Raw genomic sequence first — 113,025 nt, 5'->3', positions numbered from 1 at the left:
TGCCGACCCACGAGATCGCGCAGCTCTCGATCGCCCAGTCCCCGGAGGGACGGCGCATCTTCCCGCGCATGACCGTGTACGAGAACCTGCAGATGGGCGCCTCGATCAACGGCTTCGCCCATTTCGACCAAGATCTGGAGCGGGTCTGCACCCTGTTCCCGCGCCTGAAGGAGCGCCTGCAGCAGCGCGGCGGCACCCTGTCGGGCGGCGAGCAGCAGATGCTGGCCATCGCCAGGGCGCTCATGAGCCGCCCGAAGCTCCTCCTCCTGGACGAGCCGTCCTTGGGCCTCGCGCCCCTGATCGTGAAGCAGATCTTCACGATCATCAAGGAGCTCAACGAGCAGGACGGCATGACCGTGTTCCTGGTGGAGCAGAACGCCTATCACGCCCTCAAGCTTGCCCATCGCGGATATGTGATGGTGACGGGCAACATCACCATGAGCGGGACCGGCAAGGAGCTGCTGGAGGATCCGCAGGTCCGGGCGGCCTATCTCGAGGGAGGGCATCACTGATGCAGGGCATTCTCTACGAAGAGCCGTCCTTCTGGCTCTTCCTTCTCATCACCGTGATCATGGGCGGCTGGGCCGCCTGGATGACCGGCCGGGCCATCGCCATCACCTGGCGGCCCTACTGGAACCTCATCCTCTATCTGCTGATCCTGGGGGCGGCGGTCCGGTTCATCCACTTCGCCCTGTTCGGCGGCACACTCCTGTCGGTGCATTACTACGCGGTCGACACCATCGTGCTCCTGATCATCGGCAGCCTCGGCTTCCAGTACTACCGGGCCAGGCAGATGACATCACAATATCGTTGGCTCTACGAGCGGACCGGCCCGTTCAGCTGGCGGGAAAAGGCCTCTCATACGAAGGGCTAAGCCCGAGAATTTCCGGCGTGACTTCCGCTCAAAAAGAAGCATGATGTCACCCGGAAGGCGGGCCCAGGCCCGTCGAAGCCGGCCCCTTGAGGAAGAGGGGCCTAATAAAACCACCCAGAGGAGTGACCTCATGAAGAATTTGCTGTTGACCGGCGTTGCGCTCGGCCTCGGCCTTGCCTTTTCCGGTGCGGCCAACGCGCAGATCAAGGTCGGCGTGGCCGGTCCCATCACGGGCCCGAACGCCGCTTTCGGCGCGCAGCTCAAGAACGGCGCCGAGCAGGCGGTCGCTGACATCAATGCTGCCGGCGGCATCAACGGACAGAAGGTCGAGCTCGTCGTCGGCGACGACGTCTGCGATCCGAAGCAGGGCGTTTCGGTGGCCAACAAGTTCGCGGCCGAAGGCGTGAAGATGGTCATCGGCCACTTCTGCTCGGGCGTCTCGATCCCGGCTTCGCAGGTCTACGAAGAGGCCGGCATCGTCCAGATCTCGCCCGCTTCGACGAACCCGACCTACACCGAGCGCGGCATGTGGAACACCTTCCGCACCTGCGGTCGCGACGACCAGCAGGGCCTCGTGGCCGGCACCTATCTCGCCGACAACTTCAAGGGCAAGAAGGTCGCGATCATTCACGACAAGACCCCCTACGGCAAGGGCCTCGCCGACGAGACCCAGAAGACCATGAACAGCAAGGGTCTGAAGGAAGTCGTGTACGAAGGCATCAACACGGGCGAGAAGGACTATTCCGCTCTCGTGTCGAAGCTGAAGCAGGCCGGCGTGGACGTGGTCTATTTCGGCGGCCTCCACACGGAAGCCGGCCTCATCATCCGTCAGATGCGCGACCAGGGCCTCAACTCCCCGCTCATGTCGGGTGACGGCATCGTGTCGGCCGAGTTCACCTCGATCGCCGGCCCGGGCGCCGAAGGCACCCTGATGACCTTCGCTCCGGATCCGCGCAAGAACCCGAACGCCAAGGAAGTGGTCGAGAAGTTCCGCGCCAAGAACTACGAGCCTGAGGCCTACACCCTCTACAGCTACGCTGCGGCCCAGGTTCTGGCCGAGGCTGCGAAGCAGGCGGGCAGCACGGACGGCCAGAAGGTCGCCAACGTGATCAAGGCCGGCAAACCCTTCAAGACCGTGATCGGCGATCTCTCCTTCGACAAGAAGGGCGACATCACCCGTCCGGACTACGTCGTGTACGTCTGGAAGAAGGGCGCCGACGGCAAGATCGACTACGCCGGCAACGAAGTCGGCATGTAATCGGCCGGCTGACCCAATCCCAAGACCCGCCCTGGCGACAGGGCGGGTTTTTTCATGGAAACACCGAGGCCGACGATGCCCGCCCTCACCCTGTCGCTGCTCGAGCACCCCTATGCCGTCTGCCGTCTCCCGCCCGATGCGGCGGTGGAGCCGCTGCCTCCGGGGCCGTTTCACCTTCTGGTGAGAGCCCCGGAAGAAACGACCCTCGTCTGTCCTCTCGAGCGGGCGCCGCCGGGGGCCGAGATCGACCGCGCCTGGCGCTGTTTCCGGATCGAGCAGAGCTTCGATTTCAGCGTGGCCGGCATCCTAGCCTCGGTCCTCGGTCCCCTCGCGGCTGCCAATGTGGGCATCTTCGCCACCTCGACCTTCAGCACCGATTACGTGCTGGTGAAGGAAGCGGATCTGGACCGGGCCGTGGACGCCTTGCGGGCCGCCGGGCACGCGCTGACCCTCTGAGGGCGGCCCAAGGCCGCCGTCAAAGCCGCTCGATCCGCCCCGCGAAGCAGCCGCGCCGGGCGAAATGGGCATCCACATGGGCCACGTCCGGGCGGGCCAGGAACCGTTGGATCACGGCCGAAACCTCATTCCCCTCCGCCACCTCGGCATCGACGATCAGGGCGTCGGCATCGTAGGCCCGCAGGGACAGCAGCCGGTCGCGCAGGGCCGGAGGAAGCTCGCCCCGGTAATGCGCCGGCTCCTCGGCACCCCGGCTGACGAAGATCGGGCCGCCTGCCCTGTACGGCGAGGCCGGGTTCGGCTGGTGCATGTAATGGACGAGGAGCAGTTCCTCCCCCTCCCTCACCCGCGCCAGGGCGACCCGGCACGGATAGGCGTCGGGTTCGTCGGCCTTCACCCTGATGATGCCCTGGGCGGCAAGAGCCTCGTCGGACAGGCGGAAGAGCGGCTGGAACGGCTGCGGGTCGATGCCACGGACTTGGAACGGCATGAATGGTCTCCTTGATCGAGACCGCGACGGTCGCAGCACCGGAAGCCGGAGGCGACCCGATTCCTGCCGTGCTCAGCCCAAGGTCGCCAGCGCCGGAAACGTCTCAAGCAGCCAGAAGGACGCGGTGGTGATCCAGCCGGTCAGGAAGGCGATGCCGGTCAGCACGAGCAGGACCCCCATGGTCTTCTCCACCACGGAGAAGCGCGAACGCATGCGCTTCAGGAGCGCCGCGAAGGGCTTCATGGCGAAGGCCGCGAGCAGGAACGGGATACCCAGCCCGGCCGAATAGGCCGCCAGCAGAATCGCTCCCTGCGAGACGCTGTCCTCGGAGCCCGCCACGGTCAGGATGGCCGCCAGGACCGGGCCGATGCAAGGCGTCCAGCCGAACGCGAAGGCAAGCCCCATCACGTAGGCGCCCCACAGCCCCACGGGCTTGTCCACGTTGAACCGCGCCTCGCGGTAGAGCAGCCCGATCCGGAAGATGCCGAGGAAATGCAGGCCCATCACGATGATGGCGACGCCTGCGACGGTGCTCAGGACGTCGAGGTACTGCCGGATCACCTGTCCCAGGGCCGAGGCGGTGGCGCCCAGGAGCACGAAGACGGTGGAAAAGCCGGCGACGAAAAGGAGGGCCGCCAGGACCGCGCGGCGGCGCACGGCGCCGTCCCCCGCGTTCAGCCGGTCGAAGGTGGTGCCCGCCAGGAAGGACAGGTAGGGCGGCACCAACGGCAGGACGCAAGGGCTCAGGAAGCTGATGAGGCCGCCGGCAACCGCGGCAGGAAGGGAGACGCTGAGCATTGAGGTCTTCTATCCTGTCGGCTCGGGACAAGAAAGCCGGTGGATGTCGCAGTCGCCAGCTTGTGAACGTGGCCGTTTTCAGCTTGCCTTGCCGTCATGCCCCAGCTCCGCAACCTCATCACCGACGTGCCCGGCCTTCGCGTCGGCAACGCTCACGATCCCGCCCTCGCCTCCGGCGTGACGGTCGCCCTCTTCGACGAGCCGACGGTCGTCTCCTGCGCGGTCCTCGGCGGCGCCCCCGGCACCCGGGAGACGGACCTGCTCGAACCGGACAAGATGGTGCCGGGCATCCACGCCGTCGTCCTGTCCGGAGGCTCGGCCTTCGGCCTCGATGCCGCGAGCGGGGTGCAGGCCTGCCTGCGGGAGCAGGGCATCGGCTTCCCCGTCGGACCGGCGCGGATTCCCCTGGTCTCCCAGGCGGTCATCTTCGACATGCTCAATGGCGGGGACAAGGATTGGGGGCGCTACCCGCCCTACCGCGACCTCGGCTACGAGGCGGCGAAGGCGGCGGGCCACGACTTCGCACTCGGCACGGCGGGCGGCGGCTACGGGGCCACGACCGCGAACCTGAAGGGCGGCCTCGGCTCGGTCAGCACGGTGACGGCCTCCGGGCACCGGGTCGGCGCCATGGTGATCGTCAACAGCATCGCCTCGGCGGTCATCGGGGAAGGCCCCCATTTCTGGGCCGGCGCCTTCGAGGAGGGCGACGAGTTCGGCGGCCACGGGCACCCCGAGAAGGTCCATCCCGAAAAGCGGGAACTCATCTGGAAAGGCGGCCCGCAGCCGGCCACGACCATCGCGCTGGTGGCGACCGACGCGGTTCTCACCAAGGGACAGGCCAAGCGCCTCGCCATCTCGTCCCATGCGGGCATCGCCCGGGGCCTGCGCTTCTCCCATGCGCTCTACGACGGCGACACGGTCTTCGCGGCGGCCACCGGGCAGCGGCCCCTCGACGATGTCGAGGATTTCACCCACATCACCGCGGCCGCCGCCGACTGCGTCACCCGCGCCATCGCCCGGGGCGTCTACGAGGCCACGGCCCTGCCCTTCCCGACCGCGCAGCCCGCCTGGCGCGACCGGTTCGCGGCGGGCGCGACCGAGTTCTAGAACCGGTCGGGACGATAGGGCTTGGGATCGATCACCGTCGGCTCGCCGGTGATCATCTCGGCCATGACGCGCCCGGTGACGGGCCCGAGGGTCATGCCGTGGTGGGCGTGGCCGAAGCTGAACCAGAGGTTCTTGTGGCGCGGCGCCCGGCCGATGATCGGCATCATGTCCGGCGTGCAGGGACGCATGCCCATCCAGGGCTCCGGATCGACCCGCTCGCCGAGGGGGAAGAAGGACTTGGCGATGGGCTCGGCCCGCTGAAGCTGCACGGGCGTCTTGGGCGCGTCCCGGTCGGCGAATTCGGCGCCCGTGGTGAGGCGGATGCCCCTCGCCATCGGGGCCAGGAAGTAGCCGCGCTCGAAATCCAGGGTCGGGCGATTGAGCACCGCGTTGCCTTCCGGCTTGTAGTGCATGTGGTAGCCGCGCTTGACCGCGAGCGGAAAGTTGTAGCCGAACTTCCTCGTCACCACGTCGGCCCAGGGGCCGAGCGCCACGACCACGTCGCCGGCATCGACGGCGCCCTTCTCGGTCTGGAGGCGCCAGCCGTCGGCGGTCTGCTCCAGGGTCTTGGCGTCGCCCGCCGCGACCTCGCCGCCGAGCTTTTCGAACAGCTCCACATAGGACAGGACGAGGTGGTACGGGTCGAAGATGGCGGCCGGGTCGGTCCAGTGGATGCCGCCCTTCATCTCCGCCTTGATGTGCGGCTCGCGCTCGGCCACGTCCTTCGTGTTCAGGGCGACGAAATTGACCCCGAAGTCGCTCCGCACCTGCTCGGCGTCGCGAAGCTGTGTCTCCATCGCCTTGTCGGAGCGGAAGACCTTCATCCAGCCGGTCGGGCGGATGAGCTGCGTCGAGCCCGCCTCCTCCGCAAGCGCCATGTGCTCGGTCACGCTGTGCTCGATCAGCGGCGCGTAGAGGCGCGCGATCGCCTTGTGCTGCGCGGGGCGCGAATGCATCCAGTACTGGAACAGGAACGGCGCCAGCTTCGGCAGCGCCGCCATGTGGTAATGGGCGTCGATGGTGTTGTTGAGCGCGTAGCGGAGCAGCGCGCCGAAATCGTGCGGGAAGCCGTAAGGATAGACGCCCTCGCGCTGGATCAGGCCGGCATTGCCGAAGGAGGTTTCCTCGCCGGGACGGCGCTTGTCCACCAGCAGCACGGAGCGTCCGCGCTTCTGCAGGTGAATGGCAATCGACACGCCGACGATGCCGGCGCCAAGAACAACGACGTCCTTACGCATGGGAAATCGAATCCTATCCTGTGATCCCCCGGAAGCCGGGAGCCGAGGAGCCTTGCACCCCTCTCGCGTGCCGCATGTTTACTCCCGATCCTTCGGGGCCGTCCACGCCTTTCCTGTGGCAAAAGGCCCTCTCCCCAGGGAGTTGGCGGGATCGGGCGCCGATGTCCCGTTGCCGCAGGGATAAGCTCGTGCTACCGGCGCGGCCATGACACGTCCTCTTCTCATCGCCCCCTCCATTCTGTCCGCCGACTTCGCCAAGCTGGGCGAAGAGGTGCGCGCCATCGACCAGGCCGGCGCGGACTGGATCCATATCGACGTGATGGACGGGCACTTCGTGCCGAACATCACCATCGGGCCGGACGTGGTGAAGGCCCTGCGTCCGCACTCGGCGAAGGTGTTCGACGTGCACCTGATGATCGCCCCGGTGGATCCGTATCTCGAAGCCTTCGCCAAGGCGGGAGCGGACATCATCAGCATCCATGCGGAAGCAGGACCGCACCTGCACCGGTCGCTCCAGACCATCCGGGCGCTGGGCAAGAAGGCCGGCATCGTGCTCAATCCCGGCACGCACGAATCCGCCATCGAGCCGGTGCTCGACATGGTCGACCTCGTCCTGCTCATGACGGTCAATCCCGGCTTCGGCGGCCAGGCCTTCATCGGGTCGGTCTGCGACAAGATCCGGCGCGTCAAGGCGATGGTCGGCGACCGGGACATCGACATCGAAATCGACGGAGGCGCGACGCCGGAAACGGCTCCTCTCGTGGCAGCCGCCGGCGCCAACGTGCTCGTGGCCGGCTCCGCCACCTTCAAGGGCGGCCCCTCGGCTTACGCGCCCAACATGGCGGCCATCCGTTCGGCGGCCGAGCAGGCCCGCTAGAGCGGGCGGGCTGCACTGGAGGCATGGCCTCATGCAGCGCTGTCGCATGACGGAACAAGCCAAGAGCCCGCTCGTTGCCCATCTCTCTGAACCGGAGGCTGGGTATGTTGAGCGGATGCCGCGTTCTCGTTCTGGAAGATGAAGCCGTCACCGCCGAGGACATCAGGCAGCTCCTGGTGGAGGCCGAAGGCGTGCCTGTCGGCCCGGTCGGAAGCCTGAGCGAGGCGAAGAAACTCCTGAAGGACGGAACGCCGCTCGACGCGGCCCTGCTGGACGTCAATCTGTCCGACGGCCCCGTTACGCCCGTTCTCGAGGCGCTGAGCGCCCGCGGCATCCCGACCCTGGTCTATACCGGCGGGGCGGTGCCGGACGACGTGCGCCAGCGTCATCCCGACCTGATCGCCCTGTCCAAGCCGGTGCCGCCGGCGAAGCTCATCGGCGAACTGCGCCGCCTGCTCGGCGGCGCGACCCTGCCTCGACCGGCGGGAAGCACGCACTGACCCCGCACGGCCTGGTCCGCCTGCGCGACCAGGTCACGCCCGGCGTTGCGTCGTGCCGGAGGCTTCGGGCTCCTCAATCCCGCTCGACCTCCTGGTCTATGTGCAGGTAATCCGGGTCGTACTGGCCGACCTCCTTGAGGCGCTCCCAGTCGTCGATGATCAAGATCTTGCCGCGCGAGGTGATCAGACCGTCGCTCCGGAGCCCCTGCAGGACCCTGTTCACATGGACGGTGGTGATGCCGAACGCGTCACCCAGCTCCTCCTGCGTGATCGGCAGTTCGTAGGAATTGTCCTTCGTCATTTGCACGGGTTCGAGACGGTCGCGCAGCTCGCACAGGAAGTGCGCGAGGCGCTCCCGGGCGTCCATTCGCCCAAGGCTGGTCATCCAGGCGCGATGCACGGCACCGTCGACGAGAGTGGTGAGCCAAAGCACGCGGGTGAGATGAGGATAGTGCTTGGTGATTTCCTTCAGGTCGCTGTGAGCGACATGGGACACGGTGCAGGTCGTGAGCGCGGCGACGCCGTCGTCGATCTTCTTGAGCAGGAAACTGTGAAGATCCGCGAAATCGCCCGGGACGTGAAAGGCCGTGATCTGCCGTTGCCCGTCCACTGCGTGCTTCTGGCGGGTGGCAAAGCCGGAAAGGATGAGGCTGCTGTGACTCGGACAGCTGCCCTCGGGCACGATGTCCTCGCGCGCCTGGTAAACGGAGGTCCGCAACGTGATCTGCCGAAGCACCTGCTTCTCGTCCTCGGAGAGGGGGCCATGCCGCTCAAGCTTTGCGATGAGTGGATGTGACATGCGCCCGCTCCTCCCGCTTACGGATTGGTGTCGGATCCCGCTTTGGAGCCGGATGCCAGGATTGCCTCGTACAGACGCTGCGGCAGAGCCTCGATGAACGGGACCGTCATCAGCTCACGGCCGGTTTCGTCCGCAATCACGACGGCATCGTCCAGGGAATCGTCGGCACCGCGTTTGATTGCTTCGGCCAGAATATCCCGGATGCCCGCGAGAGCCTCGGCCCGGGCGCGGGCGAGGTCGGGCAACTCGATCCCGTCAGGGTCTTCGATAAGCTGATCGCCCTGCCGGATGTGGCGGTAATATCGAGGCATCCGGCTTAACTTCCTTGCTCGGTGGTATGTTCCTCGCTCCACGGGCAAACCTGCTCCCGCATCCGAAACGTGCCGAAGCGCCGGGGGTGTCGGTTCGCGGCATGATCGTCTAAGCTGTCCGAACGCGCTCCTCAGCCGCAAGAGACCTCCCATGCTCGACATCGCCCCCGTCTTCCTCGGCATTTTCCTGGCCCAGGTCTCGCCGGGGCCGAACATGATGGCCGTGTCGTCGGCCTCCCTCGGGAGCGGTCGCGCCCCCGGCATCGCCACGGCCGCGGGAATCGCGACGGGTGTCTTCCTCTGGGCCACCCTCTTCGCCTCGGGCGTGGGAGCCCTTCTCGACGCCTTTCCGCAGGCGATCACGGCCATGCGCTTCATCGGCGGCGGCTACCTGATCTATCTCGGCCTGAAGGCCGTGCGCGCCGCCCTCACCCGCTCCCCGGGCGGCCGTGTCGCCGCGAGCGTGAGGACGGGCGGACGAGCGGCCTATCTGCGGGGCCTGCTGGTCGTCCTGACCAATCCGAAGGCCGCGCTCATGTGGGTGGCGATCTCCATGTATCTCGCCTCCTCCGGCCTGTCCGTCCTCGGGTTCCTGGCCATCGGGCTCGGTGCCTCGGCATCGGCCATGGTCATCTACGGCACCTATGCGCTGCTTTTCTCGACCGGAATCGTCATGCGCGCCTATGCCCGCTTCTTCCGGGCGATCGAGGGCAGCTTCGGCCTGGTCTTCGGAGCCATCGGCGCGAAGCTCGTGGTCGACGGGGTGAAGGAACTGCGCGCCTAGCGTCGCCTGCGCGGAGCGCGGGGCCATTCGGCGCGCACGAGGCTTGTCTTCGCCCCTGTCATCCAATAGCGATCACCTCATCGTCGAAGCCGGTCCGCGCTGCGCCCCGCCCGTAGGAGAAGACACGTGATCCCCCGCTACAGCCGCCCCGAGATGGTCGCCATCTGGTCCCCGGAAACCAAGTTCCGCATCTGGTTCGAGATCGAGGCCCATGCCACCACGGCGCTCGCCAATCTCGGCGTCGTGCCCAAGGAGGCGGCCGAGATTGTGTGGGAGAAGGGCTCCAAGGCCACCTTCGACGTGGAGCGCATCGACTCCATCGAGCGCGAGGTGAAGCACGACGTCATCGCCTTCCTGACCCACCTCGCCGAGATCGTCGGCCCCGAGGCCCGCTTCGTCCACCAGGGCATGACCTCGTCGGACGTGCTCGACACCACCTTCAACGTGCAGCTCGTGCGCGCGACCGACCTGCTCCTGCGCGACATGGACGAGCTTCTCGCCGCCATCAAGCGCCGCGCCCTCGAGCACAAGATGACGCCGACCATCGGCCGCTCGCACGGCATCCACGCGGAGCCCACCACCTTCGGCCTCAAGCTCGCCCAGGCCTATGCGGAGTTCGAGCGCTGCAAGGTGCGCCTCATCGAAGCCCAGCGCGAGGTCGCCACCTGCGCCATCTCCGGCGCGGTCGGCACCTTCGCCAATATCGATCCGAGCGTAGAGGAATACGTGGCCGAGCAGATGGGCCTTTCGGTCGAGCCGGTCTCGACCCAGGTCATTCCCCGCGACCGGCACGCCATGTACTTCGCGACTTTGGGCGTGGTCGCCTCCTCCATCGAGCGTCTCGCCGTCGAGATCCGTCACCTGCAGCGCAGCGAGGTCCTGGAAGCCGAGGAGTATTTCTCCGCCGGCCAGAAGGGCTCCTCGGCCATGCCGCACAAGCGCAACCCGGTGCTGACCGAGAACCTCACGGGCCTCGCCCGCATGGTCCGCGCCTATGCGATGCCGGCCATGGAGAACGTGGCTCTCTGGCACGAGCGGGACATCTCGCATTCCTCCGTCGAGCGCATGATCGGCCCCGATGCCACCGTGACCCTGGACTTCGCCCTCGCCCGGCTGACCAGCGTGATCGACAAGCTCGTGGTCTATCCGGAGAACATGCAGAAGAACCTGGACCGCCTCGGCGGCCTCGTCCATTCGCAGCGCGTCCTGCTGGCCCTCACCCAGAAGGGAGCCTCGCGCGAGGACGCCTACCGCCTCGTCCAGCGCAACGCCATGCCGGTCTGGCGCGGCGAAGGCGACTTCCTGACCCTGCTGAAGGCGGACAAGGACGTGACCGGCTATCTCGCGCCGGACGAGATCGAGGCCTGCTTCGACCTGGGCTACCACTACAAGCACGTGGACACGATCTTCACCCGGGTCTTCGGCGCAAGCTGACGACAGGCCGCTTCGCGGCCGAAAGCACCATCCCACCATGGCCGGCCCAAGCCGGCCATTTTCTTTTTGGCGGCGGCTCAACCCGCCAAGCGCGGCTTTTCAAGGAGAGAACGGCCCTGCCCCGCATTCACCGCAAAGCTTGAACGGCATCGGGGCTGGAAATATCTTTCCAATGGGTAACAATACCCATCAGGAGATCAACGGCACGGGGATTTGACCATGTTGTCGGAGAAACTTCTCGCTACCGCCTTCACCCGTGCGGTGAAGCGCGGCACGCTCGAAATGACGACCGCCGGAGGGTCGCACATGACCTTCGGCGACGGCGGCGAGCCGCGGGTCGCGATCCGCTTCACGGACCCTGCCGCCCAGATGGCCCTGTGCCTGCATCCGGAATTGAAGCTGGGCGAGCTCTTCATGGAAGGGCGGCTCGTGATCGAGAAGGGCACGATCTACGACCTGCTCCAGCTTCTCCTCCAGGACACCCATGGCGAGCTCGACGAGCTTCCCTTCCACCGCCTCAGGAAGATCAGGGCCTGGATGAAGCGTCGCAGCGAGAACGATGCGGTGAAATCCAAGCGCAACGTCGCCCACCACTACGATCTCGACGGCCGGCTCTACGCCCTCTTCCTCGACAGCGACCGGCAGTATTCCTGCGCCTATTTCGACCACCCGGATGCGAGCCTCGAAGAGGCGCAGCTGGCCAAGAAACGGCACATCGCCGCGAAGCTCCTGGTGGAGCAGGGCCAGAGCGTTCTCGACATCGGCTCGGGCTGGGGCGGCATGGGCCTCTATCTGGCGCAGATCGCGGGAGCCGGCGCCGTCAGGGGCGTGACCCTGTCGGAGGAACAGCTCGACGTCTCCCGCAAGCGGGCGGCGGCGGCCGGGCTCCTGGGCCGGGTCCATTTCGAGCTCGAGGACTATCGGGAAACGAAAGGCACCTTCGACCGCATCGTCTCGGTGGGCATGTTCGAGCATGTGGGCCCGCCGTCCTACGACGATTATTTCCGGACCTGCCGGCAGCTCCTGAAGGAGGACGGCGTCATGCTCCTCCACACCATCGGCCGCTCGGGACCGCCCTATCCCACGAATCCCTGGATCACCAAGTACATCTTTCCCGGCGGGCATCTGCCGATCCTGTCGGAAATCATGCCGTCGGTGGAGCGGGCCGGGCTCGTGGTGACGGATGTCGAGGTGCTGCGCCTGCACTACGCCCTCACCCTGAAGGCCTGGCGGGAGCGATTCACGGCTCATCGCGAGGAGGTCCTGCGCCTCTACGACGAACGCTTCTGCCGCATGTGGGAGTGCTATCTCGCCATGTCGGAATCCGCCTTCCGCTTCCAGGACGCGGTGGTGTTCCAGATCCAGCTCGCGCGGCGCAACGACGTGGTGCCCCTGACCCGCGACTACATCGCCGAGCGGGAGGCGGCGCTGAGGATGGCCGAGGAGACGGAAATGAAGCAGACCGCTTGAACCGAGCGGAGCGGACGTTTAACTCGGATCCCATGAAAACCTCCGATTGCGACATCCTCATCGTTCCCGGATACGAGAATTCCGGCGTGGACCACTGGCAGAGCCGCTGGGAGCGGCAGCTCTCGACCGCGCGCCGGATCGAGCAGGAAAGCTGGGACGCCCCCGACAAGGAGGCCTGGATCGGGCGGATCGTCCGCGACGTGGAGAAGGCCAGGAAACCCGTGGTCCTGGTCGGCCACAGCCTCGGCGTCATCGCGATCGCGCATGCGGCCCCGCTGCTCAAGACCGGCAAGGTGCAGGGCGCCTTCCTGGTGGGCCTGCCCGATGTGGAGCGGCCGGATTTCATCCCCGCCATCGACCGGAGCTTCGCGCCGATCCCGCGCGATCCCCTGCCCTTCCCGTCCGTGCTGGTGATGAGCCGGACCGACCCTTTCGGCGAGTACGAGAAGGCGGAGGACATCGCCTATTCCTGGGGCTCCGCCATCGTGGATGCGGGCGACGCGGGACATATCAACACCGACAGCGGCCACGGTCCCTGGCCCGAGGGCCTGATGCGCTTCGCGGGGTTCCTCAAGCGGCTGTGAGGGACATGCCGTCTGCGGATTGCCTCTGACAGCGCAGCGCCGTTTCCCCCGTGCGGGGAGGAGATCGGACCGGCGCTTCCGGCGCCCTCATCCACCCTGAGATCCACGCGAGAAGGGCCCGGCCGCGCCCCAACATGACGAAAAGTTCATGTTGCGGTCACTTGGGCGTGAGCGGCCAAGCCCCAATCTCCTCCGTATCGACTTCACGAAGGAGATTGAAATGAAGAAGAAGATTGCCATCCTCGCCGCCGCGGCCCTCATGGCCGGCACGGGCACCTTCGCCCTGGCCCAGGGAACCGCCCCTGCCAACCCGGCAGGTCCGGGAACGGCTCAGGAGAACACGACGCGCCCCGAGCGCCGCGGCATGTCGCAGGACGATTTCAACCGCTTTGTCGACGCTCGCATCGCCGGCATCAAGGCAGGCTTGAGACTCACCCCCGAGCAGGAGCGCCTCTGGCAGCCGGTGGAGGATGCAATCCGCTCCAACGCCAACGAGCGCTTCACCCGCATGGAGCAGCGCCGCAGCATGCGCGGCCAGGACCGGCAGGAAATGGACTTCATGCAGCGGCTCGAACGGCGCGGCACGATGATGACCGAGCGGGCCCAGCGCACGAGCGCCCTGGCGACCGCCATGCGGCCCCTCTGGAACTCGTTCAACGACGACCAGAAGCGGGTTGCTCCGCGCCTCCTGCGCACGGCCGTCGGCGGCATGGGCTGGCGCGGCCATCATGGTGGACGCCACCACGGCAGGGACCATGCCCGGATGGGTATGCACCAGGGCCATGGCATGATGCATCGCGGCCCGGGCATGATGCAGCGGCAGGGCGGCGGCGATCAGCAGCAGGCTCCGGCCCAGCCCCAGAATCAGCAGTAAGCCGGATGCAGAAAGAAAAAGGCCGCCCCGAAGGGCGGCCTTTTTGCTGTCTCGAAATCGCGGCGATTAGCGCGAATAGAACTCGATCACGAGGTTCGGCTCCATCTGAACCGCATAAGGCACCTCGGAGAGGGTCGGAATGCGGGTGATGCGGGCCGTCATCTTGGAGTGATCGACCTCGATGTAGTCCGGAACGTCACGCTCGGCGAGCTGGGACGCCACGACGACGACCTCGAGCTGCTTCGACTTTTCCTTGACCTCGATCACATCGCCGGGCTTCACGAGGTAGCTCGGGATGTTGACGCGGCGGCCGTTGACCTTCACGTGACCGTGGTTGACGAACTGGCGCGCGGCGAACGGGGTCGCGACGAACTTCGCCCGGTACACGACGGCGTCGAGACGGCGCTCGAGCAGACCGACGAGGTTCTCGCCCGAGTCGCCCTTGAGGCGGATCGCCTCGGCGTAGTAGCGGCGGAACTGCTTCTCGGTGATGTTGGCGTAGTAGCCCTTGAGCTTCTGCTTGGCGCGCAGCTGCGTGCCGAAGTCGGAGAGCTTGCCCTTGCGGCGCTGGCCGTGCTGGCCGGGGCCGTATTCGCGGCGGTTCACGGGGCTCTTCGGGCGGCCCCAGATATTCTGGCCCATGCGGCGGTCAAGCTTGTGCTTGGCCTGAATGCGCTTCGACATCTCGCGATTCCTCTTGGTAAAGCGAACGGTTTTCGAGGAACGCGCCCTCCTCTTCCCCTCATCCCGAGGAGGCCCAAGGGGCCGTCTCGAGGGACGGGACGACAGGCCGACCGGAGCCGGGCCACGGGTGCGTAAAAAGTTACGCGGCCCCTGAGGACCGCGCGAACGGGTGGCTTCTAGGGGAAAGGAGCGGGAAAGTCAATCGGGAAGCGCCTCAGCCCTGCAGCAGCGGCATGTCCTCGACCGCCACCAGCGGCAGTCCCTTCCGATGCAGGGCGTCGCGCAGGGGCGCCGTGATCCCCGCCCCGCCCGTGAAGACCGCCAGCGCCTCGCCCTCGTCGGCCTCGTGGCCGGGCACCGGGCCTCCGATGAGCTGCACCACGCGCCGGGCGATGGCGGGGGCCGGATCGATCCATGTCACGGGCCAGCGGGCCAGCTTCTCGAAGCGGGACAGAAGCAGCGGATAATGGGTGCATCCGAGCGCGATCACGTCGGTCCGCCCCGCCTCGTCCTCCACGAAGCAGGGCGCGAGCTCCTCCAGCAGCTCCTCGTCGGAGACGGGAGCGCCGGCAAGCTCGGCTTCGGCGAAGCCGGCCAGCCTGCGGGAGCCGACGAGCTTCACCCGGCAGCCGGCGGCATAGGTCTCGATCAGGTCGCGGGTGTAGTCCCGGGCCACGGTTCCGGGCGTCGCGAGGACGGTGACATGGCCGGACCGGGTCGCAAGCGCCGCCGGCTTGATGGCCGGAACCGTGCCGACGAAAGGCGTGGCGAAGCGCGCCCGCAGATGCGGCAGCACGAGGGTCGAGGCCGTGTTGCAGGCGATCACCACCAGCTCGGGATCGTAGAGCCCGATCAGCCGGTCCATCACGGCGAGAACGCGGGCCACCAGGGCCTGCTCGCTCAGGCGTCCATAGGGGAAGGCGGCATCGTCCGCCGCATAGACGAAGCGGGCATCGGGCCGCGCCTTCAGCACCTCGGCAAAGACCGTCAGGCCCCCGAGGCCGGAATCGAAGAGGAGGATGGTTGGCACCGGAGACGGCATGACGGCAGGGCTGTGGGTCGTTCCCGCAAGAAGATTGAAAAGCATCAGGGCAAGCCCCCGTCCCGCTTCTTTGATTTATGAGCGCCGGTTCATGAACTCGGAAAAGCTCTGCTTGGTTTCCGTCGGCACCAGATTGAGGCGCCGGCGCGGGCCCCGTTCCGGCTTCTCCTCCTGCCCCTCCACCTTCGGCATCTCGGCCGAGAGGCGGCGCACGGGCCATCCGTCGCTCCAGGAGCCCATGTCGACGAATTTCGGATCGCGCCGCAGGGCGGCGGCATCCTTGCCCGAGAAGGCCGCCTCGGCGGCCATGTCGAAGGTCTTCCAGAAGGCGAGGAAATCCAGCGTGTCGGTGCCGTTGTTGCCGAGCTGCTGGGTCAGGATCGTCTGCGGGCCGGTCAGCGCCATGTCGGCGCTCCAGCGCCAGGTGCTCTTCTGCTTGGGGTCGCGCGGCGGATCGGGGGGCAGCTTGATGGAAGCGGCGTCGTAGTCGGACTTGGGCGAGCCCGGCGAGGCCAGGGTCGCGGTAAGGGCCGGGTAGCCGTGGTCGTCGGAGCTCGCGCGCATGAACAGCTTGCGCGTCGCCGGAACGGCCGAGGCCGCCTGCAGGATCCGGCGGGAAGCCCGGTCGCTGGGCAGATAGTCCCGGTCGCCGCTCATGGTGACGATCAAGGTCGAGGCGTCGATGGCGGACAGGTCCTGGAGCATGATGCCCCTGTCCTTCTCGGTGGAGGCGATGCCGCCCGGCATCACGCCGAAGATGAGCTTCGGCTCGGGCAGCGCACCCGCCTTCGCCCCCGCCGCCACGTTGAGCGCGATGGGCACGCCGGCCGAATGCCCGATGAAGGCCACGCGGTTCGGATCCGGCTTCGCCTCCGGGTCGGAAGCGAGAGCCTCCAGGGCGCTCCCGATCAGGCTCGCCGCCAGCGCCGAGGCATCGGCGGGACGGGAGCGGTTCACCTCCTGGAAGCGCGGGAAGAGGACGAGGTGACCCTTGCGGGCGAGGTGATCGATCCAGCCGCCGTAGAGGGCCGGGTTCGCCGCTCCCCAGGAATGGAAGAAGACCACGACCGGCCGGGGCTCGGCGGGCGCACCCGCCCCATGGAACACGAAGGTGCCCGCGCTCGCTGTGCCCACCGCCCGCTTCGTTACCTGGGAAACGGCGTAATCCGCTCCGCCGGGCCCCTTCTCCGGCTGCTTCGGCGGGGTCGCCGCCTGCGCCCACGGAGCAGCGAGGCACGAACCCAGGAGGACGAGGGTGGTCAGCGGACGGCGCATGAACGATCTCGGGTCTAAAGGCCAAGCGCAGGATGCACTCGGCAACATTAAATCAGAAGATCTTTAAGGCTTTCTCAATCTGCGTCCTTCGGCAAGGGCACGAATCGCCCCACGGAGCGTGCGCACGTCCTGCTCGCTCATCTCGAGCCGGTGGAACATGTCCCGCATGTTCCGGGCCATGATCGGCTTCTTGTCCGCCGGGTAAAAGTTCACCGCCTCGAGCTCGGCTTCGAGATAGTCGAAGAAGGAGACCACCATCTCCCGCTTTGCAGGGGGAGAGAGTCTCTCGCCCGTGAAGGGCAGCGCGCCGCCGGTCCTGGCCCTCTGCCATTCGTAGGACATGAGAAGCACGGCCTGCGCCAGGTTGAGGGACGAGAATTTCGGATCGACCGGGAAGGTGACGATGGCATCCGCCAGAGAGATCTCGTCGTTCTCGAGCCCCGTCCGCTCGCGCCCGAACAGGATGCCGACCCCCTGCCCCGCCCCGATCCTCGCCCTGGTCTCGGCCATGGCGGCTTCCGGTGCGAAGACCCGCTTCATCTGCCCCCGCTCCCGGGCAGTGGTCGCGAAGACGTAGTTCAGGTCGGCGATGGCCTCACGGGCGGTGTCGTAGAGCTTGGCGCCTTCCAGCACGTGGACCGCGCCCGACGCCGCCGAATGGGCGCCCTTCTTCGGCCAGCCGTTGCGGGGCGACACGAGGCGCAACTCCGACAGGCCGAAATTCGCCATGGCGCGGGCGACCATGCCGATGTTTTCGGCCAGCTGGGGCTCGACGAGGATGATGATGGGGTTCATCATGGGCGGGTTTCGAGCATGACGCCGGTGGCGTCGCAAACCACTCCCTTAGCGCCAAGACGCTGCAGCCGCCAGCCTCCGCAGGCCGGGGACACCTCCCTGAATGCAAAAGGGCCTCCCGGGAGGCTTTCTCGCCAGGAGGCCCGCTCGTTCTCTTCTGGAACGCCGTTACCAGCAGCCCCAGCCGCAATGGTAGTAGTAGGGACGCGCCGTGGCCGCGCCGAGCACCGCGCCGCCGATCGCAGCCGCAGCCGCGCCGGCAGCCGCCTGGTTGGCGGCCGCGTTCGACTGGGCCACGTTGTTGCGGTAGCCGGCATTGACGCAGCGCTGATAGGTTTTCGTGCCGGGCTTCAGGCCCGTCTCCAGGCAGACGGATTCCGCGCTGGCCATGGATTGTTCGGCTGTCTGGCAGCCTGCGAGGGTGAGAGCGAGCGCGGCGGCTCCGATGGCGATTGCAAGACGCATGTGTGTCCCTGTCAGTTCGTTGTTGCCTCGCACCGGCGATCCCGCGCGACGTGCGCGCTTCCGGTGCCGGCCAAGCTTCAGGACAATTTTCAGCTCGTGACGGTGCGGAAGCACACAAGATGTGAGAAGACCTCCTTGAGAGATCCCCGGATAGATTAATATGTTATTATATTATATAAACGTCAGCGCCTAGAGGGGCCGGCGCATGCCGTCGCGATTCCCGGAAGTCCTGCACTCCTTCGCAGACCGGCTTCCCCATAGCCGGCATGGGAACAGGCCTGAATTCAAGTACGGCTCTCGGATTGAACTTATTTCCCGGCCCGACACCGCTTCCCCCGGAAGCCCAGCCGCGCTATAGGCCGCGTCAGACAGCCTGCCGTCCGGCAGGTCCGGTTCCCGCTCAACGTTCAAGGTGAGATCATGGCGAAGATCAAGGTTGCCAATCCGGTCGTCGAACTCGACGGCGACGAGATGACCCGCATTATTTGGCACTTCATCAAAGAGAAGCTGATCCACCCCTATCTCGACATCGACCTGAAGTACTACGACCTCTCCATCGAGAACCGCGACGCCACCAACGACCAGGTCACGGTCGATGCGGCCAACGCCATCAAGCAGTACGGCGTCGGCGTGAAGTGCGCCACCATCACGGCGGACGAGGCCCGCGTGAAGGAGTTCGGCCTCAAGGAGATGTGGAAGTCGCCCAACGGCACGATCCGCAACATCCTCGGCGGCGTGATCTTCCGCGAGCCGATCATCTGCAAGAACGTGCCGCGCCTCGTTCCGGGCTGGACCCAGCCGATCATCGTCGGCCGCCACGCCTTCGGCGACCAGTACCGCGCCACCGATTTCCAGGTGCCCGGCAAGGGCCGCCTGACCATCAAGTTCGAGGGCGAGGACGGCACGGTCATCGAGAAGGAAGTGTTCAAGTTCCCCGATGCCGGCGTCGCCATGGCGATGTACAACCTCGACGAGTCGATCCGCGACTTCGCCCGCGCGTCGCTCAACTACGGCCTTAACCGCAAGTACCCGGTCTACCTCTCCACGAAGAACACCATCCTCAAGACCTATGACGGTCGCTTCAAGAACATCTTCGAGGAAATCTACCAGAACGAGTTCAAGCAGAAGTTCGATGCCGCCGGCATCCACTACGAGCACCGCCTCATCGACGACATGGTGGCCTCGGCGCTCAAGTGGTCGGGCGGCTATGTCTGGGCCTGCAAGAACTACGACGGCGACGTGCAGTCCGACACGGTCGCGCAGGGCTTCGGCTCGCTCGGCCTCATGACCTCCGTGCTGATGACGCCGGACGGCCAGACCGTCGAGGCGGAAGCCGCCCACGGCACCGTGACCCGCCACTACCGCGAGCACCAGAAGGGCAAGGAGACCTCGACCAACTCCATCGCGTCGATCTTCGCCTGGACCCGCGGCCTCGCCCATCGCGCCAAGCTCGACGACAACGCCGAACTCGCCCGCTTCGCCACGACCCTCGAAAAGGTGTGCGTGGACACGGTCGAGTCCGGCTACATGACCAAGGACCTCGCGCTTCTGGTCGGCGCCGAGCAGAAGTGGCTCTCCACCACCGGCTTCCTCGACAAGATCGACGAGAACCTCAAGAAGGCGATGGCGGCCTAAGCCGTTTCCTCCCGTAGAAATCGAGAATGGCCGGGTTCGTCCCGGCCATTTTTTTGCTTTCGCCGCCGAAGCGCCGCCAGCCTTGCCGCAGGATCGGAGCGTGCCAGATATTGGCCTGTGAGCCCTCGCAAGGAAGGATTTTCCGGAATGACCGACGACAGAGCCTCAGGCGGCAGCACCCTCGATTATGCTGTCAGGGAATATCGGCGCCTGTTCGACGAGGCGCGGACCGGCGGGCAGCCCTGGGACGAGGACGCCACGCTCCGGGCGATTGCCTTCAAGACCGGCGTGACCGTAGAAGAACTCAGAGCGGCCGTCTCGCCTTCGACCTGAGAGGGAACGACTCGGACGGCGCACCCTAGGGAGGAGCGGATGTCGGAACAGGAAACGCGCCCGGTCATGACCGGCGGCTGCCAATGCGGCGCGGTGCGCTATGCGCTGATGTCCGAGCCGACCCATGCCAGCATCTGCCATTGCCGGATGTGCCAGAAGGCCTTCGGTAACTACTTCGCCCCCCTGACCGGCGTGCCGAACCGGGACATCGTCTGGACGAAGGGGACGCTCGGCACCTTCCGGAGTTCGGAAGCGGTCGAGCGGGGTTTCTGCCGCGACTGCGGAACGCCGCTGACCTTCCGTTACGTGGAGCAGGACCGCATCTGCGTATCGATCGGAAGCCTGGACGAGCCGGGTCGAGTGCAACCCGAGATCCAATACGGCATCGAGAGCCGCCTCCCCGCCTTCGACACCCTGCATCTGCTCGAAGGCGAGAGAACGGAGGATTCCGCAACGCCAGCCGACCTGGCGAAGATGAAATCCCGCCAGCATCCGGACCACGACTAGACTTCAGGCTCTCTACATCGAACGAACCTACGGGGTGGAGCGCCAGCGCAGTGACACACCGTCAGTACAACTCGCAATGCCGGGGCACCTGAATACACTATCCAAGTGCCCCAAGAGAAGGGTCGACGCTACGCCGCCTTAGACAATGAAGAAGTCCTTTTCCGTGACGTGCTTGGCCTTATTGGTCAGTGTCGCAAACTGAACAGCATCTATCTTGCCGGTTCCGTCCGCATCGTAATAGAGCGCACCCTTCTTGTCGTCGTAGATGATGCGATCGCTTCGGTCATGGGCTTTGACGCCCTTGTAGAATGCCGACTTGGACAGTGCGCCCGACTTGGCGATTTTATCGAAGATGTCCTGATCGAGCTGAATCGTATCCGATTTGGCGCTGTAGTCCATGATCTTATCGACGTTGCGCTTCTTGCTGAGATTATTATCGAAGATGAACACGTCCCGCCCGCTCTTGCCGGACAGGAGGTCGTTGCCGCCACCGCCATTGAGAACGTTATCTCCGGATCCACCTCTAAGAACATCCCGCTTTGCCGTACCAAACGTATCGACAAAAGCCTGGGCCTCCGGAGAGATGATGCTCTTGAAGTTGTGACCGTACATCTCAGCGCGTTGAGCGGACGTGAAGCTGCCCTTCGTCAGCACGAGAGTGGAATGATCACCTAGGGACCAAACGGTTTGGGCGACTTTGACGTCATCAACCTTTACAACGCACGCTCCAGCGATATCGACAGCCCGAACGGTGATGTGCTCGACGCCGTGAAGAGCCACCTCCTGCAGGTCAATGTCGCTGCCACTCACGTGAAAACCGTCCTGTATGCCATCCGAATTGTCAGTGCTTCCCTTGAGGTCGACGACCTTAAGGCTGGCAAGTTCTTCCACGTCGATCATGAACCTATTACGTCCCTCGGTCCCTATGATCTGCTCGATATTCCGGACTTGTCCCAGATCGACTTCGCCGTTTGCCTGGATGTACAGGGTGTCGTGTCCACCACGTCCATCAATGGAGTCCAAGTTGGAGCTTCCAGGCGCTTCTCGGCCTTGGTAGTAGAACGTGTCATTGCCATCGGTGCCGACGATGGTTTCGTCACCACTGCTGTAATAGGTGACAGGCGCGCCCGATGATACTGATAGACCCGCCTTGCCGCCAACCTCGACTCCATCCTTAGTGCGCAGGGAGACAAGGATGTCGCGCTGAGCGCTGTAAGTCTGATCGGTGGCAGTGTTGGTGTAATTCAGCGCACCGATAATGTGGCCAACATAGCCGAGCGGCAGGGTTTCGATGACTTTAACGACCAGATTGTCCGAACTCGAACCTTCAGCGACAGTACCGACTACGAAATCATACCCCCTCCCGACATAACGAACCTCGCTGCCGGCATTCAGGCCATTGGAGAAGCGGATCGTCGACGAAGTTCCGACGGACAGGGTATCGAACTCGCTTGCACCATCGATTTTAATGCTTAGTTCGTCGAGGCGGAGCGCCGGGCCGTTCATTCCCATCTGGGTAATATGCCCATTAACGTACTCGGTGACCGTATACTGGTTTGAGAAATAAGCCTTATAGCCGGCATCGAGCTTGACGGATTGGCCGACGCCGGCATGGAGCCGGTCACCGTCAAAATTTCCGATGTGAAGATGAGTGGCTGGATCGTAGTTCTGCATAACTGCCCCATAAGAATATAGTGCTTTTCACACGGAATTTCCTATAGGTTGTAACGTTACACATGTGCAGGTGACGCAGTGTCGCAACTTCCCCCGATCCAATCTCTGGTGTTTTGCACAAGAGAGAAGATCGTCATAAATACTATTAAAGCTTCACATTTCAGCACATCATCGTGACGAGAGCCTAGATTTTCCAGGCTCATCCGCACTCCAGTTTCAGCTCCGCTTGGTAAGCCCTTCCCGAACAAGTCCCGCTCCTACTCCACCTTCAGCGGCTTGCGGGCGATCACGAGGCTTCCGGCCTCTCCCGGCGCTGTCATGACGTAGCGCACCTCGTAGGAGCCGGGCTCCTCGGGCACCGGCAGCGTGACGGAGGATTCGTCCGGGGACACGGTGCGGAAGTCCGTATAGGCATCGGGCGCGGCGCCCGTGGGCACGATGGTGATGTAGTCGCCGTCGCCCTTCGGGCCGGTGAAGGCGACTGCCACCTCGCTGCCCGCCGCCACGCTCTCCGGCGCGGAAACGGACCCGACGGCAGGCTCCACCTCGACGGGCGTCGAGGCGAGAACCTTGTAGGTGCCGTTGGCCTCCATCACGAAGCGCATCTCGTAGGCGCCGGGCTCGCTCGGCAGACGCACCATTACCTGTTCTCCCTCCGGACGCTCGTAGGCTCCGGCGATCCATGTGCCCTCTTCGGCGCCCTTCTTCACCACGCCGATGAAGGTGTCGCCGCCTCCCGCCCCTGTGAAGCGGACCGGAATTCTCGTGCCCGCCATGCCGCGGGCAGGCGCCGTCACCGTGGCGCTGGCGGGCGTCACCTCCACCGGCTTCGTGGCCAGGATTCGCGGGTCGAGGCCGGAGATGTAGCGGGCCTCGTACAGGCCGGGCTCGGCAGGAAGGCGTAGACGCGCCGGGGAGCCGTTGCTGGCATAGACCCAGGCTCCGGTCTCGTAGGTGTCCACGGCGGCGCCCGCCTTCACCAGGCCGACCCAATCCTCGTTCGCGTTCGGGCCCTCGAAATTGATCGCGATTTCGGAACCCGCCACACCATTGGCAGGAGCGTCGATGGTGGCCGTAACCGGCGTGGCGGTCACCTTCGCCCGGGCGAGGACCGCGCCGCTGGCATCGGAGACGTAGCGCAGCTCGTATTCGCCCGGCTCCCCGGGCACCCGCACCTTCAGGGGATTACCGTCCTTCGTGTAGCTGTAATGGCGCGTCTCCAGGGTCGCGCCGTCCGGGCGCGCGAAGACGATGTAGTCGCCCTTGCCGTCCGGGCCGGTCCAGCTCACCTCGATCTCGCCCGTGGCCGGAGCGCTGGACTTTGCCGGCTTGAGGCTTGCCTTCGGCAATTCGCCGGAGAGCGCGACGACGATCTTCGCCGGTGCCGCCTTGGTGACCTCGACCTCGGTCTGCCCCGTCTTCGCAGCCGTCGCGGCCGAGACGCGGTAGCGGCCCGGCGCCAGGTTCACGGAGCCCGATACGCCATCCGCCACGGCGCCGGCATCGCCGCCGCGCAGGACGGTGAACTTCGCCTCCGCGACGGGGCGTCCGCCGTCGGTGGCTTCGAGGGGAATCGCGCGGGTGGCGACGGCGGGCTTTGCCTTGGCCTGCGCCGTCGTCTTCAGGGCCTGACCGAGCTCGCCCGCGTTGGACGCCGCCAGGAAGGCGCCGCCCGTCCGCTCCGCGATGCAGGAGAGCTTCGGGCGCTCCACGGCCGAGACGTCGAAGCCGATCACGTGGGCAACGAAGCCCGCATTCCTGCGCTTCAGCTCCTCGGCCAGGGCGCAAGGATCGCCGCTGCAGGTCTCGATGCCGTCCGTGAGAATGATGACGCTGCCAGACTTGCCGGGTTCGAGCAGCCCGGCCGCCTCCTTCAGCGATGCGGTGATCGGCGTCTTGCCGCGGGGCGTGAGGCGGCCCGCGACCGCCTGCACCCGATCCCTGTCGACGGCCCCGACCGGCAGGATGCGTTCGATGTCGCCGCAATCCCCCGCACGGCGGTGACCATAGGCGACGATGCCGAGGCGCGCGCCTTTCGGCAGGCCGTCCAGCAGCGACGAGACCGCATCGCGCGCGATCTCCATCTTCGGCTTCCCGTCGATACGGCCCCACATGCTGTTCGAGGCATCGATGACGAGCACGGTGGGCGGTACGTTACGGTCCTGACCCATACTTGGCGTGCCGGCCAAGATGCTGCCGAGAAGAGCGAGGGGCGCGGCGAAGTACAGTCTCATTGTAACGTATCCCGAATGTCGTCCGAGCCTTCGGGGATGTTGTAGCTTCCGTCAAGTCAACCTCCGTCGAATATCACAGGTCTTGCGACGGAGATTTCTGCGAAACCGGCCTGACAGGGTGTCGATCTTCCTTTGACGTGCATTGGCTCGATCCTTAACCCCTTTTGGCCTGTCGCCACCCGCCTCCACCGGGCTTACCCTTCGGGCCCGATCAGCAGGAGGTGGATATGCGTGCTCTCTTGATCGTCGCGATTGCCGCCGTCGGTCTCCCGTCCCTGGAAGCGTCGGCGCAGGAACGGGGAAGGCAGCGCTCTCCCGAGAGGGAAGCACAGAGACAGATCTGCCGGCAGGAAGCGCGGCTTGCCTACAGGGTGAGGGATAACGGCGTGACACGCAGCGCCGCGGTTCAGGACAGCGTCAAGGCGGCCCGGAAGGACTATGTCCGCAACTGCATGCGGCAGTCGAAGGCGGCGCTCCGGTAACCGGCTTACGTCAGCAGCTGATCCGCGCCGCTGCGGCTGCGGAACGCGACGCCGGCAACGTTGCCCTTCTGCCACCGCAGATCGCACGGGATGGTGCGGAAATCGCTTCCGAGAATGACGAGGTCGAAGGTTTCGGGCAGGTGCTGCGACTTGGTCAGGGTGAGCTTCGCCCCGGCCTGGGACAGGTCCGTGACCATGCAATGGACCACGGTCCCGCGCTTGAGAAAGATCCGCCCTTCCTGCCGCGTCTGAGTGCGCTTGTTCTTGCGGAGGTCGACCCTCCCGCCATCACTGCTCATTCGATCAACGCCATCTCGTCGGGCAACAGGTCCAGAAGCGGCGGGATGCTACCACAGGGCACGGCACCGTCAATTTCGCGAAGGTCGCGTCAGACAGCCCTGTCGCCGCCGCGCGACTGGCTCACCTCGTCGATATGCGAGGCCATGGCAGGATTGGAATCGATCAGCCGGTGCAGATCCTCCGCATCGAGCACGAGAAGCTTGCAGGGCGTGGCCGCCCTCACGGTCACGCCGCGGCGGCGGCGGCGCAGGACCGAGGCCTCGCCGAAGAAGTCTCCGGGCCCCAGCCTGACGGTCTCGCCCGGCAGCAGCACCTCCACTTCGCCGGATGCGATCAGGTACATGGAATGGGCCTCGTCGCCCCTGCGGACGACGATCTCGCCGGCCTCGCAGGATTGGGAGCGCAGGGAGTGCATCACCGAGGCGATCTCGCCCGCGTCGAGATCCGAGAAGATCGGAACGCGCGCCACCATGCTCCAGGTGATGACGAAGTCGCGCCGGTGGATCTCGCGCGAGAAGGCGCTGGCGATGATGCCCACCGGCAGGGCGAGCATGACGAGGCCCGCGACCGCCGTGATGCTGGCGATCACCCGCCCGAGCGGCGTCGCGGGAATGACGTCTCCGTAGCCCACGGTGGTGAGCGTGATGATCGCCCAATACATGGCGTCGGGAATCGTGCCGAACTTGTCCGGCTGCACGTCGCGCTCGACGAGATTCATGGCGGAGGCGGCGAGCAGCACCGTGCCGACGAGGATTACGCCGGAAGCCACGAGGGCGCGGCGCTCCGAATAGATCGCGTCGATGAGGCTCGTGAGGCCGAGCGAGTAGCGGGCCAGCTTGAAGAAGCGGAAAAGACGCAGGAGCAGGAAGGCGCGCAAGCCCCCGATGTCCCAGAAGATCAGGTAGAACGGCACGATGGCCAGGAAATCCACGATGGATTGCGGGTGCACCAGCCAGCGCAGGCGCGCCCGCCAGGGCGGAAGATGGCGCCAGGGCGTGTGCTCCGGCGCGCACCAGAGACGGGCCGCGCATTCCACCGTGAAGATGACGCCGCTGACGATCTCGATGACCATGAAGAGCGGACGATAGGCATCGCGCAGGGACGGCACGCTTTCCAGCACCACCGCCGTGACATTCACCACGATCAGCAGCATCAGGAAGAAGTGGAGAGCGCGAACGAAGGGATCGTTCACGCTGCTCCGTTCCAGGATCTCGTAAAGCCTGCGCCGCGCCGGAAGCGGATGCTTTCTCGGCACGGCGGCCGTCCTCAGGCGGCGTTCGTGAGCGCCGCCTCGATAGCGGCCAGCGCGGCTTCGGCCTGGGCCCCGTCGGGGCCGCCGGCCTGGGCCATGTCGCGGCGTCCGCCGCCGCCCTTGCCGCCGAGCTTTTCGGAGCCGACGCGAACCAGCGCGACCGCGTCGAGCTTGCTCGTCAGGTCCTCGGTCACGCCGACCACGATGCCGGCCTTGCCGTCATCGGCCACGCCGACGATGGCGACCACGCCGGAGCCGAGGCGCCGCTTGCCTTCGTCGGCCAGGCTCTTGAGGTCCTTCATCTCGACGCCCGACACCGCACGCGCCATCAGCTTGACGCCGCCGACCTCGCGGATCGGATCCTCGCCGCCGGTGCCGCCGCCCATGGCGAGCTTGCGCCGGGCCTCGGAGAGATCGCGTTCGAGCTTGCGCCGCTCCTCGAGCAGCGCCGCGAGACGGTCCGCCGCCTCGTCGACGGGGGTCTTCAGCAGGCCGGCCATCTGGCGCAGGCGACGGCTTTCCTCGGTCAGGTAGCGCCGGGCCGCGTCGCCCGTCATGGCCTCGATGCGGCGCACGCCCGCCGCCACCGCGCCTTCGTTGACGATGGCGATGAGACCGATATCGCCGGTGCGGTTCACATGGGTGCCGCCGCAGAGCTCCACCGAGAAGGCCCGGTTGCCGTCGCCCTTGCCCATGGAGACGACGCGAACCTCGTCGCCGTACTTCTCGCCGAAGAGCGCGCGGGCGCCGGACTCGATGGCCTCGTCGACGGCCATGAGCTTGGTGACCACCGGCTCGTTCTGGAGCAGCACGTCGTTGGCCCGGTCCTCGACGGTCTGGAGCTCGTCGTCCTCGATGGGCTTGGGATGGCTGAAGTCGAAGCGCAGGCGGTCGGGCGCCACGAGCGAACCCTTCTGGGCGATGTGATCGCCCAGCACCTGGCGCAGGGCCTCGTGCAGGAGATGGGTGGCCGAGTGGTTGGCGCGCACCGCGGCGCGGCGCGTGTGATCCACTTCGAGCTCGAGCGCCTGATTGAGCTTCAGGGTGCCGTGCTCGACGGTGACGTGATGCACGAAGAGGTCGCCGAGCTTCTTCTCGGTGCCGGTGACGCGAACCCGCGCGCCCTCGCCCTGCATGGTGCCCGTATCGCCCACCTGGCCGCCGGACTCGCCGTAGAACGGGGTCTGGTTGAGGACCGCGAGGCCGGTCTCGCCGGCCTTCAGCTCCTGGACCTCCTGCCCGTCCTTCAGCAGCGCCAGCACGACGCCCTCGGCGGTCTCGGTGTCGTAGCCGAGGAACTCGGTCGCGCCGGTGCGTTCCTTGATGCCGAACCAGACGGTCTCGGTCGCCGCCTCGCCGGAGCCCGACCAGGCCGCGCGGGCCTTCTCGCGCTGGCGCTCCATGGCGGCCTTGAACGCATCCGTATCGACGCCGATGCCGCGGGGCTTGAGAGCGTCCTGGGTCAGGTCGAGCGGGAAGCCGTAGGTGTCGTAGAGGGTGAAGGCCGTCTCGCCGGACAGGTTCTGGCCCTTGGCGAGGTCGCGGGTCTCCTCGTCGAGAATCGACAGGCCGCGCTCCAGGGTCTTGCGGAAGCGGGTCTCCTCCAGGCGCAGGGTCTCGGTGATCAGCGCCTCGGCGCGGATCAGCTCAGGATAGGCCTGCCCCATCTCGCGCACCAGGGCGGGCACGAGGCGGTACATGAGCGGGTCGCGGGCGCCGAGGAGCTGCGCATGGCGCATGGCGCGGCGCATGATGCGGCGAAGCACGTAGCCGCGGCCCTCGTTCGACGGCAGCACGCCGTCCGCCACCAGGAAGGACGAGGCGCGAAGGTGGTCCGCGATCACCCGGTGCGAAGCCTTGCGGTCGCCTTCCGGCGCCACGCCGGTGGCATGGGCCACCGCCTCGATGAGGGTGCGGAACAGGTCCGTGTCGTAGTTCGAGTGCACGCCCTGCAGGATCGCGGACATGCGCTCCAGGCCCATGCCGGTGTCGATGGAGGGCTTGGGCAGGGCGATGCGGTTGCCGGGCTCGATCTGCTCGTACTGCATGAAGACGAGGTTCCAGAATTCCAGGAACCGGTCGCCGTCCTCGTCCGGGCTGCCGGGAGGCCCGCCCCACAGGGCCTCGCCCTGGTCGATGAAGATTTCGGAGCACGGGCCGCAGGGGCCGGTATCGCCCATCTGCCAGAAATTGTCCGAGGTCGGGATGCGGATGATTTTGGAATCCGTGAATCCGGCGATCTTCTTCCACAGATCCGCCGCCTCGTCGTCGTCGTGGTAGACGGTGACCAGGAGCCGGTCCTTCGTGAGGCCGTATTCCTTCGTGATCAGGTTCCAGGCCAGCTCGATGGCGGTTTCCTTGAAGTAGTCGCCGAACGAGAAGTTGCCCATCATCTCGAAGAAGGTGTGGTGCCGGGCGGTGTAGCCGACATTGTCGAGGTCGTTGTGCTTGCCGCCGGCGCGCACGCATTTCTGCGCCGTGGTCGCCCGGGTGTAGGGCCGCTTCTCGGCGCCGGTGAACACGTTCTTGAACTGCACCATGCCCGCATTGGTGAACATCAGGGTCGGATCGTTGCGCGGCACGAGGGGGCTCGACGCCACGGCCTCGTGGCCGTTCTTGGCGAAGTAATCGAGGAAGGTCGACCGGATTTCGTTGACGCCGCTCATGGGTTCTGGTGCTCGGAGTTTGGGCCATTGAGGCCCGAAAAGGTGTTCATTCGTGGGCGGTTTTAGACGCCCGCGCCTCGGCTGTCGAGGCGGCGTTTCGCGCGGCAGGACGAACGTCGCCCTCCGACTGCCCGAGGGCCATCCCGGGGTGGCTTGAAGAGCCCGGCCCGGAATGACGGAGGTGGATGCGAAAAGACCGCCGCGATCTCTCGCGGCGGCCCGTTCTTTGCCCTTGAAGGAGAGCAAACCTCTTCTTTACGCGGCGCCCTCGTCGAGGTCTTCCGCCGTCGGGGTCGCCTGCTCCAGGATGCGGTCGGCCAGCAGGCCGGCATTCTGGCGGATCAGGGCTTCGATCTTGTTGGCGATCTCGGGGTTGTCGCGCAGGAACTGCTTCGAGTTCTCGCGGCCCTGGCCGAGGCGCTGGCTGTCGTAGGAGAACCACGCACCCGACTTCTCGACGATGCCGGCCTTGACGCCGAGATCGATGAGCTCGCCCACCTTCGAGACGCCCTCGCCGAACATGATGTCGAACTCGACCTGCTTGAAGGGCGGAGCGACCTTGTTCTTGACGACCTTGACGCGCACCGAGTTGCCGATCGGATCGTCACGATCCTTCAGGGTCGAGACGCGGCGGATGTCGAGGCGGACCGAGGCGTAGAACTTGAGCGCGTTGCCGCCCGTCGTCGTCTCCGGCGAACCGTACATGACACCGATCTTCATGCGGATCTGGTTGATGAAGATCACCATCGTGTTCGACCGGGAGATCGAACCGGTGAGCTTGCGCAGCGCCTGGCTCATGAGGCGGGCCTGGAGGCCCGGCTGGACCTCGCCCATCTCGCCGTCGAGCTCGGCCTTCGGGGTGAGCGCCGCCACCGAGTCGATGACCAGCACGTCGACCGCGCCGGAGCGGACCAGCGTATCGGCGATCTCGAGGGCCTGCTCGCCCGTGTCGGGCTGGGAGATCAGGAGGTCGTCCAGGCTGACGCCGAGCTTGCGGGCATAGACCGGATCGAGGGCGTGCTCCGCGTCCACGAAGGCGCAGACGCCGCCCTTCTTCTGGGCTTCGGCGATGGTGTGCAGCGCCAGCGTCGTCTTACCCGACGATTCCGGCCCGTAGATCTCGATGATACGGCCGCGCGGCAGACCGCCGACGCCGAGCGCGATGTCGAGACCGAGCGAACCCGTCGAGACGGTTTCGATTTCCACGGGCTGCTGGCCCTTGCCGAGCCGCATGATCGAGCCCTTGCCGAAGGCACGCTCGATCTGAGAGAGCGCCGCGTCGAGAGCTTTCGACTTGTCTTTATCCATTGATGAGCTTTCCACCAGTCTCAGAGAGGACTGCGACATGACCAGATGTCCTTATGGCACGGAGGAGGAGTGAATCTCAACGCGGTGTTGAGGAGATATATGTACGTGTTTTGTTCTCTTCCGCAAGTTCTTTTTTTGTTCTCCACAGGAGCTGGATGTGGATAAGTCCGGCATCGGAAGTCCGGCATGGAAAGGGCCAGCTCGGAGCCGCCTCACTTCCGGTCGAGAGAAACCTTGAGCTTATAGAGAACGTCGTCGGCAGAGCTGTCGATCTGGATAAGAAGCTGCGGACTTTGCTCTTCCCTCGTGCGGTAGAGGCAGCCCAGGAAGACCACATCCTTGTCGCCGAAGCTCCAGAGCTGCATCGAGACCGGATGTCCCTCAACCTGGGCGTTCGGCAGGGTCCGCAGGTGGCGCATCTGCTTGCCCTGCAATGCCCGGCCCATAGCATCGACGAGCTGCTGAACGTCTTTCTGCGCCTCCCGACGGTCGGACGGAGAGGAGCTTAAAGCGTACACGACTGCATCGACATCGCCCCTTATGACGCCCTCCGAGATCCTCCGGCACGTCTCGGCGTTGACCGGACTCGCGGCTTGAGGAGCATCGCCGCTCCATCCCAAGGCCATGAGAACGATACCGGCAGGCATGAGGGTTCGCAGAGTCTTCAATCCCATAAGCGTGGGGAGCGGAATCCTCATAGCCTCATCTCCGTGAAAACCAGAAACTGTAACCTGCGTTTCAAACGACTGCTTTACGCCCGGCTCTCCTTGAGGATGCGCTTGAATTCCTGCTCTATCTCGTCCGCGGTGCCGCGAACCTGCAGGTTGATGCGCACGTTCTCTTTTTCCCCGCGGAGCATGCAGCCGACGAGGAACACGTTCCGACAGCTGGAACCTGGAACTCTCACGACGCCCTCTCTCGATTGCAACAACATAACATTGTTATGTGGCGGGCGCAGAACTTGTCCAGTGCTCCGGAAAAGTGCCCGGAGAGGGAGCGAGGGCTCTCCCTCGGAGGGAAGAGACCCGTTACCGCCCCATCACCTGCTTCACGATCTCGACCAGCTGACGCAGGCTGAACGGCTTGGGCAGGAAATTGAATTCCTCGCCCTCGGGGAGATTTTTCCTGAACGCATCCTCGGCATAGCCGGACACGAAAATCACCTTCAGGTCGGGATAGAGCTTGCGCAGCTCGCCGAGCAGGGTCGGGCCGTCCATTTCCGGCATCACCACGTCGGAGACCACGAGGTCGACGGGCTCTCCCCGCTCCTCGATCACCTGCAGGGCCTCCACGCCGGACGCCGCCTCGAGCACCGTATAGCCACGGGCGGTGAGCGCCCTGGCATTGACGGCACGGACCGGATCCTCGTCCTCCACCAGGAGGATGGTGCCCTGGCCGGTCATGTCCGCGGCGGGCTTCTTGGCCGCCTCGGCCTTGGCCTCCTCGGGCCTGGCCTCGACCTCGGCCGCCGCGTGCCGGGGCAGGTAGATGCGGAAGGTGGTGCCCTGCCCGACCTTCGAATCGACGTCGATGAAGCCGCCCGACTGCTTGACGATGCCGAAGACCGTGGACAGGCCGAGGCCCGTGCCCTTGCCCACCTCCTTGGTGGTGAAGAAGGGCTCGAAGATCTTCTCCACGATGTCGGGCGTCATGCCGGTGCCGGTGTCGGAGACCTCGATCTTCACATAGTCCCCGGCGGGCATGCCGCTCACGTTCAGGCGGGCCGCCTCGGCGGCGCCGACATTGGCCGTGCGGATCGCGAGCTTGCCGCCGTTGGGCATGGCGTCACGGGCATTGACCGCGAGGTTCACGATCACCTGCTCGAATTGATTCACGTCCGCCTGCACGAACCACAGGTCGCGGCCGTGGGTCAGGTCGAGCTCCACCCGCTCGCCCAGGAGGCGCTTCAGGAGCATGGACAGGTCGTAGAGGCGGTCGTTGAGGTTGAGCACCTCCGGCCGCAGGGTCTGCCGGCGCGAGAAGGCGAGCAGCTGACGCACCAGGCTCGCGGCCCGGTTGGCGTTCTGCTTGATCTGCATGATGTCCTGGAAGGACGGATCGGTCGGCCGGTGGTTCGCCAGGAGGAGATCGCTGTAGCCGATGATGGCCTGGAGCACATTGTTGAAGTCGTGCGCCACGCCGCCGGCGAGCTGGCCGACCGCGTTCATCTTCTGCGACTGGGCGAGCTGCTCCTCCACCTTCCGGAAGTCGGTGGTGTCGAGGGCGTAGACGATGGCCGTCTCGTCCTCGGAGCCGGTCTCGCCCGCCGGGGTGATCCACACGCGCACGGAGCCGCCGTTCTCGCCCGCGGTGTGCAGCTCCAGGGGCTGGATGTCGCCCCGGTTTTCCGCCGCCGCCCTGAGAGCGGTCTCGACTGGCGCCCGTTCTCCAGCGGGGAAGGCTTCGAGGATGAGCGGCCCCTCCCCGCTCTCGCCCGTGCGCGGCAGGGTGCCGAAGAGCTTCGTGAACGGGGCGTTGGCCTGGATGATGCGGCCGGTCCGGTTGACCGTCGCGATGGCGATGGGGGTGTTGTTGAAGAACCGGGCGAAGCGCACCTCGGCCGCCCGCTGGCCCTCGTCCACCTCGACGCCGGGCGAGCGGTTGAGGACCAGGGTGCGCGAGGCGCCCATCCGGCCGTCCTGGCCGAAGGCGATGCGGTGGTAGAGGCGCACGGGCAGGAACTGGCCGTTGCGCCGGCGCAGGTCCAGATCGAAGGTCTCGGTGCGCACGCTCCCCGGCTCGCCGGAGAACGAGGTCATCATGGCGACCACGTTGCGCGGCACGATGTCGGACAGGCCGAGGCCGCCCGAACCCACCTGGGCCAGATCGTAGTCGAGCCAGGAGGCGAGGGTCGCGTTCAGGTAGACGATGGAGCCGTTGGGATCGATGGAGAGGAACCCGGCCGGGGCGTGGTCGAGATAGTCGATCGCGTGCTGCAGCTCCTGGAAGACGTTCTCCTGCCGCTCGCGCTCATGGGTCACGTCGGCAATGATCCACAGGGTCGCCTGACGGCCGCTGGGACGCGGCAGGGGGCGGACGCGGACCCGGTACCAGCCGAATTCCTGCGAGCCGTCGAGGGAGGGCGAAAGCCGGATCTCCTCGGTGCCGGTCCGGTGCTCCCGGGCGGCCTGAGCCAGCCGGTAGATGGCCTCCGAGACCTCGGGAGCGCCGGTGAAGAGGCGCTCCACGGCCCGGACGTCGCCCCCGTTCGAACCGGCGAGAGAGAGATAGGTCTCGTTGGCATAGACGATGCGCCCATCGTCCTCGATCACCACGAGCCCCTCGCCCGAGGTGTCGGCCATGATCTTCGTGATGTCGTTGCGGGCGGTCTGGCCGGCGAACTGCATCACGCCGATGGCGATGGCGAAGAGGAAGAACACGCCGGCCATGGCGAAGAAGGCGAGAAGGCCCAGGATGAGCGGCTGCGCCTGCTCGCTGCCCAGGAAGCGCAGGCTCAGGATCGCGCCGACGAGGATGCTGGCCAGGAGCAGGACGAGGCCGATATGCCCCGGCCGCTCGGAACGGTCGATCGTCGAACCCTTTGGCTTGTCGCCCACTTGAGCCATGGAACTTCGGTATCCCCAAGGAATGACGGTTGCGCACCACGGCTCGAGGCTGCGGATCTGCAGGCCAACCGCTTGATCTTGCGACCATACTACACGGAAATTATTGATTGACCTCTAAGGCGGCGTCCGGTGGGCGCACAAGAGGGGATTGCAGGATCGGGCTGTTGCGGGCTTGAGCTTTACGCAAGGTAATCCACATTCTGTCGGTTAGAAACCGATCGGGAGCCTGAAATCTTCGGGCCCCTTGAGGCCGTCGCAACCCTGTATCTCTTCAACATCGGGGCAGGAGCCGTTAACCATCTGTTAACCTTGCCCATCGCTTTCGTGGCCGATGTGATACAAGCAACCCTAGGAACATGGCCTGGAAAGGCCTCCACAACGCTTGAGAGTTTATCGTGCTAGCTCAATTTGGTATCGAAGCGTCAAGGGCGGCCCAATACGTCATCGCCTTCGCGATCATCCTCGCTCTGGTCGCGCTTTTCGGTGTGGTGTTGCGCAAACTGACCGGCTCGCGCCTCATGATGTCGGGCCAGGACCGGGGGAGAAGCCGTCAGCCGCGCCTCGGCGTGGTCGACATCTACGAACTCGACCGTCAGCGCCAGCTCGTCCTGCTCCGCCGCGACAATGTCGAGCATCTCCTGCTGATCGGCGGCCTCAACGACGTGGTGATCGAGACCAACATCGTCCGGGTCCCCGGCGCCCGCCTTCCCACCCCGGCGAACGAGCCGGGCGTGGAGCGTCTCGAGCCGAACCTCGATCAGGCGGCTCGGCCTGCGGTCGAGGGATCGGGGCGTCCCTCCATCGAGAGCCAGCTCGCCGCCCAGCTCGGGGCCTTCATCAAGCGTCCGGGCAACGAGGATTCCGACATCGATCAGGAGCTGACGGCAGTATCCTCCGTCAGCGCCCCGGTCCCGGCCCAGCCCGAGCCCGTCCTCAAGCCCGACGTGGTGCACGTGCACTCGGCTCCGGCGCCGGCCCCGGCTCCCCATCGCCCGCCGACGCCCGCTCCTGCGCCGGGCGTACACGGCCTGCGCGCCGAAGCCCGGTCGCCGGCTCCCGGCGTCAACGAACCCGAATTCGGCCCGGCCGTCCGGCCGCCTCAGCCGGCCCCGGCCTTCAATCCGCCGCCCTTCGTCAGCCGACCCGCCTCGCCGCCCCCTCCCCCGGCGCCGCCGCCGCCCGCCCCGGAGGTCGTCCGCGCACCCCAGCCGACGCCCGCAGGCCGGCCCGATCCCGACGCCGCGATCCTGTCGGACATGGCCAAGCAGCTCGAAGAGGCCCTGAAGCGCCCGGCCAGCCCGGTGGCACCGCCCCAGGCCACCCCCGTCCCGCCGGTTCAGCCTGTCACGGACAACGATGACGTGGTCGACGAGGACGAGCTTCTGGAACCGGCCTCTGAGCCGCAGCGCAATGCGGCGGGTCCCGGACGACAGGACTTCCAGGACGACCGGGAGGACGACGATCTGACCGAGGCGCCCGAACCGGCCGCCGAGGCCGCGCCCCTCCGCCCGGCCATGGACCCGGTGCGGCCGGCTCCCCCGCCTCCTCCTCCGCCGCCGCCGCGGGCCCAGCCCTCGCCGCCTCCGGCCGCGAACAGCGCCCCGGCGGCTCCCAAGCCGTCCGAGAAGACCCCCGATCCGTTCTCGGTGGAGGAGATCGAGGCGGAATTCGCCCGCCTGCTCGGCCGCCCGCTCGATTCCGGCAAGCGCGAGTAAAGCCTTCCGGCTCCGGCCAACAAAAAAGGGCTCCGCAAGCGGAGCCCTTTCTCATTGGATGCGGTATCGCTTAGTCGTCGCGGTAGACCCGCTCGTTGCGCTCGTGGCGTTCCTGCGCCTCCAGCGAAAGGGTCGCGATGGGCCGGGCCTCGAGGCGCTTGAGCGAAATCGGGTCTCCGGTTTCCTCGCAATAGCCGTAGGTCCCGTCATCGATCCGCGCGAGAGCGGCATCGATCTTGGCAATGAGCTTGCGCTGGCGGTCGCGGGCGCGAAGCTCGATGGCCCGGTCGGTCTCGGAAGAGGCGCGGTCGGCGAGATCGGGATGATTCTCGTTCTCGCTCTGGAGAGTGGCCAGGGTCTCCTGGGCCTCCCTCAAGATGTCGCCCTTCCAACGGATCAGTTTGCGCCTGAAATACTCCCTCTGCCGTTCGTTCATGAACGGTTCGTCGTCAGTTGGCCGATATCCCTCATCGATTACTGTGTTCGTCATGTTGGGCCGTTCTATCCCCAATGGAACTGGCGCCCCTATACAGACAAGCGCCGCCCGCGACAACGCACTTCGGTGTCATCGATTTGTCTAAGACGGGGGAGGCTTGCCCTTCGGGCACCTTGTACAGGTAAAAATGACCTGAATAGAACGATTTGCCGCACCCTCGGAATTCAGAGGAAACGGCGGAGCGCCTCCACCACGTCCTTCTCCACTGCCCGGGCGATGGGCTGGCGGTAGTGCATCATGTCGAAGAAGAGGTCGGGATCGCGGTTCTCGGGGCGGTCGACGCGCCAGTCGACCAGGGCCGTCTTGCCGCGCGCCTGGACCACGGTCGTCAGGGCCGCCTTGCAGGCCTCGGTGACGAAGGCCTTCTCGGTTCCGGGCGGCGGCTGGAGGTTCTTGTAGGCCGGGGGAATGACCAGGACCAGCGCGGTCTCCGGCGGGAGCGAGCCCGCCACCTCCTTCAGCCGCTCGATGGCGGGAAAGCGCCGCTGCCCTTCGAGGGGGTCGCGCTCGAACCGCTCGTCCTTGGCGTAAGGGTTCTGCTCGAGCCGCTTGCGGAGGGCCGGGTTCGTCGTATAGCCCAGCCCGATATATTCCGGTTCGTAGTCCCAGTATCCGTCCGGACGGGCCCGCTCCTGGTCGGCGCCGAAGAGGTAACCGAGGCGCCAGCCCAGCTCCTCCAGGGTGTCGAACCGCACCAGCCCCTTCACATATTCCAGCCGGTCGGCGCTGTAGAGCCAGAACGGAAACGGCTTCTCGTTGGGCAGCTCCGGGTCGGAGGTGCACCAGAGATCGTCGACGCTCACCACGAGCGCCTTCGGCGGCTCCCGGCGGTGACGCAGCCACCAGTCGATCAGGGTCAGATGCTCCTTCGGCCCGGAGCCGGGCACCGCCAGTTGGACGAAGTCGAGCCCCGTAGCCTTGCTCAGGTGCTCGGTCGAGATGATCTGGATGCGGGAATTGCCGACGATCATGGCATCGAAAGCGGGATCCCGGCCGCGGCTCGCATTGGCGGTGCGCGGCCCCTGCGGCCTCACGCCCGGCTTGTCGACCAGGAACGAGCGGCCGGTGTCGTAGGGGTCTATCGCGACCGCCAGAGCCAGCGTGGCGGTCAGAACCGCAGCGCTGGCAGCCACGAGGGTGACCGCAAAGCGCCGCCAGAGCCGGCCGTCGTGCTGGGCCGCCGCGTCAGAACTGGAAGTAGATGAATTCATAGTTTGCATCATCGCCGATCTTGAACAGCACGACCACGAAGAGGATGGCAAAGAGCGCCGCGATCCAGGGACGCGGCGGCAGCTTGTGAATGAAGGTCCAGGCGGTGGGGCCGATCATGGAGATCGCGGCCCCGATGGCGAGGGCGCGCCACTTCATGGTGAAGCCCTCGGCGCCGAAGCCGAACAGGGCGGCATAGAAGTTGCCCGCGACCTCGAAGCTTCCGGACCGGAAGATCGTCAGGGTCAGTACGAAGAAGGTGAAGGTCAGGAACCAGCCGACGATGCTCGGCATCGTATAGCCCGCCTTGCGCCAGAGCACGGCCACGCTGAGGCCGATCCCGTGCAGGGCGCCCCAGACGAGGAAGGTCCAGCCGGCCCCGTGCCAGAGCCCGCCCAGCGCCATGGTGGCCGTGAGCGCCGCGAGCTGGAGGGCAAGGCCCTTCCGGCTGCCGCCGAGGGCGATGTAGAGATAGTCGCGCAGGAAGCGCGACAAGGTCATGTGCCAGCGCCGCCAGAAATCCTGCAGGGACGTCGCCCGGTACGGCACGTCGAAGTTCTGCGGCAGCACGATGCCGAACATGAGGCCGAGGCCCAGCGCCATGTCCGTATAGCCCGAGAAGTCGAAATAGACCTGGAACGTGAAACCCAGCGCCCCTTGGAGCGCCTGGCCCATGTCGAGCGCCTGCCCCGCCTCGGCGGCGGCATAGATCGGGTTGGTGTAGTCCGCGAGCTGGTCGCCGAGAAAGACCTTCTTGGCGAGGCCCGCCACCAGCAGCATGAGGCCGCGGGCGAAGCGCTCCTCCGCATCGGGCCGCTGATACGGCCGCTCGTCGAGCTGGTGCATGATCTCGCTCCAGCGCACGAGCGGACCGGCGAGAACCTGCGGGAAGAAGGCGATGTAGAGGCCGTAGCGGACCAGGTCGTAGCGGGGCGCTTTGCCCGCCTTCAGGTCCGTCAGATACATGATGTGGTGGAAGGTGAAGAACGAGATGCCCAGCGGGAGGGCGAAGTCGTAGCGCGGGATCGTGAGGCCGGGGACGAAGCCCGCCACGTCCGCGAAGAAGTTGTTGTACTTGAAGAGGGCCAGGACGAGGAGGTTCGCGACGATGGCGAGCGGGATCAGGATGTCCCGGCCCGTGCGGGTGAAGGATTCCGCCACCAGCCAGTTCACGACGACCGAGGCCACCAGCAGCGGCGCGAAGCGCCAGTCCCAATAGCCGTAGAAGAACAGCGAGAGGCCCAGGAGCACCGGCAGCCGCCATTCCGGCTTGAAGCGTTCCACGAGCCAATGGATCAGGAGCGCAGCCGGCAGGAAGGCGAACAGGAAGATGAACGAATTGAAGAGCATCGCCGCGGGACATCATCGGATGGCGCGGAACGAGGCGTTGCGCGCCTGAAGGCGCGCTTGTGCGGGAATGCGCGCCGCACGTCAACTTTTCAGGCCGGATGCCTCCCTGTGGCTGCGCGCCTCAGGTCGTCGCGGCCTGCTCCGCGCGGCTCACCAGTTCGCCCGCCACGTCCCCGATCTTCGGCGGCTCCTCGCGCACGAAGGGGAGCGGACGGCAGACCGACAGGGCCGCGAGGCCGAATCGGGCGGTCATCAGGCCGTTGAGCACCCCCTCCCCCAGCTTGGCGGAAACACGCGCCGCCAGTCCGAGCCCCAGCACCTGCTGCATGAGGCTGTCGCCCACGGCGACGCCCCCGGTGACCGCGAGGTGGTTGAACGCCGCCTTGGCCAGGCGCAGGAAGCCGAACGTGCCCGGCCGGCCGCCATAGATCCGCGCCAGCGTGCGCAGCAGGCGCACGGCGGCGAAGACCACGAAGGCCACATCGACGATGGCGCGGGGGCTCACCGCCGTGACGAGGGAGACCTGCTTGGCCGCGGCGGCGATGGCACGCTTGGCCTGGGCGTCGAGCGGCGCGAGCAGTTCGCGCTCGGCGATGGCGAGACGGTCGTCCGCATCGATGATCTCGTCCATCGAGGCCATCAGCCGGGCGCTTCCCTTCACGGCGCTCGCGCGGGTGTTGTAGAGGCCGAGCAGGTCCGACACGATGGCCTTGGCGGCCTTGTGGTCCTTGACCGCCAGGGCATCCACGGCCGCCTCGCGCAGGTTCTCGATCTTCTGCTCCCGCCAGATGCCGCCGACCTCCCGCCCGACGATGGCCAGAAAGGCGAGGAGAGCCAGAGCGGACAGGGCCAGCGCCACCCAGCCGAGCCACGGCGCGACGGCATAGAGATCGACGATGAGGTTCTCGACCGCGAGGCCGAGGCCCAGCAGCAGCAGGCCCGACAGGGCCGAGAGAAGGATGCCGAACCACGGGGCGCGGCGGCGCTCGCCCATGGGAACGAGGGTGCCGTCGGCAGCCTCGATGGCGTCGAACGGGTCCTCGGTCACGACGACGGAGCCGCTCTTCACCTCCGGGTCGTCCAGGCGGAAGGCGCGCGGTTGGCGGGTCATGCGAAACGGTCCCCCAGCAGGAATTCGAGAGCGCGGTCGAGGCGGATATGGGGCATCTTGGCCATCCGCCCGGCCGCGTCCACGGGCAGCCTCGGCGGCCGGAAGCGCGGAAAGCGCAGGGAGCCGGGCGTCACCGCCCCCTGGAACACGGCATCGGCCGTCTCGGGCAGCTCGCCCGGGAAGATCGCGGCCTCGGTCTCTCCGTCGAATATCTCGTCGCCGACCCGCTCGCCCGCCTCGGGAACGCCCGCGACGGCGCGCAGGGTTTCGCGCCCCTCGCGGATCGTGGTCTCGCGGGTGGCGCGGACGGAAGCGAGCGCCACGGTTCCGACCCGGGCGCCTGCGGCCTCCGTGCGGCGGGCGGCGCGGTTCACGAGCAGGCGCAGGATCGCGTCCAGGCGGTCGTGATCGGTATGATGGATGTGGTCGGCCTTCGTGGCCGCGAACAGCACCCGGTCGGCCCGGGGCGAGAACAGGCGCGAGAGCAGCGTGTTGCGCCCGGTCCGGAACGCCATGAGCACCTGGTCCAGCGCCTCCTCCAGCTCGGCCAGAGCGACGGGCCCGGCATCGATGGCCGCGAGCACGTCCACCAGCACGATCTGCCGGTCGATGCGCTGGAAATGATCGCGGAAGAAGGGCCGCACCACATGGGTCTTGTAGGCTTCGAACCGCCGCTCCATAAGGGCCGCGAAGCTGCCGGGCGCGATGGGCTGCCCGTTGGGAAGATCGAGCGGCGCGAAGGTGAGCGCGGGCGAGCCCGCGAGGTCGCCCGGCATGAGGAAGCGTCCGGGCGGGGTCGTGGCCACGGCCTCCTCCCCGGCCCGAAGGGCGGTCAGATAGGACTTGAATGCCTCGCTCGCTTTGCCGGCCAGGACCTCGTCGGCCGGTCCGGCGGGATCGATGGTCTTGAGGAACTCATGCCACCGGCTCGCCACCATGACCCGGTCCCGGCGGCGGCTGGTCTCCACCGTCTGCCGGGACCATTCCTGGAAGCCCACGTCGAGGAGCGCAAGATCGAGCAGCCACTCCCCGGGATAATCCACGATGTCGAGGGCGAGCGAGGTAGGCCCCGAGCGCCATCCGCTCCGGCGCTCGTATTCGATGTCCACCCGCAATTCGCTGATCCGGTTGGTGGATTGAGGCCAGCGGCGCTCCTCGGTGAGAGCCGCCATGTGCTCCTCGTAAGGGAAGCGCGGAATGGCGTCGTCCGGCTGATGGGCCAGGTGCGCGCGCCGGATCCGCCCCTCGGCCGAGGCCCGGAAGGCCGTGAGCTGCGTTCCGCGGACGAGATGGTGCACGAGGGCCGTGGTGAAGACCGTCTTGCCGGACCGGGCGAGACCGGTCACGCCGAGGCGCAGGGAAGGCTGAACGAGCTGGCCTGAGGCCTCCCAGAGCGACTGCGCCGCCGATCCGGCGCGGGAGGCGATATTGGTGATCACGGACACGAAACGATACCTGCTTCTCTCAAGCCAAGCTTCAAGGTGGGGTTCGGAGGCCTGCCTCGCAAGGCGGCATCAGCGGGTGGCGCTTGCGGCTCCGTCCCGGGCCAGATCCGCCTTGCCTGCCCGGATTTTCAACGTAGCGCGCCGGATGGCCCGGTCCACCAGCTCCGGGTCGGCCCGCAGCATTCCCAGCTCGAACCCGGACATGGCGAGCATCACGTGGGACAGGTTGGGCAGCGGGGTGCCGTCGGCTTCGAAGAGCCTGAGATCGTCGGTGGGGCCGAGATCGAGGCCCGCCACCATGCGGGCCGCATAGTTGCGCAGACGCCGCTCGTCGGGGGCGCAGGCGGTCGCCGCCGGGGGAGGAGCGGGTTTCGGCGTCGTGGAGGCGGTGGTCGTCGGACGGGCGGCGGGCTTCGGCGCGCGGACGGGCCGTGCCTGAGCGGAAGCGGCGCTCGACGAGGCGCTCCTGGACTTCTTCTCCCCCATGCCGGCGGCGATGTCGGGAACCCGGTATTGGGGCGTTTTGGCAGGAAGCACCATGGAGACGCGGCCCGGCTTGCCGCCGGGGCCGGCCTTGGCGGTGTACCTCACGGCCTTGCCCCTGCGCTTCGACGCGAGATAGCGGGCCCGCAGCGTGCCGCCGATTCCCTTGACCGCGATGACCGCCGCGCCGCCGATGCTCGTGGCGATGTTGCACTCCGCCGGGGCCCAGCGGCGCACAATGTCGAGGGCGGACTTGCGGTTGAAATCGAGGTAGTAGCGCCGCAGCAGGGTCGCGGCCGCCTCGGCCCCATAGGCGGCGGAAGCGAAGCCCACATGGCCTTCGCTGTCGGTGGCGAGTTCGCCGTTCCAGCGGGCGCTCTTGATGCACCAGTAATTGTTGAGCCTGACGCAGCGGGTGACCACGGGCTTCCCGGCATTCACCAGGGCAGCCAGGGCGACCACCGGCTTGGGCTCCAGGGCGTCGAGAGCCTCGAGGCGCCAGTTGGAGACCTCGCGGGCCGCGGCCTCGTAGCGGGCTGCCGCGACCTGCCCGCTCTCCTCGGGCCGGGAAGGATCTTCGGCCGGAATGTCCGGACTGCCGGGAAGCATGGCACGCCCGGCAAGGACGAGCGCGACGAGCGTGTGAGGCACCATGTGCGGTTCCGCCCCCTTTGTGCGATGAGGATCGTTGAAGGGATTTCAGGCAGAACGATGGTGGGAGCGGAATGGTTCGCTAGTCGTCCTCGCTGTCGCCCAGCGATTTCGGCGTAGCGAAGCGTTCCAGGCGGCCCGACTTGCGTGCGACCTCGCGCCAGGTCTGCTGGGGAAAGTCGATCACCGCCAGTCCCGCGGTGGGGTATTTCTGGCTCATGCGGAGCATCCCGTCCCGGTCGCCGTCGGCGATGAGGAGCGCCGCGAGATCCTCGAAGCCCGGATTGTGGCCGATCATCAGGAGCGTGGACGCCTCGGGCCCGACCTCCTGCAGCACCGTGAGAAGCCGCGCCACCGGGGCCTCGTAGATGCGCCCGTCCTGGCGGGCCTCGACGTCGCCGAGGATCGGCTGGGCGAGGTCCCAGGTCTCCACCGTCCGCCGGGCGGGAGAGACGAGGACGAGATCGGGCACGAGGTCCTCGTCCTTCAGATAATGGGCCATGCGAACGGCGGCCTCGCGACCCCGCCTGGCGAGCGGGCGGTCCACGTCGAGAACGCCGGACGGCCAGGCGGCCTTGGCGTGGCGAAGAAGAAGAAGACGGAGCATCACCGTCCGTCCCGCCGGGCGATGAAGGCGAGCTTCTCGAACAGGCTGACATCCTGCTCGTTCTTCAGGAGCGCCCCGTGAAGCGGAGGAATGAGCTTGCGGGTGTCGCGCTCGCGCAGATTTTCGGGGCCGATATCCTCGGCCAGGAGCAGCTTGAGCCAGTCGAGCAGTTCGGAGGTGGAAGGCTTCTTCTTCAGGCCGGGCACGTCGCGCATCTCGAAAAAGATCTTCAGGGCCTCCTCGACCAGGCGGTGCTTGATCCCGGGATAATGGACCTCGACGATCCGGGCCATGGTGTCGGGGTCCGGGAACTTGATGTAGTGGAAGAAGCAGCGGCGCAGGAAGGCGTCCGGCAGTTCCTTCTCGTTGTTCGAGGTGATGATGACGATGGGGCGCCGGGCCGCCCGCACGGTCTCGCCGGTCTCGTAGACGTGGAATTCCATGCGGTCGAGTTCGAGCAGGAGGTCGTTGGGGAACTCGATGTCGGCCTTGTCGATCTCGTCGATCAGGAGCACCGGCCGGGTTTCGGACTGAAAAGCCTCCCACAGCTTGCCGCGCCGGATGTAGTTGCGGATGTCCGACACCCGCGGATCGCCGAGCTGGCTGTCCCGCAGGCGCGAGACCGCGTCGTACTCGTAGAGCCCCTGCTGGGCCTTGGTGGTGGACTTGATGTGCCAGGTCAGAAGCGGCGCATTCAGGGATTTGGCGATCTCCTCGGCCAGGACGGACTTGCCGGTCCCCGGCTCACCCTTCACCAGGAGCGGACGCTCGAGGACGATCGCGGCGTTCACGGCCACTGTCAGATCTTCGGTCGCCACATACGATTCGGTGCCCGTGAAACGCGCCATACCCACCTTCCCTGTTGCCAAAACGACCCTAGGACCGGTCGCCGCCTTTCGACAACCGCCTTCATAGGGTAAGTCCACCACAAAGGAGAGGACTGACTTATGGCTTCCAACCGCTACCACAAGGACCGAATCGGCAATCACAAGCTCAAGCCTGAGACCCTCATGCTGGGCTACGGCTACGACCCGACCCTGTCGGAAGGCGCCGTGAAGCCTCCGGTCTTCCTCACGTCGACCTTCGTGTTCAACAGTGCCGAGCACGGCAAGGAATTCTTCGATTACGTGGCGGGCCGGCGCGAGCCGCCGCAGGGTGAGGCCGCGGGCCTCGTCTATTCCCGCTTCAACCACCCCAATTCCGAGATCGTCGAGGACCGCCTGGCCATCTTCGAGGAGGCGGAGGCGGGCCTTCTCTTCTCGTCCGGCATGTCGGCCATCGCAACCAGCATCCTGGCCTTCGCCAAGCCCGGAGACGTGATCCTGCACTCGCAGCCGCTCTATGGCGGCACCGAGACCCTGATCGCCAAGACCCTGGCCAATCTCAGCATCCAGGCGGTGGGCTTCGGCGACGGCGTGGACGAGGCGGGCATCCGCGCCGCCGCGAAGGAGGCGCAAGGCAAGGGCCGGGTGTCGATCATCAAGATCGAAACGCCCTCGAACCCGCTCAACACCCTTGTGGACATCGCCTTCATCCGCACCATCGCGGACGAGATCGGCGCCGCCCAGGGCCACCGTCCCATCATCATCTGCGACAATACCCTGCTCGGCCCGGTCTTCCAGAAGCCCCTGAAGGACGGCGCGGACATCTCGGTCTATTCGCTGACGAAATACGTGGGCGGCCACTCGGACCTGATCGCCGGCGCGGCGCTGGGCTCCAAGGAGCTGATGAAGCAGGTGCGCCTCCTGCGTTCGGCCATCGGCACGCAGCTCGACCCGCATTCCTGCTGGATGCTCGGCCGCTCGCTGGAAACCCTGGCCCTGCGCATGAACGCGGCGAACCGCAACGCCGAGATCGTCGCCGCCTTCCTCAACGATCACCCCAGCGTCGTGAAGCTGCACCACCTCGCCTACCTGCCGGAAGGCTCGCGGGCGAAGGAGGTCTACGAGACCCAGTGCAGCGCCCCCGGCTCCACCTTCTCGTTCGACGTGAAAGGCGGCGAGGCGGAGGCCTTCAAGGTGCTCAACGCCCTGCAGGTCTTCAAGCTGGCGGTGAGCCTCGGCGGCACCGAGTCCCTGATCTCGCACCCGGCCTCCACGACCCATTCGGGCGTGCCCAAGGCGACCCGCGACCGGCTCGGCGTCTCCGACGCCACGATCCGCGTCTCCATCGGCATCGAGCACCCGGACGATCTCGTGGCCGACCTCGCCCAGGCGCTGTCGACGCTGGATTGAGAACGCAAAGGCCGGGCGCAGCAAGGATGGGATTACACCGATCCTAGGTGCGCCCGGCTAGCGCCTCCGTGGCTCTCCTCCCCACCCCGGGCTTGCCGGAAGCGCCGACCGGCTCTCCTTCCACGGACCTCGGGCCTCGCCGGAAACGCTGCCCTGCTCTCCTCCCCCTTGTGGGGAGGAGGTGGAGGTGGGGGTGTGGGCGCCACACCTTCATAGGCTATCGCTCACACCCCCACCCTGGCCCTCCCCACAAGGGGGAGGGAAATGGCGTCGCGCTGAATTGCCTCGGCTCGAACAAGATCCCGCGCAGCCTCCCCAAGCCGCTCGGAGGCGCATGGAACAGGCAGCACGCCCGCACCTGCGGCATCGATGGCGGGACCTGCCTGGAATCCAGCCTTGCACGAGGGGTTTCGATGAACCCACAATGGGCCGAAATGGACAGATCAGATGGCCGCCTCGATTAACCTGCATGCGTACCAGGAACCGATTCTCTTTCTGGCGACGGCAGGAATCATCGTCCCTCTGTTCCACCGCCTCAGGATCAGCCCGGTTCTCGGCTTCCTGGGAGTCGGGGCTCTGCTGGGGCCCTACGGCCTCGGGCGGCTCGTTCCGGATTACCCTTGGGTCGACTGGCTGACCTTCACCAATCCGGAAGGAACGTCGCATCTCGCGGAGTTCGGCGTCGTCTTCCTTCTCTTCACCATCGGCATCGAGCTCTCCTGGCAGCGTCTGCGGACCCTGCGCAGGCTGGTCTTCGGCTTCGGCACCCTGCAGGTGGTCCTGTGCGCCCTGGCGCTGGGCGCCCTCGCCCTGGAGCCGGTCGGGAACGTCACGGGGGCGGTCCTGGTCGGGCTCGGGCTCGCCCTGTCCTCCACCGCCATCGTCATTCCGGTCATGGCCGAGCAGAAGCGGCTCAACACGACGGTCGGGCGCGCCAGCTTCTCGGCCCTGCTGTTCCAGGATCTCGCCGTTGCGCCGATCCTGTTCACCATCGCGGCCCTCGACACGACCCAGCCCGAGGTGACCGTGTCGTCCTTCCTGTGGGCGCTGCTGCAGGCCGCCCTGGCGCTCGCCGTCATCGTCGGCCTGGGCCGGGTGATCCTGCGCCCGTTCTTCCAGCTCGTCTCGGCCACCAAGAGCCCGGAACTGTTCATGGCCGCCTGCCTGCTGGTCGTGATGGTGACGAGCTTGGTGGCGGCCGTCAGCGGCCTGTCCATGGCGCTTGGCGCCTTCATCGCGGGCGTGCTGCTCTCGGAGACGGAATACCGGCGGGCGGTCGACGTCACGATCCAGCCCTTCAAGGGGCTGCTGCTCGGGGTCTTCTTCGTCTCGGTCGGCATGAGCCTCGACGCGTTCCGCTTTCTGGAGCAACCGCTGGAAATCCTGGCGGTCGCCACCCTTGTGATCGCCCTGAAGGCCGTCATCATCTTCGCCCTCGCGCGCCCGTTCGGCCTGAACCGCTCGGAGGCGGCGGAAACCGGGCTCCTCCTGGGCCCCGGCGGCGAATTCGCCCTCGTGATCCTCGGCAGCGCCATGGTGGCGGGGCTCGTCCCGGTCGGGGTCGGCCAGACCCTGCTCCTCGTGACCACCTTCACGATGATCGCCATACCGCTTCTCGCCCGGGTCGGGCGGCAGCTGAGCCGCAGGCTGGAGAGGCGCCTGCCCGTGGATCCGGAGATCGCCGCCCCTCCCCCCGCCGACGAGGTGGGCCGCGTCATCGTCGCCGGCTACGGACGGGTCGGCCAGCTCGTGGGCGACATGCTGGCGCGCCACAAGGTGCCCCATCTGGCCATCGACATGGACCCGGCCCGGGTGGCGGCCGAGCGCAAGGCGGGCAAGCCGGTCTTCTTCGGCGACGGCTCCTACCCCGAATTCCTGCGCGCCTGCGGCATCGACCGCGCGCTCGCCCTCGTCATCACCCTCGACACCCTGAGCTCCGTCGAGGCGGTGGTGACCGCGGCGCGCCAGGAGAACCCCGACATCACCATCGTGGCCCGCGCCCGGGACGCCCGGCATGCGGTGCAGCTCTACGACCTCGGCGTCGACGATGCGGTGCCGGAAACCATCGAGGCCTCGCTCCAGCTGAGCGAGGCGGTCCTGAGCGACATCGGCGTCCCCATGGGCCTCGTCATCGCGTCGATCCACGAGCGCCGGGACGAGTACAGGCAGATCCTGCGCAACAACAACCGCAAGCGCGATGCCTCCCTGGGGGAGTTCCGCGCGAGGCGGACGGCGGGAAAATCGTCCTGAGCGCAGTCCGAGACGGCGCTTTCGGGCGACGGGCCGCCTTTCGCCCTTGACCTCCCGGCCCGTTGCCGGACACTGGCGCCATGTTCCTGACCCTCTTCACAGAACTGCGCGCCGCCAAGGTTCCCGTTTCCTTGCGGGAATACCTTGCCCTGCTGGAAGCGCTCGACCAGGATCTGGCGGACAAGAGCGTCGAGGAGTTCTACTACCTGGCGCGCGCCTGCCTGGTGAAGGACGAGCGCCATTTCGACAAGTTCGACCGGGTCTTCGGCCAGGTCTTCAAGGGCATCGAGCGCCTGGGACAGACCGGCGCCGAGGCCGAGATCCCCGAGGAATGGCTGCGCAAGCTGGCCGAGCGCTACCTGAGCGAGGAGGAGAAGCGCCAGCTCGAGGCCATGGGCTGGGACAAGCTCTTCGAGACCCTGAAGGAGCGCCTCAAGGAGCAGAAGGGCCGCCACCAGGGCGGCAACAAGTGGATCGGCACCGCCGGAACCTCGCCTTTCGGCGCCTACGGCTACAACCCGGAAGGCATCCGCATCGGCCAGGACAGGAACCGCAACTTCCGCGCCGTGAAGGTGTGGGACAAGCGCGAGTTCAAGGACTTCGACGACAATGTGGAGCTGGGGGTGCGCAACATGCGCATCGCGCTGCGCCGCCTGCGCCGCTTCGCCCGCACCGGCGCGGCGGAGGAACTGGACCTCGACGAGACGATCCACGAGACGGCCCACAAGGGCTATCTCGACGTGCGCCTGAGGCCCGAGCGCCGCAACGCCGTGAAGGTGCTGCTGTTCCTGGACGTGGGCGGCTCCATGGACTGGCACATCCAGGTGGCGGAGGAGCTGTTCTCGGCGGCCCGGCTCGAATTCAAGCATTTCGAGCACTTCTACTTCCACAACTGCGTCTACGAGAACCTGTGGAAGGAAAACCGCCGCCGGTACGACGAGAAGATCCCCACCCTCGACGTGATCCGCACCTACCCGTCCGACTATCGGGTCGTCTTCGTGGGCGACGCCTCCATGAGTCCCTACGAGATCGTGACGCCGGGCGGCTCGGTGGAGCACTGGAACGAGGAGCCGGGCCAGGTCTGGATGCAGCGCATTCTCAACCACTTCCCCAGGGCCGTGTGGCTGAACCCCGTGACGCAGTCGCATTGGGGCTATACTCAGTCGATCAGCCTCATGCGGCAGCTCTTCTCAGACCGCATGTACCCGCTCAATCTCGAAGGCATCGATCAGGCGATGCGCGAACTGGTGCGCTAGACCTCATGACCCAGACCTACCAACACAGCCCCCGCCCGGTCGGCGGGCCGATCAGCTTCAGCCTGGAAGGGGACCGGCTCACCGTCGATTCCGGCCGCAAGGTGCACGAGGTCCGCCTCGGGGCGGTGGAGTCCGTGCGCATGGTCTACGAGCCGGGTCGCTTCGGACACAAGGCCTTTCGCACCAAGATCAGGATGCAGGACGGGAAGACCTTCTCCTTCTCGTCCGTCAGCTGGAAGAGCATGATCGAGGCCGAGCAGCTCACCGCCCCCTACCGGGCCTTCACCCAATCCCTGTTCGCCGCCATCGCCCAGGCCAACCCGAATGCCCGCTTCGTGGCCGGAAAGCCCTATTGGGTGTGGCTGTCGACCACCGTCGTCGCCGTCCTGTCCCTTCTCGCCATGGCCGTCCTGATCTGGCGCGCGCTCCAGATGGGCTCCACGAGCGTCGCTCTCATGGGCGGGCTGTTCGCTCTCCTGGGCGTGTGGCAGATCGAGCCGATGGTGAGGCTCAACAAGCCCCGCCCCTTCAGGCCGGAGGCGCCGCCGGCCGACCTGCTCCCCGGCCGGGCCTGAACCTCCGACGTCGGCGGCGGAAGGCTGCAATCTGGGATGGAGCGACCCGTACGGCACCCTGTCGCCGCAGGCGAAGCCGTTGACGTTTCTACGGAAAACGGCTTGCAGAGGACGATATTCCGGTTGACGCCCCTTCCCGCCCCCCTAATGTAACAATGTTAGCTTACCGGGAGCTCCGGCTGCCTGGAACATCGAAAGGGAACGGCAATGAAGATCAACATGCTCGTCAAGCTTGCGCTCGCCTTCGCTCTCATCGGTTCGGCCGTGGCCGGCACCGTCGCGATGCAGAAGGACGAGAGAATCGTCCTGGCGGGCGACCCGACCCAGTGGGAGCGCTGAGCCACCAGTGCAAGGTCTGAACCGACCTTCCAAGCCGCGGCACTCATCTGCCGCGGCTTTTTCTTTGAGGAAGCACTTCAGAGCAGCGAGCGCGAAGCTCAGGTCCGCACCACCAGCACCGAGCATCTCGCATGGCGCACGATGGTGGAGGCGTTGGAGCCCAGAAGGAAGGTCGCCATGGTCGGCCGGTGCGACCCGATGACGATCAGGTCGGCCCCGGTCTTTTCCGCCTCGTCCAGCACTTCGTTGTAGATGGAGCCGAGGCGCACCACCGCCGAGACGCGTTCCGCCGGCAGCTTCACGGCCGCGGCGAGTTCGGCCAGCTTCTTCTCGGCCTCGGCCTGCTGCTCCTCGTCGAAGGCGGGGGGCATGAACTCCATGTAGGTCACCGGAACGACCGGCCGCACATAGATCAGGCGCAAGGAGCCCTCTGCGCCTCGGGCCAGCTCCACCGCCTTCTCGATGGCAGGCTTGGCGGCCTCGATCTCGACGAGATCGACGGGAACCAGGATCGTCTTGAACATGGGGGCAGTCTCCGGATCAGCCTTGACGTGTGGGAGTGCGGACGACGAGGCCGTCCAGTTCGGGCCGGACGCGGATCTGGCACGACAGGCGGGAATTCGGGCGGACGTCGAAGGCGAAGTCAAGCATGTCCTCCTCCATCGGCTGTGGCTGGCCGGTGGCCGATTCCCACGCCTCGTCCACATAGACGTGGCATGTGGCGCAGGAGCAGGCGCCGCCGCACTCCGCCTCGATCCCGGGAATTCCGTTGCGCACGGCGGTTTCCATGACCGTGGCGCCCTCCTCCGCTTCGACGGTGCGGGCGGTGCCCTCGGGATCGATGAATGTAATATTGATCATTGCGGACCTCTGAGTATCGGCGCATATTTAAGACAAGGTGCGCCGGAAGACGAGTGAACGAGCGCGGCGACCTGCCGTCTTTTCGCCTCATTTTGCCTCGCACCACTGGTTACCGAGCCGTTAACGACGTTCTCAAGTGGCACCGGGCATCGGGTTTCCTTCGCTCAGACCCGCCGCTAGACTTGTTTGGTAAATGGCAGATTACCAAACGGAAGCACCGTCAGGGGCGTCCGGAGCGGGCTGAAGCTGCGCAAATCCCTTTTTCTTCAAAGGGATGAGCAAGGCTGCAACCACCATTCAGTTGCGTCACGAGGCAGATCATGGCGATCGAGAAAAAGAAGATGAAAGATCCGGCGGAGGCAGCCTTGTCGGCGGTCGAGCAGGCGCTCAATCTCGACGAGACTTTTGTGATTCAGCCCCCGGACAGGTCGGACGACGCTGCCTCCCGCGACGAGCCCCGGCTGCCCGATATCGACGATCACGACTTCACGAAGGGTCCCTTCGGCCTCGATTCCGACGGCCCGGGCGATCAGGCCGAGACCCGCGAGGGCCGGTCCGATGCGCGCCCGGAGGATACCTCCCGTGCCGGTTTCGTCGCGCCCGACCGCACCGCCGTCGCCAACGACGACCGGCAGAATGTCGGCGTGATGCTGCAGGCCCTGCAGGTCCGCCCCTCGGGCAGGGCCTACACCCTGGCGACCCTCGCCTCCCTGCTCTGGCTCGGCGCGGCCGGAGCCTACGTCTATTCCCTGGGCATCACCATGCCCGACCAGCTGCTGACGGTCTTCACGCCGACCCAGCTCGCCATCGGCGCCGCCCTTCTGCTGGGGCCGATCCTCCTGTTCTACATCGCCGCGATGCTGACGGTCCGCTCGCAGGAGATGAAGCTGGTCGCCCGCGCCATGGGCGAAGTCGCCGTGCGCCTGGCCCAGCCCGAGAGCTTCTCCACAGATGCGGTCCTGTCCGTCTCGCAGGCCGTGCGCCGCGAGGTGGCGGCCGTCGGCGACGGCGTCGAGCGCGCCCTCGCCCGTGCCGGCGAGCTGGAAACCCTGGTCCGCAGCGAGATCGCGACCCTGGAGCGCGCCTATTCCGACAACGAGATCCGGATCCGCTCCCTCGTCGACGAACTCATCACCCAGCGCGAGGCCATCGTCACCAATGCCGAGCGCGTGCGCGGCGCCATCACCGGCGCCCAGCAGAACCTGATCCAGGATCTGGACGAGGCCACCGAGCGCGTCGTGTCCAGCGTCACGGGCGCGGGCGACCGCGTGACCGGCTCCATCGAGCAGCGCGGCGAGCAGATCACCCAGGCCCTCGGCCGGGCCGGCGAGCGCGTCGTCGAGGAGATGGCGAGCCGCGGCGTCGAGCTCGTCGAACGCATCTCCGGCACCAGCGAAGAGATCAAGACCGGCATTGCCGAGGTCGGCACCACCATCACCAGCGCCCTGGAAAGCAAGGCGCAGGACATCACGGGCGCCTTCGAGCGCACCGGGGACGTCCTCACCCGCCACCTGCAGGAAGGCGCCAGCCAGGTCACCCGCACCCTGGCCGAGACCGGCCGCGGCGTCATCGATGCCCTCGCCCAGCAGGGCAACGACGTGCGCGAGGCCTTCGAGCAGACCGCCCGCACCCTGGAGGACAGCTTCACGCAGCGCGGCAGCGAGATCACCGAGAAGCTCGCGGCGACGGGCGGCGTGATCGCCGACGACATTTCGGCCCGCACCGCCGAAATGCGCGACCAGATCGCCGCCGCCGGCTCGACCGTGAGCGAGGAGATCGTCACCCGCGGCACCATGATCCGCGAGCAGCTCTCCGCCACCGGCGCCTCCATCGTGGAGGAACTGGGCACCAGCGGCAGCAACCTGCGCAACGAGTTCGCCTCCACGGCGAACGCGATCCTCGAGGACCTCTCGACCCGCGGCACCAGCCTGCGCGAGCAGCTCGCCTCAACGGGCACCGAGGTGGCGGACGAGATCGTCGCCCGCGGCAACACCCTGCGCCAGCAGCTCGCCTCGACCGGCACGAGCATCGTCGGCGAGATCGTCCTGCGCGGCACCGAGTTCCGCGAGCACCTCACGGCCACGGCCGGCAGCGTCACCGAAGAAATCACCCAGCGCGGCAACGAGGTGCGCGAACATCTGGAAGGCGCCGTGCGCATGGCCGACGAGGCCATCGGCACCCGGGTGGAGGACCTCGCCGTCCGCCTGGAGACCGCAAGCCAGCGCGTCAGCGAGTCCGTCACGGTCCAGGGCCAGGCCCTGGAGGCCAGCCTCAGCACGGCCGGCGACCGGGTCGCCACGCTCATGGCCGACCGGGTCGCGGAATTCCAGACGGCCTTCGAAACCCGCGGGCAGGAATTCTCCGAGACCCTGTCCCGCCATGCGGACGAGGCGCAGCTCCGCCTCGCCTCCACCGGCAAGGACATCGTTCTCGCCATCGCCACCCAGGGCTCGCGCGTCAACGAGGCCCTCAACCGCACGGCCGAGACGGTGGACACCCGCGGCCGCGAGATGGAAGAGACCCTCGGCACCCGCCTGTCGGCCTTCGAGGACGTGATGCGCCGCGGCGGCGAAGTGGCCGAGCGCATTTCCAACGACGTGGGCAACCTCACCGAGACGATCAGCGGCCGCTTCGAGGAGATGGACCGTCTCATCACGGTCCAGGGCCGCGCCATGTCCGAGTCCTTCGCCGAGCGTGCCCGCGAGGCCACCACGGCGATCGAGACCCAGCTCTCCGCCCTGGAGGAGCATGCCTCCCGCCGGGCAACCGAGATCACGGCCAATTTCGACACCATCGTCGAGCGCGTCGACCAGACCCTCGGCGCCCGCGCCTCCGCCCTCAACGAGGCCCTCGTCATCCGCACCGGCGAAATGGCCCGGGTCATGGCCGAAGGCGGCCGAGACGTGGCGAACTCCCTCCAGGCCCGCGTGGACGAGATCAGCCAGGCCATCACGGCCCGCACCGGCGCCATCGCCGAGACGATCTCGGCCAAGGCCGAGCAGATCGGCGAGGCCCTCGACGCCCGCGCCACGGCCATCAACCGGATCCTCGGCGACCGCGCCGGAGAGATCACGGAGACCCTGGGCGCCCGCGCCTTCGAGATCAACCAGACCCTCGGCAACCGGGCCGAGGAGATCGCCGCGACCCTCGACCAGCGCGTCACGAGCTTCGAGGACCGGGTGGTCAACCGCCTCGACGGCGTGGCCAACGCCATCGAGGAGCGCGGCCAGACGGTGCTCGGCTCCCTCGGCAGCCGGATCGACGAGATCCGCGGGATCTTCGACACGCAGGGAGCAACCCTCGTGGCGAGCCTCGACGAGCGCAGCGCCACCATCGGACGCGAAGTCGCCGCCGTCAGCGAGACGACCCTGCGCGCCCTGGAGGAGCGCAGCAATGCGGTGGTCGAGAGCCTGCAGCAGCGCAGCTCCGGCATGCTCTCCGCGCTCCAGGAGCGCACCATGGAGCTCACCGCGTCCTACGCCCAGTCGACCGAGGCCCTGCGCAGCTCCATCGACCAGACCACCTCGCAGGCCGTCGAGACCCTCGTCGGCACCAACCAGCGTCTGCGCGGCGAGCTCTCCGAGGTGCTCGACCGGCTGCAGGATGCCAACCGCCTGCTACAGCAGGTGGCGGCGAGCGCCAGCGGCAATCTCGGCGCCATCGAGGACGGCCTCGGCGGACAGGTGCAGCAGATCCAGAGCCTTCTGGCGGAAGTCGCCGCCCAGACGGGCCGTGCCTCCGAGCAGGTGGCCGACCAGGTCGAGGCGCTCCGCTCCGTGTCGACCGGCGCGATCCAGCAGGCCTCCGAACTGGCCCAGAGCCTCGAGCAGCGCGGCCGCTCGCTGACCGACGTCACCCGCGAGCAGATGCAGACCCTGACCGAGGCCGCAGCGGCCCTGGAGAGGGTCGAGGCCCGCATGGATGCCGCCCTGAGCGGCCGCCAGGAAGCCCTCACCGAGGTTCTCGCCCGCATCAACGACCGTTCGCAGGAACTGGAGACCGTCACGCGCACCTTCACGGCGCTGGTGGAAGGCTCGCTGCAGAACGTGGAAGGCAAGGCCCGCCAGATCGGATCCGTGCTGGCCGAGTCGGCGCAGGCCACCACCCGCGCCATCGGCGACCAGTTCGAGCTCATCCGCTCCTCGACAGGCCAGGAGGGCGAGCGCACCGCCGCCGCCCTGCGCACGGCCTACGAGCAGGCCGCCGCCGAGATGACGGAGGCGCTCAACAACGCCACCGCGAAGTTCCGCGACACCATGGGCGAACTGCGCGGCATGACCGGCCAGATCCAGCGCGAGCTCGAAACCACCCGGGCCGAACTCCGCCGCGGCGTCGTCGAGATCCCGCAGGAGACGCAGGAGACCACGGCCAACATGCGTCGTGTCGTCGCCGACCAGATCAAGGCTCTCAACGAGCTCTCGGCCCTGGTCTCGCGCTCGAACCGCGCCGTGGACGCCATCCCGGCCGCCCAGCCCCGCCGGGTCAACGAGGCTCCCATGGCCTCCGCGGCCGTGGTCCACGAGCCGCGCCCCGCCCCGGCTCCCACACCTGCTCCGGCGTCGGTTCAGGCGGCAGCCCGGCCGGTCGAGCAGCGCGCTGCTCCGGCCCCGGCTCCCGTCCCTCCGCCGGCTCCGGCGCCTGCGCCGGCTCCCATGGCGACCCGTCAGCCCACCCCCGCGCCTGAGCGCCCTGCCCCGCGGCGCGAGGAGGCTCAGGCCCGCGACGCCGCCGCGCGCGGCAGCGGCTGGCTGTCCGACCTCCTGAACCGGGCCTCGCGCGAGGACGGACCGCCGCGCGGTCCGGGTCGCCCCGACCGCTCCCGGGTCAACAGCCTCGAATCCCTGGACTCGATCTCGGTCGACATCGCCCGGATGATCGATCACGATGCGGCCGTCGAGCTGTGGGATCGCTACAAGCGCGGCGAGAGCAACGTGTTCACCCGCCGCCTCTACACGATCCAGGGTCAGCAGACCTTCGACGAGATCCGTCGCAAGTACCGGCAGGACGACGAGTTCAAGCAGACCGTCGACCGCTACGTGGAGGAGTTCGAGCGCCTGCTGGCGGAGGTCTCCCGCGACGACCGGGACTCGATGCTGACGAAGACCTACCTGACCTCGGAAACCGGCAAGGTCTACACCATGCTGGCCCATGCGAGCGGCCGCTTCGACTAAGCTGCCGACGCATCGCCACCCTCACCTGAAATGGCCGGCCTCGCGCCGGCCATTTTCGTTTGCGGATCGAACCCACACGCTGCGCCTGGCCGCCTCGATGGAGGAGATGCGGCAGCAACGGCGTTTGAGCCCGCCCGGTCCCCGTGGGTGCATCCTCCCTGTCCCTAGGAGACGCGAACACCGTCCCGGCAAAGGCTTCAGTGCTGTCCGGAGATGCCTCGCTTTTGCGGGCGAGGCTGTTGGAGCGGCAGGATGGGTCCGTCGCCTGAGCCGACTGAGGCCCTCCACCCTCCTCAGGGGGAAGGAAAGCGGTGGCGCTGCATCGGGCAACGTCGGAGCCTCTCACCCAAACCTGACGGTCCCGGCTTCACCGGGAGAGGCGAAGGGCGATGGAAACTTGGGCGGTTTCGCTTGCCGTGCCTCCGGCAACGCTTGCGTCGTTATGCCGGCGGCGGGCTGGCCTCGTCGCGGCGCTCCTCGCGGGGCGGGAGAGTGCTGACCGTCTCGGCCGGTTCGTCCCTGCGGGGCAGCGAGCTTCCGCTGACCCAGCGCACGATGTCGAGCATCGCCACGGAAAGGGCCTCGTCGAGGCCGCGGACGGCATTCGGAGCATCGATGGCGACGACCGGGGCCCGGGCCCTGAAGATCCTGCCGTTGACGATGCGGCCGTTGGCGTCGTTCACGATCTTCACCGCGATCTCCACCACCGCCTCGTTGCTCGGGGTGGCGATCTCGAAGCTGCGCAGTTCCGAGACAAGCTGGACGTCGGCCACGGCGCCGCTGCTCGGCCTCGCGACGCCACGGATCTGCGAGGAGTTCTCGAAGGTGTTGATCAGCTTGGTCTGGACGAGCCTCGGCAGGTCGTCCGCCCATTGCCCGCCTCCCAGGAAGGAGATGGCCCCGGTGGTGGTGTCCTTCACGAGGATCTGCTGCTCCGAGAGCACCTGAAGCGCCGAGGGCTCCGCCACGAGCACCTGCACCCCCGATGCACCCCGGATCCGCGACGTGGGCGCCGAGAGATCGTAGGTCGTGGGCGCCGGCGCCGAGGAGCAGGCTCCGGCCATCGCCGCGAGGACGAGCGCCGGGGCCAGGCGCCGAAGCGGGCCAGCCCTTTCGGTGGATGAGGAAAGCACGGAGGATCCAGACATACTGCTACTAGAACTAACGGCGGCCGTTGTATTCGGGGAGAGACGAACGGCCTCCGAACAGAAACTGCTGTGGATTACGTTCGATGCTCCGGACCGCGCGGCTGATGTCGTTGAGGGTTCTGCGCCCCTCCACGGCAAGAGCCTCGTATTCGCGCAGGCCTGACTCCGTGAAGCGTCCCACGCCTTTCAGGACGCCCTCGGTACGTTCGTTGAGATTGTCGGCCAGTTCCCGAACGGAGTTCGCCGCCTCGCGGATCTGATCGAACGCTCCCCTGCCCGCCTCTCCCGAGGCCGAGCCCAGGAAGCCTTCGGCGCCCTTCAGGACCGCGTCGATCCGGTCTGCGGACCGGTTGAGCTTCTCGGTGATCGAGCGCGCCTCCTGGATCGCCTTGTCCACGTCCGGGCTGCGCCGGCCCAGGGTCTGGGCGAAGGTGTCCACGTTGTCGACCACCCGGCCGACCTTGGTCGCATCGACGGCCTTGGCCAGGTTGGAAATCTCGGTCAGGGCCATGTCGAGCTTGGGCGCCGACTCGTTGAGACGGCCCACGAGGCTCGCCGCATCGCGCAGGGCATTGTCGATGGCCTGGCGGTTCTCGGCCAGAGCCTTCGTGAACTCCTCCGTATTCTGGACAATGCGCGCGACCCGCTCGCCGTCGATGGAGCCCACCACCCGATCCACGTTGTCGACGGTGCGGCCGACCTTGGCCGGGTCGATGGTGCGGGTGATGGCGGTGAGATCGGTGAGCGCCGCGTCGAGCTTGGGCGCGGTCTCGTTCAGGCGGCTCGCCAGGCTTGCCGCGTCCCGGAAGGTGTTGTCGATCGCCTCCCGGTTCTGCCCCAGAGCCTCGGTGAAGCTCTCCACGTTCTCCACGATCTTCGCGACGCGCTGCGGCTCCACCGAGCGCACGACCTGGTCGAGGTTGGTCGCGAGGGTCTCCAGCTTCTCGGCCAGCGGCCCCACCTTCTCGGCCGCCTGGCCGACCTGGGCCAGGAAGCGGTCGATGCCCTCCGCATTCTCGCCGAGGGCCTGGGAGAAGCGCTCCACGTTCTGGACGGTGCGGTTTATGCCGCCCTCGTTGTCCGACACGACCCGCCCGACGCGCTCCAGCACGTCGTCGGCCCGACGGGCGATGTTTCGTGCGGTCTCGATGAGATCCTGGAAGTCGGACCGGTCGGCGAAGATCGTCGGCAGGGGTTGGCCAGGACCGGCCGCTAGGGGCGGCGCGCTGGGCTCGCCACCCGACAGGGCGATGTTGGCGACGCCGGTCAGGCCCTGGTATTCCAGGCGGGCGCGGGTGTCGGTGCGGATGGGGGTGTTGGCGTCGACCTGCACGATCGCCATGACCCTGCGGGGATCCTCCGGCAGAAGGCTGATATCCGTCACCTCGCCGACCCGCAGGCCGTTGAAGGAGGCGGACGAGCCCTTCGAGAGGCCGGAAACCGACCCCGAGAACACCACGCGGACGGTCTGTCTTCCCTGGCCGCGGTCGCCGCCGGAGAACCAATAGACGAAGCCGAACGCCGCCGCGATCACCGCGAGGGTGAACAACCCGATCAAGGCGTAGTTTGCACGCGTTTCCATCACAAACCCTACGAGTCGCTGGCCATGGCCGCGCGAGCCCGTTTTCCATGAAAGTAGGAGCGGAGCCAAGGGTTGTCCGATGCGAGCAACGTCTCGATGGGCCCTTCCGCCAAAATCTTGCCCTCACCCAGAGCCGCGATCCGGTCGCAGACCGTGTAAAGGCTGTCGAGGTCATGGGTTACCATGAATACGGTAAGCCCCAAAGTCCGTTGTAACGTCGCAATCAGCTCGTCGAACTCCCCGGCGCCGATGGGGTCGAGGCCCGAAGTCGGCTCGTCCAGGAACACGATGTCCGGGTCGAGAGCGAGCGCCCGGGCCAGGGCCGCCCGCTTGATCATGCCGCCGGACAGTTCCGAGGGAAGCTTGTCGGCCGCGTCCGGCTTCAGGCCCACCATCTCGATCTTGAGCATCGCCAACTCGTCCAGGAGCCTGTCGGACAGGTTGAGATACTCCCGCATCGGCACTTGCACGTTCTGCTTCACGGTCAGAGCGGAAAATAGGGCGCCCTGCTGGAAAAGAACCCCCCAGCGCCGCTCCAGAAGCCGCCTTTCGGAGGGCGACAAATCGTCCAGGTTGCGGCCCAGCACCTCGATGGTGCCCGCCCGCTTGGGGACGAGGCCCAGGATCGTGCGGGTCAGCACCGACTTGCCCTGGCCGGACGCGCCGACGAAGCCCAGGATCTCGCCCCGGTACACGTCCAGGTCGAGCCCGTTGAGGATGGTCCTGTCCCCGAAGCCGACCTCGACCCCGCGGACGCGAATGACGACCTCGCGGTTCCTATCGATGGGGAGATGGTGCCGGTCGAGCATCGCTTCAGTACCTGATGGCTGCGAAGAACATGGCGAAGAGGCCATCGAGGACGATGACCATGAAGATCGCCTTTACCACGGACGAGGTCACGTGGCGCCCCAGGGACTCGGCGGAGCCTTCCACCGCCAGCCCTTCGAGGGTGGCGATGATGCCGATGACCAGGGCCATGAAGGGCGCCTTCATGAGCCCGACCAGGAAGGTGTTCATGCTCACCGCCTCGCGCAGGCGGGAGAGGAAGACGTCCGGGCTGACGTCGCCGTAGAGCCATGCCGTCACGCCGCCGCCCGAGAGCGCGGCGATGGACGAGATGAAGGTGAGGAGCGGCAGGCCGATGACGAGGGCGAGGATCCGGGGAACGATCAGGACCTCGATGGGGTCGAGCCCCATGACCCGCAGGGCGTCGATCTCCTCCCGCATCTTCATGGAGCCGATCTCGGCCGTGAAGGCCGAGCCGGACCGGCCGGCCACCATGATGGAGGTGAGGAGCAGGGCGAGTTCGCGCAGGACCAGGATGCCGATCAGGTCCACGACGAAGGGCGTGGCACCGAAGCGGACCAGCTGGAAGATGCCCTGCTGGGCGACGATGCAGCCCACGAGGAACGAGATCAGCACGATGATCGGCACGCTCCGGTAGGCGATCTGCTCGAGCTGGTTGACCAGCGCCGTGCCCCGGAAGCGCCGGGGATGGACGACGACCCGGATGAGGGCCGAGACGAGCTCCCCCAGGAACGCGACGCCATCGACCAGATCCTTGCCGGCCCCGGCCATGCTCTTGCCGACGTCGACGAGAAAATCCATGGCCTTGGAATGCCGGGCCTTCGGCTGCTCCTGAAAGCCGCGATAGGCCACCTCGTCGAGCAGGATCTGCTGTTCCGGGCTGGCATTGGCGAAGTCGGCCGCCTGGCCGCGCTCCCCCAGTTCGTGCCGGGTCCGGTCGAGCACCCAGGCGCCGAGGGTGTCCAGACGCTGGACTTCGCCCAAATCGAAGATCACGTGATGCTGGTCGGCCTCGGCGCCGATCTCGGCCGCGAAGGACTCCACGAGCTCGGCATGCTCCGCGGTCCAGTGGCCGACGATCCGTGCGGTCACCTTGTCCCCAGAACGCTCGATTTTCACTTGCGGCTCTTGAGCCAAGGTGCTCTGCGCCACGATCATCCTTCCGGTATCGATTCCGCTTGGTGATAGCGTGTTGCTACGCCACAAGTCGAGCCGAAGTTGTGGAGAGGCAGAGAGAATGCGCAAGCTCGACGTGACGATTGACCGCTTTCCCATCGCAGGAAAGTTTACGATCGCAAGGGGGTCCCGCACCGAGGCGGTCGTCGTGACGGCGACCATCGGCGAGAACGGCGCAGTCGGTCATGGCGAATGCGTCCCCTACCCCCGCTACGGCGAGACGGTCGAAGGCGTCGCCGCGGCCATCGAGGCCCTGCGGCCGCAGATCGAGGCCGGGCTGACCCGCGAGGCGCTCCAGAGCGCCATGCCGGCGGGAGCGGCCAGAAACGCGGTCGACTGCGCCCTCTGGGACCTCGACGCCAAGCGCTCCGGCATCCGCGCCCATGTGACGGCAGGGGTCAACCGCTGGCCGCCCGTGACCACGGCCTATACGATCAGCCTCGACACGCCCGAGGCCATGGCGGAAGCGACCGCCCGGGCGGCGGAAAGGCCGATCCTGAAGGTGAAGTTCGGCGGCCCCGGCGGGGATCTCGAACGCATCGCCGCCGTCCGCAAGGCCGCCCCCGACGCCACCCTCATCGCCGACGCCAACGAGGGCTGGACCCAGGAAAACCTCGCCGCCCACCTCGCGGCCTGCGCCGATGCGGGCTACGCCCTGGTGGAGCAGCCCCTCCCCGCCAAGGAGGACGAGTCCCTGCGCGGCATCGACAGGCCGGTGCCGATCCTGGCCGACGAGAGCGTGCACGACCGGCCGAGCCTCGACCGGCTGGTAGGGCTCTACGACGTGATCAACATCAAGCTCGACAAGACCGGCGGCCTGACCGAGGCCCTGGCTTTGGCCGAGGCGGCGGAGGCCAGGGGCTTCTCCCTGATGATCGGCTGCATGGTCGGCACGTCGCTCGCCATGGCTCCGGCCATGGTCCTGGCGCCGCGCGCCCGCTTCGTCGATCTCGACGGCCCTCTCCTGCTGGCGAAGGACCGGGAGCCGGGCCTGACCTATGAGGGCAGCATCGTCTACCCGCCGCTGCCCGCCCTCTGGGGCTGAGCCGGCAGGAGACGGACCGCAAGCAGCGTCAGCACGAAGCCGATGGCGCCGAGGGGCGCCATTGCGGCGAAGACCAGGGCGCCCGCCTCCCGGTAGATCACGCCGCTCACAATGGTGGAGAGCGCCATCACCAGGGCCGCGAGGGTGCCGTAGATGCCCTGCGCCCGCCCGCGGGCATGTGGTGGGGAGAACGCCGTCAGGGCTGCCATGGTCCCGAGATGGGTGGCGCCGAAGGAGAGGCTGTGCATGGCCTGGAGCACGAAGGTCAGGCCGAGACCCGGATGCAGGGACATGACCGTGAAGCGGATCGCCGCGGCGGCCGATCCGATGAGGATCAGCCCCACGCCCGACCCCTTGCCCACCGCCTGGCCGAGCACGAAGAAGACGACGATCTCGGCGACGACGCCCGCCGCCCAGAGATACCCGATCGTGGCATCGGCGAAGCCTTGGGACTGCCAGTAGATGCTGGCGAAGGCGTTCAGGGCCCCGTGGGTGCCCTGCGTGAGCGCGGCCGCGATCAGAACCAGCCAGAGCACCTTGGGCAGGCCCGGCGCCGCGGACCGCCCCTTGTCGTCGGCGCGAACCGGAGCCTCGGTCGTCTCGGGCCTGACGGCCACGAAGGTCGCCCAGATCCCGAGAAGGGGGATGAGCGAAAGCGCCACGACGACGGCGCCGGCCCCGAACCCTCCCACCAGGTACCCGGCCGCGATGTTGGCCAGGAAGAAGGCCACCGATCCGCAACCGCGGATCCAGCCGTAGTTGAGGCCCGGCCGCCGCTGCACCGCGCCCGTCACCACCAGGTCGTTTCCCGGGATGACCGCCGCCTGCGCAACGGCCACGAGCGCGACGATCGCGATGATCGCCAGGCTGCTCTCCGCCAGCATCAGCAGCGGGAAGCCGACGATCTGGCCCAGATGGCTGCACAGGAGGAGGCGGCGTGGGCCGAAGGACCTGTCGGCCAGGATCAGGAGCGGGGCCGAAACGAGGATGCGGACGATGATCGGGATGGAGACCACGATCCCGATGATCGTCGGCGGAAGCGCCTTGCTCTGCAGCCAAAGCGGGAAAAAAGGCAGGAACACCCCGATGCTGACGAAGCTCGCAGCCTGCAGCGCGCCGAGGCGGATACCGAAAACGAGGGTGGGTGCGGTCACGGCAAGGTCACCGAAAGGATAGGCGCGACGAAGAACACGGTGAAAATACCGTTAAGGAAGGTGTTGAGGGGTTGAGCTGTCCCCTGCTTTCGACACAATGGGAATCGCGGACCCCGCGGAAAGGGAAGTGTGTAGCATGACGGATGACGAGACGCGCGTCACGTTCAGCAATGCTGATTACGACGCCATCGAAGCCGCCGTCATGGAGACGGCACGGGGCCGCTGGTTCCTGCGCGAATTCGCCCGGCGCAACCGCAATGCGGATACCGAGGCCGTTCTGGCCGCCCTGGGCCGCATCGAGAAGACCGCGCACGACGACGCGGCCGGGCGGACCCTGGACCAGGTCCGGTCCACCTTGCAGGACATGGCGCGGACCATCGCCCGGACGAAGGGCGAGCTCGGCCTCCTCCCCCGCGGCAAGGGCCAGGACGACCTGAGGAACCTCCTCGACCTGGAGGCGCAGGAGCCCCTGAGCGACGAGGAGTTCCAGGCCCTGGCCGAGCAGCGCATCCGGCGGATCATCCAGACCCTGCGCTACCTCGAAGGCCGCATTCACGAGATGGCGGCCGTCTGCGCTCCCGATCAGCCTGCGCCCGACAAGGAGTCGTCCTTTCCCGAGGCCCCTGGCCTAGCGGACGAGCAGATCCTGCATCCGGGTCCCTATCCCTCGTTCCTGATGTGAGGCCCGCGGTCGGGCTCTTCGTGGGCCGAACCGATATTGGAGAAGAACTGTCGCGCGCTCTCGCGCCAGGTAAAGGTCTCGCCGTAGGCCCGGCATCTGTCCTTCGGGATCTCGAGGGCCGCCAGGGCCGCCTCGCGCAGATCCTCGTCGAGGACCCCGCAGGCCGAGGAGCCGATGACGTCGGCCGGTCCCGTGACCGGAAAGGCCGCGACCGGGAGGCCGGAGGCCAGGGCTTCCAGCAGGACGATGCCGAAGGTGTCCGTGAGGCTCGGGAACACGAAGACGTCCGAGGAGGCATAGACCCGTGCCAGATCCTCTCCGGCGAGGGTGCCCAGGAACCGGGCCTTCGGGTAGCGCCGCTCCAGATCCGCCCGTGCCGGGCCGTCGCCCACGACCACCTTGGTGCCGGGAAGATCGAGGGAAAGGAACGCTTCGATATTCTTCTCGACCGCCACCCGACCGACGAAAAGAAAGATGGGCGCGCGGTCGTCCAGGATCCGTTCGTGGCGCGGACGGAAGAGCTGCGTGTCCACGCCCCGGGTCCAGCGCCGGATGCGGTGGAAGCCGCGCCCCTCCAGCTCCCGCTCCAGGGAGGGGGTGCTGACCATCATGGCGCGGGCCTCGCGGTGGAACCAGCGCAGCGCCCGATAGGACCAGGCCTCCGGAATGGGCGTCCGGGCGGAGACGTATTCCGGAAAGCGGGTGTGGTAGCTCGTGGTGAAGGCGAGGTCCCGCCTGCGGCAGACCAGACGCGCCGCGAGGCCCACAGGGCCTTCCGTCGCGATATGGATGTGCGTGGGGGCGACCTCGTCGAGGACGCGCGCGACCCGTCCCGGCGTCGCCAGGGCCAGCCGGATCTCCGGATACGTCGGCATCGGAACGGATCGGAACCGCTCGGGCGTGAGGAAGACGATCTCGGCGCCGAAATGGGGCGCCTCCGCAGCCATGTATTCCAGCGAGCGGACGACCCCGTTCACCTGCGGATGCCAGGCGTCGGTCGCGACGAGGACGCGCATCAGGCGACCCGCGTCCCGGCCAGGGCCGGCACGGACTGAGACCGGCCTTCCGCCTGCGCCTCGGGCTGCTCGGCCCACCGGATCAGCTGCAGGGTGCCGTCGTAGTGCTCGACGACGGCGGTGCAGGATTCCACCCAGTCGCCGGTGTTCACGTAGGCGATGCCGAACCTTTCGTGCATGACGGCATGGTGGATATGGCCGCAGATGACCCCGTCCGCCTCCTGGCGCCTCGCCTCCGAGGCGAGAAGGTCCTCGAACCGGCTGATGTAGTTGACGGCGTTCTTCACCCGCAGCTTGGCCCAGGACGAGAGCGACCAGTAGGTCAGGCCGAGGCGGCGGCGCAGGATGTTGAGATGGGTGTTGACGAACAGCGCCGCCGTGTAGGCCCCGTCCCCGAGCAGGGCCAGCCAGCGGGCATGGCGCACCACGAGGTCGAACTGGTCCCCGTGGATCACGAGGTAGCGCTTTCCGTCGGCGGTCTCGTGCAGGGCATGGTCGGCCAGCTCGATGCCGCCGAGATTGACCCCGATATAGTCCCGCAGGAACTCGTCGTGGTTGCCGGGGATGTACACCAGCTTGGCGCCCTTCCGGACCTTGCGCAGGAGCTTCTGGACGACGTCGTTGTGGGCCTGGGGCCAGTACCAACCCGATTTGAGCTTCCAGCCGTCGACGATGTCGCCCACGAGATAGATGATGTCGGCATCATAGGCCTTCAGGAACGCCAGCAGCGGACCGGCCTGGCACCCCCTGGTGCCCAGATGGAGATCCGACAGGAACAGCGTCCGCACGCGGACGGCCTCGAATGCTTCGGCCATGGGGTCCTCACTCGGCGTGTCCCCTGACCAGACCGGATTCGCGTATCGTGTCTGTGACGTTAGCCTTGCGATTTTGTGACAGTCGCGAACTCTCGCATGTGCCTGACGCAGGGATTTTCCGCCCGAAAGGCCTTCACGGGAGAGCCGCATCGTGTTTGGTTGCGTCTCCAACCGAAGCGACTCACGCCTTGAAACCTCTCCTGGGGATCTCCCTCAAAGTCCTGTCCGCCCTCGTCTTCACGATGATGTCGGCTACGTTGAAGACCCTGATGGCCCGCTACCCCGTCGGAGAGGTGGTCTTCTTCCGTTCGGCCTTCGCCCTGCTTCCGCTCCTGGCCTGGCTGGCCTGGCAAGGGGACCTGATCAACGCCGTGCGGACCGACAACGTGCGCGGCCACTTCCTGCGCGGCCTCATCGGCACCTCGGGCATGTATCTTGGCTTTGCCGCCCTCTCCTACCTGCCGCTCCACGATTCCATCGCCATCGGCTACGCCTCGCCGCTGATCGTCGTGATCCTGGCGGCCCTGCTGCTCAAGGAGAAGGTGCGGGCCTACCGCTGGAGCGCCGTTGGCATCGGCTTCGTCGGCGTCCTGATCATGCTTTCGCCCTACCTGAAGGTCGAGACCTTCACCGGGAGCCTCAGCGGCGGGCCGACCCTCGGCGCGCTCTGCGCGCTGCTGGGCGCCTTCTGCTCCGCCGGGGCCATGATCCAGGTGCGCCGCCTGACGGCGACCGAGAAAACGGGCGCCATCGTCTTCTACTTCTTCATTCTCGCCTCGGCCCTGTCCCTCTGCACCATCGTGCTGGGCTGGCGCATGCCGGACGCCTACGACATGGCCCTGTTCGTCGTCGGCGGCATCCTCGGCGGGATCGGGCAGATCCTGCTGACCCAGAGCTACCGCTTCGCGGATACCTCGATCATCGCGCCGTTCGAATACACCACCATGATCTGGGCGCTCCTGTTCGGCTGGATGGTCTTCGGCGATCTTCCCACCGGCACCATGCTGACCGGCGCCACCATCGTGGCGGGCACGGGCCTCTTCATCGTCTGGCGCGAGCACCAGCTCGGGCTGATGCGGGCCCATGAACTGAAGGCGGCCTCGCCCAAACCGGGCGGCTGACGCCCTGCCGACAGGAAAAGGCGCGCCGCGACACCCCTGGTGCTTGACCCACCCCTGAGGTTGTCCCAAAACCGTTTTGAGGAACGAACGTTCGGTCTTTCAGAACAGGCAAGGCGGGCACGATGGGCGTTGAAGGCAAGGAGCGGAGCCGGGATCTCGAGACCGGCGCTCAGGTTCTATCCGGCCACATGGGCAAGACCATCCAGCGGCTGCGCAAGGCCTACAACCTGTCGCTCTCCGAACTCGCCGAGCAGTCGGGCGTGGCGAAATCCATCATCAGCCAGATCGAGCGGAACGAGACGAACCCGACCCTCGCCACCATCTGGCGCCTCAGCCAGGCCCTCGACGTGTCCATCGAGCGGGTTCTCGCCACCAGCGACGAGGAGCCGTTCATCGAGAAATCGTCCAAGGCCGACACGCCGATCCTCGTGTCGGAGGACGGCAAGATGCGCCTTGCCATCATCGGCTGGCTCAAGACCATCGAATGGCTGCAATGGTACGACGTGCAGTCGGAGCCCGGCGGCGTGCTCGATTCCGACAGCCACCAGCGCGGCTCCATCGAGTGCCTCTCGGTGCTGGAGGGCGAGTTCGAGGTCGAGGTCGGCGGTTCCACCCAAAGGGCGAAGACGGGCGAGACCCTGCGCTACCGCTGCGACCGCCCGCACTCGGTCCGCTGCGTCGGCGACGGGCCCGGGCGGGCCACCATGGTCTGCATCCTCAAAGCGGCCGTGATGGACTGACAGCCCGTCCCCAGCTTGTCCACCGATCATTCAGGCCGCTTGTAGCCCTCTCGCTCCGGCAGGGAGAGCAGGTATTCCGCCATGGCCCGACGGTCCGCGTCGGAGAGCTGCGCGGTGTTTGCGACCACCGACCCCATCGGTCCGCCGACCGTGTCGAAGAGCGGGGTTTCCCCCGTTTTCAACAGGGTGGCGATCTCGTCCACAGTCCAGCCCCCGATACCGCTGGAGTGAGGCGTGATGTTGGGAACGGTCCCCCGGCCCTCCGGATCGGGCCCGCCGGCGAATCGGCGCTCCTCGATGATCGCCCCCGCCGCGTTGCGCTCGCTGTGGCACTCGGCGCAATGGCCGGCCCCGTTCACCAGATAGGCGCCCCGGTTCCAGCTCTCGGATTTCGTCGGATCGGGCGTGAAGACGTGCCCGTCGAGGAAGGCGAGCTTCCACAGGCCGACGCCCCGGCGGATATTGTAGGGGAACGGCAGGTCGTGAGCCTGAGCCCGGCCCTCGACAGGCTGAAGGGTCTGAATGAAGGCGAAGACATCGGCGAGATCGGCCGGCGTCATGCGCTGGTAGGACGTGTAGGGAAAGGCCGGATAGTAGTGCCGCCCATCGGGCGAAACGCCCTCCCGCATGGCGCGGATGAACTCCGCCGTGCTCCAGGAACCGATCCCGTCCTGCCTGTGGGGCGAGATGTTGGGAACATGGAAGGTGCCGAAAGGCGAGTTGAGGGCATAGCCGCCCCCCAGCCGCAACTTGTCGTCCTGGTTGGGAGTGGCATGGCAGGAGGTGCATCCGCCGGCGAAGAACAGGGCCCGCCCGTTCTCCATGTCGGGTGCCCGGGCCGGATCGATCGCGCCCGCGTCTCCGGCCGCCGCCCCGCCCCGCAGGAGCCGGTACGCGGAGGGAGAGGTCAGGGCGAAGAAGCCGAGCACACCGAATACGACGAGGAGGAGCAGGCCTCCGAGCACCTTGCGCATCACCGAATCTCCAAACGAAACGGGCGGCCGAAAGGCCGCCCGCGTACGATCTACGACGACTTAGGAGCTCTTCTTCCGGAAGTCGTTGTGGCAGGCGCCGCAATTCTGCAGCACCTGGGGCATCTGCGCCTTGAAGGATGCCTCGTCCTTGATGGCGGACATCGCCGTCTGGGCGTCCTGGTGCAGTTCCGTCATGATCGACTCGAACTTCGCCTTGTTCTGCCAGATGGCCGGAAGCGCATCGGTCTTCGGCGCATCCTTGGAGCTTTCGGGCCAGAGGGACTGAGCCTTCTGCGAGTTCTCGGCGAAAACCTTCAGGCCGGCTTGAACCTTCGCGAGGTCGAAGGGCTCCTGACCGCGCAGCATGGCGCCGATGGGACGGGTCTGCGCACCCATCTCCTTCATCAACTGCTGGCGTTGTTCGACGACGTTGCTCTGCGCGATGGCTGCGGTGACCCCGAGCGCAAGCAAGCTGGCGACGAAGATAGTGCGCTTCATGTAGTTCCCCTCTTATGAGCGCGATCGACGGCTTCCCATTCGAGCCGTCACCGGCGGGAGGATAGTAGTGCACATCTTGCCAAGCTTGAGCACTCTACTTTGGAACAAATCTATGTGAGGTACCCGCGACAATCCGTGGGTGCCCCTATTCCACCGGTTCGCCCGCCGCCGCCCAGTCCTTGAAGCCGCCCTTGTAGTGCTCGCGCACGTCGCGCCCGGCGGCCTGCGCGAACTCGATGGCCCGCAGCGACCTCACGCCCGCGGCGCAGGAAAAGACGATCCGCCTGTCGGTCGGCAGGCTGGAGGGATCGAAGGCCGACAGGGGATGCGAGATCGAGCCCGGGATGTGGCCGGCCGCGAATTCATGGGGCTCCCGGACATCGACCAGATGGATCGATCCCTCGGCCAGTCCCCGCTTGACGTCCTCGCGGTCCAGATCCACGTGTCCGGCTGATGCGCTCATGAAAACTTCTCCCTTGTGGTGGAGAGCATTTAAGGTTCCGGCGGCAGGACCGCAATCCGGCCGGGCGGGACCGCCTCAGGCCAGCGACGAGAACACGTCCGCCAGGGACGGAAGGCGATCCTTCAGCCGCAGGAGGGCGATGAGCTCGATCTGGACGACCGCCGTATCGAATTCCTGGTCCGGGTCGTGCTCCAGCCTTTCCTCGAAGGCGGCGAGGATCTCCTCTTTCGTGCGCCCCTTCACGGCCATGATGAACGGGAAGCCGAATTTGCGCTTGTAGGAATCGTTGAGGGCGAGGAAGCGGTCGCGCTCCTCCTCGGTGAGGCTGTCGAGGCCCGCCGAGGCCTGCTCTCCCCTCGAATCGGCGGTGAGGTCGGCAAGCTTCAGCCGACCCGCGAGGTCGGGATGGGCGCGGATGAGACCGAGCTTCTGTTCCCGGGTTGCGTCCGACAGCACATGGACCATCGACGCGTGCAGCCCCTCGGCCGTGTCCTGGGCCGTGGTGAGGCCGGCATCGTAGGCCCGCTCGGCAATCCAGGGGGAATGCTCGAACACGTCGCCGAACAGCTCCACGAACAGCGACCGGTTCATGGTGCTGGGCTTGAGATCGGCCGGACGGTGGCGCCTGATCCAGTGCCGGGCGATGTCGACGCGCCGCGCCACCCAGACCCGGTCGTGGGATGCGACGTAGTCGAGGAAGCGCGCCAGGGCCGCCGCGCGCCCGGGGCGGCCGACGAGGCGGCAATGCAGGCCGACCGACATCATCTTCGGGGCCGTCTCGCCCTCCGCGTAGAGCGTGTCGAACGTATCCTTCAGATAGGCGTAGAACTGATCGCCCGAGTTGAAGCCCTGCGGCGTCGCGAAGCGCATGTCGTTGGCGTCGAGCGTGTAGGGCACGATCAGCTGGGAGTGCCTGCCATGCGTCTCCCAGTAGGGCAGCTCGTCCGCATAGGAATCCGCGCTGTAGAGGAAGCCGCCCTCCTCCGCCACGAGGCGGTTGGTGTGCTCCGAGGTGCGGCCCGTATACCATCCGAGCGGCCGCTCGCCGGTCACCTCCGTGTGGATGCGGATCGCCTCCTTCAGGTGCGCCCTCTCCTCGTCGGAGGAGAAATCCCGGTAGTCGATCCATTTGAGCCCGTGGCTCGCGATCTCCCAGCCGGCCTCCTTCATGGCCGCGACGGCTTCCGGATTGCGCATGAGGGCCGTCGCGACCCCGTAGACCGTCACCGGCATCCCGCGCTCGGTGAACATGCGCCACAGGCGCCAGAACCCCGCGCGGGAGCCGTATTCGTAGATCGATTCCATGCTCATGTGGCGCTGCCCCGGCCAAGGCGCCGCGCCGACGATCTCGGACAGGAAGGCCTCGGAGGCCCTGTCGCCGTGGAGGATGTTGTTCTCGCCCCCCTCCTCGTAGTTGATCACGAACTGGACGCAGATGCGCGTGTCGTTCGGCCAATGGGGATGGGGCGGATTGCGGCCGTAGCCGACGAGATCGCGGGGATAGGTGGCCTCGGCCATGGTCGATCAGCTTCCTCGATAGGTGGAATAGCTCCAAGGCGAGACGAGGAGCGGCACGTGGTAGTGCCCGAGCGGCTCGGCGATGGAAAAGCGGATGGGCACGACGTCCAGGAACGGCGGATCGGCGGTGGCCGTGCCGATGGACCGGAAATAGGCGCCCACGTGAAAGACGAGTTCGTAGGTGCCCGTGTGGAAGGTCTCGCCGCTCATGAGCGGCCCGTCCGTGCGGCCGTCGTCATTGGTGCGCGTGCGCAGGATCGAACGCCGCCGCTCGCCGTCGATGGCGAAGAGCTCGATCTCCAGGCCCTTGGCGGGCTTGCCGTTGGCTGTATCCAGAACGTGGGTGGACAGGCGGCCCATGGGAACCTCGAAAGCAGCGGGGGAGAACGATCGGACCGGCAGAGCTTTTCGATGCGGCGTACCGCCGTCAAGACGCCGCCGCTCGGGCCGAGGACGAACCCGAGGATTCCCCGTGAGGGAACCTGTTGAAAAAGCCCGCAGCCGGGCCTTTCGCATTCGGCGGTGCCGCCCTAGGCTAGATGTTCCCTATCATTACAAGTGGCCGCATGATCGACCCGCAGATTTCCGAATGGATCAGCCAGATCCTCCGCTGGATCCATGTCATTACCGCGATTGCCTGGATCGGATCGTCCTTCTATTTCATCCACCTGGATCTCAGCCTTAAGAAGAGAGAAGGACTGCCCCAGGGCGTGGGGGGCGAGGCCTGGCAGGTCCACGGCGGCGGCTTCTACAACATGCGCAAGTATTTCGTGGCCCCGCCCGAGATGCCGAAGGAGCTGACCTGGTTCAAGTGGGAGAGCTATTCCACCTGGATCAGCGGCTTCTTCCTGATCGTCTGGATCTACTATCTCCACGCGGATCTCTACACCATCGACCCGGCCGTCCGGGCGCTCGAGCCCTGGCAGGCCGCGGCCATCGGCATCGGCGGCATTCTTCTCAGCTGGCTCGTCTATGAAGGCTTGTGCCGGTCGCCCCTCGGGAAGAACGGGGTCGCCCTCGGCGTGGTGCTCTTCGTCTACATCCTGGCGGCGGCCTTCGCGTTCACGCAGGTCTTCAACGGGCGCGCCGCCTTCCTCCATACGGGGGCCATGATCGCGACCTGGATGTCGGCCAGCGTCTTCTTCGTCATCATTCCCAACCAGAAGAAGGTGGTGGCGGACCTGCTGGCCGGTCGCTCCCCCGATCCGAGGCTCGGCAAGGAAGCCAAGCTGCGCTCGACGCACAACAACTACCTGACGCTGCCGGTCATCTTCCTGATGCTCTCGAATCATTATCCGCTGGCCTGGTCGTCCCGCTACGCGGTCGCCATCATCGGCCTCGTGGTGATCGCGGGAGCGGTGGTGCGGCACTTCTACAATTCCCGCCATGCGGACAAGGGCTCGCCCTGGTGGAGCTGGGGCGTGGCCGCCGCCTGCATCGCCCTGGCGGTCTGGCTCTCCATTATCGGCAAGCCGGGAGAGGCCAACATGGCGGAAGGTCCTACCGAGGCCTCCCCCGCCGCGATGACGGCCTCCTTCGACGAGGCCGTCCTCACGATCCAGTCCCGCTGCTCCATGTGCCATGCGGCGGAGCCGGTCTGGGAGGGCATTCCGGTCGCCCCCAAGGGCGTGCGCCTCGACACCCCGGAGGAGATCGCCCGCCATGCGGAGCTCATCCGGGTCCAGAGCGTGCTGACCCACGCGATGCCGCCCAACAACATCACCGAAATGACCCTGGACGAGCGCAAGGTCGTGGCGGCCTGGCTCGCGCAGAAAGACGCCGCCTCTCGCTAGGCGGCCTGAAACGCTGCTCTATAACCCACTGAAACAAAAGGGGATCGGATTGTCCGAACTTGCTCTGGAAACCGCTCAAGCCATTGCCGACGCCACCCTCAGGGCCGGCCGGGAGAAGGGCTTCAAGCCCCTGTCGGTGGTCGTCTACGACGCCCGCGGCGCCGTGAAGGCCCTCCTGTCGGAGGACGGCACCAGCCTCAAGCGGGCCGAGATCGCCATGGGCAAGGCCTATGGCGCCCTGGCCGTCGGCCTGGGCTCGCGGGCCCTGCACAAGATGGCGGTGGACCGCCCCCATTTCATCGCCGGAGTAACCCACGCGACCGGCAACCTGCTCGTGCCGGTGCCCGGCGGTGTCCTGATCAAGGATTCACAGGGGAATATTCTCGGGGCGGTCGGCGTTTCGGGCGACACCTCGGACAACGACGAGATCGCCGCGACAGCCGGAATCGAGGCCGCGGGCCTGATCTTCGATACCGGAGCCTAGGGCCCCGGGCACCTCGCTCCCCCGTTCGTCCAGCCGATTGAATAGTACTGGACATGAACAGTTGTTTGAACAACAAATGGGATAAGGTTTCGCCTGATGGTTGAAGCCGAAACAATTCGAAACCTAGGAATAACAGTAAAGGGAACGCGTCAATGTCCTGGTTGAAACGCACGGCTCTGGCAGCCGTCGCAACGGCAGCCCTCATGGGCGCCGCTTCGGCTGAAGTCGTCTATAATCGCGGTAACACCGGCGAGCCCGAGACTCTCGACACCCACAAGACCTCGACCGTGCAGGAAGCCCACATCCTGCGCGACCTGCTCGAAGGTCTCGTGACCTACAACGCCAAGGGCGAGGCCGTGCCCGGCCAAGCCGCGAAGTGGGAAGTCAGCGACGACGGCACGACCTACCGCTTCACCCTGCGCGACGGTCTCAAGTGGTCGAACGGCGATCCGGTGAAGGCTTCGGACTTCGTCTATTCCTACCGCCGCATCATGAATCCGGAGACGGGCGCGAAATACGCGAACATCCTGTACCCGATCAAGAATGCCGAGAAGATCAACAAGGGCCAGGCCAAGGTCGAGGAACTCGGCGTCAAGGCCATCGACGACAAGACCGTCGAGATCACCCTGGAGCAGCCGACCCCCTACTTCATCGAGCTTCTCACCCACCAGACCAGCCTTCCCGTTCATCAGGCCTCCGTCGAGAAGTTCGGCAAGGACTTCGTAAAGCCGGGCAACATGGTGACGAACGGCGCCTACAAGCTCGCCGAGTTCGTGCCGAACTCGCACATCAAGCTCACGAAGAACGAGCACTATCACGGCGCGAAGGACGTCCAGATCGACACGGTCAACGTCATTCCGCATCCGGATCTCGCCGCGGCCGTGCGCCGTTACGAGGCGGGCGAGCTGGACTCGATGGACGAGCTTCCTGCGGACCAGATCAAGTCGCTCAAGGAGCGCTTCAAGGATCAGGTCAAGCTCGGCCCGTATCTCGGCACGTGGTATCTCGTGACGAATTCGTCGAAGGCTCCCTTCAACGACGTGCGCGTGCGCCAGGCCCTCTCCATGGCGATCGACCGCGAGTTCATCGCGAGCGAGATCTGGGGCGAGACGATGCAGCCGGGTTATTCGTTCATGCCGCCGGGCGTGGGCAATTACAGCCAGCCCGCCTACATGGACTACAAGGACGTGTCCCCCATCGACCGTGAGGACAAGGCCAAGGCCCTCCTCAAGGAAGCCGGGTTCGACGAGAGCAAGCCGCTGAAGGTCCAGATCCGCTACAACACCACGGACAACAACCGCAACAGCGTCATCGCCATCGCCGACCAGTGGAAGCAGATCGGCGTCGAGACGTCCTTCATCAACACGGACGGCAAGACCCACTTCGCCCATCTGCGCGACGGCGGCGACTTCGACATCGCCCGCTACGGCTGGATCGCCGATTATTCGGACCCGAACAACTTCCTGTTCCTGCTCAAGAGCGACAACAAGGGCTTCAACTACGGCAAGTACAACAATCCGGAGTTCGACAAGCTCCTGGAGCAGGCCGCCAAGGAGTTGGACCTGACCAAGCGCGCCGACATCATGAAGAAGGCCGAGGCGATCCTCATGAAGGACATGCCCTGGATCCCGATCATGTACTACGGCAAGAGCAACCTGATCTCGCCGAAGATCAAGGGCTTCGTGCAGAACACCCGCGGCGTCTATCCGACCCGCTTCCTCTCGAAGACGCAGTGAGTTTTCGCTGAGCAAGGGGCGGCCTGTGCTGCAGGCCGCCCTATTTTTTTAGCCGTTCACGCGTTCTCAAGTGGGAGGAGCCTGCCTTGCTCTCCTTCATCTTCCGCCGATTCCTCTCGGCGATCCCGACGCTGTTTATCATCGTCACCATCTCGTTCTTCCTGATCCGGCTCGCCCCCGGCGGCCCGTTCGATCTCGAGCGCCCGCTCGAGGCGAAGGTGATGGAGAACCTGAACCGGATCTACCAGCTCGACCGCCCGCTGATCGAGCAGTACTGGCTCTACCTGAGCGCCGTGATGCAGGGCGATTTCGGCCCGTCCTTCATCCTGCGCGACTTCAGCGTGGCGGAGCTTTTCGCCCGCGGCCTGCCGATTTCCATAACCCTCGGCGCCCTCGCCCTGACCGTTGCGGTCCTCGTCGGCGGAACCCTCGGCGCCATCGCGGCCCTTCGCCAGAACAGCGCCGTCGACTATCTGGTGACGGGTACGGGCGCCCTCGGCCTGACCATTCCGAACTTCGTCGTGGCCCCCATCCTTCAGATCGTGTTCGGGCTTGCGCTGGCCTGGCTGCCGGTGGCGGGCTGGGCCGACGGGAGCCCCCGCAATCTCATCCTGCCGGTCATCGTGCTGGCCCTGCCGCAGATCGCCGTCGTCGCGCGCATGACCCGGGCGGCCATGATCGAGAACCTGCGCTCCAACCACATCCGCACCCTCCGGTCCCTCGGCCTGCCCCTGCGGGTGATCGTGGCTCATGCCCTTCGCGGCGCGGCCCTGCCGGTGGTGTCCTATCTCGGCCCGGCGGCCGCCGCGCTCCTGACCGGGTCCGTGGTGGTGGAGACCATCTTCGGCCTGCCCGGCATCGGCCGCTACTTCGTCGAAGGGGCCCTCAACCGTGACTACACGCTCGTCATGGGCACCGTGGTCGTCGTCGCCGTCTTCGTTCTCCTGTTCAACCTCGTGGTCGATATCCTCTACGCCCTTATCGATCCGCGCATCCGCTACGATTGAGACGTGCCATGGCCCAAGGCGCTGTACTTCCCGTCGAAACCATGAAGGGCACGGTGACCGGGCGCTCCCTCTGGGCCGAGGCCCGGGGCCGCCTCGTGCGCAACCGCGCCGCCCTCACCAGCATCATCGTGCTCGCGCTCATCGCCATCGCGTGCATCTTCGGCCCCTACGTGACCGGCCATCCCTTCGACAGGGTCTATACGGATTACGTGAAGGTCCCGGCCAGCCTGGAGGCCTATCCCAAGGCGGACCAGATCGAGCCCAACATCGCACGGATCGGCTCGCGCGTGAGGGCGAAGCCCGAGAACATCGCCATCGACGGCGACGTCGCCCATGTCACCCTCGTGAGTTCGAGCAGCCGCCCCATCGACGAGAGGCTTCTGGCCTATTTCGAACGCTCAGACCTGTTCGGCCCCGCCCAGGTGGTCGAGCGCCAGGACGAGGGCCGGCGGCTCCTCGTCGACGTGCCGATCCGGCGGCAATACTTCTTCTTCGGCACCGACACCAACGGGCGCGATCTCCTCACCCGCACCATGAAGGCCGGGCAGATCTCGCTTGCGATCGGACTGCTCGCCACCTTCGTGGCGATCCTCATCGGCGTGATCTACGGCGCGACCTCCGGCTATCTGGGCGGGCGGGTCGACCTGGTGATGATGCGCATCGTCGACATCCTCTACTCCCTGCCCTTCATCTTCTTCGTGATCATGCTGGTCGTATTCTTCGGCCGGAACTTCGTCCTGATGTTCATTGCGGTCGGCGCGGTCGAATGGCTCGACATGGCCCGCATCGTCCGGGGGCAGACCCTTTCGATCAAGCGGCAGGAATACGTCCAGGCCGCCGAGGCGCTGGGGGTCGAGACGCGCGGCATCATCCGCCGTCACGTGATTCCCAACGCGCTCGGGCCGGTGGTCGTCTACATGACGCTTCTGGTGCCCAAGGTGATCCTGCTGGAGAGCTTCCTGTCCTTCCTGGGACTGGGCGTGCAGGAGCCGAACACCAGCCTCGGCGTCCTCATCTCGGAAGGCGCCAAGAACATCCAGGGCGCCACCTGGATGCTGATCTATCCCTCCATCACGCTCGTCGCGATCCTGTTCTGCCTCAACTTCATCGGCGATGGCCTGCGCGACGCGCTCGACCCGAAGGACCGCTGACATGGCCGAACCCGTTCTCTCGGTCCGCAATCTTCACGTCCGGTTCCGCACCGGAGACGGCATCCTCCATGCGGTGAAGGGCATCGACCTGGATGTGAACCCCGGGGAAACCGTGGCCATCGTAGGCGAATCCGGCTCGGGCAAGAGCCAGACCATGATGTCGGTCATGGGGCTCCTGGCCTCCAACGGCTGGGCGGAAGGCTCCGTGAAGTATCGCGGCGACGAGCTGGTGGGGCTTTCCCCCGACAAGCTCAACCGCTATCGCGGCTCCAAGCTCACCATGATCTTCCAGGAGCCGATGACGTCCCTCGATCCCCTCTACCGGATCGGCGACCAGCTGGCCCTGCCCCTGACCACCCATGGAGGCCTGAGCAAGTCGAAGGCCCGGGCCCGGGCCATCGAGCTCCTGGAGCTCGTCCGCATTCCGGACCCGGCCCGGCGCATCGACGCCTATCCCCATGAGCTGTCGGGGGGCCAGCGCCAGCGCGTGATGATCGCCATGGCGCTCGCCAACAACCCGGACGTGCTGATCGCCGACGAGCCGACCACGGCTCTCGACGTGACGGTGCAGGCGCAGATCCTCGAACTGCTCGGCGACCTGCAGAAGCGCCTCGGCATGTCCATCGTGTTCATCACCCACGATCTGGGCATCGTGCGCCGCTTCGCGGACCGCACCTACGTCATGAAGCGCGGCGAGGTCGTGGAGAGCGGCATCACGCAGGACATCTTCACGGCACCCAAGCATCCCTACACGCAGATGCTGATCGATGCCGAGCCGACCGGACGCAAGGAGCCGGTCTCGATGAACGCGCCCCTCGTGCTGGACGCCCGCAACATCGAGGTTCAGTTCGTCCTCAAGTCCGGCCTGTTCGGCCGCGGGAGCCATGTGCTTCGCGCGGTCGACGGGGTCAGCCTGTCGGTGCGGGCGGGCGAGACGGTCGGCGTGGTGGGCGAGTCCGGCTCGGGCAAGTCCACGCTCGGCCGGGCCGTCCTGAAGCTCCTGCCGGCCTCCGGCACGGTGCGGTTCGAGGACCGGAACCTCATGCCCCTCGACCGGAGCGGGATGCGGCCCTTGCGGCGCCACCTGCAGCTCGTGTTCCAGGACCCCTTCGGTTCGCTTTCCCCCCGCATGACCGCCGGCGAGATCGTGACCGAGGGCCTTCTCGTGCACGAGCCGAGCATCTCGCGGAAGGAGCGTGACCGGCGCGCCGCCCAGGCCTTCGAGGAGGTCCGTCTCGATCCGGCCTGGCGCAACCGCTTCCCGCACGAGTTCTCCGGCGGCCAACGCCAGCGCATCGCCATCGCCCGTGCCATGATCCTGCATCCCAAGCTCGTGGTGCTCGACGAGCCGACCTCGGCCCTCGACCGGTCGGTCCAGAAGGAGATCGTCGAGCTGCTGCGCGACCTGCAGCAGGCGCACGGGCTGGCCTATATCTTCATCAGCCACGATCTCGCGGTGGTGCGCGCACTCTCCGACGAAATCATGGTGATGAAGAGCGGCAAGGTGGTGGAGCGCGGCACGGCCGAGGAGATCTTCGACCGGCCGAAGGAGGAATACACCCGCGATCTCATCGCGGCGGCCTTCCTGCACGAACGCACCCCCGGCACGGCTCCGGTCGCGGGCGAGCCGCTCGCCTCCTGAGCCTGGAACCGAATGCCCGGCGCGGATTTGACTCCGCGCCATGGCAAAGCTCGCGCCCTATCGCGCCAAGCGCGATTTCACCAAAACCTCCGAACCGAAGGGAAAGGCCTCCCGCCGGACGGGGGCCGCCTTCGTCGTCCAGAAGCACGACGCTTCGCGTCTGCACTACGATTTCCGCCTGGAGCTCGGCGGCGTGCTGAAGAGCTGGGCCGTCGCCAAGGGTCCGAGCCTGGTCAAGGGCGAGAAGCGCCTCGCTGTCCATGTCGAGGACCACCCGGTCGAGTACGGCGACTTCGAAGGCGCCATCCCCGAAGGTCAGTATGGCGGCGGCACCGTCCTCTTGTGGGACCAGGGAACCTGGGAGCCCGAGGGCGACGCAGAGGAGGCCTATGCCAAGGGCCGCCTCACCTTCCGCCTGAACGGCGAGAAGCTGCATGGCTCGTGGCACCTGGTCCGCATGGGAAAACGCCCGCGCGAGCGTCAGGAATCCTGGTTGCTGATCAAGGCGGAGGACGAGTTCGCCCGCGGCGAGGACGAGCCCGACATCCTACAGGAGGCACCGCTCTCGGTCAAAACCGGCCGGTCTATCGAGGAGATCTCGGGCAAGCCGAAGTCGCCGTCGAAAGCAAAGGCGACGAGGAAAACCGCGAGCAAGGCGAAGCCGAAGGCCGCCGAACGATCATCCCCCGCCAGGAAGGCCAAGGACGATCACCGGGTGGAGGTGGCCGGCATCTCCCTGTCCCATCCGGACCGTGTGCTGTGGGAGGAGCAGGGCCTGACCAAGCAGCAACTGGCGGAGTTCTACGTGGACATCGCCGAGTGGCTCCTGCCGCATCTGGTCGAGCGTCCGCTGACGCTGATCCGCTGCCCGTCGGGCGCGCAGAAGAAGTGTTTCGTCCAGCGCCATTCCTGGGCCGGCATGAGCGATGCCGTTCATCGGGCAATGGTTCCCGACGATGGGGGCGAGCAGGAGATCCTGCTGGTCAGGGACATCCAGGGCGTCGTGGCTCTCGTCCAGTCCGGCGTCCTGGAGATGCATGTCTGGGGCGCCACCCTCGACGACCTCGAAAAGCCCGACCGCCTCATCTTCGATCTCGACCCCGGCGAGGGGGTGGATTGGCCGCTCGTGATCGAAGGAGCCCGCGCGGTGCGCGAGCGCCTGAAAGGCGTCGGTCTCGACAGCTTCGTCAAGACGACCGGCGGCAAGGGCCTTCATGTGGTGGCACCGCTGACGCCGCGTGCCCCGTGGAAGGACGCGCTGGCCTTCACGCGGGAGATGGCCGAGGCCATGGCCGCCGACGAGCCTGACCGCTACACGACCACGTCCGTGAAGAGCGAACGCGAAGGCCGGATCTTCATCGACTATCTGCGCAACAACCGCGAGGCCTCTGCGGTCGCGCCCTATTCGACGCGCTCCCGCCCGGGTGCGCCCATCGCCACGCCGGTGGCGTGGGAGGAGCTGTCGCCGAAGCTCAAGCCGAACGGGTTCACGGTTCAGAACCTGCGCAAGCGTCTTGCCTCGTTGAAGCGAGACCCTTGGGCGGACATGCGAGCGGTCGAGCAGACCCTGCCGGAGCGCAGGCGCACCCGGCGCGCATCGAAGGGTTGATGCGTCAGATCAAAGGCTCCTGAATGCCTTCGACCTTGAACGCCTCCTGCACTGCGGGGCGTGCCAGCACCCGATCGGCGAAAGCCTTGAGGTTCGGGATCGAACGCGGCGGGCGCGGCATTCCCCGCCCCCAGCGGATGAGCATCAGGAGGAAGAGATCGGCTGCGGAGAACCGATCCCCCAACAGCCACTGCCTGTCCCCGATCTGATCGGAAATCACGTCGAACATGCGGTTGAGGCGTTGCTCCGCGGCCTGCTTCACGCTCGCCGCCGCCGCCTCGTCGCTCACATGCTCATGCGGGTAGAACCAGGCCCGGTATTCGGCCTGGGGCGTATTGGTGAGATGGACCATCCACTTGTAGAACTCCCCCCTCTCGGCCGTGCCGACAGCGGGAGCGAGACCGGCTTCCGGAAACTTGTCGACGAGGTGGAGCGCGACCGCCGCCGTTTCGAACAGGACGAGATCGCCGTCGACGAGAACGGGGATGCGGCCGTTGGGATTGAGCTTGAGATAATCCGGACTCTTCTGGGCGTTCTGCGCCCTGTCCACGAGACGAAGCTCGAAAGGCGCTCCGATTTCCCGCAGCATCATGTGCGGCAGCAGGCTGGCATTGCCGGGGAAATAATAGAGAGCGAGCATTCCTTTGCCTTCCGGTCTCGTGGCGATGTTTCTTGGTAAGGTTGGGCGGACGACGAGTAAAGATGGGTCCGGGCGCCATCCAGACCTTCCTTTCGCATCGCCCCGCTCTATCGTCTTGTCGCACGTCAGGAGGGCAGGAATGCTGGACCAACCGCAGGAACTGATCGAGAAGCTTCTGGTGAAGCCCGGCACGCCTGTCGATCTGAAACAGCGGGACCCTCGCGACAAGTGCGGGTTCGGAGACGACAAGGAGACGAAGGCCGCAACGGAGATGCTGGCGCGGGAGATCGACGCGCTCCAGGATCGTCTCTACGCGGAGGGGCAGCGTGCGCTCCTCGTCGTTCTCCAGGGAACGGACACGTCGGGCAAGGACGGCACCATTCGCGGCGTCTTCAATGCGACGGGGCCTCTCGGTGTTTCCGTCACGGCCTTCAGGCCGCCGTCGGAGATCGAGCGGGCGCACGATTACCTCTGGCGCGTCCACGCGGCCGTTCCGAGGCGCGGCACCATCGGCATCTTCAACCGCTCGCATTACGAGGAAGTGCTGATCGCGAGGGTGCGGGGCTTTGCCCCGAAGGAAACGATCGAACAGCGCTACGACCAGATCAACAATTTCGAGAAGATGCTGGTCGAAAACGGCACCGTCATCCTCAAATTCATGCTCCACATTTCCAAGAAGGAGCAGGCGGAACGGCTGCAGGAGCGCCTCGACAACCCGAAGAAGCACTGGAAGTTCAGCCCGGGCGATCTCGACGACCGGGAACACTGGGACGACTTCCAGGATGCCTACGAGACGATGCTCAACCGGTGCTCGACGCCCTGGGCGCCTTGGCACGTGGTCCCGGCAGACCGGAAATGGGTGCGCAACGCCGCCATCGCCACTATCGTGAAGGCCACTCTCGAAGGCATGAATCCGCAATATCCAACGGTTTCATGGAATCCCAGCGACTTCACGGTCACCTGACCCGCTTCCGCGAACCCCGAGACCCAATCCACAACCTTGGCCGTATGGGCTTGCCGACGGGTGGATTGAGCGCGACAATACTCGCATGAAAAGCATTCTCGTTCCCATTGAAGACCACGGCGTGGTCGAGCCGATCCTGGAAACCGCCCTTCTCATGGGCCGGTTGTTCGACAGCTACATCGAAGGGCTTGCCATCACGCCCGACTATCCCGTCGTGCTGCCGGTCGACATCGCGATCGGCGTGCCCTCGCCCATCACTCCGGAGAACCGCCTCGAAATGGCGCGGGCGTGCCGCGAGCGCTTCGAAGCCTTCATGGTGAGGAAGCAGGTTCAGCGTGCGGCGGCGGGCCTGGCCGGCCTCGGCTTTTCCTGGCGGCAGGACGGCCTGATGGAAGACGCCTTCCTCGGCGCCTATGGCCGGGTCTTCGACGTCACCGTCGTCGGCCGCCCCGACGGCTCGAACGGCCAGACGCGCCTTTCGACCGTCGAGGCCGCCCTGTTCGAGACGGGACATCCCGTGCTCATCGCGCCTCCGACCGTTCCGCAAACCCTTGGCGAAACGGTCGTGATCGCATGGAACCGGAGCACCGAAACGGCCCGCGCCGTGCTCGGGTCGATGCCGCTCCTGGAGAAAGCCCGCCGCATCGTCGTCCTCGAACTCGAGGATTGGGGGGTTCCCGGCCCCTCCGCGGCCGAACTGGTGCGCTCCCTGCGAATGCGCGGCCTTCAGACGGAAGCCATGACCGCCCCCGATCCGAACAACAAGCCCGGCGAGACGATCCTCTCGGAAGCGACTTCTCTCGGCTGCGACCTGCTGGTGAAGGGCGCCTATACCCAAAGCCGCCTGCGGCAGATGTTCTTCGGCGGCGCGACCAGCCACATCCTCAACAACACGACCATTCCGGTCCTGATGGCGCACTGACCGGGGCCTGCGATGATCAGGGACGTCGCCGTTATCCTGGACGAGCGTTTCCGCCCTCTCGTCATCCCGACCGCACGGCTCGAAAAGCTGGCGGAGGGGTGCCGCTGGGCGGAAGGGCCCGCCTATTTTCCGGCAGGGCGCTACCTGGTCTGGAGCGACGTGCCCAACGACCGGATGATGCGCTACGACGAGACCTCGGACGCGGTCGGCATCTTCCGCGCACCGTCGGGCTACTCCAACGGCAACACGGTCGACCGGCAGGGCCGCCTCGTCACGTGCGAGCACGGCACCCGCCGGGTGACCCGCACCGAGCATGACGGCTCGATCACGGTGCTCGCCAGCCATTATCAGGGGCGCCGCCTCAACAGCCCGAACGACGTGGTGGTGAAGTCGGACGGCTCGATCTGGTTCACCGATCCGGCCTATGGGATCGATTCCGACTACGAGGGGCACAAGGCCGAGAGCGAGATCGGCGCCTGCCACGTCTACCGCATCGATCCGCAGAGCGGCGACGTCACCGTGGTCGCCGACGACTTCGTGCGACCGAACGGGTTGGCATTCTCGCCGGACGAGAGCCGCCTCTATGTTGCCGATACGGGCGCGACCCATGCGGCGGACGGTCCACGCCATATCCGGGTTTTCGATGTGAGCGAAGGCGGGCGCCTGAGGGGCGGCGACGTCTTCGCCATCTGCACGAACGGCCTTTTCGACGGGTTCCGCCTCGACGATGCGGGGCGAATCTGGGCCAGCGCGGGCGATGGGGTCCATTGCTACGACAGGGACGGGACCCTGATCGGCAAAATCCTCGTGCCCGAAACCGTCGCGAACGTGGTGTTCGGCGGCCTCAAGCGCAATCGGCTTTACATCTGCGCCACCACGTCGCTCTACGCGATCATGCTGCCCGTGAACGGCGCCAAGACCTTCTAATCGCGCGACAAGCGCCGTTTTTCGTCGGCGCTTGTCAATTTGCGGCGGATCAACCATGGATGTTCCGCGCTCGACGCGTCGTTTCCGGATTGTCCATGTCCCTCCCCTCCTCATCCACGATCCGCTCGGGCGTCCCCATCGGCATCGCCTTGATGCTCCTCGGCGTCTTCCTGTTCGCCATGAACGACGTGATGGGGAAATGGCTCGTCTCCACCTACTCGGTCGGACAGATCCTGCTCCTGCGCAGCGTGGCGGCCCTGGCGGTTCTCCTGCCCCTCATGCGCAGGCAGAGGGTGCCGCTCGCCATTCCGCCCCAGCCCGGCCTTCACGTCCTGCGGATCACGCTCTCGACCCTCGAAGTCGCCTGCTTCTATTGGGCCGTGACCTATCTGCCCCTGGCGGATGTGATGACCTATTACCTCGCCGGGCCGATCTACGTGGCCGCCTTCGCCGTCTTCTGGCTGGGCGAGAAGCTGGACGCGCAGCGGATCGCCGCCATCGGCGTCGGCTTCGTCGGCGTCCTGATCGCCCTGCGCCCCTCACCCGCAACCCTGAGCCTGCCCGCCCTGATCGCCCTGTCGGGGAGCATTTTCTACGCGCTTCTCATGATCACGACGCGGAAGCTGCGGGAAACGCCCGACGCAACGCTGGTCCTCGGGCAGGTCCTCGGCGCCCTGATCTTCGGCATCGTGGCAGCCCCCTTCGCCTGGGTGACGCCCGGACCGCTGGATCTCGCCGCCCTGTTCCTGCTCGGCATCGTGTCCATGGGGGGCCATGCCTGCGTCAACCGTTCGCTCAAGATCGCACCGGCCTCCATCGTTGCGCCCTATCAGTACACGCTGATCGTCTGGGCCATCGTGCTCGGCTACATCTTTTTCGGAGACGTCGTTCAGGTGTGGACGCTGGTAGGGGCTGGCGTGATCTGCGCGGCAGGTCTTGCCCTCCTGATCCTGGAAAGGGAAGCCGCCCGGCGGGAGAAGGACATCAATCGGCCGATCCTGCCGGAGGCGTAGTTTCCCTCCACAGATGGTCCAAGAGTCGTCCTTGACACGCGCTCGGGCGGAAGCGTGAATGATGTTATAAAAATTGGGGAGTCCGATGCGCCTGAAGTTCACGCTCGCTGCCGCTACGGCAGCGCTTTTCCTCACCTCGACCGCCTTTGCCCAGGATATCAAGATCGCCCTGATCGCGGGCAAGACCGGGCCGCTCGAGGCCTACGCAAAGCAGACCGAGGCCGGCTTCATGATGGGGCTGGAATACCTCACCAAGGGCACGATGATGGTGAACGGTCGCAAGATCGACGTCATCGTGAAGGACGACCAGCTCAAGGCCGATCTTGCGAAGACCTTGCTGGAACAGGCCTATAACGACGACAACGTGGACCTCGCCGTCGGCACCACCTCCTCGGCGGCCGCGCTCGCCATGCTGCCCGTCGCGGAGGAGAACGAGAAGGTCCTGATCGTGGAGCCCGCCGTGGCGGATGCGATCACCGGCGACAAGTGGAACCGCTACATCTTCCGCACCTCCCGCAACTCGACCCAGGACGCCTACGGCGCCGCCGCCGCCATTCCGTCGGAGGGTGAGGTTTCCATCGCCACGCTCGCCCAGGACTATGCCTTCGGCCGGGACGGCGTTGCCGCTCTCAAGGACGCGCTCGCCAAGATCCGCCCGAACGCGAAGGTCGTGTTCGAGGAATACACCCCGCAGAACGCCACCGACTTCACCGCCTCGGCCCAGCGCATCTTCGACGCTCTGAAGGACAAGCCGGGCAAGAAGATCATCAACATCATCTGGGCCGGCCAGCACCCCCTGCCCAAGATCGCCGATCTGAAGCCGGAGCGCTTCGGCATCGAAATCGCCCCGGGCGGCAACATTCTGCCGGCGATGCAGATCTACAAGAACTACCCCGGCATGGAAGGTGCGATCTACTACTACCATGCCTTCCCCAAGAACCCGATGAACGACTGGCTCGTGGCCGAGCACCAGAAGCGCTACGGCTCGCCGCCCGACTTCTTCACCGCCGGCGGGTTCGCCGCGGCTTCCGCCGCCCTGACCGCCATCGAGAAGGCAGGCGGCACGGATACCGAGAAGCTGATCGCCGCCATGGAGGGCATGAGCTTCGAGACGCCCAAGGGCACCATGACCTTCCGCAAGGAAGACCATCAGGCCCTGCAGCCCATGTACCACTTCAAGGTCAAGGGTGACGGCAAGGACGCGAACGACCTGCTCGATCTCGTCAACACCATTCCGGCCGACCAGATGCCCATCCCGGTCCGGAACAAGCGCTGATCCGACCGTGCAAATGTCGACGACAACGCCCGCGCTGGAAACGCGCGGGCTTACCATTCGTTTCGGCGGCCATGTCGCCGTGAACGACGTCTCGTGCCGGTTCACGCCCGGCACGCTGACGGCCATCGTCGGGCCCAACGGCGCTGGCAAGACCACCTATTTCAATCTCGTCTCGGGCCAGCTTCGCGCGTCCGCGGGGCAGGTTCTCGTCAGCGGCCAGGACATCACCACCCTGTCCCCTTCGGCCCGGACCAGGCGCGGTCTCGGACGGGCCTTCCAGCTCACGAACCTCTTCCCGCAGCTGACGGCTCTCGAAAACGTCCGTCTCGCGGTTCAAAGCCGGGCGGATGCGGGCTGGTCCCTGTTCAAGATCTGGAACGACCGCCGCGACCTCATCGAAAAGGCGGAAGCCGTGCTCGAGCGCGTGCGCCTGTCGGACAAGCGCCACGTGGCGCCCAAGGCCCTCTCGCACGGCGACCAGCGCAAGCTGGAAGTGGCTCTGCTCATCGCCATGGAGCCGAAGGTCTTCATGTTCGACGAGCCGACCGCTGGCATGAGCGTGGACGAGGTGCCGACAGTGCTCGAACTCATCCAGGACATCAAGCGGCGCGGCGATGCCACGGTTCTCCTCGTCGAGCACAAGATGGACGTGGTGCGCTCGCTCGCCGATCGCATCGTGGTGCTGCACAACGGTAGCCTTGTCGCCGACGGCGACCCCGCCGAGGTGATCGCCTCCCCCGTGGTGCAGGAAGCCTATCTCGGACTGGAGGCGACGCGTGCGTGAGCCCCTGCTTCAGCTCGAAGCCGTACAGACCCATATCGGGCCCTATCACATTCTTCATGGGGTGGATTTCGCCGTTCCCGCGGGCAGCCTGACGATGCTGCTCGGCCGCAATGGCGCCGGCAAGACCACCACGCTGCGCACGATCATGGGGTTGTGGCAGGCCTCCTCGGGGTGCATCCGCTTCGACGGTCGCGACATCACCGCGACCGCCACCCCCGACATCGCGCGGGCGGGCATCGCCTATGTGCCCGAATCCATGGCGATCTTCACGGATCTGACCGTCCGCGAGAACATCGTGCTCGCAGCCCGCAGCGGACCTGTCGACAGCGCACGGCTCGATTGGATGCTCGGTCTTTTTCCCGCCCTCAAGCGGTTCTGGAACCTGCCTGCCGGCAACCTCTCCGGCGGACAGAAGCAGATGCTCGCCATCGCCAGGGCCATCGCGGAGCCGCGCCGGCTCCTCCTGGTCGACGAGCCGACCAAGGGCCTCGCCCCGGTGATGGTGCGCAGCATGATCGAGGCCTTCAAGGCCCTGAAAGCCGCCGGCGAGACGATCCTTCTCGTCGAACAGAACTTCTATGCCGCCTCGGCCCTCGGCGACGACGTGCTGGTCATGGACGACGGCCGCATCGTGCATTCCGGCGCCATGAGCGACCTCGTGGCGGACCCGAACCTGCAGCAGCGCCTTCTCGGCCTTTCCCTGGACGCGCATCAATGAGCGATCTCGCCGCCGATCCTTCAGCCGTCGCCGAACTTCCGCGCACGAAGACCGACTGGCTCCCCCTGGCCATCGTCCCCGCGCTGGCGCTCGCCGCCCTTCCCTTCGTCGGCGAGCCGTCGTCCTGGGTGACACTGACCGTCGCGGGGCTGGCCATGGGCATGATGATCTTTCTCATGGCATCGGGCCTCACCCTCGTGTTCGGCCTCATGGACATCATCAATTTCGGCCACGGGGTCTTCATCTCGCTCGGGGCCTACGCGACCCTTCTCGTGCTCGGCCCCCTCGCCGGATGGGCGCAGGCGGAATCGGTCTGGCTCAATCTGGCCCTCCTCATGCTCTGCATCCTGGCCGCCATGGCGGTGACCGGGATTGTCGGAGCAGTCTTCGAGCGCGTGATCGTGCGCCCGGTCTATGGCAGCCATCTCAAGCAGATCCTGGTCACCATGGGCGGGCTGATCGTCGCGGAGCAGGCGATCCATGCGATCTGGGGCGCGTCGCCGATCCCGATCCCGCTGCCCGAAACCCTGCGCGGCGCCTTCATCCTCGGCGATGTCGTGATGGAGCGTTACCGGGTCTTCGCGGTGGCGGTCGGCCTTGCGGTCTTCGTCGCCATGCAGCTCATCCTCAACCGCACGCGGATCGGTCTCCTGATCCGCGCCGGCGTCGAGAACCCGGAAATGGTCGAGGCTCTCGGCTACCGCATCCGGCGCCTCTTCGTCAGCGTGTTCGTGGCGGGCTCCGCCCTCGCCGGCCTCGGCGGGGTCATGTGGGGCTTCTACCGGCAGACCCTCACCGCCGGCATGGGCATGGAGGTGATGGTCCTGGTGTTCATCGTCATCATCATCGGAGGCCTCGGGTCGGTCGGCGGCTGCTTCGTCGGCTCCATCCTCGTGGCTCTGGTGGCGAATTACGTCGGCTTCCTGGCGCCGAAGCTGGCGCTGATTTCCAACATTCTCGTGATGGCCCTGGTCCTGATCTGGCGACCGCAGGGCCTCTTTCCGGTAGCACGCCGATGACCGCGACCTCCGCCCCGACAGGCCTGCCCTTCGACGAAACGACGCCTCGCAAGGGCGCGCTGCAGACGATCCTGTCCTCGGATCTTCCGCGCTCGAAGGTTCTGTCCTTCATCCTCCTCGCCATCCTGCTCGTGCTGGCCGCGACACCCTTCCTGTTCTCGGGCAGCCAGCCCATCAGCACGGCGGCGAAGATCTGCGTCTTCATCGTGCTGGTGGCGAGCTACGACCTGCTGCTCGGCTATTCCGGCATCGTCTCCTTCGCCCACACGATGTTTTTCGGCATCGGCGGCTACGGCGTCGCCATTGCGCTGGAACGGCTCGGGGCAACCTGGACCTCCGTCGGGCTCGGCCTTGCGGCCGCCTTGGGTTCGTCGGCGGTTCTCGCTGTTGCCATCGGCCTGCTCTCCCTGCGGGTGCGCGCCATTTTCTTCTCGATGATCACCCTGGCCGTCGCCTCCGCCGTCGCGGTGCTCGCTTCCCAGCTTTCCGACATCACCGGCGGCGAGGACGGCCTGTCGTTCCAGCTGCCTCATGCCCTGCGCCCAGCCTTCCGGCTCCTGTCCGAGCCGTTTCTCGGCACCGTCGTGAACGGTCGCATCCTGGCCTATTACCTGCTCTTCTTCGTCGCGCTCGGGACCTTCCTGCTTCTCCTGCGCATCGTGAACTCGCCCTTCGGACGCGTTCTGCAGGCAATCCGCGAGAACGAGTTCCGGGCCGAGGCTCTGGGCTACCGGGTGGTTGCCTACCGCACGGTCGCCTCCGTGATCTCGGCCCTTGCCGCCACCGTCGCCGGCGCCCTGATGGCACTCTGGCTGCGCTACAACGGACCGGACACGACCCTGTCCTTCTCCATCATGATCGACATTCTTCTCATGGTGGTCATCGGCGGCATGGGAACCATGTACGGCGCGGTCATCGGAGCGACCCTGTTCGTGCTGGCTCAGAGCTATCTGCAGGTCCTGATGGAGGCGGGAAGCACGGCCCTTTCCGGAATTCCGGTTCTGCCGAACCTGATCCACCCGGACCGCTGGCTGCTGTGGCTCGGCGCGCTGTTCATCGTCAGCGTCTATGCATTCCCCGGCGGAATCGTGGGGCGCCTGCGTCAGGGGCGCTCATCTCAGGCCTGATCGAACCCAAGCGCCCACAACGCCGTTTTCCTTCGAGAGCGGAGGGATGCCCCATGAGCCGTGCCTTTGTTCGGGAAGTCGAGGGCGGAGAGGCCTACGAGGACCTGCCTGACCGCCCCATCAGTCCTCATGCCAACCTCGTTACGCCCACCGGCCTTGCCCGGATGGACGAGGAGATCGAGACGCTCGAACGGCGTCTCGCCGATGCACGGGCGTCCGGCGACAAGGCGGAGACAGCCCGTCTCTCCCGCGATCTCCGCTATTGGTCACACCGCAGGTCCACGGCAGAGGTCGTGCCGCCTCCGTCCGACAACAGTCAGGTCCGCTTCGGCTCGCGCGTGACTTTCGAGCGCAGCGACGGCCGCACCCAAACCTACCACATCGTCGGTGAGGACGAGGCGGATCCGTCGAAAGGGAGCATCTCCTATGCCTCGCCGCTTGCCCAGGCGCTCATGGGCAAGCAGGTCGGCGACGTGATTGCGGTCGCGCACGGCGAGGCCGAAATCACCGGGATCGACTAGCCCTCCTCCGCCTCCTTGAGCGGGTAGACATTGTCGTAGACCGGGGTGCCCTCGGTGGTGGCCTTGTTCGTCACCAGCACCCGGTCCCGCAGCAGGAGGTCGATCTCCTGCTGGATTTCGAGGAAGTCTTCCCATTTGGAGGTCAGGATGAGCGCCTGGATCTCCGCCTTAGGCTTCTCCTCCTGCCCCTCCCGAAGACGCACGCGAACCGAACCGTTCTCGATCTTCGGATGTTCGGCGACGAGCGCGGTGAGCGCTGCAATCTCCTGACGGATGGCAATGCTGTCGGTCACCTGGAGCGAGATCGTGCGGGTATAGGGCATCCGATCGCGATTGGTCAGGTTGATGATGTTCATGTTCACGAACGTGGCGTTCGGGATCGTGATCAGGGAGCGGTCGAGACCTCGAATCCTGGTGGAGCGGATGCCGATTTCCTGCACCCTTCCCTCCAGATTTCCGAACCGGCACAGATCGCCCACACGAACAGGCCGGTCCGCATAAAGGATCAGGCCGCCGATGAAGTTCTCCAGGGTGGGCTTGGCCGCCAAGGCGACGGCCAGACCGCCGACGCCCAGACCCGCGAGGAGGCCCGCCAGAGGAATGCCGAGATAGGACGCGCCATAGACGAGAAGCCCCAAGGCGACGGCAATGCCTCCGATGCGCACGGCGGCGCGGGCAAGGTGAGCATCGATGCTCTCGGACCGGGAAAAGGTGAGCTGTCCGGCGAGGGCGTTCGAGAATTTGAGAATGCCCCACATGATCGAGAGATACGCGACAGCTTCTGCAATCTGGTCGACGATGTCGTTCACTCTGCCGGTCAGGTTGACCTGGAAGTCGGCCATGTAGGACACGAAGAGCGCCGCCACTGCGACGGAGGCCGGCATGACGATGCTCGCCGGCAGGGAAATGGCCGCGTCAGCCGCTTTCTGGCCCGAACGGCTCAATCGTCTCACCCCGAGGACGCCCATGACGGCCAAGCCGAGGACGAGGGCGAACCCGATCCACTGCCAGACCGCCTGCCCTTGGATCTCCGTCCGGAATGACCGCGGGAGCGCCTCGATGAGCCCGAACCACTTCGGCGGGAGGAGATAGCCGGGAGACTGGCTGTAGAAATCGTAGAGGTCCTCGCCCGATCCGCTCAGGTTCGGCTCGTCGCGAATGGCCTTGTAGAAGGCTTCGAGCTGCTGAACCGTCTCGCGGGAGAACAGGTACTCCCCGGACCGGGTGCCATCGGTGACGCGCACGATCCTGATTTCGGTTCCGGGCACGTTCCAGCTGGGCACGGGCTGCTTCGCGACATCCGCATCCCCTGGGATCGTGCCCGGGTCAGGAAGAGGCAGCCGATCGAGGATCTCCTTCAGCAGCAGCGGCGCTTCGAGGCGCCGGTGATCGAGTTCGACCGGCGGGATGTCCCGCAGATCGAGCGCGCGTGCCGCTTGGGCCAACAGGCCCTCGGCCTCCTTGACCTTCTCTTCGACGGCATCGCTCGACCGTAGTCCCGGCTCCGTCTTGTTCTGCCGGTAGGCCTCCATCAGAAGCGCCGAGGCTCGCGCCATATTGGCTCTGAACCCCTCCAGCGTCGTCCGGGGGCTTCCCGTCTCCGCCGCGGCGAGGAACCTGATGCTCCCCAATGCCGTGGGCGTCGCCAGGAACTGGAAGACGACGAAAAAGGCGGCGAGAAGCACACAGACCAACGGAATGGCTGCTTCCTGGAAAGGACGTCTGCCAAGCATGGTATTTCTTGTCCTGTTGGGTCCCTGGATATGACGGACTCATTCCATGGATGCAGCGCACTCTAGCGGAACTGATCGGCGCTCGAAACCATTGGCACCATTCCTGCGGTCGGTACCTCTTGTCTCAGCCTGCACCTAGCCACCGGCGGGAAATCGACAGTAAAGAAACGATGCAACATTTTGATTGCGCCGTTCTATGGGACGCCTCGTATTTACCATTCACCCTTTTGCTATCCCACCTCTGAATGACTAGCGGACTTTATGTGGAGCTCTATTTACTTCCGTATTATTCTTGTCAGTGAAGCCGGCAACAATGAGCTTCATGAAGCTACAGGCGCATAATTCGCTGGAGGAACGCTCTTCATGAATGAAGCGGAGGTAGACGTCGTCGCAGAAGAACTTGCAAAATTGGGAGGCACTGCTTGGTATCCTGGACGAGAGCCAGGCCCTCTTCTGAGAATTGTCCATGAACGCTATCGGGACCGTGCCCGTGCCGCCATCGCGGCCCTCGACCGGTTTCGCGCCACGGCAGCCGGAACGACGTCTCCAGAAGCTCCCCCTGCGAGTGCGGCCGCTGAGGACATCTCACCTTCCCAGGACACGGAAACGCAGATCCGGATCGGCACCACGATCATCTACCGCCCGGAAGGAGATCGCCGGGCCTATGCCTGCACGGTTCAGAAAATCGTCAATGGTTTCGTCTTCTTGGTTCCTGAGAACAGAACCGGGATTGGCTGGGTGCCCTTGGCCGACCTTGAGAAGCCGCAGGCGATAACGGCTTCGAGGCAGGAGGATGAAACCGGCAGGAACGGCTCGGGGCCACCGGGAAACCAGTCCTGACCGAAGGCGACAGCCTCAGGACGATCCCTCGTCCGAATAGGCTCTCATGACAGGGTCGGGCGATGCAGCATAATAGGTGCGCTTCGCCTCGTACATCAGCAGGTCGGCCCGCTTCACGACGGATTCCAGCCTTTCTCCCGGCTGGCTGGTCGCCGCTCCCATGGAGAAGCTGAGGGAGATGCCGGAGTAAAACTGGTTGTTGATCTCGACCAGCTTGTCGATGTTTTCCATCACCGCCGCCCCCTCTCTCTCATCCGTCGCCGGCAGGAGCAGGGCGAATTCGTCGCCGCCGATCCGCGCGGCATAGCACGGCTTGTCGACGGCCTCGTTCAATACCTCGCCGGCCCGGCGCAGCAACGCGTCGCCTGCGGCGTGCCCCAACTGATCGTTCACCGCCTTGAGACCGTTGAGATCGACCACGACGATCGTTACCGGGAAAGGTCCTTTCCGTTCCAGACGATTCAGCTCGTCGGCGTAGAACGTTCGGTTGTAGAGCTTCGTGAGGACATCGTGCTTGCCGAGATATTCGAGGTAAGCCTCGGCTTTCTTGCGGGCGGTGATATCCGTCAGGGCGACCTGAACCAGCGACCAGTCGTGCTCGTGTCCGGGCAGCACCGAGAACTGCAGGTGAAGGTTCAGCTCGTCCCCGCTGAGGGAGTAGTTGACGACTTCGCGCTGCTGGAAAATCTTGCCCTGCCAGAGGTCGATCAGCTGCTCGCGGAAATTGTCTCGCATGTCGTCTCGAAAGACTTCCGTGAGGCGACGCAACAGGGTCGGCTTGTCGGGTGCAGCAAAGAGTTCGAGCGTGTGCTGATTGACGTCGATCACACGAATTTCCGACATGCAGCGCTCGACGAACTCGGGGTGGACGTCGGTAAACACGCGGAAATCGTGAATCCCCCTTGCTCTCACCTCTTCCAGAAGGCTTTTGACGCTGCTGAAGTCCTCGACCCAGAGAGAGACCGGCGAATGCTCGAACAGGCCACGGGCATATTCCTCGCTGAGCGCTGCCCGGCGCCGCGCCGCCTCCAGTTCGGTCACGTCCTCGACGGCGATGAGAACGCGCTCCCAGTTCTCCTCATATCCCGGCAGGACGCTGCCCTTGAGCTGGATATCCAGCCGACGCCCCGACAGGGTGTAGTTGACGGCACGGCTGGAGAACTCCGTCCTGCCATCCCACAACTGCAGAAGCTCGTTGATATGGGTCTTGAGCATATCGTTACGGAAGATAAGGCCGAGATTTCCGACCAGGTGAGCCAGGTCGGATGCCTCGAAAAGGGAAAGCGTCTTCCGGTTGACCTGCAGGACTCTGATCCGATCCGAACTCGCCTGAACCCGTCGCGGATCCTCGTTCAGGTGCCCGCGCAGATCCGTCACGCCGGCTCGCCGCCATTCGTCCAGCAGTTGTTTGACCCCGCTGAAATCCTCCAACCAGAGGGAAACCGGAGCAAGTTCGAACATTTCGGCATAGTTGCCGTGCTCGGAATGGAGGGAGACGGCAGGTCTGCTCTGAAGGGAGTGCGACATGAGGCGTTCGAAGGCTCGGTCCGAAAGGGCAAGGCACTTGAACGCTCAAACCGGCTGTTACGCAAGATCAGCAGAGCTCGAATTTTAGGACTAGATGCTGATTTGCGCGTCTCTGGACGAAGAAATGCCTCCCCATCCCGTGCAGGGCAGCATCCCCCTCCAATGACAAAAGGTACTCCGCCCGTCCGGACGGAGTACCCTTCTCAAGGTGAAATGGACTTCACGAAGGATCGTTTCAGTCGCTTTCACAAGTCGCGGATCAGCGACCGGACTGAATCACGCCGAAATCGAAGGCCTGAGCCGGATTGGCGGTGAATGACGCAAACGAAACGGCCAGAGCCATGGCGAATGCGACCTGCAACACTGCTTTCTTAAGCATGTTCATTTCCCCTTTGATTGCGTCGTCACAAGACGACGGGGGCATATGTAACTTAGTTACAAACGGCCTGTAAACGATACTGCCGGTTGAAGCGCCACACCCAGGCCGATAGTCCATGGGCCTGCACGCCGGAGCGCCTACTGCCCCACCTTGCTCAGGACCTCGGCTTTCAGGAACCGTTCGATGATGATCATGAACAGGATGGACGGCACGAGAAGGATGAGCGCGGTGATAGATGCGATCTGATAGTTTCCGCCCATGCTCGAATTATAGAGAAGAAGCGGAAGGGTCGTGACCTGCGGCACGCCGACGAAGAACGTACCGGTGAACTCGTCGAGAGATTCCAGAAAGACGAAGATGGCGCTCGCCATGATGCCGGGCGCAGCAAGCGGCAGCGTGACCGTGAAGAAGGTCCGCAAGGGCGAAGCCCCGATGTTTCGGGCCGCCAGTTCAAGGTCCCTGTCGACCGCCGCGAAGGCGGCCGCTGCAATCCACACGGAATAGACGAGACCATGAGCAGCGTGCACGAGCACGACGCCCGTGATCGTTCCGGTCAGTCCGATGCTGTAGAAGACCCTTGCGACGTTGATATAGATCGCCACGGAGGGAAAAGCCTGCGGCAGCAGGAACAGGATCATCAGCGCGGTCCGCCACGGCAGCTTGAGGCGCGCCAGCGCATAGCCCGCAGGAACTGAAACGGCGAGAGCCACAAGCACCGTCAGACAGGCGATGCTGACGCTCGTCACGAGAGACGACATGGCGTCACCCGTCGGACGGAAGACCACCTCCCAATACCGTGTGCCATAGGAGACCGGCAGCTTGAAGGGGGCGTACCAGCGCTCGGCAAACGACCAGAGAGCCAGGTTGGCCAGGGGCCCGAACAGCAGGAATGCGAAGACGGCAAGCCCGAACACCTTGAGCAGCGTGGAGCCCAAGGCCCAGAACCGGACGCGCGCAGCAGACGGAGCGGGCTCCCGCGGCACGGACAAAGAGCGGTTTGCCGAAGCGAGAGTCCGAGGCTCCGGCACCGCCCCGGCGGAGGACAAGCGCAACTTCACGCTCATGCCTGCACCTCCCGCTTCACGTTGTGCCGGAGGTAGATCCACGCGACCGTGCCGGCAATCAGGTATGAGATGACCCCGAGTGCGTTTGCCGTCGCATAATCGCCGTAGGAGTTGATGCGGAAAGCCATGTCCACGGTCAGCATGGTCGGCTGGGAACCCGCGACCATCATCGGCACCGAGAGGACGGAGAGCATCGTCACGAAGGAAAGAACCAGACCGACGAGGAGCGTCTGCGAAACCTGGGGCAGTACGATCTCGATCAGAACCCGCAGGCGTGATGCACCGAGATTGCGCCCTGCCTCGATGGTGGCTCGGTCGATGGAGGCCATGGCACCCGCGAGCATCAGCGTCACGAACGGCACCTGTTTCCACACGAAGGTGATGATGATGCCGCGCCAGTCGAGAAAGCTGGTCGCCTGCAACGGTTCCATCACTCCGAGCGCCACGAGCGAATTGTTCATCAGCCCGTTCTTGGCAAGAAACGTGCGCATGCATTGTGCGGCAACGATGAACGGGATGAAGAGCGGCCAGCGGTAGAGTTGCCGTAATGCTCCTACGAGCCAGGGCGTCTCTCCGAGCGTGAGGATCCCCGCGATGATGATCGCGAACAGCCCGGTCAGCAGCGTCGACGTAATGACGATGAACAGCGTGAAAAGAATATCGGTGGAATAGAGCTCATAGGCCTTCCGGAAATGCATGAGCGTCAAGCCGCTGCCCGGCTCCGTGAACGCCGCGGCGAGCGAATAGCCGAGAGGATAGAGGAACAACGCCCCGATCATCGCCAGGGCTGGCGCGATAAGCAGAAGGCCGAAGAACGATGGTCTCGCCATGGACTGGAAGCACCCGGAACTCTGCCCGGCATTCGATCCGGGCGATAGGCGGCGGGCAGCCGAAAATGCCGGCCGCCCGCCAGTGATCAGGTGAAGGCGCGAACCTCAGTTCGCGACGTTCTTTTCGTAGCTTTCGAGAATGTCGTTGAAATAAGGCCCGATCGGGAAAGGTTTCCCGTTGGCGGCCAGAGCGTCGGGGGTGATATCCGCGAAGAGCTGGTTCCAGGCGGCTTGGTCGAGCTTGCCCTCGAGGTTCTTCGCGTCGATACCCGGATACCAGTTGAAGCGCTTCACGATGCCTTCGGCCTGCACTTCCGGGCTCGTCGCGAGAGCGATGAAATCGGCCGCAAGCTTCTCCTGCCCGGTCTTGGCGGGAATGGCATAGTACATGGGCTGCCCCGGCATGCCCGGCGATATGAGCTTCAGGCGGGTGTTCGGCGGCAGCTTGCCCTCCGCCTTCCAGGTGTAGAACATATCGACCCAGACGGGACCCATGGCGATCTCGCCACGGTTGAGCATATCGAGAGTTCCGGCGTTGCCGGGCGTGATGACGACGTTCTTGTTGAACTCCTTCAGGTCGGCCAGCGCCTTGTCCCAGGTGGCCTTGGTGGCCGCATCGTAGGGCCCCTTCTCGAGCTTCGCCGCATCGCCGCCGAAAGCCGAGACCCAGCCGGTCACGAAGGCGACGCCCGACATGCCGCCCTTGATGCCGTTATAGCCGAATTGCTGCGGGTTCTGCTTCACCCAATCGCGCAGCTCGGCGTAGCTGCTCGGCGGGTTCTTGACGAGATCGGGATTGTAGGCGAGCGCCGTCTGCGAGTGGAACATGGGCATGACGTAGCCCGAGACGTCCGTGCCGAGGGCGTTCGTGGCCGTGTCGCGCGTCACCATCTTCCCCGTCGGGAGCGTGTCGCGGTACTTCTTGAGCAGGTCCTCCTTCACCATGGTGCCTGCGGCCTTCTGGTGAATGACGACCACGTCGAAGTCGGACGCGGCACCCGCCTTCTTCTGCGCATCCAGCTTCTCGTAGATCTTCTGCGAGCCGCCGTCGCCAGGTCCGGTGCCGACGGCAACGACCTTCACGCCGGGGTTCTTCTTCTCGAACATCGGTCCGAGATAGTCCTTGATGTAATCGACCATGTTCTGGTCGCCTGCCGTCGCGACGTTGAGGGTCTGAGCGCTCGCGGACGTAGTCAGCAGAAGCGCCGCAAAACCGGCGGCCCATAAGCCTTTACGCATGGTTTCCTCCCTTGGTGGGGTCAGTGGGGAACAGGTGCAACGATGCCAGCGGCAGGCGCAGGCCTACCGGGCGATCGAGCTCGTGGTAGTCATCGTCTGTCACGGTAAAATGACGGTCGGCGATTGCCACCACATACCTGTAGTGTCCGCCCGGATACGTTCTCTGCGTAATTGTTCCGGGCAGGACGATGGACCCGTCGATGCGGGCGTTGGGATCGACGAGCGAAGCGACATCGTCGCGGAAGTAGGCGGTCACACGGCCAGGAGGCGCCCGCCCGTCCCAAGCGGTTGCAGCGGCCCCGTCGGCCTTGACTTCGATACCCTTGCTCGCCGGATTCACGTCGAGGTCGATCGTATTCTCCGCTCCCATGAAGCTCGCCACGAAGGGCGAGTTGGGACGGTCGAAAACCTCCTTCGGCGAACCCATCTGCGCAATGCGGCCGGCATCCATCACCACGATCCGGTCCGCCATCGTCATGGCCTCCTCCCGGTCATGGGTGACATGAATGGCCGTGAAGCCCAGTTGGTTCTGGAGGGACTTGAGTTCGGAGCGGAGCTGGACGCGCACCTTGGCGTCCAGATTGGACAGGGGCTCGTCCAGGAGAAGGATTTCGGGCTCGATGGCGAGGGCGCGCCCGAGAGCCACGCGCTGACGCTGCCCGCCCGACAGGTTGGTGACCTTGCGGTCCTCGAGCCCGGACAGGTTGAGCATCTTGAGGATCTTGGCGACGCGGGTCCGGATCTCGTCCTTCGGGACTCCTCTCAGGCGCAGGCCGTAGCCGACATTGCCCATCACCGTCATGTGCGGCCACAGGGCATAGGACTGGAACATCATGGCCATGCCCCGCTTCTCGGGAGGCATGTTCACGACATCCCTCCCGAACAGCCGAATGGCGCCGCCTGCAGCCTTCTGAAACCCGGCCACGGTGCGAAGAAGCGTCGTCTTTCCGCAGCCGGACGACCCGAGAATGGCGATAAACTCGCCCGGCGCCACTGAAAGATCGACCCCGTGCAGCACGCGCTGACGACCGTAGCTGACGTGCAGATCGTGAATATCGATCGCAGCAGAAGGGGAACTGTTCACAGCCCTCGTATCCTCCCTAGTGAGCTTTCTGCTTCTCTTTTGTAGCCAGCAAACCACATCCTAGGGCTGCTGGAAAGAGAGCGAGACGGGCTTCCTAGAGATCGCGTGTGACAGATCCACGACGGAGTGAGGACCTGGACGGCAAGTTGGACAGGATTGCTGCCATTTTTTGCAGCGCCGCTACGGCATGCGAGGCGGGCTCCTGCTCGACACCGAGCCTGAACAAGACGGCTCCGTGGCCTTGCCACGGAGTCCTCCGCACTTAGTGGCCGAAATGGCTTACGCAACTGCCACGACAATACCCATAAGAGCCACCGCCGCGCCTGCGAAACGGGTCGCCTGTCGCGACCGGAGAGAAGCCATACCTCCAGCGATCCCGATCCCGTGCAGGAGGGCCGTCGCCGTCGCGAACCCCAGGCTGTAGGAGATCGCGCCCGAGCCCAGCGGCATCTCGGCTCCGTGGGCATAGCCATGGAAGACCGCGAACACGCCTACAAGCGCCATCGCGGCACTGGCGGGCCATGCCCCACCGAGCGCCACTACGCCGCCGATCACAATGATCGAGACCACGATCCCGGTCTCCGCTGCCGGTATGTCCGTGCCGGCAAGGCCGAGACTTCCGCCGGCCAGCATCATGACCACGAAGCTCGCCGGCACGGTCCAGAGCGCCCGCCCGCCGAGCAGGGCGGCAAAGAGGCCGACAGTCACCATGACGAGCACATGGTCCAGCCCATGGACGGGGTGCAGGAAGCCCGTCGCGAAATCCGCGCTGGGACCCGCTCCCGTGTGAGCCAGAGCCGGTGCCGTCGGCACTGAGAGAGCTGCCGAGAGGATGAAACGCTTCAAGATCATGAGGTGCTCCTGTCAGGCGGCCGCGGCCAAGCCGCCGGCCTGTTCGATGAAACTGGCGATGGCGTCGACCCCGACGCCGCCGCGAATGTTGCTGAAGACATAAGGACGCCGGCCGCGCATGCGCTTCGTGTCCTCCTCCATCACGGCAAGATCAGCACCGACATAAGGAGCAAGGTCGATCTTGTTGACGACGAGAAGATCCGAGCGGGTGATGCCGGGGCCTCCCTTCCGGGGGATCTTCTCACCGCCGGCCACATCGATGACGTAGATCGTCAGATCCGCGAGTTCGGGGGAGAACGTCGCCGCGAGATTGTCGCCGCCCGACTCCACCAATACGATGTCAAGTGCGGGAAAACGCTTTCTCATCGTGGCAATGGCGGCGAGATTGATGGAGGCATCCTCGCGGATTGCCGTATGCGGGCAGCCGCCCGTTTCGACCCCCATGATGCGCTCCTCCGGCAACGCATCCGCTACGGTCAGCAGGCGCGCATCCTCTTTCGTGTAGATATCGTTTGTGATGGCGCAGATGTCGTAGCGCCGGCGAAAGGTCTTGCAGAGCGCCTCCATCAGGGCGGTCTTGCCCGAACCGACTGGGCCGCCGATGCCGACCCGCAGGGGTCCCGTGCGAGAGATCATGAGCGAAAGAGCCTCGTGTACTGGTTTTCGTGGTGGAAGGAGCCGAGATCGGCCCGGAAGGTCGCACCGCCGATATCGTCGAGCGACAAATTCTGCGCCTCCTCGGCTAGGTTGCGAACGATCGGAACCATGGCGGCGCAAACGCGTGTCCCTCCGCTCTGCCCGATGGGAGCCGATCGGATTGCAGCGGAGACGAGGTTCTGAACCATGGCGAGCAGATAGGCGCTGGCTGTTGCGGATAGAGGCACGCCATGCGCCGCTGCAGCCATGCCAACGGCGACCGGGAACGCCACCTCACCCTCGATATCCCTCAGCCGGGGAGAAGGCCAAGCCGCCAACGTGGCGTCGAGGAAGCTTCGCCCCTGCTGAGACGTTTCAAGGTGGAGTTCGGCCGAAGGCGAAAGAGCCAAAGCGAGTTCGTTCACCTCATCCAAGTCGTCGGCACGATCAGCCGCGATGGACCTGTACGCATGACTCAGAAGGATCGCATCGTTCCGGCCGGCACCGAGGAGCATGAGATCGCCGAGCCACGCGATGAGCGATGCCTCGTCCCCTACGTCGCCCGACTCCACGGCCCATTCCAGCGTGTGGGAATAGGCATAGGAGCCGACAGGAAAGGATGGGGACAGCCATACGAACAGCGGCAGGAGCGACTGGGTGCCGTCCTCATGTGGTAGGCGGTCGTGCTGTTCAGCCATGGGAATGCCCATGATGATGCGTGTGCGCGCCATGATCGTGATGGTGGTAGGCGCCTCGGACGGGTCGAAATGGCCGTTCGACGATCCTGGTCCGTGCTCCCAGGCCATGGAGCATATCGATCAGAACATGATCGTAAGCGATGTAGATGGCGTCATCGGCGATCTCGGCCGGCACGTGACGGTTTCCGATGTGCCAGGCCAGCGTCAGGAGTTCGAGCGTGCCAGCGGTCGTCACCTCGACCAATCTCTCCGAAGCGGCCTTCACCTCTACGAGCCAACCGCTGTCGAGCCGGATGGCATCCCCGTCTTCGAGAATGTCAGCCCTGTCGAGATCGAGCAGAAAGGCGGTGCCGCCATCGGCATTGAGTACGATACGACGCCGGTGGCGGTCGCCATGATCGAGAGTGATGACATCGACGATGCGATCGGCATCGACCGCGTCACGACGAATGATGGAGGATGCGCGGATCATGTCAGAACAGGAAGTAGCGTTGTGCCATGGGCAGGATCCTGGCCGGCTCGCAGACCAGCAATTCGCCGTCGGCACGGACGTCGTAGGTTTCAGGATCTACCTCGATATGAGGCATGGCGTCATTCAGGATCATGTCCTTCTTGCCGATGCCGCCACGAACATTCTCCACGGCAACGAGTTGCTTCTGGACCCCCAGCCTCGCGGCAAGACCGTTCTCCGCCGCAGCCTTGGACACGAAGGTCACCGAGGTCGTGGCGAGAGCCCGTCCGAACGATCCGAACATCGGCCGGTAATGCACCGGTTGCGGCGTCGGAATCGATGCGTTCGGATCACCCATGGGAGCCGCGGCAATGGCCCCGCCCTTGATCACGAGATCCGGCTTCACGCCGAAGAAAGCGGGTGACCACAACACGAGGTCGGCGAGTTTTCCGGGTTCGATGGACCCGACATGCTTCGAGATCCCATGGGCGATGGCCGGATTGATCGTGTACTTTGCCACATAACGCCGAACGCGGAGATTGTCGTTGTCCCCGGTCTCACCCGGGAGTGCCCCCCGCTGGACCTTCATCTTATGCGCCGTCTGCCAAGTCCGGATGATGACTTCTCCGACACGGCCCATGGCCTGGCTGTCCGACGACATCATGGAAAGGGCGCCGAGGTCGTGCAGAATGTCCTCGGCCGCGATCGTTTCCTTGCGGATGCGGCTCTCGGCGAAGGCGAGGTCTTCCGGGATCGCAGGGTCGAGATGGTGGCACACCATGAGCATGTCGAGATGCTCGTCGATGGTGTTCACCGTATAGGGCCGTGTCGGATTCGTGGAGGACGGCAGAACGTTCGGCAGCCCTGCAACCTTGATGATGTCCGGCGCGTGCCCACCACCCGCTCCCTCCGTGTGAAAGGCGTGGATCGTCCGTCCCTTGAAGGCCGCGACCGTGTCCTCGACGAAACCGGATTCGTTGAGCGTGTCGGTATGGATCATCACCTGCACGTCGTATTCGTCCGCCACCGAGAGGCAGCAATCGATCGCGGCAGGGGTCGTGCCCCAATCCTCGTGCAGCTTGAGGGCGCAGGCCCCGGCCTGAATCATTTCCTCGAGTGCTCCGGGCTTCGAGGCGTTGCCCTTGCCTGAAAATGCGAGGTTCATCGGAAAGGCGTCCGCCGCCTCGATCATGCGAGCCATATGCCAGGGCCCGGGCGTGCACGTTGTGGCGAAGGTTCCCGTCGCAGGTCCCGTGCCGCCGCCGAGCATGGTCGTAATGCCCGAGGTCAATGCCTCTTCGATCTGTTGCGGGCAGATGAAGTGGATATGGGAGTCGAAACCGCCGGCGGTGACGATCTTGCCCTCCCCCGCGATGATCTCCGTACCGGGGCCAATGACGATGTCCACACCAGGCTGCACATCCGGGTTGCCGGCCTTGCCGATCCTGGCGATGCGTCCGTCCCGAATGCCGATGTCCGCCTTTACGATTCCGGAGTGATCGAGGATGACCGCATTCGTGATGACGGTGTCCATCGCCCCGTCCTGCCGGGTGGCCTGCCCCTGCCCCATCCCGTCGCGGATCACCTTGCCGCCGCCGAATTTAACCTCCTCGCCATAGATCGTAAAATCCTTCTCCACCTCAATGACCAGTGCCGTATCGGCCAGACGGATCCTGTCTCCCTTTGTGGGACCGAACATATCGGCATAGGCTGCCCGGGGGAGCGATGCAGGTTTGCGTTGGTTCGTCATCACAGGGCTCCCATCACATCCTGACGGAAGCCATAGACTTCGCGCTTGCCTGACAGAGGTACCAGAGTGACCTCGCGCGTGGCGCCCGGCTCGAACCTCACTGCCGTACCGGGAGCGATGTCGAGACGCATGCCGCGTGCCTTCTCCCGCTCGAAGGAGAGCGCGGGGTTGGTCTCGTAGAAATGATAATGGCTCCCGACCTGAATCGGGCGATCCCCTGTATTGGCGACCGTGATGGCCGTGCGCTCGGCTCCATCGTTGAACACGATCTCGCCTTTCTCCGTCATGACCTCGCCCGGTACATGCTCGGAGGCTGCGCCGCGGATCGGGTGGTGGACCGTCACGAGCTTCGTGCCGTCCGGGAACGTCGCCTCGACCTGGATATCGTGGATCATCTCGGCCACGCCCTCCATGACCTGATCGGCGCTCAGGACGTGGGCCCCGGCCTCCATGAGTTCGGCGACGGAGCGCCCGTCACGTGCTCCCTCCACGACCGTATCGGTGATGAGCGCAATTGCTTCGGGATGGTTCAGTTTCACGCCGCGCTCCAGGCGACGGCGCGCCACCATGGCCGCCATGGCGACGAGTAGTTTGTCCTTTTCACGAGGCGTAAGTTGCATGGTTCAACCTTAGCTAAGCCAGACGCGGGGCAACGGCTCGCCGCGAAAGGCGAGAAGAAAAGGGCAGATGGCGGAGCGCAGCGCTTCGATGCTTCGGGCGCAGAAGCGAACAGCCAGAAGGCCGTTCCATGCACTGGCAGCGGCCTCGCACCCGCTGTTCAGGGACAGGTGCTGGCGAACGCTCTCAAGACGTGATTCCGCATCCGGGGCGACGTGGACGAGAGTCGCCAGAGCACGGGCACCATCGGCGACACTGGGCTTCTTCAGAAGGTCAGCTATCGGACCTTCGAGACGGAGAGCATCCGCGTAGACGAGACGCTCGCCGCGCCGGATACGCCAGCGATCTTCGAAGAACCCTTGCGTGACGTGCTCTGCGCGGGCCGCACGTCCGAAGACGACAGCTTCGAAGAGGGTCAGCCGGGCATCCGGCGCCACTTCGGCATCGAGGCGCCGCGCCAGACGCGCCCGGTCGAAAAGAAGCGTCTCCTGAGGGATCCAATCGAGCCGGGAATCCGATCCCAGCGAAAGCTTCACGGACAGTTCGGCAACGGGTCCGTCTGAGCGATACACCTTTTCGGCGGCAGGAGTCGCCACCGTTACGACGGAACCTGCCTGCACATCGATCTCTACAGAAAATAGATCACCGCAGGCAATGCCGCCCGCCGTATTGACGATCACCGCATCAAGACCACACCCCTCGCCCCTCGGAAGCCTGATCCGCATGGAACCGCTCTCGGCAATACGGTCTGGGCGCGTTTGCCCGTTTATGCTCATGGCGCCGAGTGCTACTCGCCCGACAGCGCGCTGACGAAGAGGGCTTGCAGCAGGCGACGAGGCCTCAAATGGCAAGACGTTGACGTACATCGTCCCCCTCAAGCGCTGAACGGTCGCCATGCTGGACTATTTCGCCCCGTTCCATCACCACGAAGCGATCCGCAAGCTCGCGCGCAAAATCGAAATACTGCTCGACCAGCAGGATGGCCATGTCCTTCCGCTCGCGCAGATACGAGATCGCCCGCCCGATATCCTTGATGATCGACGGTTGGATTCCTTCTGTCGGCTCGTCCAGCACGAGCAACCGAGGTCGCATCACCAGAGCTCTGCCGATGGCGAGTTGCTGCTGCTGCCCTCCGGAAAGGTCCCCGCCCCGCCGTCCGAGCATCGACTTCAGTACCGGGAAGAGTTCGAAGACCTCGTCGGGAATGCGTCGCTCCCCACGTTTGAGTGGAGCAAATCCGGTCTCCAGATTCTCTCTTACCGTCAGAAGTGGAAAAATTTCACGTCCCTGCGGAACATAGGCTATACCGAGCTCCGCTCGCTCGAAAGGCTTGAGGCGCGAGATGTCCCTCCCCTGAAAGCGGACAGCCCCACCGGATATGGGCCTCTGGCCCGAAATCGCTCGCAGAAGCGAAGTCTTGCCCACGCCGTTACGCCCCAGAACGCAAGTCACCTCACCCACCTCCGCGGAGACGGAAACCCCGCGCAGGGCTTGGGCTGCACCGTAGTGAAGGGACAGGTTTTCAACGGACAACATCGTCATCGGCCCAGGTAAACCTCGATCACGCGTTCATTGGCGCTTACCGCATCGAGAGAGCCTTCGGCCAGAACCGAGCCCTCGTGGAGACATGTGACTTTCACTCCGAGATCGCGCACGAAGGTCATGTCGTGCTCCACCACGACCACGGCGCGGGTCTTCGCAATATCCCGCAGGAGATCGGCGGTATCGGCGGTCTCCTGATCCGTCATACCCGCGGCGGGCTCATCCACGAGAAGGAGCTTCGGCTCCTGGGCCAAAAGCATGCCGATCTCCAGCCATTGCTTCTGACCGTGGGACAATTCGCCCGCCTTGCGGTACCGGTGGGCGCTGAGGCGGACACGTTCCAGGAGCGCCTCGATCCTCTCTCTCTCCCGCGTCGTGCGCCGAGAGAATAGGGCTGCGAACGGACCGCGCTCACCCTTGAGTGCGAGAAGCAGATTATCCTCGACATTGTGCATGTCGAACACCGTCGGTGTCTGGAACTTTCGACCGATGCCAAGTTCGGCGATAGCGGCCTCGTCAAGTACCGTCAGGTCATGAACTCCTTCGAACAGGGCTGTTCCCTGGTTGGGACGTGTTTTGCCGGTGATCACGTCCATCATGGTGGTCTTGCCCGCGCCGTTGGGTCCGATGATGGCGCGCATCTCCGCGTGATCAATGGCAAGGGAGAGTGCGTTCAGAGCCCGAAAGCCGTCGAAGGAAACCGTGACGTTGTCGAGGTAAAGCAGCGTTGGAGTGATAGGTTCGCTCATGACTTACTCCGCCGCATAGGGTAGCCCACCAGGTGCGTGTCGGGTCCGGGACCGCCTGACCTTCGCCCACAGATCCGTGCCGCCCCCCAGGATGCCGCGCGGCATGAGAAGCGTCACGAAAACGAAGAGGCCGCCAAGTGCAAACAGCCAGAACTCGGGAAGGGCACCGGTAAACCAGGTTTTCCCAGCATTCACGACCAGCGCTCCGAGGATCGCGCCAGCTAGAGTTCCACGTCCGCCGACAGCGACCCAGATCACCACCTCGATCGAATTGGCGGGGGCAAACTCGCTCGGATTGATGATGCCGACCTGCGGCACGTAAAGCGCGCCGGCAACACCCGCGATCATGGCTGAAAGGGTAAACACCGCAAGCTTGTAGATCTCGACGCGATAACCGAGAAATCGTGTCCGGCTCTCCGCATCCCGCACCGCGACCAAGACCTTGCCGAGTTTCGAGTTCACGATCCACTTGCAGAGGAGATATCCGGCAGCGAGCGCAACGGTGGAAAGAACGAAGAGGACGATCCGGGTCGAGCCCGACTGGATCGGAAATCCAAGGATCTCCTTGAAATCGGTCAGGCCGTTATTGCCGCCGAAGCCCATATCATTGCGGAAGAAGGCAAGCATCAGCGCGAAGGTCATGGCCTGCGTGATGATTGAAAGGTAGACCCCCGTCACCCGAGACCGGAAGGCGAACCAACCGAAGATGAAGGCCAGGAGGCCCGGCGCAGCGATCACCATAAGCGCCGCGATGGGAAACCAATCGAATCCATGCCAGAACCATGGCAACTCCCTCCAGTTCAGGAAAACCATGAAATCGGGCAGGATCGGATCCGCATAGACCCCGCGCGAGCCGATCTGGCGCATGAGGTACATGCCCATCGCATAACCGCCGAGAGCGAAGAATGCCCCGTGACCAAGCGAAAGAATACCGCAGAAGCCCCAGATAAGATCGACCGAGAGCGCCAGCAGAGCAAAGCATAGATACTTGCCGAGAAGCGGCACGAGGTAATCGGACAGATGAAGCGCCGACCCAGGGGGCGCCACCGTGTTCAGAACGGGAACCAGAACAGCGGTGGCCGCCAGCAAGGACAAGACGATGATGCTCTGCCTGTCGATGAGAGACTGCGTCGTCATGCTTCCACCGCCCTGCCCCTGAGCGCGAAAAGTCCGCGCGGTCGCCTTTGAATGAAGAGGATGATCGCAACGAGCAGGACGATTTTGCCCAATACCGCCCCGGCATAAGGCTCGAGAAACTTGTTCGCGATGCCGAGCGTCATCGCTCCGACCAGAGTACCCCACAGATTCCCGACACCGCCGAACACCACGACCATGAAACTGTCGATGATGTAGCTCTGACCAAGATTGGGGCTCACATTGTCGATTTGGGACAATGCAACACCGGCAATCCCCGCCACGCCCGAGCCGAGACCGAAAGCCAAGGCGTCGATCCGGTTTGTTCGGATACCCATGGATCCCGCCATGCGGCGGTTCTGCGTGACTGCCCGCATGTAGAGTCCGAGGGACGTATAGCGCATCACCAGAAGCAGGGTCGCGAATGCCGCAAACGCGAAGATGACGATGGCGATGCGATTGTAGGTGAGGCTCAGTCCCCCGATCTCGAGAGCACCGCTCATCCAGGCTGGTGTCCCGACCTCCCGGTTCGTCGGCCCGAAGATTGTGCGGACTGTCTGCTGTAGGATCAGAGACAAGCCCCAAGTCGCAAGCAGCGTTTCCAGCGGGCGCCCGTAGAGAAAGCGGATGACGGTACGCTCGATGAGGATCCCGACAGCACCCGCGACCACGAAAGCAAGTGGAAGCGATAGGAACAGCGAGATGCCGAACAATTCCGGTGCATAGGTGCGGATCGCCTCCTGAACGACGAAAGTCGTATAGGCACCCAGCATCACCATCTCACCGTGCGCCATATTGATGACGCCCATGGTACCGAAGGTGATTGCCAGGCCGATCGCAGCCAGCAAGAGGACCGACCCGAGGGAAATGCCGTACCAGACATTCTGAAGCGCGTTCCAGAACGCCAGACGGGAGCGGATGCTCTCAACGGCCTTCCCTGCCGCGTCCGCCACCTCGGGCTGCACCCCGACAGGCAACGTCGATAACAGCGCAAGCGCGTCCTGGTCTCCGCGGGCCTGCAAGGCCTCGACGGCCTTCAGGCGATCTGCGGTAGATGTACCGGAGGCGCCCAGAAGCACTGCAGCACGGGCTATCTGCAGGGCGCCCTTCACATTTGCATCCGTTTCCTGTGTGATAGCCGTTTCCAGATTCGGCAGAGCCGTCTCATCGCGGGAGCGAAAAACCGCTCGAGCCGCCTGCAGTCGTGCAGCCGGATCGGAACTGAGAAGTGTCAGGCTGCCCAACGCAGCCTCGATAGCGCGGCGAACGCGATTGTTGATCCTGACCGGTTTGAGGCCTGATGGCGTTGGCCCGAAAGCCTGCCCCGTCACCGCACTAATCAGGTTACCAGACGGTTCACGGATAATGATTTGTCCGGAGCTGACGAGAAGCCGACCATCGCGCACGGCCTCAACGACCTTCAAGGATAGGGGATGACCGCTTCCCGCAACAGCAGAAATGGCGGCATCGGTCTCGGCATAGCTGTCGGCGGCAAACTTCGGCAGCGCATCTTCATAGACGCCGGCGAAGGCAGAGGAGGCCATGCCGATAAGGACTGCAAAGGCCGCTAAGAGATGGCGCAAGATGATCATGAAATATGCTTCAACGGAGGATCTGCGAGGGCGGAGAGATCACCGCCCCCGGCGTTCAAGAACTTAGGCGCCGCACTTTCTCGTGACGGTGTTGTAGTTGCCGCACTTCAGGGTTTTCCAGTCGGCGATCAGGTCCTTGGATCCGTCCAGGAACTTCGACCACGCATCGCCTGGCACGAGACCTTCGGTTTCCCACACCACATCAAACTGGCCGTCGTCCTTGATCTCACCGATGAACACGGGCTTGGTGATGTGATGGTTCGGCAGCATTTCGGAAACGCCGCCGGTGAGGTTTGGGACCTGGACGCCTACGATCGCGTCGATCACCTTGTCAGGGTCCGTCGTTCCTGCCTTCTCGACAGCCTTCACCCACATGTTGAAGCCGACCACATGGGCCTCCATCGGATCGTTGGTGACGCGCTTGTCGTTCTTGGTGAAGGCCTTCCATTTCTCGATGAAGGCCTTGTTGTCGGCATTGTCGATGGATTGGAAGTAGTTCCAGGCCGCAAGGTGGCCGACGAGAGGCTTGGTGTCGATGCCGGCGAGTTCCTCTTCACCCACCGAGAAAGCCACCACCGGAATATCCGTCGCCTTGACGCCCTGGTTGGCAAGTTCCTTGTAGAACGGCACGTTGGCGTCGCCGTTAATGGTGGAGACGACAGCTGTCTTTTTGCCGGCGGACCCGAATTTCTTAATATCCGCGACAATGGTTTGCCAGTCGGAGTGACCGAACGGCGTGTAGTTGATCATGATGTCTTCGGATTTCACGCCCTTGGACTTCAGATATGCTTCGAGAATCTTGTTGGTCGTGCGGGGGTAGACGTAGTCGGTGCCCGCCAGGACCCAACGCTCCACATTTTCTTCCTTGGCAAGGTAGTCGACAGCGGGGATCGCCTGCTGGTTTGGCGCCGCACCCGTGTAGAAGACGTTCCTTTCGCTCTCCTCGCCCTCGTACTGCACCGGATAGAAGAGGATGCTGTTGAGTTCCTTGAAGACGGGGAGCACGGATTTGCGGGAGACGGAGGTCCAGCAGCCGAATACGGCCGCAACCTTTTCATTGCTGATGAGCTCGCGAGCCTTCTCGGCAAAGAGCGGCCAATTCGACGCCGGATCGACGACGACAGCCTCCAGCTTCTTGCCGAGGAGGCCGCCCTTCCTGTTCTGCTCCTCGATGAGCATCAGCATGACGTCCTTGAGCGTCGTCTCGCTGATTGCCATCGTCCCCGACAACGAATGCAGGACGCCGACCTTGATCGTCTCCTGCGCCGTCGCGGAGCCGACTGCGCCCCCCGATACGAGCGCGGCTGCCGCCAGCGCCAACATGTTGCGTCGAGTCAAATTCCATACCGACATCAGCCTCTCCCTTGCGTGCGCTGCACCGCGTGCAGCCCCAAAGGACATAGGCAAGAAACGTGCCAGTATGAGTTTCGATGGAAGGCTCGGCCGTAAATCGGCAGGCTTTGCCAGGAGCTGGCCAAACGAAGTGGCTTATTGCCCAGAAAAGAAGCGGGCGCTCAAAAACAAGACACTCGGGCATCAACGAGCGCGGGGCGGAATATGTTCCGCCCCGCGCTCGTGAGCAACATGGTCTGCTCGAATGCTATGCCATCTAAGGGTGCGTCTTTTGCGGAGGCTTAAGCGGCCATCCGCTCGTCCGCCAGAGAAACGATGCGACGAACCTCATCGCCATCAATCGTTTCGCGCTCCAGCAGCGCCTCCACGAGAGTGTCCAGCGCGCCTCGATTGTGTTCGATGCACGTTTTGGCGGCAGCATACATCTCTTCGATAATCCGGCGGATTTCGCGCTCCACCTCTGGGGGAAAGCTGTCGTTCGATCGCGAAACCCGAACCATGCCAATGGCAGAGCTCATACCCCATTCGGTGACCATTCTTCGCGCAATGTCCGTAGCATGAGCAATATCGCTGGCCGCGCCGGTCGTAACCCTCTTGGGGCCGAACACGATTTCCTCGGCAGCCCGGCCGCCCATAGCAACGATCAGATCCGCCTCGAGCTTCTCGACAGGAATGCAGTGACGGTCATGATCCGGCAGGCGCATGACCAGACCTAGAGCCTGTCCATGAGGCACGATGGTTGCGCTATGAACCTTGTCGGATCCAGGCGTCAGGCAGGCACAGAGGGCGTGGCCCGCCTCGTGCACGGCGACTAGCCTGCGCTCCTCGCGGGTGACGGCGAGGGATCGTCTCTCCAGGCCCATGATGACCTTGTTGCGGGCCGCCTCCAGATTTTCACGAGTGATGGCGAGGTTACCTTCACGTGCAGCGAAAATGGCGGCCTCGTTCAGCAGATTGCCGAGGTCGGCACCGGAGAAGCCGGGCGTACCCTTGGCAATGGAACTCAGGTCGACACTCTCTGCGAGTGTTACTTTTCGGGCGTGAACCTGAAGAATCGCCTCCCTTCCCGCAATATCGGGAAGGCCGATATGAACCTGGCGGTCGAAGCGGCCAGGACGCAGAAGGGCCGGATCGAGCACATCAACACGGTTGGTCGCCCCGATGACGATGACTCCAGCCGTCGTGTTGAACCCGTCCATCTCGACAAGGAGTTGATTCAGGGTCGACTCGAACTCGCGGTCGGCAGCGGATCCCCCTCCCCCTCGCTTGCGCCCGATGGCATCGATCTCGTCGATGAAGATCAGACACGGGGCCCGCTTGCGTGCTTGCTGGAACAGCTTCGAAACGCGGCTCTTGGCGATGCCGATGAGTGGGGCCGAGAAATCGCTGCCAGAAACGGCCAAGAACGAGACACCCGCCTCGCCGGCCAACGCCTTTGCGATGAGTGTTTTGCCTGTCCCAGGAGGGCCGACCATAAGAAGGCCTCGCGGAATGCGGGCGCCCACCTTCGTGAAAGCCTCCGAGTCCCGCAGAAAGGCAATGACTTCCTGCAATTCCGCCTTCGGCTCGTTCTGCCCTGCCACATCGTCGAAGCGATCGGGAATGTTCCTGATCACACGGGGCCACCGGGCCGCCGGGTTGAAGTCCGTCTGGACGGCGAGTAGCGCAAGAACCGCCACCACCAGGACCAGAGGGACGACGAAGCCTGCGATACCGGATGCATCGATCCCAGGCTTCGCGAAATCCACCTCCACGCCGGACGATGCCAGACGGTCAAGGTAGGAGGCGCTCAGGAGATCACCGGGGAGGCGCACGAAGGCTTCTTCATCGGAGAGATGAACGGTAAAGCCGCCCTCCTCGATCAGCACCCGTTCGACCTTTCCAAGGCCCAGGTCCCGTGCAAACTCGGAATAAGTGATCTCGGCAACCGGATCCGACATCATTCGAGGTGCAACAATCGCAGTTACGACTGCAAGAGCGACAAGAATTGCCGAACAAACGGCCACGCTTCTCTGACGAAGCGTTCTTCTTATTTTTTCCAGAACGATGGTCACAGGCCGAGCCCCCAAAGCGCAGGTATGGACTTACTGTCCCTGAGACGCTCTCTAGTCTGTTTTGCGAAATGCCGCAGTACGGCGAAATGGCACGGTTACCCTTCAGGACAGAGGTATATATACCTAAATGCCGTATTGCCACAGGTGCGAAAGGAAGTGCCGTTTCCAGGAGCTCAGCGCCTATGAGGCCAGAACGCGGGAGCTCGCCACGCCGAAATAGCACAAGCCGTCCCCGGGCTTGGCGCTCGCGTTCGGAAAGATAATGAACCCGTCACGCGGCGCGGTCAGAACCTCCCCCGCGCCCCTTCTGACCAGGGCTTGCCCCTCCGCTATTGCGTCCCCTGTCCTCCAATTCCCCTCAAGCCGATCCCCTTCGGCCTCGCAGATCAGAACGTCGACGATCTGGATGACAGTGTTCGCCGTGACCTTAGGGACGGGCGCATCGACGAGGCCGAGATGGGCTAGGGCGCTGACGATGGCCGAATAACCAACCTCGACCGCCTTGGGATCGTCATGCGAACCGCATTCCAATGTCACGCCATACCCGCCTGAAAAGCGCATGTATTCCGTCGTGCCGACACCTTCGGAACTGGCCCTGTTGGAATAGCCGAGCCGAATGCGTTCCTTCAGGAAGCGCCCATACACTTCAAGCCAGCCATGGATGACGACCGTCGTTCCAAGCCTCGCAGCGAGCTCACCTTCAGCCTCCGCGAACCGAAATGGCTCCACAGGACCGGAATTATTGAGCGGCCCGGCAAAAACAAATGGTTCGCCGGCACCTCTGAACGAGTGGATATCGAGCAGAACCTCATTCTCCCGCAAAAGTGCACAGAGGCGATTGCCGATACGGTCTTCATAGTCCTCGGGGATCGTCTTCTCGCGCAGATCGCGGTTCAGGTTCCGGTCGCCTTCCCTGGTTCGCTGGCGATAGGCCTTCAGATTAGCGACCGGCAGGAACGTCACTTCGCCCCTGCGGATTGCCAGCTTTCCAGTGCGGCAATCG

The 113,025-nt window shown here is 65.4% G+C and carries 106 protein-coding genes (2 of these 106 running past the window's edge); 44 read left to right on the top strand and 62 right to left on the bottom strand.

All coding sequences use genetic code 11. The features are described 5' to 3' along the window. The 4 genes from LGR44_RS15550 to LGR44_RS15535 form a co-directional block, all read left to right on the top strand. A protein-coding gene (locus LGR44_RS15550; RefSeq protein WP_226741625.1) for an ABC transporter ATP-binding protein crosses the window boundary here: on the top strand, positions 1-512 show its 3' portion. The gene continues 268 nt to the left of window position 1, outside the view; only the last 512 of its 780 coding nucleotides appear in the window; its start codon lies beyond the left edge, outside the window; the stop codon is at positions 510-512. Then, positions 512-874, top strand: a complete 363-nt coding sequence (locus LGR44_RS15545) for a DUF6867 family protein (protein WP_226741624.1) — start codon at positions 512-514, stop codon at positions 872-874. Before LGR44_RS15550 ends, LGR44_RS15545 begins: the two co-directional genes overlap by 1 nt. A 130-nt stretch (positions 875-1,004) precedes the next feature. Further along, entirely contained in the window at positions 1,005-2,132 is a 1,128-nt protein-coding gene (locus LGR44_RS15540; protein ID WP_226741623.1) for a branched-chain amino acid ABC transporter substrate-binding protein, read from the top strand. A gap of 75 nt (positions 2,133-2,207) precedes the next feature. Continuing rightward, positions 2,208-2,588 carry an ACT domain-containing protein gene (locus LGR44_RS15535; RefSeq protein ID WP_226741622.1) on the top strand — a complete coding sequence of 127 codons (381 nt, stop codon included), beginning with the start codon at positions 2,208-2,210 and terminating at the stop codon, positions 2,586-2,588. A 19-nt stretch (positions 2,589-2,607) separates the two neighbouring features. Here the strand turns inward: LGR44_RS15535 and LGR44_RS15530 are convergent, their stop codons facing one another. Both LGR44_RS15530 and LGR44_RS15525 read right to left on the bottom strand, forming a co-directional pair. Continuing rightward, positions 2,608-3,078 (bottom strand): DUF1203 domain-containing protein, encoded by a 471-nt coding sequence (locus LGR44_RS15530; RefSeq protein ID WP_226741621.1) that lies wholly within the window; start codon positions 3,076-3,078, stop codon positions 2,608-2,610. Between the two features lie 72 nt (positions 3,079-3,150). Beyond that, a complete protein-coding gene (locus tag LGR44_RS15525; protein ID WP_226741620.1) occupies positions 3,151-3,876 on the bottom strand; it encodes a cytochrome c biogenesis CcdA family protein in 726 nt (241 codons plus the stop codon). 96 nt (positions 3,877-3,972) lie between these two features. Between LGR44_RS15525 and LGR44_RS15520 the strand changes: the two genes are divergently transcribed. Then, entirely contained in the window at positions 3,973-4,983 is a 1,011-nt protein-coding gene (locus LGR44_RS15520) for a P1 family peptidase (protein WP_226741619.1), read from the top strand. Here the strand turns inward: LGR44_RS15520 and LGR44_RS15515 are convergent. Further along, positions 4,980-6,221, bottom strand: coding sequence for an NAD(P)/FAD-dependent oxidoreductase (locus tag LGR44_RS15515; RefSeq protein ID WP_226741618.1), 1,242 nt, complete (start codon positions 6,219-6,221; stop codon positions 4,980-4,982). The two genes, LGR44_RS15520 and LGR44_RS15515, sit on opposite strands and share 4 nt — an antisense overlap. Before the next feature lie 205 nt (positions 6,222-6,426). Here LGR44_RS15515 and rpe point away from each other — a divergent pair, with 205 nt between their 5' ends. Together rpe and LGR44_RS15505 are read left to right on the top strand one after the other, a co-directional pair. Beyond that, entirely contained in the window at positions 6,427-7,098 is a 672-nt protein-coding gene (rpe, locus tag LGR44_RS15510; RefSeq protein WP_226741617.1) for a ribulose-phosphate 3-epimerase, read from the top strand. Positions 7,099-7,202: 104 nt separating this feature from the next. Then, positions 7,203-7,598, top strand: coding sequence for a response regulator (locus LGR44_RS15505; protein ID WP_226741616.1), 396 nt, complete (start codon positions 7,203-7,205; stop codon positions 7,596-7,598). A gap of 73 nt (positions 7,599-7,671) precedes the next feature. On the opposite strand, the gene LGR44_RS15500 is transcribed toward LGR44_RS15505, so the two are convergent. Both LGR44_RS15500 and LGR44_RS15495 read right to left on the bottom strand, forming a co-directional pair. Continuing rightward, positions 7,672-8,397: a Crp/Fnr family transcriptional regulator gene (locus LGR44_RS15500; protein ID WP_226741615.1), complete on the bottom strand. Its 726-nt coding sequence runs from the start codon at positions 8,395-8,397 to the stop codon at positions 7,672-7,674. A gap of 17 nt (positions 8,398-8,414) precedes the next feature. Continuing rightward, positions 8,415-8,708 (bottom strand): DUF6894 family protein, encoded by a 294-nt coding sequence (locus LGR44_RS15495; protein ID WP_226741614.1) that lies wholly within the window; start codon positions 8,706-8,708, stop codon positions 8,415-8,417. A gap of 151 nt (positions 8,709-8,859) precedes the next feature. On the opposite strand from LGR44_RS15495, the gene LGR44_RS15490 reads away from it, so the two are divergent. The 5 genes from LGR44_RS15490 (at position 8,860) to LGR44_RS15470 (ending at position 13,854) form a co-directional block, all read left to right on the top strand. Further along, positions 8,860-9,492 carry a LysE family translocator gene (locus LGR44_RS15490; protein WP_226741613.1) on the top strand — a complete coding sequence of 211 codons (633 nt, stop codon included), beginning with the start codon at positions 8,860-8,862 and terminating at the stop codon, positions 9,490-9,492. A 126-nt stretch (positions 9,493-9,618) separates the two neighbouring features. Further along, positions 9,619-10,926, top strand: coding sequence for an adenylosuccinate lyase (gene purB / locus LGR44_RS15485; RefSeq protein WP_226741612.1), 1,308 nt, complete (start codon positions 9,619-9,621; stop codon positions 10,924-10,926). A 219-nt stretch (positions 10,927-11,145) separates the two neighbouring features. Beyond that, positions 11,146-12,396: an SAM-dependent methyltransferase gene (locus LGR44_RS15480; RefSeq protein WP_226741611.1), complete on the top strand. Its 1,251-nt coding sequence runs from the start codon at positions 11,146-11,148 to the stop codon at positions 12,394-12,396. Between the two features lie 32 nt (positions 12,397-12,428). Then, positions 12,429-12,980, top strand: coding sequence for an RBBP9/YdeN family alpha/beta hydrolase (locus tag LGR44_RS15475; protein ID WP_226741610.1), 552 nt, complete (start codon positions 12,429-12,431; stop codon positions 12,978-12,980). 220 nt (positions 12,981-13,200) lie between these two features. After that, positions 13,201-13,854, top strand: coding sequence for a Spy/CpxP family protein refolding chaperone (locus LGR44_RS15470; RefSeq protein WP_226741609.1), 654 nt, complete (start codon positions 13,201-13,203; stop codon positions 13,852-13,854). Between the two features lie 66 nt (positions 13,855-13,920). On the opposite strand, the gene rpsD is transcribed toward LGR44_RS15470, so the two are convergent. The 5 genes from rpsD to LGR44_RS15445 all read right to left on the bottom strand — a co-directional run bounded on the left by rpsD (position 13,921) and on the right by LGR44_RS15445 (position 18,115). Then, a complete protein-coding gene (gene rpsD / locus LGR44_RS15465; RefSeq protein WP_226741608.1) occupies positions 13,921-14,538 on the bottom strand; it encodes a 30S ribosomal protein S4 in 618 nt (205 codons plus the stop codon). A 214-nt stretch (positions 14,539-14,752) separates the two neighbouring features. Beyond that, positions 14,753-15,625 (bottom strand): glutamate racemase, encoded by an 873-nt coding sequence (murI, locus tag LGR44_RS15460; RefSeq protein ID WP_226741607.1) that lies wholly within the window; start codon positions 15,623-15,625, stop codon positions 14,753-14,755. A gap of 30 nt (positions 15,626-15,655) precedes the next feature. Then, a complete protein-coding gene (locus LGR44_RS15455; RefSeq protein ID WP_226741606.1) occupies positions 15,656-16,855 on the bottom strand; it encodes an alpha/beta hydrolase family protein in 1,200 nt (399 codons plus the stop codon). Between the two features lie 63 nt (positions 16,856-16,918). After that, positions 16,919-17,653, bottom strand: coding sequence for an RNA methyltransferase (locus LGR44_RS15450; RefSeq protein WP_226741605.1), 735 nt, complete (start codon positions 17,651-17,653; stop codon positions 16,919-16,921). A gap of 165 nt (positions 17,654-17,818) precedes the next feature. Beyond that, positions 17,819-18,115 carry a hypothetical protein gene (locus tag LGR44_RS15445; RefSeq protein WP_226741604.1) on the bottom strand — a complete coding sequence of 99 codons (297 nt, stop codon included), beginning with the start codon at positions 18,113-18,115 and terminating at the stop codon, positions 17,819-17,821. 420 nt (positions 18,116-18,535) lie between these two features. Here LGR44_RS15445 and LGR44_RS15440 point away from each other — a divergent pair, with 420 nt between their 5' ends. The 3 genes from LGR44_RS15440 (at position 18,536) to LGR44_RS15430 (ending at position 20,590) form a co-directional block, all read left to right on the top strand. Then, positions 18,536-19,750 (top strand): NADP-dependent isocitrate dehydrogenase, encoded by a 1,215-nt coding sequence (locus LGR44_RS15440; RefSeq protein ID WP_226741603.1) that lies wholly within the window; start codon positions 18,536-18,538, stop codon positions 19,748-19,750. 147 nt (positions 19,751-19,897) lie between these two features. Beyond that, positions 19,898-20,083 carry a hypothetical protein gene (locus tag LGR44_RS15435; protein ID WP_226741602.1) on the top strand — a complete coding sequence of 62 codons (186 nt, stop codon included), beginning with the start codon at positions 19,898-19,900 and terminating at the stop codon, positions 20,081-20,083. 39 nt (positions 20,084-20,122) lie between these two features. Further along, positions 20,123-20,590 carry a GFA family protein gene (locus tag LGR44_RS15430; RefSeq protein ID WP_226741601.1) on the top strand — a complete coding sequence of 156 codons (468 nt, stop codon included), beginning with the start codon at positions 20,123-20,125 and terminating at the stop codon, positions 20,588-20,590. A 138-nt stretch (positions 20,591-20,728) separates the two neighbouring features. Here the strand turns inward: LGR44_RS15430 and LGR44_RS15425 are convergent, their stop codons facing one another. Then, on the bottom strand, positions 20,729-22,264 hold the full coding sequence (locus LGR44_RS15425) for a calcium-binding protein (protein ID WP_226741600.1): 1,536 nt from the start codon (positions 22,262-22,264) through the stop codon (positions 20,729-20,731). A 257-nt stretch (positions 22,265-22,521) separates the two neighbouring features. Beyond that, on the bottom strand, positions 22,522-24,498 hold the full coding sequence (locus LGR44_RS15420; RefSeq protein ID WP_226741599.1) for a vWA domain-containing protein: 1,977 nt from the start codon (positions 24,496-24,498) through the stop codon (positions 22,522-22,524). 227 nt (positions 24,499-24,725) lie between these two features. Here LGR44_RS15420 and LGR44_RS15415 point away from each other — a divergent pair, with 227 nt between their 5' ends. Continuing rightward, positions 24,726-24,980, top strand: coding sequence for a hypothetical protein (locus LGR44_RS15415; protein ID WP_226741598.1), 255 nt, complete (start codon positions 24,726-24,728; stop codon positions 24,978-24,980). Positions 24,981-24,985: 5 nt separating this feature from the next. On the opposite strand, the gene LGR44_RS15410 is transcribed toward LGR44_RS15415, so the two are convergent. The 7 genes from LGR44_RS15410 to cckA all read right to left on the bottom strand — a co-directional run bounded on the left by LGR44_RS15410 (position 24,986) and on the right by cckA (position 34,072). Then, positions 24,986-25,279 carry a PilZ domain-containing protein gene (locus LGR44_RS15410; RefSeq protein ID WP_226741597.1) on the bottom strand — a complete coding sequence of 98 codons (294 nt, stop codon included), beginning with the start codon at positions 25,277-25,279 and terminating at the stop codon, positions 24,986-24,988. A gap of 89 nt (positions 25,280-25,368) precedes the next feature. Then, positions 25,369-26,535, bottom strand: a complete 1,167-nt coding sequence (locus LGR44_RS15405; protein WP_226741596.1) for a cyclic nucleotide-gated ion channel — start codon at positions 26,533-26,535, stop codon at positions 25,369-25,371. Between the two features lie 11 nt (positions 26,536-26,546). Continuing rightward, positions 26,547-29,198: an alanine--tRNA ligase gene (gene alaS, locus LGR44_RS15400; protein ID WP_226741595.1), complete on the bottom strand. Its 2,652-nt coding sequence runs from the start codon at positions 29,196-29,198 to the stop codon at positions 26,547-26,549. 255 nt (positions 29,199-29,453) lie between these two features. Then, positions 29,454-30,545 carry a recombinase RecA gene (gene recA, locus LGR44_RS15395; protein ID WP_226741594.1) on the bottom strand — a complete coding sequence of 364 codons (1,092 nt, stop codon included), beginning with the start codon at positions 30,543-30,545 and terminating at the stop codon, positions 29,454-29,456. 173 nt (positions 30,546-30,718) lie between these two features. Next, positions 30,719-31,024: a hypothetical protein gene (locus LGR44_RS15390; RefSeq protein ID WP_226741593.1), complete on the bottom strand. Its 306-nt coding sequence runs from the start codon at positions 31,022-31,024 to the stop codon at positions 30,719-30,721. A gap of 233 nt (positions 31,025-31,257) precedes the next feature. Then, entirely contained in the window at positions 31,258-31,383 is a 126-nt protein-coding gene (locus LGR44_RS21845; RefSeq protein WP_264196551.1) for a hypothetical protein, read from the bottom strand. Positions 31,384-31,534: 151 nt separating this feature from the next. After that, positions 31,535-34,072 (bottom strand): cell cycle histidine kinase CckA, encoded by a 2,538-nt coding sequence (cckA, locus tag LGR44_RS15385; protein WP_226741592.1) that lies wholly within the window; start codon positions 34,070-34,072, stop codon positions 31,535-31,537. Positions 34,073-34,467: 395 nt separating this feature from the next. On the opposite strand from cckA, the gene LGR44_RS15380 reads away from it, so the two are divergent. Beyond that, positions 34,468-35,787 (top strand): flagellar biosynthetic protein FliO, encoded by a 1,320-nt coding sequence (locus tag LGR44_RS15380; RefSeq protein WP_226741591.1) that lies wholly within the window; start codon positions 34,468-34,470, stop codon positions 35,785-35,787. A gap of 70 nt (positions 35,788-35,857) precedes the next feature. On the opposite strand, the gene dksA is transcribed toward LGR44_RS15380, so the two are convergent. The 8 genes from dksA to LGR44_RS15340 all read right to left on the bottom strand — a co-directional run bounded on the left by dksA (position 35,858) and on the right by LGR44_RS15340 (position 43,987). Continuing rightward, entirely contained in the window at positions 35,858-36,277 is a 420-nt protein-coding gene (dksA, locus tag LGR44_RS15375) for an RNA polymerase-binding protein DksA (RefSeq protein WP_114769089.1), read from the bottom strand. Positions 36,278-36,447: 170 nt separating this feature from the next. Continuing rightward, positions 36,448-37,494, bottom strand: a complete 1,047-nt coding sequence (locus tag LGR44_RS15370) for a hypothetical protein (RefSeq protein WP_226741590.1) — start codon at positions 37,492-37,494, stop codon at positions 36,448-36,450. Beyond that, on the bottom strand, positions 37,469-38,842 hold the full coding sequence (locus LGR44_RS15365; RefSeq protein ID WP_226741589.1) for an MBOAT family O-acyltransferase: 1,374 nt from the start codon (positions 38,840-38,842) through the stop codon (positions 37,469-37,471). Before LGR44_RS15365 ends, LGR44_RS15370 begins: the two co-directional genes overlap by 26 nt. 121 nt (positions 38,843-38,963) lie before the next feature. Continuing rightward, the gene (locus LGR44_RS15360) at positions 38,964-39,953 is read right to left on the bottom strand and encodes a YcjF family protein (protein WP_226741588.1); all 990 of its coding nucleotides are present in this window, start codon (positions 39,951-39,953) and stop codon (positions 38,964-38,966) included. After that, positions 39,950-41,398 carry a YcjX family GTP-binding protein gene (locus LGR44_RS15355; RefSeq protein ID WP_226741587.1) on the bottom strand — a complete coding sequence of 483 codons (1,449 nt, stop codon included), beginning with the start codon at positions 41,396-41,398 and terminating at the stop codon, positions 39,950-39,952. The genes LGR44_RS15360 and LGR44_RS15355 overlap by 4 nt, the downstream gene beginning before the upstream one ends. 69 nt (positions 41,399-41,467) lie before the next feature. Beyond that, positions 41,468-42,535: a hypothetical protein gene (locus LGR44_RS15350; protein ID WP_226741586.1), complete on the bottom strand. Its 1,068-nt coding sequence runs from the start codon at positions 42,533-42,535 to the stop codon at positions 41,468-41,470. A gap of 79 nt (positions 42,536-42,614) precedes the next feature. Further along, complete coding sequence (locus tag LGR44_RS15345; RefSeq protein ID WP_226741585.1) at positions 42,615-43,139, bottom strand: SixA phosphatase family protein; 525 nt, start codon at positions 43,137-43,139, stop codon at positions 42,615-42,617. Then, positions 43,139-43,987 carry an AAA family ATPase gene (locus LGR44_RS15340; protein ID WP_226741584.1) on the bottom strand — a complete coding sequence of 283 codons (849 nt, stop codon included), beginning with the start codon at positions 43,985-43,987 and terminating at the stop codon, positions 43,139-43,141. Before LGR44_RS15340 ends, LGR44_RS15345 begins: the two co-directional genes overlap by 1 nt. Positions 43,988-44,086: 99 nt before the next feature. Here LGR44_RS15340 and LGR44_RS15335 point away from each other — a divergent pair, with 99 nt between their 5' ends. The 4 genes from LGR44_RS15335 to LGR44_RS15320 all read left to right on the top strand — a co-directional run bounded on the left by LGR44_RS15335 (position 44,087) and on the right by LGR44_RS15320 (position 49,454). Continuing rightward, a complete protein-coding gene (locus LGR44_RS15335; protein ID WP_226741583.1) occupies positions 44,087-45,373 on the top strand; it encodes a cystathionine gamma-synthase family protein in 1,287 nt (428 codons plus the stop codon). A gap of 447 nt (positions 45,374-45,820) precedes the next feature. Further along, positions 45,821-47,623 (top strand): cation:proton antiporter domain-containing protein, encoded by a 1,803-nt coding sequence (locus tag LGR44_RS15330; protein WP_226741582.1) that lies wholly within the window; start codon positions 45,821-45,823, stop codon positions 47,621-47,623. Between the two features lie 80 nt (positions 47,624-47,703). Next, on the top strand, positions 47,704-48,879 hold the full coding sequence (locus LGR44_RS15325; protein WP_226741581.1) for a vWA domain-containing protein: 1,176 nt from the start codon (positions 47,704-47,706) through the stop codon (positions 48,877-48,879). 5 nt (positions 48,880-48,884) lie between these two features. Beyond that, positions 48,885-49,454 (top strand): hypothetical protein, encoded by a 570-nt coding sequence (locus LGR44_RS15320; protein ID WP_226741580.1) that lies wholly within the window; start codon positions 48,885-48,887, stop codon positions 49,452-49,454. Positions 49,455-49,891: 437 nt separating this feature from the next. On the opposite strand, the gene LGR44_RS15315 is transcribed toward LGR44_RS15320, so the two are convergent. Further along, positions 49,892-50,317, bottom strand: coding sequence for a universal stress protein (locus LGR44_RS15315; protein WP_226741579.1), 426 nt, complete (start codon positions 50,315-50,317; stop codon positions 49,892-49,894). Positions 50,318-50,333: 16 nt separating this feature from the next. Further along, entirely contained in the window at positions 50,334-50,654 is a 321-nt protein-coding gene (locus LGR44_RS15310) for a 2Fe-2S iron-sulfur cluster-binding protein (RefSeq protein WP_226741578.1), read from the bottom strand. 320 nt (positions 50,655-50,974) lie between these two features. Here LGR44_RS15310 and LGR44_RS15305 point away from each other — a divergent pair, with 320 nt between their 5' ends. Beyond that, complete coding sequence (locus LGR44_RS15305; RefSeq protein WP_226741577.1) at positions 50,975-55,825, top strand: apolipoprotein A-IV repeat region-like domain-containing protein; 4,851 nt, start codon at positions 50,975-50,977, stop codon at positions 55,823-55,825. A 440-nt stretch (positions 55,826-56,265) separates the two neighbouring features. Here LGR44_RS15305 and LGR44_RS15300 read toward each other — a convergent pair whose 3' ends face one another. Genes LGR44_RS15300 through LGR44_RS15285 form a run of 4 tightly spaced genes read right to left on the bottom strand, consistent with a single transcriptional unit; the run spans position 56,266 to position 60,520 of the window. Beyond that, the gene (locus LGR44_RS15300) at positions 56,266-56,958 is read right to left on the bottom strand and encodes an ABC-type transport auxiliary lipoprotein family protein (RefSeq protein WP_226741576.1); all 693 of its coding nucleotides are present in this window, start codon (positions 56,956-56,958) and stop codon (positions 56,266-56,268) included. A 28-nt stretch (positions 56,959-56,986) separates the two neighbouring features. Beyond that, positions 56,987-58,555 carry an MlaD family protein gene (locus LGR44_RS15295; RefSeq protein WP_226741575.1) on the bottom strand — a complete coding sequence of 523 codons (1,569 nt, stop codon included), beginning with the start codon at positions 58,553-58,555 and terminating at the stop codon, positions 56,987-56,989. An 8-nt stretch (positions 58,556-58,563) separates the two neighbouring features. Next, positions 58,564-59,364 carry an ABC transporter ATP-binding protein gene (locus tag LGR44_RS15290; protein ID WP_226741574.1) on the bottom strand — a complete coding sequence of 267 codons (801 nt, stop codon included), beginning with the start codon at positions 59,362-59,364 and terminating at the stop codon, positions 58,564-58,566. Between the two features lie 4 nt (positions 59,365-59,368). Beyond that, a complete protein-coding gene (locus LGR44_RS15285; RefSeq protein ID WP_226741573.1) occupies positions 59,369-60,520 on the bottom strand; it encodes an ABC transporter permease in 1,152 nt (383 codons plus the stop codon). Between the two features lie 79 nt (positions 60,521-60,599). On the opposite strand from LGR44_RS15285, the gene dgcA reads away from it, so the two are divergent. Beyond that, positions 60,600-61,583, top strand: coding sequence for an N-acetyl-D-Glu racemase DgcA (gene dgcA, locus LGR44_RS15280; protein ID WP_226741572.1), 984 nt, complete (start codon positions 60,600-60,602; stop codon positions 61,581-61,583). On the opposite strand, the gene LGR44_RS15275 is transcribed toward dgcA, so the two are convergent. Beyond that, complete coding sequence (locus LGR44_RS15275; protein ID WP_226741571.1) at positions 61,553-62,737, bottom strand: MFS transporter; 1,185 nt, start codon at positions 62,735-62,737, stop codon at positions 61,553-61,555. The genes dgcA and LGR44_RS15275 overlap by 31 nt on opposite strands. 136 nt (positions 62,738-62,873) lie before the next feature. On the opposite strand from LGR44_RS15275, the gene LGR44_RS15270 reads away from it, so the two are divergent. Continuing rightward, the gene (locus LGR44_RS15270; protein WP_226741570.1) at positions 62,874-63,419 is read left to right on the top strand and encodes a hypothetical protein; all 546 of its coding nucleotides are present in this window, start codon (positions 62,874-62,876) and stop codon (positions 63,417-63,419) included. On the opposite strand, the gene LGR44_RS15265 is transcribed toward LGR44_RS15270, so the two are convergent. After that, the gene (locus LGR44_RS15265) at positions 63,398-64,435 is read right to left on the bottom strand and encodes a glycosyltransferase family 4 protein (RefSeq protein WP_319004861.1); all 1,038 of its coding nucleotides are present in this window, start codon (positions 64,433-64,435) and stop codon (positions 63,398-63,400) included. The genes LGR44_RS15270 and LGR44_RS15265 overlap by 22 nt on opposite strands. Continuing rightward, complete coding sequence (locus LGR44_RS15260) at positions 64,435-65,250, bottom strand: UDP-2,3-diacylglucosamine diphosphatase (RefSeq protein ID WP_226741569.1); 816 nt, start codon at positions 65,248-65,250, stop codon at positions 64,435-64,437. The genes LGR44_RS15265 and LGR44_RS15260 overlap by 1 nt, the downstream gene beginning before the upstream one ends. A 188-nt stretch (positions 65,251-65,438) precedes the next feature. Between LGR44_RS15260 and LGR44_RS15255 the strand changes: the two genes are divergently transcribed. After that, a complete protein-coding gene (locus tag LGR44_RS15255; protein ID WP_226741568.1) occupies positions 65,439-66,371 on the top strand; it encodes a DMT family transporter in 933 nt (310 codons plus the stop codon). A 122-nt stretch (positions 66,372-66,493) separates the two neighbouring features. Then, positions 66,494-67,111, top strand: a complete 618-nt coding sequence (locus tag LGR44_RS15250; protein ID WP_226741567.1) for a helix-turn-helix domain-containing protein — start codon at positions 66,494-66,496, stop codon at positions 67,109-67,111. Positions 67,112-67,137: 26 nt separating this feature from the next. On the opposite strand, the gene LGR44_RS15245 is transcribed toward LGR44_RS15250, so the two are convergent. From LGR44_RS15245 to uraH, 5 genes are all read right to left on the bottom strand, one after another. Continuing rightward, a complete protein-coding gene (locus LGR44_RS15245) occupies positions 67,138-68,085 on the bottom strand; it encodes a c-type cytochrome (RefSeq protein WP_226741566.1) in 948 nt (315 codons plus the stop codon). Positions 68,086-68,145: 60 nt separating this feature from the next. Further along, positions 68,146-68,583, bottom strand: coding sequence for a c-type cytochrome (locus tag LGR44_RS15240; RefSeq protein ID WP_226741565.1), 438 nt, complete (start codon positions 68,581-68,583; stop codon positions 68,146-68,148). Positions 68,584-68,728: 145 nt separating this feature from the next. Next, on the bottom strand, positions 68,729-69,046 hold the full coding sequence (locus LGR44_RS15235) for a rhodanese-like domain-containing protein (RefSeq protein ID WP_226741564.1): 318 nt from the start codon (positions 69,044-69,046) through the stop codon (positions 68,729-68,731). Positions 69,047-69,121: 75 nt separating this feature from the next. Further along, positions 69,122-70,564, bottom strand: a complete 1,443-nt coding sequence (puuE, locus tag LGR44_RS15230; protein WP_226741563.1) for an allantoinase PuuE — start codon at positions 70,562-70,564, stop codon at positions 69,122-69,124. Between the two features lie 6 nt (positions 70,565-70,570). Further along, positions 70,571-70,924, bottom strand: a complete 354-nt coding sequence (uraH, locus tag LGR44_RS15225) for a hydroxyisourate hydrolase (protein WP_226741562.1) — start codon at positions 70,922-70,924, stop codon at positions 70,571-70,573. A 206-nt stretch (positions 70,925-71,130) separates the two neighbouring features. On the opposite strand from uraH, the gene LGR44_RS15220 reads away from it, so the two are divergent. The 7 genes from LGR44_RS15220 to ligD all read left to right on the top strand — a co-directional run bounded on the left by LGR44_RS15220 (position 71,131) and on the right by ligD (position 79,986). Then, positions 71,131-72,357, top strand: coding sequence for a urate hydroxylase PuuD (locus LGR44_RS15220; protein ID WP_226741561.1), 1,227 nt, complete (start codon positions 71,131-71,133; stop codon positions 72,355-72,357). Positions 72,358-72,406: 49 nt separating this feature from the next. After that, complete coding sequence (locus LGR44_RS15215; protein ID WP_226741560.1) at positions 72,407-72,841, top strand: GlcG/HbpS family heme-binding protein; 435 nt, start codon at positions 72,407-72,409, stop codon at positions 72,839-72,841. Between the two features lie 152 nt (positions 72,842-72,993). Next, positions 72,994-74,577 (top strand): peptide ABC transporter substrate-binding protein, encoded by a 1,584-nt coding sequence (locus LGR44_RS15210; protein ID WP_226741559.1) that lies wholly within the window; start codon positions 72,994-72,996, stop codon positions 74,575-74,577. Positions 74,578-74,663: 86 nt separating this feature from the next. Further along, the gene (gene oppB, locus LGR44_RS15205; RefSeq protein ID WP_226741558.1) at positions 74,664-75,584 is read left to right on the top strand and encodes an oligopeptide ABC transporter permease OppB; all 921 of its coding nucleotides are present in this window, start codon (positions 74,664-74,666) and stop codon (positions 75,582-75,584) included. Between the two features lie 8 nt (positions 75,585-75,592). Further along, on the top strand, positions 75,593-76,735 hold the full coding sequence (locus LGR44_RS15200) for an ABC transporter permease subunit (RefSeq protein ID WP_226741557.1): 1,143 nt from the start codon (positions 75,593-75,595) through the stop codon (positions 76,733-76,735). A gap of 1 nt (position 76,736) precedes the next feature. Continuing rightward, a complete protein-coding gene (locus LGR44_RS15195) occupies positions 76,737-78,377 on the top strand; it encodes an ABC transporter ATP-binding protein (RefSeq protein WP_226741556.1) in 1,641 nt (546 codons plus the stop codon). A gap of 40 nt (positions 78,378-78,417) precedes the next feature. Beyond that, entirely contained in the window at positions 78,418-79,986 is a 1,569-nt protein-coding gene (gene ligD / locus LGR44_RS15190; protein ID WP_226741555.1) for a non-homologous end-joining DNA ligase, read from the top strand. 4 nt (positions 79,987-79,990) lie between these two features. On the opposite strand, the gene LGR44_RS15185 is transcribed toward ligD, so the two are convergent. Continuing rightward, the gene (locus LGR44_RS15185; RefSeq protein ID WP_226741554.1) at positions 79,991-80,626 is read right to left on the bottom strand and encodes a glutathione S-transferase family protein; all 636 of its coding nucleotides are present in this window, start codon (positions 80,624-80,626) and stop codon (positions 79,991-79,993) included. Between the two features lie 139 nt (positions 80,627-80,765). Here LGR44_RS15185 and LGR44_RS15180 point away from each other — a divergent pair, with 139 nt between their 5' ends. The 10 genes from LGR44_RS15180 to greA all read left to right on the top strand — a co-directional run bounded on the left by LGR44_RS15180 (position 80,766) and on the right by greA (position 89,897). Beyond that, positions 80,766-81,590 carry a polyphosphate kinase 2 family protein gene (locus tag LGR44_RS15180; protein WP_226741553.1) on the top strand — a complete coding sequence of 275 codons (825 nt, stop codon included), beginning with the start codon at positions 80,766-80,768 and terminating at the stop codon, positions 81,588-81,590. 85 nt (positions 81,591-81,675) lie between these two features. Next, positions 81,676-82,512, top strand: a complete 837-nt coding sequence (locus LGR44_RS15175) for a universal stress protein (RefSeq protein WP_226741552.1) — start codon at positions 81,676-81,678, stop codon at positions 82,510-82,512. Positions 82,513-82,524: 12 nt separating this feature from the next. Continuing rightward, positions 82,525-83,439 (top strand): SMP-30/gluconolactonase/LRE family protein, encoded by a 915-nt coding sequence (locus LGR44_RS15170; RefSeq protein WP_226741551.1) that lies wholly within the window; start codon positions 82,525-82,527, stop codon positions 83,437-83,439. A 95-nt stretch (positions 83,440-83,534) separates the two neighbouring features. After that, the gene (locus LGR44_RS15165) at positions 83,535-84,452 is read left to right on the top strand and encodes a DMT family transporter (protein WP_226741550.1); all 918 of its coding nucleotides are present in this window, start codon (positions 83,535-83,537) and stop codon (positions 84,450-84,452) included. A gap of 85 nt (positions 84,453-84,537) precedes the next feature. Then, entirely contained in the window at positions 84,538-85,728 is a 1,191-nt protein-coding gene (locus tag LGR44_RS15160) for a substrate-binding domain-containing protein (RefSeq protein WP_226741549.1), read from the top strand. A 13-nt stretch (positions 85,729-85,741) separates the two neighbouring features. Further along, entirely contained in the window at positions 85,742-86,512 is a 771-nt protein-coding gene (locus LGR44_RS15155) for an ABC transporter ATP-binding protein (protein WP_226741548.1), read from the top strand. Then, entirely contained in the window at positions 86,505-87,230 is a 726-nt protein-coding gene (locus LGR44_RS15150; protein WP_226741547.1) for an ABC transporter ATP-binding protein, read from the top strand. Before LGR44_RS15155 ends, LGR44_RS15150 begins: the two co-directional genes overlap by 8 nt. Beyond that, on the top strand, positions 87,227-88,249 hold the full coding sequence (locus LGR44_RS15145; protein ID WP_226741546.1) for a branched-chain amino acid ABC transporter permease: 1,023 nt from the start codon (positions 87,227-87,229) through the stop codon (positions 88,247-88,249). The genes LGR44_RS15150 and LGR44_RS15145 overlap by 4 nt, the downstream gene beginning before the upstream one ends. Continuing rightward, positions 88,246-89,376 (top strand): branched-chain amino acid ABC transporter permease, encoded by a 1,131-nt coding sequence (locus LGR44_RS15140; protein WP_226741545.1) that lies wholly within the window; start codon positions 88,246-88,248, stop codon positions 89,374-89,376. Before LGR44_RS15145 ends, LGR44_RS15140 begins: the two co-directional genes overlap by 4 nt. A 53-nt stretch (positions 89,377-89,429) precedes the next feature. Beyond that, complete coding sequence (greA, locus tag LGR44_RS15135) at positions 89,430-89,897, top strand: transcription elongation factor GreA (RefSeq protein WP_226741544.1); 468 nt, start codon at positions 89,430-89,432, stop codon at positions 89,895-89,897. Here greA and LGR44_RS15130 read toward each other — a convergent pair. After that, the gene (locus tag LGR44_RS15130; RefSeq protein ID WP_226741543.1) at positions 89,894-91,630 is read right to left on the bottom strand and encodes a mechanosensitive ion channel family protein; all 1,737 of its coding nucleotides are present in this window, start codon (positions 91,628-91,630) and stop codon (positions 89,894-89,896) included. The genes greA and LGR44_RS15130 overlap by 4 nt on opposite strands. Positions 91,631-91,993: 363 nt before the next feature. On the opposite strand from LGR44_RS15130, the gene LGR44_RS15125 reads away from it, so the two are divergent. Beyond that, entirely contained in the window at positions 91,994-92,470 is a 477-nt protein-coding gene (locus LGR44_RS15125; RefSeq protein WP_226741542.1) for a hypothetical protein, read from the top strand. A 15-nt stretch (positions 92,471-92,485) separates the two neighbouring features. Here the strand turns inward: LGR44_RS15125 and LGR44_RS15120 are convergent, their stop codons facing one another. From LGR44_RS15120 to LGR44_RS15030, 19 genes are all read right to left on the bottom strand, one after another. After that, entirely contained in the window at positions 92,486-93,997 is a 1,512-nt protein-coding gene (locus LGR44_RS15120; protein ID WP_226741541.1) for a sensor domain-containing diguanylate cyclase, read from the bottom strand. A gap of 516 nt (positions 93,998-94,513) precedes the next feature. Then, entirely contained in the window at positions 94,514-95,440 is a 927-nt protein-coding gene (locus LGR44_RS15115; protein ID WP_226741540.1) for an ABC transporter permease, read from the bottom strand. After that, on the bottom strand, positions 95,437-96,270 hold the full coding sequence (locus tag LGR44_RS15110; RefSeq protein WP_226741539.1) for an ABC transporter permease: 834 nt from the start codon (positions 96,268-96,270) through the stop codon (positions 95,437-95,439). The genes LGR44_RS15115 and LGR44_RS15110 overlap by 4 nt, the downstream gene beginning before the upstream one ends. Before the next feature lie 105 nt (positions 96,271-96,375). Continuing rightward, positions 96,376-97,509, bottom strand: coding sequence for an ABC transporter substrate-binding protein (locus LGR44_RS15105; RefSeq protein WP_226741538.1), 1,134 nt, complete (start codon positions 97,507-97,509; stop codon positions 96,376-96,378). Next, positions 97,502-98,593 (bottom strand): ABC transporter ATP-binding protein, encoded by a 1,092-nt coding sequence (locus tag LGR44_RS15100; protein ID WP_226741537.1) that lies wholly within the window; start codon positions 98,591-98,593, stop codon positions 97,502-97,504. Before LGR44_RS15100 ends, LGR44_RS15105 begins: the two co-directional genes overlap by 8 nt. A gap of 279 nt (positions 98,594-98,872) precedes the next feature. Beyond that, positions 98,873-99,445: a HupE/UreJ family protein gene (locus tag LGR44_RS15095; protein ID WP_226741536.1), complete on the bottom strand. Its 573-nt coding sequence runs from the start codon at positions 99,443-99,445 to the stop codon at positions 98,873-98,875. A 12-nt stretch (positions 99,446-99,457) separates the two neighbouring features. Then, positions 99,458-100,081, bottom strand: a complete 624-nt coding sequence (gene ureG / locus LGR44_RS15090; protein ID WP_226741535.1) for an urease accessory protein UreG — start codon at positions 100,079-100,081, stop codon at positions 99,458-99,460. Continuing rightward, the gene (locus tag LGR44_RS15085; RefSeq protein ID WP_404809932.1) at positions 100,078-100,779 is read right to left on the bottom strand and encodes an urease accessory protein UreF; all 702 of its coding nucleotides are present in this window, start codon (positions 100,777-100,779) and stop codon (positions 100,078-100,080) included. The genes ureG and LGR44_RS15085 overlap by 4 nt, the downstream gene beginning before the upstream one ends. Continuing rightward, entirely contained in the window at positions 100,772-101,251 is a 480-nt protein-coding gene (locus tag LGR44_RS15080; protein WP_226741533.1) for an urease accessory protein UreE, read from the bottom strand. The genes LGR44_RS15085 and LGR44_RS15080 overlap by 8 nt, the downstream gene beginning before the upstream one ends. A 1-nt stretch (position 101,252) precedes the next feature. Next, positions 101,253-102,980: an urease subunit alpha gene (gene ureC / locus LGR44_RS15075; protein ID WP_226741532.1), complete on the bottom strand. Its 1,728-nt coding sequence runs from the start codon at positions 102,978-102,980 to the stop codon at positions 101,253-101,255. Next, a complete protein-coding gene (locus LGR44_RS15070; protein WP_226741531.1) occupies positions 102,980-103,600 on the bottom strand; it encodes an urease subunit gamma in 621 nt (206 codons plus the stop codon). The genes ureC and LGR44_RS15070 overlap by 1 nt, the downstream gene beginning before the upstream one ends. A 9-nt stretch (positions 103,601-103,609) precedes the next feature. Next, positions 103,610-104,464 carry an urease accessory protein UreD gene (locus LGR44_RS15065; protein WP_226741530.1) on the bottom strand — a complete coding sequence of 285 codons (855 nt, stop codon included), beginning with the start codon at positions 104,462-104,464 and terminating at the stop codon, positions 103,610-103,612. Next, positions 104,439-105,134, bottom strand: a complete 696-nt coding sequence (gene urtE, locus LGR44_RS15060; RefSeq protein WP_226741707.1) for an urea ABC transporter ATP-binding subunit UrtE — start codon at positions 105,132-105,134, stop codon at positions 104,439-104,441. The genes LGR44_RS15065 and urtE overlap by 26 nt, the downstream gene beginning before the upstream one ends. Before the next feature lie 2 nt (positions 105,135-105,136). Then, positions 105,137-105,889, bottom strand: a complete 753-nt coding sequence (gene urtD, locus LGR44_RS15055) for an urea ABC transporter ATP-binding protein UrtD (protein WP_226741529.1) — start codon at positions 105,887-105,889, stop codon at positions 105,137-105,139. 3 nt (positions 105,890-105,892) lie between these two features. Continuing rightward, positions 105,893-107,026 (bottom strand): urea ABC transporter permease subunit UrtC, encoded by a 1,134-nt coding sequence (urtC, locus tag LGR44_RS15050; protein WP_226741528.1) that lies wholly within the window; start codon positions 107,024-107,026, stop codon positions 105,893-105,895. After that, entirely contained in the window at positions 107,023-108,615 is a 1,593-nt protein-coding gene (urtB, locus tag LGR44_RS15045; RefSeq protein WP_226741527.1) for an urea ABC transporter permease subunit UrtB, read from the bottom strand. The genes urtC and urtB overlap by 4 nt, the downstream gene beginning before the upstream one ends. Positions 108,616-108,678: 63 nt before the next feature. Further along, positions 108,679-109,968, bottom strand: coding sequence for an urea ABC transporter substrate-binding protein (gene urtA, locus LGR44_RS15040; RefSeq protein ID WP_404809930.1), 1,290 nt, complete (start codon positions 109,966-109,968; stop codon positions 108,679-108,681). Positions 109,969-110,249: 281 nt separating this feature from the next. Further along, the gene (gene ftsH / locus LGR44_RS15035) at positions 110,250-112,022 is read right to left on the bottom strand and encodes an ATP-dependent zinc metalloprotease FtsH (RefSeq protein ID WP_226741526.1); all 1,773 of its coding nucleotides are present in this window, start codon (positions 112,020-112,022) and stop codon (positions 110,250-110,252) included. 180 nt (positions 112,023-112,202) lie between these two features. Beyond that, positions 112,203-113,025: the 3' portion of a L,D-transpeptidase family protein gene (locus LGR44_RS15030; protein ID WP_226741525.1), read on the bottom strand. Its footprint extends 698 nt past the window's final position; the window shows 823 of its 1,521 coding nt (coding positions 699-1,521); its start codon lies beyond the right edge, outside the window — the gene reads right to left on this strand; its stop codon occupies positions 112,203-112,205.

The sequence above is a fragment of the Microvirga lenta genome (assembly GCF_020532555.1).
GTDB lineage: Bacteria > Pseudomonadota > Alphaproteobacteria > Rhizobiales > Beijerinckiaceae > Microvirga > Microvirga lenta.
Note: the sequence above shows the minus strand (reverse complement) of the source record. Positions and strands in the feature narration are given on the sequence as shown.

What these genes read in the sequence shown, in the direction of transcription:
- LGR44_RS15145 (WP_226741546.1), top strand. Translation starts at nt 87,227, where the DNA reads ATGAGCGATCTCGCCGCCGATCCTTCAGCCGTCGCCGAACTTCCGCGC.
- LGR44_RS15505 (WP_226741616.1), top strand. Translation starts at nt 7,203, where the DNA reads ATGTTGAGCGGATGCCGCGTTCTCGTTCTGGAAGATGAAGCCGTCACC.
- puuE (WP_226741563.1), bottom strand. Translation starts at nt 70,564, where the DNA reads ATGGCCGAGGCCACCTATCCCCGCGATCTCGTCGGCTACGGCCGCAAT.
- LGR44_RS15170 (WP_226741551.1), top strand. Translation starts at nt 82,525, where the DNA reads ATGATCAGGGACGTCGCCGTTATCCTGGACGAGCGTTTCCGCCCTCTC.
- dgcA (WP_226741572.1), top strand. Translation starts at nt 60,600, where the DNA reads ATGCGCAAGCTCGACGTGACGATTGACCGCTTTCCCATCGCAGGAAAG.
- LGR44_RS15155 (WP_226741548.1), top strand. Translation starts at nt 85,742, where the DNA reads ATGTCGACGACAACGCCCGCGCTGGAAACGCGCGGGCTTACCATTCGT.
- LGR44_RS15535 (WP_226741622.1), top strand. Translation starts at nt 2,208, where the DNA reads ATGCCCGCCCTCACCCTGTCGCTGCTCGAGCACCCCTATGCCGTCTGC.
- LGR44_RS15420 (WP_226741599.1), bottom strand. Translation starts at nt 24,498, where the DNA reads ATGAGACTGTACTTCGCCGCGCCCCTCGCTCTTCTCGGCAGCATCTTG.
- LGR44_RS15520 (WP_226741619.1), top strand. Translation starts at nt 3,973, where the DNA reads ATGCCCCAGCTCCGCAACCTCATCACCGACGTGCCCGGCCTTCGCGTC.
- LGR44_RS15240 (WP_226741565.1), bottom strand. Translation starts at nt 68,583, where the DNA reads ATGAAGCGCACTATCTTCGTCGCCAGCTTGCTTGCGCTCGGGGTCACC.
- LGR44_RS15470 (WP_226741609.1), top strand. Translation starts at nt 13,201, where the DNA reads ATGAAGAAGAAGATTGCCATCCTCGCCGCCGCGGCCCTCATGGCCGGC.
- LGR44_RS15540 (WP_226741623.1), top strand. Translation starts at nt 1,005, where the DNA reads ATGAAGAATTTGCTGTTGACCGGCGTTGCGCTCGGCCTCGGCCTTGCC.
- LGR44_RS15110 (WP_226741539.1), bottom strand. Translation starts at nt 96,270, where the DNA reads ATGGCGAGACCATCGTTCTTCGGCCTTCTGCTTATCGCGCCAGCCCTG.
- LGR44_RS15180 (WP_226741553.1), top strand. Translation starts at nt 80,766, where the DNA reads ATGCTGGACCAACCGCAGGAACTGATCGAGAAGCTTCTGGTGAAGCCC.
- LGR44_RS15340 (WP_226741584.1), bottom strand. Translation starts at nt 43,987, where the DNA reads ATGGCGCGTTTCACGGGCACCGAATCGTATGTGGCGACCGAAGATCTG.
- LGR44_RS15120 (WP_226741541.1), bottom strand. Translation starts at nt 93,997, where the DNA reads ATGTCGCACTCCCTTCAGAGCAGACCTGCCGTCTCCCTCCATTCCGAG.
- LGR44_RS15500 (WP_226741615.1), bottom strand. Translation starts at nt 8,397, where the DNA reads ATGTCACATCCACTCATCGCAAAGCTTGAGCGGCATGGCCCCCTCTCC.
- LGR44_RS15290 (WP_226741574.1), bottom strand. Translation starts at nt 59,364, where the DNA reads ATGCTCGACCGGCACCATCTCCCCATCGATAGGAACCGCGAGGTCGTC.
- LGR44_RS15455 (WP_226741606.1), bottom strand. Translation starts at nt 16,855, where the DNA reads ATGCGCCGTCCGCTGACCACCCTCGTCCTCCTGGGTTCGTGCCTCGCT.
- cckA (WP_226741592.1), bottom strand. Translation starts at nt 34,072, where the DNA reads ATGGCTCAAGTGGGCGACAAGCCAAAGGGTTCGACGATCGACCGTTCC.
- LGR44_RS15475 (WP_226741610.1), top strand. Translation starts at nt 12,429, where the DNA reads ATGAAAACCTCCGATTGCGACATCCTCATCGTTCCCGGATACGAGAAT.
- LGR44_RS15250 (WP_226741567.1), top strand. Translation starts at nt 66,494, where the DNA reads ATGGGCGTTGAAGGCAAGGAGCGGAGCCGGGATCTCGAGACCGGCGCT.
- LGR44_RS15445 (WP_226741604.1), bottom strand. Translation starts at nt 18,115, where the DNA reads ATGCGTCTTGCAATCGCCATCGGAGCCGCCGCGCTCGCTCTCACCCTC.
- LGR44_RS15160 (WP_226741549.1), top strand. Translation starts at nt 84,538, where the DNA reads ATGCGCCTGAAGTTCACGCTCGCTGCCGCTACGGCAGCGCTTTTCCTC.
- urtA (WP_404809930.1), bottom strand. Translation starts at nt 109,968, where the DNA reads ATGTCGGTATGGAATTTGACTCGACGCAACATGTTGGCGCTGGCGGCA.
- rpsD (WP_226741608.1), bottom strand. Translation starts at nt 14,538, where the DNA reads ATGTCGAAGCGCATTCAGGCCAAGCACAAGCTTGACCGCCGCATGGGC.
- LGR44_RS15085 (WP_404809932.1), bottom strand. Translation starts at nt 100,779, where the DNA reads ATGGCTGAACAGCACGACCGCCTACCACATGAGGACGGCACCCAGTCG.
- LGR44_RS15525 (WP_226741620.1), bottom strand. Translation starts at nt 3,876, where the DNA reads ATGCTCAGCGTCTCCCTTCCTGCCGCGGTTGCCGGCGGCCTCATCAGC.
- LGR44_RS15330 (WP_226741582.1), top strand. Translation starts at nt 45,821, where the DNA reads ATGGCCGCCTCGATTAACCTGCATGCGTACCAGGAACCGATTCTCTTT.
- rpe (WP_226741617.1), top strand. Translation starts at nt 6,427, where the DNA reads ATGACACGTCCTCTTCTCATCGCCCCCTCCATTCTGTCCGCCGACTTC.
- ligD (WP_226741555.1), top strand. Translation starts at nt 78,418, where the DNA reads ATGGCAAAGCTCGCGCCCTATCGCGCCAAGCGCGATTTCACCAAAACC.
- LGR44_RS15310 (WP_226741578.1), bottom strand. Translation starts at nt 50,654, where the DNA reads ATGATCAATATTACATTCATCGATCCCGAGGGCACCGCCCGCACCGTC.
- urtC (WP_226741528.1), bottom strand. Translation starts at nt 107,026, where the DNA reads ATGACGACGCAGTCTCTCATCGACAGGCAGAGCATCATCGTCTTGTCC.
- greA (WP_226741544.1), top strand. Translation starts at nt 89,430, where the DNA reads ATGAGCCGTGCCTTTGTTCGGGAAGTCGAGGGCGGAGAGGCCTACGAG.
- LGR44_RS15095 (WP_226741536.1), bottom strand. Translation starts at nt 99,445, where the DNA reads ATGATCTTGAAGCGTTTCATCCTCTCGGCAGCTCTCTCAGTGCCGACG.
- LGR44_RS15115 (WP_226741540.1), bottom strand. Translation starts at nt 95,440, where the DNA reads ATGAGCGTGAAGTTGCGCTTGTCCTCCGCCGGGGCGGTGCCGGAGCCT.
- urtE (WP_226741707.1), bottom strand. Translation starts at nt 105,134, where the DNA reads ATGTTGTCCGTTGAAAACCTGTCCCTTCACTACGGTGCAGCCCAAGCC.
- LGR44_RS15070 (WP_226741531.1), bottom strand. Translation starts at nt 103,600, where the DNA reads ATGCAACTTACGCCTCGTGAAAAGGACAAACTACTCGTCGCCATGGCG.
- LGR44_RS15365 (WP_226741589.1), bottom strand. Translation starts at nt 38,842, where the DNA reads ATGCTCTTCAATTCGTTCATCTTCCTGTTCGCCTTCCTGCCGGCTGCG.
- recA (WP_226741594.1), bottom strand. Translation starts at nt 30,545, where the DNA reads ATGTCGCAGTCCTCTCTGAGACTGGTGGAAAGCTCATCAATGGATAAA.
- LGR44_RS15265 (WP_319004861.1), bottom strand. Translation starts at nt 64,435, where the DNA reads ATGCGCGTCCTCGTCGCGACCGACGCCTGGCATCCGCAGGTGAACGGG.
- LGR44_RS15490 (WP_226741613.1), top strand. Translation starts at nt 8,860, where the DNA reads ATGCTCGACATCGCCCCCGTCTTCCTCGGCATTTTCCTGGCCCAGGTC.
- LGR44_RS15270 (WP_226741570.1), top strand. Translation starts at nt 62,874, where the DNA reads ATGACGGATGACGAGACGCGCGTCACGTTCAGCAATGCTGATTACGAC.
- urtB (WP_226741527.1), bottom strand. Translation starts at nt 108,615, where the DNA reads ATGATCATCTTGCGCCATCTCTTAGCGGCCTTTGCAGTCCTTATCGGC.
- LGR44_RS15285 (WP_226741573.1), bottom strand. Translation starts at nt 60,520, where the DNA reads ATGATCGTGGCGCAGAGCACCTTGGCTCAAGAGCCGCAAGTGAAAATC.
- LGR44_RS15480 (WP_226741611.1), top strand. Translation starts at nt 11,146, where the DNA reads ATGTTGTCGGAGAAACTTCTCGCTACCGCCTTCACCCGTGCGGTGAAG.
- LGR44_RS15335 (WP_226741583.1), top strand. Translation starts at nt 44,087, where the DNA reads ATGGCTTCCAACCGCTACCACAAGGACCGAATCGGCAATCACAAGCTC.
- ureC (WP_226741532.1), bottom strand. Translation starts at nt 102,980, where the DNA reads ATGACGAACCAACGCAAACCTGCATCGCTCCCCCGGGCAGCCTATGCC.
- LGR44_RS15140 (WP_226741545.1), top strand. Translation starts at nt 88,246, where the DNA reads ATGACCGCGACCTCCGCCCCGACAGGCCTGCCCTTCGACGAAACGACG.
- LGR44_RS15200 (WP_226741557.1), top strand. Translation starts at nt 75,593, where the DNA reads ATGGCCCAAGGCGCTGTACTTCCCGTCGAAACCATGAAGGGCACGGTG.
- LGR44_RS15105 (WP_226741538.1), bottom strand. Translation starts at nt 97,509, where the DNA reads ATGCGTAAAGGCTTATGGGCCGCCGGTTTTGCGGCGCTTCTGCTGACT.
- LGR44_RS15350 (WP_226741586.1), bottom strand. Translation starts at nt 42,535, where the DNA reads ATGGTGCCTCACACGCTCGTCGCGCTCGTCCTTGCCGGGCGTGCCATG.
- LGR44_RS15210 (WP_226741559.1), top strand. Translation starts at nt 72,994, where the DNA reads ATGTCCTGGTTGAAACGCACGGCTCTGGCAGCCGTCGCAACGGCAGCC.
- LGR44_RS15415 (WP_226741598.1), top strand. Translation starts at nt 24,726, where the DNA reads ATGCGTGCTCTCTTGATCGTCGCGATTGCCGCCGTCGGTCTCCCGTCC.
- LGR44_RS15065 (WP_226741530.1), bottom strand. Translation starts at nt 104,464, where the DNA reads ATGTACGTCAACGTCTTGCCATTTGAGGCCTCGTCGCCTGCTGCAAGC.
- LGR44_RS15435 (WP_226741602.1), top strand. Translation starts at nt 19,898, where the DNA reads ATGACCGACGACAGAGCCTCAGGCGGCAGCACCCTCGATTATGCTGTC.
- LGR44_RS15165 (WP_226741550.1), top strand. Translation starts at nt 83,535, where the DNA reads ATGTCCCTCCCCTCCTCATCCACGATCCGCTCGGGCGTCCCCATCGGC.
- uraH (WP_226741562.1), bottom strand. Translation starts at nt 70,924, where the DNA reads ATGGGCCGCCTGTCCACCCACGTTCTGGATACAGCCAACGGCAAGCCC.
- urtD (WP_226741529.1), bottom strand. Translation starts at nt 105,889, where the DNA reads ATGAGCGAACCTATCACTCCAACGCTGCTTTACCTCGACAACGTCACG.
- alaS (WP_226741595.1), bottom strand. Translation starts at nt 29,198, where the DNA reads ATGAGCGGCGTCAACGAAATCCGGTCGACCTTCCTCGATTACTTCGCC.
- LGR44_RS15325 (WP_226741581.1), top strand. Translation starts at nt 47,704, where the DNA reads ATGTTCCTGACCCTCTTCACAGAACTGCGCGCCGCCAAGGTTCCCGTT.
- ureG (WP_226741535.1), bottom strand. Translation starts at nt 100,081, where the DNA reads ATGATCTCTCGCACGGGACCCCTGCGGGTCGGCATCGGCGGCCCAGTC.
- LGR44_RS15260 (WP_226741569.1), bottom strand. Translation starts at nt 65,250, where the DNA reads ATGGCCGAAGCATTCGAGGCCGTCCGCGTGCGGACGCTGTTCCTGTCG.
- LGR44_RS15220 (WP_226741561.1), top strand. Translation starts at nt 71,131, where the DNA reads ATGATCGACCCGCAGATTTCCGAATGGATCAGCCAGATCCTCCGCTGG.
- LGR44_RS15425 (WP_226741600.1), bottom strand. Translation starts at nt 22,264, where the DNA reads ATGCAGAACTACGATCCAGCCACTCATCTTCACATCGGAAATTTTGAC.
- LGR44_RS15515 (WP_226741618.1), bottom strand. Translation starts at nt 6,221, where the DNA reads ATGCGTAAGGACGTCGTTGTTCTTGGCGCCGGCATCGTCGGCGTGTCG.
- murI (WP_226741607.1), bottom strand. Translation starts at nt 15,625, where the DNA reads ATGCTTTTCAATCTTCTTGCGGGAACGACCCACAGCCCTGCCGTCATG.
- LGR44_RS15320 (WP_226741580.1), top strand. Translation starts at nt 48,885, where the DNA reads ATGACCCAGACCTACCAACACAGCCCCCGCCCGGTCGGCGGGCCGATC.
- LGR44_RS15440 (WP_226741603.1), top strand. Translation starts at nt 18,536, where the DNA reads ATGGCGAAGATCAAGGTTGCCAATCCGGTCGTCGAACTCGACGGCGAC.
- LGR44_RS15125 (WP_226741542.1), top strand. Translation starts at nt 91,994, where the DNA reads ATGAATGAAGCGGAGGTAGACGTCGTCGCAGAAGAACTTGCAAAATTG.
- dksA (WP_114769089.1), bottom strand. Translation starts at nt 36,277, where the DNA reads ATGACGAACACAGTAATCGATGAGGGATATCGGCCAACTGACGACGAA.
- LGR44_RS15315 (WP_226741579.1), bottom strand. Translation starts at nt 50,317, where the DNA reads ATGTTCAAGACGATCCTGGTTCCCGTCGATCTCGTCGAGATCGAGGCC.
- LGR44_RS15530 (WP_226741621.1), bottom strand. Translation starts at nt 3,078, where the DNA reads ATGCCGTTCCAAGTCCGTGGCATCGACCCGCAGCCGTTCCAGCCGCTC.
- LGR44_RS15305 (WP_226741577.1), top strand. Translation starts at nt 50,975, where the DNA reads ATGGCGATCGAGAAAAAGAAGATGAAAGATCCGGCGGAGGCAGCCTTG.
- LGR44_RS15545 (WP_226741624.1), top strand. Translation starts at nt 512, where the DNA reads ATGCAGGGCATTCTCTACGAAGAGCCGTCCTTCTGGCTCTTCCTTCTC.
- LGR44_RS15080 (WP_226741533.1), bottom strand. Translation starts at nt 101,251, where the DNA reads ATGATCCGCGCATCCTCCATCATTCGTCGTGACGCGGTCGATGCCGAT.
- LGR44_RS15370 (WP_226741590.1), bottom strand. Translation starts at nt 37,494, where the DNA reads ATGAATTCATCTACTTCCAGTTCTGACGCGGCGGCCCAGCACGACGGC.
- LGR44_RS15245 (WP_226741566.1), bottom strand. Translation starts at nt 68,085, where the DNA reads ATGCGCAAGGTGCTCGGAGGCCTGCTCCTCCTCGTCGTATTCGGTGTG.
- LGR44_RS15130 (WP_226741543.1), bottom strand. Translation starts at nt 91,630, where the DNA reads ATGCTTGGCAGACGTCCTTTCCAGGAAGCAGCCATTCCGTTGGTCTGT.
- LGR44_RS15295 (WP_226741575.1), bottom strand. Translation starts at nt 58,555, where the DNA reads ATGGAAACGCGTGCAAACTACGCCTTGATCGGGTTGTTCACCCTCGCG.
- LGR44_RS15195 (WP_226741556.1), top strand. Translation starts at nt 76,737, where the DNA reads ATGGCCGAACCCGTTCTCTCGGTCCGCAATCTTCACGTCCGGTTCCGC.
- LGR44_RS15185 (WP_226741554.1), bottom strand. Translation starts at nt 80,626, where the DNA reads ATGCTCGCTCTCTATTATTTCCCCGGCAATGCCAGCCTGCTGCCGCAC.
- LGR44_RS15360 (WP_226741588.1), bottom strand. Translation starts at nt 39,953, where the DNA reads ATGACCCGCCAACCGCGCGCCTTCCGCCTGGACGACCCGGAGGTGAAG.
- LGR44_RS15345 (WP_226741585.1), bottom strand. Translation starts at nt 43,139, where the DNA reads ATGCTCCGTCTTCTTCTTCTTCGCCACGCCAAGGCCGCCTGGCCGTCC.
- LGR44_RS15175 (WP_226741552.1), top strand. Translation starts at nt 81,676, where the DNA reads ATGAAAAGCATTCTCGTTCCCATTGAAGACCACGGCGTGGTCGAGCCG.
- LGR44_RS15495 (WP_226741614.1), bottom strand. Translation starts at nt 8,708, where the DNA reads ATGCCTCGATATTACCGCCACATCCGGCAGGGCGATCAGCTTATCGAA.
- LGR44_RS15410 (WP_226741597.1), bottom strand. Translation starts at nt 25,279, where the DNA reads ATGAGCAGTGATGGCGGGAGGGTCGACCTCCGCAAGAACAAGCGCACT.
- LGR44_RS15430 (WP_226741601.1), top strand. Translation starts at nt 20,123, where the DNA reads ATGTCGGAACAGGAAACGCGCCCGGTCATGACCGGCGGCTGCCAATGC.
- LGR44_RS15235 (WP_226741564.1), bottom strand. Translation starts at nt 69,046, where the DNA reads ATGAGCGCATCAGCCGGACACGTGGATCTGGACCGCGAGGACGTCAAG.
- LGR44_RS15450 (WP_226741605.1), bottom strand. Translation starts at nt 17,653, where the DNA reads ATGATGAACCCCATCATCATCCTCGTCGAGCCCCAGCTGGCCGAAAAC.